The 85951-nt window shown below is 45.3% G+C and carries 69 protein-coding genes, 1 riboswitch and 1 other annotated feature (1 of these 71 only partly in view); of the genes, 9 read left to right on the forward strand and 60 right to left on the reverse strand.

Annotation, left to right across the window (positions count from 1 at the left end):
• The 10 genes from hypF to BP97_RS0133445 form a co-directional block, all read right to left on the reverse strand.
• Positions 1-439 carry the 5' portion of a carbamoyltransferase HypF gene (gene hypF / locus BP97_RS0133400; RefSeq protein ID WP_028552960.1) on the reverse strand. The gene continues 1889 nt to the left of window position 1, outside the view, so 439 of the gene's 2328 nt are visible here — the first part of the coding sequence; its start codon is at positions 437-439; its stop codon lies beyond the left edge, outside the window.
• Entirely contained in the window at positions 397-1059 is a 663-nt protein-coding gene (gene hypB / locus BP97_RS0133405; protein WP_028552961.1) for a hydrogenase nickel incorporation protein HypB, read from the reverse strand. Before hypB ends, hypF begins: the two co-directional genes overlap by 43 nt.
• Before the next feature lie 4 nt (positions 1060-1063).
• Entirely contained in the window at positions 1064-1414 is a 351-nt protein-coding gene (locus BP97_RS0133410) for a hydrogenase maturation nickel metallochaperone HypA/HybF (protein WP_028552962.1), read from the reverse strand.
• Positions 1407-1832 carry a hypothetical protein gene (locus BP97_RS0133415; RefSeq protein WP_028552963.1) on the reverse strand — a complete coding sequence of 142 codons (426 nt, stop codon included), beginning with the start codon at positions 1830-1832 and terminating at the stop codon, positions 1407-1409. Before BP97_RS0133415 ends, BP97_RS0133410 begins: the two co-directional genes overlap by 8 nt.
• Positions 1825-2325, reverse strand: a complete 501-nt coding sequence (locus BP97_RS0133420; protein ID WP_051621188.1) for a HyaD/HybD family hydrogenase maturation endopeptidase — start codon at positions 2323-2325, stop codon at positions 1825-1827. The genes BP97_RS0133415 and BP97_RS0133420 overlap by 8 nt, the downstream gene beginning before the upstream one ends.
• A complete protein-coding gene (cybH, locus tag BP97_RS0133425; RefSeq protein ID WP_028552965.1) occupies positions 2306-3085 on the reverse strand; it encodes a Ni/Fe-hydrogenase, b-type cytochrome subunit in 780 nt (259 codons plus the stop codon). Before cybH ends, BP97_RS0133420 begins: the two co-directional genes overlap by 20 nt.
• An 11-nt stretch (positions 3086-3096) precedes the next feature.
• Positions 3097-4812, reverse strand: coding sequence for a nickel-dependent hydrogenase large subunit (locus BP97_RS0133430; protein ID WP_028552966.1), 1716 nt, complete (start codon positions 4810-4812; stop codon positions 3097-3099).
• Positions 4813-5892 carry a hydrogenase small subunit gene (locus BP97_RS0133435; protein ID WP_028552967.1) on the reverse strand — a complete coding sequence of 360 codons (1080 nt, stop codon included), beginning with the start codon at positions 5890-5892 and terminating at the stop codon, positions 4813-4815.
• Positions 5893-6152: 260 nt separating this feature from the next.
• Positions 6153-7391 (reverse strand): 2,3-bisphosphoglycerate-independent phosphoglycerate mutase, encoded by a 1239-nt coding sequence (apgM, locus tag BP97_RS0133440; protein WP_028552968.1) that lies wholly within the window; start codon positions 7389-7391, stop codon positions 6153-6155.
• A gap of 18 nt (positions 7392-7409) precedes the next feature.
• On the reverse strand, positions 7410-8897 hold the full coding sequence (locus tag BP97_RS0133445) for an SLC13 family permease (RefSeq protein WP_036747014.1): 1488 nt from the start codon (positions 8895-8897) through the stop codon (positions 7410-7412).
• 150 nt (positions 8898-9047) lie between these two features.
• Here BP97_RS0133445 and BP97_RS0133450 point away from each other — a divergent pair, with 150 nt between their 5' ends.
• The gene (locus BP97_RS0133450) at positions 9048-9944 is read left to right on the forward strand and encodes a LysR family transcriptional regulator (protein ID WP_028552970.1); all 897 of its coding nucleotides are present in this window, start codon (positions 9048-9050) and stop codon (positions 9942-9944) included.
• Positions 9945-10074: 130 nt separating this feature from the next.
• On the opposite strand, the gene BP97_RS0133455 is transcribed toward BP97_RS0133450, so the two are convergent.
• From BP97_RS0133455 to BP97_RS0133495, 9 genes are all read right to left on the reverse strand, one after another.
• The gene (locus BP97_RS0133455) at positions 10075-11526 is read right to left on the reverse strand and encodes a helix-turn-helix domain-containing protein (RefSeq protein WP_197035584.1); all 1452 of its coding nucleotides are present in this window, start codon (positions 11524-11526) and stop codon (positions 10075-10077) included.
• A 243-nt stretch (positions 11527-11769) separates the two neighbouring features.
• The gene (locus BP97_RS0133460) at positions 11770-12348 is read right to left on the reverse strand and encodes a nitroreductase family protein (protein ID WP_028552972.1); all 579 of its coding nucleotides are present in this window, start codon (positions 12346-12348) and stop codon (positions 11770-11772) included.
• A 75-nt stretch (positions 12349-12423) separates the two neighbouring features.
• Entirely contained in the window at positions 12424-13467 is a 1044-nt protein-coding gene (locus BP97_RS0133465; protein WP_028552973.1) for a FecCD family ABC transporter permease, read from the reverse strand.
• On the reverse strand, positions 13464-14477 hold the full coding sequence (locus tag BP97_RS0133470) for a FecCD family ABC transporter permease (protein ID WP_028552974.1): 1014 nt from the start codon (positions 14475-14477) through the stop codon (positions 13464-13466). The genes BP97_RS0133465 and BP97_RS0133470 overlap by 4 nt, the downstream gene beginning before the upstream one ends.
• A gap of 63 nt (positions 14478-14540) precedes the next feature.
• Positions 14541-15536: an ABC transporter substrate-binding protein gene (locus BP97_RS0133475; protein WP_028552975.1), complete on the reverse strand. Its 996-nt coding sequence runs from the start codon at positions 15534-15536 to the stop codon at positions 14541-14543.
• A gap of 481 nt (positions 15537-16017) precedes the next feature.
• Positions 16018-17526, reverse strand: a complete 1509-nt coding sequence (gene glpK / locus BP97_RS0133480) for a glycerol kinase GlpK (protein WP_028552976.1) — start codon at positions 17524-17526, stop codon at positions 16018-16020.
• Positions 17527-17528: 2 nt separating this feature from the next.
• On the reverse strand, positions 17529-18473 hold the full coding sequence (locus BP97_RS0133485; protein ID WP_028552977.1) for a transketolase family protein: 945 nt from the start codon (positions 18471-18473) through the stop codon (positions 17529-17531).
• Between the two features lie 2 nt (positions 18474-18475).
• A complete protein-coding gene (locus tag BP97_RS0133490) occupies positions 18476-19321 on the reverse strand; it encodes a transketolase (protein WP_028552978.1) in 846 nt (281 codons plus the stop codon).
• A 25-nt stretch (positions 19322-19346) separates the two neighbouring features.
• The gene (locus tag BP97_RS0133495; protein ID WP_028552979.1) at positions 19347-20780 is read right to left on the reverse strand and encodes an L-fucose/L-arabinose isomerase family protein; all 1434 of its coding nucleotides are present in this window, start codon (positions 20778-20780) and stop codon (positions 19347-19349) included.
• Between the two features lie 240 nt (positions 20781-21020).
• Between BP97_RS0133495 and BP97_RS0133500 the strand changes: the two genes are divergently transcribed.
• Complete coding sequence (locus tag BP97_RS0133500) at positions 21021-22076, forward strand: LacI family DNA-binding transcriptional regulator (RefSeq protein ID WP_028552980.1); 1056 nt, start codon at positions 21021-21023, stop codon at positions 22074-22076.
• A 439-nt stretch (positions 22077-22515) separates the two neighbouring features.
• Here BP97_RS0133500 and BP97_RS0133505 read toward each other — a convergent pair whose 3' ends face one another.
• From BP97_RS0133505 to BP97_RS41540, 11 genes are all read right to left on the reverse strand, one after another.
• Positions 22516-23124 carry a cache domain-containing protein gene (locus tag BP97_RS0133505; RefSeq protein ID WP_156043498.1) on the reverse strand — a complete coding sequence of 203 codons (609 nt, stop codon included), beginning with the start codon at positions 23122-23124 and terminating at the stop codon, positions 22516-22518.
• 131 nt (positions 23125-23255) lie between these two features.
• A complete protein-coding gene (locus tag BP97_RS0133510) occupies positions 23256-24116 on the reverse strand; it encodes a PhzF family phenazine biosynthesis protein (RefSeq protein WP_028552982.1) in 861 nt (286 codons plus the stop codon).
• A 123-nt stretch (positions 24117-24239) separates the two neighbouring features.
• Entirely contained in the window at positions 24240-25715 is a 1476-nt protein-coding gene (gene pdxR, locus BP97_RS0133515; RefSeq protein ID WP_028552983.1) for a MocR-like pyridoxine biosynthesis transcription factor PdxR, read from the reverse strand.
• A gap of 614 nt (positions 25716-26329) precedes the next feature.
• A complete protein-coding gene (locus BP97_RS0133525; RefSeq protein ID WP_028552985.1) occupies positions 26330-27862 on the reverse strand; it encodes a hypothetical protein in 1533 nt (510 codons plus the stop codon).
• 907 nt (positions 27863-28769) lie between these two features.
• Positions 28770-30224, reverse strand: coding sequence for a hypothetical protein (locus BP97_RS0133530; protein WP_028552986.1), 1455 nt, complete (start codon positions 30222-30224; stop codon positions 28770-28772).
• A gap of 256 nt (positions 30225-30480) precedes the next feature.
• Positions 30481-31632 carry a sulfite reductase subunit alpha gene (locus tag BP97_RS38375; RefSeq protein WP_081824492.1) on the reverse strand — a complete coding sequence of 384 codons (1152 nt, stop codon included), beginning with the start codon at positions 31630-31632 and terminating at the stop codon, positions 30481-30483.
• A 174-nt stretch (positions 31633-31806) separates the two neighbouring features.
• Positions 31807-33102, reverse strand: a complete 1296-nt coding sequence (locus tag BP97_RS0133540) for an aspartate aminotransferase type Ic (protein ID WP_028552987.1) — start codon at positions 33100-33102, stop codon at positions 31807-31809.
• 113 nt (positions 33103-33215) lie between these two features.
• Positions 33216-33478, reverse strand: a binding site (T-box leader).
• A 72-nt stretch (positions 33479-33550) separates the two neighbouring features.
• Entirely contained in the window at positions 33551-34339 is a 789-nt protein-coding gene (locus BP97_RS38380; protein ID WP_051621191.1) for a sulfatase-like hydrolase/transferase, read from the reverse strand.
• Positions 34340-34375: 36 nt separating this feature from the next.
• Positions 34376-34852: a hypothetical protein gene (locus BP97_RS41355; protein WP_028552988.1), complete on the reverse strand. Its 477-nt coding sequence runs from the start codon at positions 34850-34852 to the stop codon at positions 34376-34378.
• A 26-nt stretch (positions 34853-34878) separates the two neighbouring features.
• A complete protein-coding gene (locus BP97_RS41360; protein ID WP_028552989.1) occupies positions 34879-35370 on the reverse strand; it encodes a Gfo/Idh/MocA family protein in 492 nt (163 codons plus the stop codon).
• Positions 35367-35498, reverse strand: coding sequence for a hypothetical protein (locus tag BP97_RS41540; RefSeq protein ID WP_269321943.1), 132 nt, complete (start codon positions 35496-35498; stop codon positions 35367-35369). Before BP97_RS41540 ends, BP97_RS41360 begins: the two co-directional genes overlap by 4 nt.
• Positions 35499-35689: 191 nt before the next feature.
• On the opposite strand from BP97_RS41540, the gene BP97_RS39315 reads away from it, so the two are divergent.
• Complete coding sequence (locus BP97_RS39315) at positions 35690-36457, forward strand: helix-turn-helix transcriptional regulator (RefSeq protein ID WP_028552990.1); 768 nt, start codon at positions 35690-35692, stop codon at positions 36455-36457.
• 178 nt (positions 36458-36635) lie between these two features.
• Here the strand turns inward: BP97_RS39315 and BP97_RS0133570 are convergent, their stop codons facing one another.
• The 13 genes from BP97_RS0133570 to BP97_RS0133635 all read right to left on the reverse strand — a co-directional run bounded on the left by BP97_RS0133570 (position 36636) and on the right by BP97_RS0133635 (position 56679).
• Positions 36636-37946, reverse strand: a complete 1311-nt coding sequence (locus BP97_RS0133570) for an ABC transporter substrate-binding protein (RefSeq protein WP_028552991.1) — start codon at positions 37944-37946, stop codon at positions 36636-36638.
• A gap of 75 nt (positions 37947-38021) precedes the next feature.
• Positions 38022-39479 (reverse strand): sulfatase family protein, encoded by a 1458-nt coding sequence (locus BP97_RS0133575; RefSeq protein WP_028552992.1) that lies wholly within the window; start codon positions 39477-39479, stop codon positions 38022-38024.
• Between the two features lie 109 nt (positions 39480-39588).
• Positions 39589-39714: a hypothetical protein gene (locus tag BP97_RS41545; RefSeq protein WP_269321944.1), complete on the reverse strand. Its 126-nt coding sequence runs from the start codon at positions 39712-39714 to the stop codon at positions 39589-39591.
• Between the two features lie 391 nt (positions 39715-40105).
• A complete protein-coding gene (locus BP97_RS0133590; protein WP_028552993.1) occupies positions 40106-41869 on the reverse strand; it encodes a glycoside hydrolase family 2 protein in 1764 nt (587 codons plus the stop codon).
• 32 nt (positions 41870-41901) lie between these two features.
• Positions 41902-44268, reverse strand: coding sequence for a family 43 glycosylhydrolase (locus BP97_RS38395; RefSeq protein WP_081824495.1), 2367 nt, complete (start codon positions 44266-44268; stop codon positions 41902-41904).
• Positions 44269-44282: 14 nt separating this feature from the next.
• Positions 44283-46298 (reverse strand): alpha-L-arabinofuranosidase C-terminal domain-containing protein, encoded by a 2016-nt coding sequence (locus BP97_RS0133600; protein ID WP_036747018.1) that lies wholly within the window; start codon positions 46296-46298, stop codon positions 44283-44285.
• A gap of 27 nt (positions 46299-46325) precedes the next feature.
• Entirely contained in the window at positions 46326-47219 is an 894-nt protein-coding gene (locus tag BP97_RS0133605) for a carbohydrate ABC transporter permease (RefSeq protein ID WP_028552995.1), read from the reverse strand.
• A gap of 13 nt (positions 47220-47232) precedes the next feature.
• On the reverse strand, positions 47233-48189 hold the full coding sequence (locus tag BP97_RS0133610; RefSeq protein WP_028552996.1) for an ABC transporter permease: 957 nt from the start codon (positions 48187-48189) through the stop codon (positions 47233-47235).
• A gap of 27 nt (positions 48190-48216) precedes the next feature.
• Entirely contained in the window at positions 48217-49800 is a 1584-nt protein-coding gene (locus BP97_RS0133615) for an extracellular solute-binding protein (protein WP_028552997.1), read from the reverse strand.
• A gap of 115 nt (positions 49801-49915) precedes the next feature.
• On the reverse strand, positions 49916-51520 hold the full coding sequence (locus BP97_RS0133620; RefSeq protein ID WP_028552998.1) for a response regulator transcription factor: 1605 nt from the start codon (positions 51518-51520) through the stop codon (positions 49916-49918).
• On the reverse strand, positions 51513-53306 hold the full coding sequence (locus BP97_RS0133625) for a cache domain-containing sensor histidine kinase (RefSeq protein ID WP_028552999.1): 1794 nt from the start codon (positions 53304-53306) through the stop codon (positions 51513-51515). The genes BP97_RS0133620 and BP97_RS0133625 overlap by 8 nt, the downstream gene beginning before the upstream one ends.
• Positions 53307-53415: 109 nt before the next feature.
• The gene (locus tag BP97_RS0133630; protein WP_028553000.1) at positions 53416-55209 is read right to left on the reverse strand and encodes a family 43 glycosylhydrolase; all 1794 of its coding nucleotides are present in this window, start codon (positions 55207-55209) and stop codon (positions 53416-53418) included.
• A 36-nt stretch (positions 55210-55245) separates the two neighbouring features.
• Complete coding sequence (locus tag BP97_RS0133635; protein ID WP_028553001.1) at positions 55246-56679, reverse strand: LamG-like jellyroll fold domain-containing protein; 1434 nt, start codon at positions 56677-56679, stop codon at positions 55246-55248.
• Positions 56680-56922: 243 nt separating this feature from the next.
• On the opposite strand from BP97_RS0133635, the gene BP97_RS0133640 reads away from it, so the two are divergent.
• A complete protein-coding gene (locus BP97_RS0133640) occupies positions 56923-57762 on the forward strand; it encodes an AraC family transcriptional regulator (protein ID WP_028553002.1) in 840 nt (279 codons plus the stop codon).
• A 40-nt stretch (positions 57763-57802) separates the two neighbouring features.
• On the opposite strand, the gene BP97_RS0133645 is transcribed toward BP97_RS0133640, so the two are convergent.
• The 9 genes from BP97_RS0133645 to BP97_RS0133685 form a co-directional block, all read right to left on the reverse strand.
• Complete coding sequence (locus BP97_RS0133645) at positions 57803-59086, reverse strand: ABC transporter substrate-binding protein (protein WP_028553003.1); 1284 nt, start codon at positions 59084-59086, stop codon at positions 57803-57805.
• A gap of 189 nt (positions 59087-59275) precedes the next feature.
• Positions 59276-59617, reverse strand: coding sequence for a zinc ribbon domain-containing protein YjdM (locus BP97_RS0133650; RefSeq protein ID WP_028553004.1), 342 nt, complete (start codon positions 59615-59617; stop codon positions 59276-59278).
• Between the two features lie 306 nt (positions 59618-59923).
• Positions 59924-62086 (reverse strand): MGH1-like glycoside hydrolase domain-containing protein, encoded by a 2163-nt coding sequence (locus tag BP97_RS38400; RefSeq protein WP_036747021.1) that lies wholly within the window; start codon positions 62084-62086, stop codon positions 59924-59926.
• Positions 62087-62168: 82 nt separating this feature from the next.
• Positions 62169-62855 carry a GntR family transcriptional regulator gene (locus BP97_RS0133660; RefSeq protein ID WP_231506536.1) on the reverse strand — a complete coding sequence of 229 codons (687 nt, stop codon included), beginning with the start codon at positions 62853-62855 and terminating at the stop codon, positions 62169-62171.
• A gap of 109 nt (positions 62856-62964) precedes the next feature.
• Positions 62965-64293 (reverse strand): ABC transporter substrate-binding protein, encoded by a 1329-nt coding sequence (locus BP97_RS0133665; protein WP_028553006.1) that lies wholly within the window; start codon positions 64291-64293, stop codon positions 62965-62967.
• 81 nt (positions 64294-64374) lie between these two features.
• Entirely contained in the window at positions 64375-66261 is a 1887-nt protein-coding gene (locus BP97_RS0133670; RefSeq protein WP_051621192.1) for a hypothetical protein, read from the reverse strand.
• A 1-nt stretch (position 66262) separates the two neighbouring features.
• Positions 66263-67342, reverse strand: a complete 1080-nt coding sequence (locus BP97_RS0133675) for a sialidase family protein (protein WP_028553008.1) — start codon at positions 67340-67342, stop codon at positions 66263-66265.
• 221 nt (positions 67343-67563) lie between these two features.
• A complete protein-coding gene (locus BP97_RS0133680; RefSeq protein ID WP_028553009.1) occupies positions 67564-68646 on the reverse strand; it encodes a Gfo/Idh/MocA family protein in 1083 nt (360 codons plus the stop codon).
• A gap of 73 nt (positions 68647-68719) precedes the next feature.
• Positions 68720-69583 carry an AraC family transcriptional regulator gene (locus tag BP97_RS0133685; RefSeq protein WP_028553010.1) on the reverse strand — a complete coding sequence of 288 codons (864 nt, stop codon included), beginning with the start codon at positions 69581-69583 and terminating at the stop codon, positions 68720-68722.
• Positions 69584-69861: 278 nt separating this feature from the next.
• Here BP97_RS0133685 and BP97_RS0133690 point away from each other — a divergent pair, with 278 nt between their 5' ends.
• Entirely contained in the window at positions 69862-71334 is a 1473-nt protein-coding gene (locus BP97_RS0133690; protein WP_028553011.1) for a copper amine oxidase N-terminal domain-containing protein, read from the forward strand.
• Positions 71335-71520: 186 nt separating this feature from the next.
• On the opposite strand, the gene BP97_RS0133695 is transcribed toward BP97_RS0133690, so the two are convergent.
• The 6 genes from BP97_RS0133695 to BP97_RS0133720 all read right to left on the reverse strand — a co-directional run bounded on the left by BP97_RS0133695 (position 71521) and on the right by BP97_RS0133720 (position 79985).
• Positions 71521-72798 carry an ABC transporter substrate-binding protein gene (locus BP97_RS0133695; protein ID WP_028553012.1) on the reverse strand — a complete coding sequence of 426 codons (1278 nt, stop codon included), beginning with the start codon at positions 72796-72798 and terminating at the stop codon, positions 71521-71523.
• 561 nt (positions 72799-73359) lie between these two features.
• Entirely contained in the window at positions 73360-74049 is a 690-nt protein-coding gene (locus tag BP97_RS0133700; RefSeq protein WP_028553013.1) for a queuosine precursor transporter, read from the reverse strand.
• A gap of 362 nt (positions 74050-74411) precedes the next feature.
• Positions 74412-76667: an ATP-binding cassette domain-containing protein gene (locus tag BP97_RS0133705; RefSeq protein ID WP_028553014.1), complete on the reverse strand. Its 2256-nt coding sequence runs from the start codon at positions 76665-76667 to the stop codon at positions 74412-74414.
• Between the two features lie 268 nt (positions 76668-76935).
• A complete protein-coding gene (locus BP97_RS0133710) occupies positions 76936-77358 on the reverse strand; it encodes an SRPBCC family protein (protein ID WP_028553015.1) in 423 nt (140 codons plus the stop codon).
• Complete coding sequence (locus tag BP97_RS0133715) at positions 77355-77684, reverse strand: ArsR/SmtB family transcription factor (RefSeq protein ID WP_028553016.1); 330 nt, start codon at positions 77682-77684, stop codon at positions 77355-77357. Before BP97_RS0133715 ends, BP97_RS0133710 begins: the two co-directional genes overlap by 4 nt.
• A gap of 588 nt (positions 77685-78272) precedes the next feature.
• Positions 78273-79985, reverse strand: coding sequence for a methyl-accepting chemotaxis protein (locus tag BP97_RS0133720; protein ID WP_028553017.1), 1713 nt, complete (start codon positions 79983-79985; stop codon positions 78273-78275).
• A gap of 79 nt (positions 79986-80064) precedes the next feature.
• Positions 80065-80149: riboswitch (cyclic di-GMP riboswitch) on the reverse strand.
• Between the two features lie 273 nt (positions 80150-80422).
• Between BP97_RS0133720 and BP97_RS0133725 the strand changes: the two genes are divergently transcribed.
• Positions 80423-81454, forward strand: a complete 1032-nt coding sequence (locus tag BP97_RS0133725) for a BMP family protein (protein ID WP_156043500.1) — start codon at positions 80423-80425, stop codon at positions 81452-81454.
• 749 nt (positions 81455-82203) lie between these two features.
• On the opposite strand, the gene BP97_RS0133730 is transcribed toward BP97_RS0133725, so the two are convergent.
• Positions 82204-83682: an Lsa family ABC-F type ribosomal protection protein gene (locus BP97_RS0133730; RefSeq protein ID WP_028553019.1), complete on the reverse strand. Its 1479-nt coding sequence runs from the start codon at positions 83680-83682 to the stop codon at positions 82204-82206.
• Between the two features lie 408 nt (positions 83683-84090).
• Here BP97_RS0133730 and BP97_RS41365 point away from each other — a divergent pair, with 408 nt between their 5' ends.
• The 3 genes from BP97_RS41365 (at position 84091) to BP97_RS0133740 (ending at position 85298) form a co-directional block, all read left to right on the forward strand.
• On the forward strand, positions 84091-84258 hold the full coding sequence (locus BP97_RS41365; protein ID WP_231506538.1) for a MerR family DNA-binding transcriptional regulator: 168 nt from the start codon (positions 84091-84093) through the stop codon (positions 84256-84258).
• Between the two features lie 38 nt (positions 84259-84296).
• A complete protein-coding gene (locus BP97_RS41370) occupies positions 84297-84467 on the forward strand; it encodes a MerR family transcriptional regulator (RefSeq protein WP_231506539.1) in 171 nt (56 codons plus the stop codon).
• 69 nt (positions 84468-84536) lie between these two features.
• Entirely contained in the window at positions 84537-85298 is a 762-nt protein-coding gene (locus BP97_RS0133740; protein ID WP_028553020.1) for an SDR family oxidoreductase, read from the forward strand.
• A gap of 140 nt (positions 85299-85438) precedes the next feature.
• Here BP97_RS0133740 and BP97_RS0133745 read toward each other — a convergent pair whose 3' ends face one another.
• A complete protein-coding gene (locus BP97_RS0133745; protein ID WP_028553021.1) occupies positions 85439-85831 on the reverse strand; it encodes a DUF1871 family protein in 393 nt (130 codons plus the stop codon).
• Positions 85832-85951 lie beyond the last annotated feature (120 nt).

Consider the following 85951-nt stretch of genomic DNA (forward strand, 5'->3'; position numbering starts at 1 on the left):
TGCTGTATCTTGGACCGCATTGCGTACAGTTTATGAAAGGATATCGATAGAAGCGGCTCCTCGGGTCTCTCCATTCTTTCAGACACTCCTCGCATACTGCGATATCTGGAGCTATAGACAATGAGCTTGGGCCAGTTGAATCCGATTCAATAATCGAGAAAGATGCATACCCAATGGCGGATATCTTCGTTACCCTAAGCTCTTCCACTTTAGCCAACACAGGTGAAAGGTGCTGAATGTTTCTGATGAAATGATCCAGCTCTGCACTAGAGCCCTCAGCGATAATTTGAAGGCCTTCCCGACTGTTCCGAACCGTACCTTTAATACCGCGTTCTTCCGCCAAATGATATAAAAAAGGTCTAAACCCGACCCCTTGAACCCTACCTTTTACGATGATTAGTACCGCTTCTTCATGGCCTGGTAGGCATTGTCGATCCATCCGAACCACGACTCCATTCCCTCGCTCGTTCTAGCCGATAACGGCAGCAGCGCAGAATTCGGCTGGATCGCTTTCAAATCCCTCACCGCCTCCTCGATGCTAAAATCCAAATAAGGCAGCAGATCTATTTTGTTCAGCAGCACTAGCTCCGTTCTCATAAACATCGTTGGATATTTCGGGATTTTATCATTGCCCTCCGGTAGGCTGAGCACCGCCACTTTATGATGCTGACCCAAGTCATAGCCGGAAGGACAGACCAGATTTCCTACATTTTCAATGAATAACAGATCCAGCTCGTCCAAATGAAATTCGGGCAGCGTTTTCGCAACCATGCGCGCATCAAGATGGCAGCCGCCGTGTGTATTGATTTGTACGGCTTGTGCTCCGACTGCCCGAATGCGATCGGCATCAAGCTCCGTTGCCAAATCACCTTCAATGACCCCGATCCGGTATCGGTCCGCCAAGGCCTTCACCGTTGCTTCCAGTAGCGTCGTTTTACCAGCTCCAGGCGAACTCATAAGGTTGATAACAAGCGTACCGTTAAGAAGAAACTGATCGCGATTATGAGCTGCTGCCGTGTTGTTATCTTTTAGCACATCTTCGTTCAATATAATTTGCATCATCCTAGCTCCCTTCGTATGATTCCACTTGAAATGTCTGACCTTTTATCAGCTGCCCTCCTGGCAGTGAACAATCAGGGCATATCGCGATGCGTTGAGTCGGTTCATAATTCGTTTGGCAATGTGGACAAAATGCATCCGCTTCCTCGGTTATTATCTTTAACGTGGCATCCTCAGTCAGCATCGTATTTCGCTGTGCTTTGAACATGTCAAAGGCCATCAGCAGCGCATCAGGCATGGCATTGCTTAGCACACCGACCACCAGCGTAATACGGGTTAGCGACGCAATGCCTCGCTGCTTTGCATCCTTTTCTACTAGAATCACTATATCCCCCATCAGTGCCAGTTCATGCATGAGACTCCTCTTTCTCTGGAATGCCGACATATAAACGCCCTCTATCGACTTTCGTCCGAAACGAAACGAAAGATTGGGGCAAGGTCAGTGTGAATTCACGATCTTCACATACAAAGCATTTGAAGCTGCCCTTGTATGCCAAATAATGCAGAAGCTGACCGCATTCCGGGCACTTTTTGCTTAAAGCAAGATACACGTTATGGCTTCGAGTAACGATAATTGGCTCAGATCGAATAAGAACCTCCTCAAATGGAGCATCCTCATTTGGAAAAGAGACAGGATAGAAACGGATGCCGCTGAACGTTTCTGCTACAAGATTCAGCTTTTCCACATCACGTTCAATAAACGGCGTCATAATTTCTTTGAGTGTCACAGTTAACGACTCTTTGATTTCTTTGAAAAAATCCCGTCTATTCATCTTGTGCCGTCCATTCCCGCAATTGGGCTTCTATTCGATCCACCAATTCAACTAGAACAGACGTGACCGTCGCGGACAGCCCAATGCCAAACTCCAAAGAAGCCGGCTGAACGCCAAACATTATCATGTGAGCAGGAAGTCTCTCACGGATTCGCGCTGCGAATAGCACTTCTTGGAAGCCGACTTGATGAACAGACATCTTAACCCCGAAATAGGCGGGAATCTCCTCATTAACCACTTTATAGACGGTACCCGGGATCTCGCCTCCGTTCATGGCATCAACAATGATCAAATGTTCGGTTTCTTCCACCGGTCCGAGCAGTCGAATACCATCCGTAGCTCCTTCAATAATTTCCACATGATGATAGGTCTGTAGCCGTTCACGAAGAAGTGGCAGTATGTGAATGCCGACACCTTCATCACTGTAAAGCGTGTTGCCAATGCCCAATATGGTGACAGATGGGGAAATCGTTTTATTCGGAATGTTTGTCATGAGCTTCGACCGTCTTCTTTTTCTCAGATTTATACCCAGTAAAAATAGAGCTCATAGTCCCATTCCGCTCCATCCAATCTTCGCGAAACGCCATATAAATATGAATGACAATAAAAGTAATAAAAGCCCATGCGACCAAGTGATGCCAAGAACGGATCGTAAAGCTGCTGCCGAATATCAGTGGAATCCATGCAAACATACGTCCAAACAGCGATTCGGGTTGGGGTTCAAACAGCAAATAATACCCCGTTAGCATCGCTACAATGGACCCGGCTCCAATGAAAATCCAATAGCTTAGTTGAGCTAGCGGATTGTGTCCTGTGTAGTGCGGTTTTTTATTAGGCAGAAAGAGATAAAATTTGGCTGTTTCCCACGTTTCCATCCAGAAGGCTTTTTGCAAAGGGTTGGAAGTCGCGTATTTATTGCCCTTGAACACCCAGTACCATCGCACCAGCAGATTGGCCGTGAACACAAATGCCGCCAAGAAATGAACATATCGCGCCCAGCCCATGACGAAGGAATAATAGGCTTCCTCCTGGACTAGTGATCCGAGAAATGGATTACCGATGTAAATACCCGTTATGATCATCAGCAAAATGGCTGCTGCATTAATCCAATGGAATATGCGTACGGGCAGCTCCCATACGTATACTTTGACATACGCTTTGCGGTCGTCTTGAATTCGGACGGAACGTCTAGCCTTAGCTTTAATTCGAGAAGTGGGATGCTCATGCTTCATCTTTTCAACGGGGATCGACATAGTCCCAGCTCCTAACCAATCCGAATTTCTGTCATTTGCTTATTATGCATGTCTGTCAAATGAACCGCGCATGCAAGGCATGGATCGAACGAATGCACAATTCGCAAAATTTCCAGCGGATTCGAGATATCCGCTACGGGTGTTCCCTTCAGGGCGGCTTCATAAGCACCGATCTGATTCTTATGATCACGGGGCGAAGCATTCCACGTTGTAGGCACGACGGCCTGGTAGTTTTTTGTTTTCCCATTCTCAATACGAATCCAATGCCCCAACGCACCGCGAGGTGCCTCGATCCAACCGACACCTTTGGCCTGGGATGGCCAGCTTGATGGTTCCCATTTCGTTTTATCAAATGTAACCTGGTTGCCTTGGCGGATATTCTGGAGCAGTGAATTCATATCGTCCCGCATCCATTTGCACACCAGACCGGCTTCTAAAGCTCGTGCCAAAGTGCGACCCAGCGCAGACTGCAGAGCAGAGAACGGCAATTCCAGCTTGCGCAGCGCGCTATCGACGGAAGTGATGTACTCTTCTTTCTTCGCCGCATAACCGATGATCATCCTCGCTAGAGGCCCTGTCTCCATCGGCTGCTCCTTCCACCTGGGGGATTTGATCCAGCTGTATTTGTCGTTAGTATTCAGAGTCTCGTAGGAGCCTTTGGGGCCGGTGTAGCTCAGATTTGTCTCTCCTTCCCACGGGTGCTTACCGCCGGAAGCCTGTCCATCATATGTATACCAGGAGTGATCGATAAACTCTTTTACTTGATCCGGGTCCTTCGGATTGACATCGAGTACGGTTTTCAGGTCGCCATTTAGAATGACACCTCTCGGCATGCGGTACAGGTTTACATCAGAAATATCTCCTGTAGAGAAATCACCGTAGCTCAAATAGTTGTTCAAGCCACCCCCGTAGGTCCAATCCTTATAATAAGAAGCAATAGCGAGCACATCGGGGATATACACTTGATTCACAAACACAAGCGCCTCATCAATCAGTTGGGACACATGAGACAATCGTTCAGCATGAATCCCGTTGTCGCTGTTAATGTCCAGAGGTGTCGCCATACCTCCGACTACATAGTGAGGATGCGGGTTTTTGCCTCCAAATATCGTTTGCACCTTCACGATTTCCTTCTGCCAATCCAGCGCCTCCAAGTAATGTGCGACAGCAATCAGGTTCACTTCGGGAGGCAGCTTATACGCTTTATGCCCCCAATACCCGTTAGCGAAAATACCCAATTGACCACTATCCACGATCTTTTGGACTTTTTGCTGGATGTCCTTAAAATACCCCGGTGAAGACTTGGGCCAATCCGAAATGGATTGTGCAATGGCACTTGCTTGTGCCGGATCGGCTTTCAACGCATTCAATACATCGACCCAGTCGAACGCGTGAAGATGATAAAAGTGGACGACATGGTCGTGCAGCATAACGGCAGCATTCATCAAATCGCGGATCAGATGAGCATTTCTCGGCACTTTGATACCGAGTGCATCTTCGACAGAACGAATAGCCGCCAGCGCATGCGTTGAAGTGCATACACCGCATATTCGCTGCACATACGCCCATACATCACGGGGGTCCCTATTCTGCACGATAAGCTCTAAGCCACGGATGGCAGTTCCCGAGCTGAATGCGTCTTTGATGATCCCGTTCTCCATATCCGCTTCAATCCGCAAATGTCCTTCAATTCTTGTTACCGGATCCACTACAATACGTTCGGCCATTTATTCGTCTCCTTCCTTGCTGCTGTCTTTATGCTTTTGAAAAGCTGTCACGCCTGCATGCACGGCTATCCCAACAGCTGCGGCACCGACAATACCCGCGCCGACCATCTCTGGATTTATCGTCGTTTGCGTGGCGGGGATTTCGGCCATCCGCGTATAGAACGGGCCGTTGTCCCAAAAATTACTTTCTGAGCAGCCGATACACGGATTCCCTGATTGAATCGGATAGCTGACACCGCCGTTCCACCGCATTTCGGCACAGGAATTGTACGTGGTTGGCCCTTTGCAGCCCATCTTGTACAGACAGTAGCCCTGCTTCGCCCCTTCGTCGTCGAATGACTCAGCAAAAAGACCCGCATCGAAATAGGCTCGGCGGTTGCATTTATCATGAACACGATGTCGATAAAAAGCTTTGGGTCGTCCATGGTGGTCCAACTCGGGAATCGTACCAAAAGTAATCAAGTGCGCGATAACACCCGTCATGACTTCGGCAATCGGTGGACAGCCCGGAACGCGAACGATCGGCTTATCTTTGATCAAGTCCGTTATTGGCTTGGCGCCTGTCGGATTGGGATAAGCTGCGGGAATCCCTCCCCAAGACGAACAGCTGCCATAGGCAAGAATAGCTTTTGCGTGCTTCGCACTTTCCAGCAGTGTCTGCTTTGCCGAGACGCCTCCAATCATTAAATACTCGTCATGAATCGGTATGCTGCCTTCAACGGCAAGAACGTATTCGCCTGGATAATTCTCGATGACATGCTTCCTGGCTTCCTCGATCTGATGACCGGATGCGGCTGACAACGCTTCGGTGTACTCAAGGGAAATCATATCGAATAGAACGCTTTCAATCTTGGGATGGGAAGACCGGATGAAGGATTCGGAGCAGCCCGTGCAATCTTGTAATTGCAGCCAGATGACTGGTACTCTCTTGCTGACTTCCATTGCCTTAACAACGGTATTGTTTTGGGAGTAATCCAAGCCCATCGAGGCGGTCAGGACCGCGCACATTTTAACAAATTCACGTCGGGTGAAGTTGCGTCTTAATACGGATTGATAGATCGTTTCTGTGTCCTTTTTCATACCCAATTCGATGTCCCCTCATTCCAGTATTGACCTCAATTAACAATATCTTCATCATACTCTCTTTCGTGCGACTGCAATGTGATAATCATCACAGGGGATAACAAAAATAGCGTATAAATTTATAATGTAAAATCGATTAGCGTTTTTCTTGAAGAGTTTGTAAACCATGAAAACAGCAAAAAGACTGCCATTTGGCAGCCTTCTATCATTTCATTAATTTTCAAAAGTGTAAAAACCGAGGGTTATCAAGCGTCTGTTCAATTCCCTTGCTTCTTCACAATTCCCATCAGACCATGCAGCGTTCGAACAAAATCCGTTCCGGTTAAACGCCCCAATCCCCCGTAAGCACATTCCATTTCATTGTATTCCATAACCCGATCTTTACGGATACTTGGTCCATAAATAAGGATAGGTACCGGGTCACCCGTGTGTTCCCCTATTTCGCAAGGTGTGGAATGATCGGCAGCCAGTGCCAGATACGTATCCTCAGGCAGCCTTTGCAAAATCACCCCAACCATCCGATCAAATAGCTCGATAGCTTTTGCTTTCTCAAATGGCAAGTTGTCATGTCCCTTCACATCAGGTGCTTTCATATGCACATAGACCATATCTTGGTTAGCTATTTCCTCGATTGCCCATTTAGCTTTTAATTGTATATTCGTATCGATATTCCCCGTCATGCTGCTATCCGTCATCGTACGGAAGCCTGCTAATTGAGCCACACCTAGAACCGTGCTTTCCCCGGCAATACAGCTCCCTTGAATCTGAAGCTTATTAGTGATAGGGTCGATCTCCGTCATACGTCCAGCTCCACGGGTCAGCAGAAAGTTCGCAGGCCTCTTCCCCTGTACAGCGCGCTCTGCATTGACCGGATGAACGGATAAAATGTCATGAGCCATTCGAAGGAATCGATTTAATACAGCAGCCGTTCTCTCAGCCTCTTCCGATTGATCCAGCGGTTGTACCTCATGATATGGCATTCCATCATTAGGAGCCTTGGGGTCAGAATCGCTGACCTTATCGCTTAGCCCTTCTCCCCGCATAATCAGAACCGCTCGATGCTCTGTAGCCGCTTTTACATAAAAAACAATCCCATCGATTTCTATGCCGCTTACAGCAGCAGCTAATTGATCTGCCCCCTCTCTTATCCGTCCAGCCCGGCGGTCGATGACGATACCGTTCTCATCCACCATAGCCCAATTACACCGAAACACAACGTCGCCTGGCTTAATGCTCATTCCAATTCCTAATGCTTCAATTGGCCCGCGCCCCGGATAATGCTCCGGCTGGTATCCAAATAAAATGAGATGTCCCATATCGGTGCCTACTGGAATTCCTGGAGCTATTAAATCCATTATTCCCGTAGTTCCTCTTGCTGCCAACCAATCCAAATTGGGTGTTTGGGCATACTCCAAAGGTGTTTTATGATCTTGTAAAGGATGAGGACGATCCCCTAATCCGTCTGCAATGGCCAATATAACTTTTCTTTTCAGCATGGTTTCCTCCGAATATGTTTATAATCCCAGCAGCTTAAACCAGGTAAAAATGGATAAACTGATCACGCTTGCGCCAATAAAACAAGTCACAATTGCATACTTCACTTGATCCAACACGGAAAAATATCCGGTTCCAAAATAAATCGTATTGACCTTCGAATGCGGCGGAAGCGTTATAGTGTAAGTCATCGTCATAGCAGCAGCTAATGCCAGAGGAACTGGGTCCATGCCTAATGACTTGGCCAATGCAATGAACGCCGGGATTAAAATCGTGACACGCACGGTTTTGCTCGTGAAGATGAGATGGCTGTACGTGCTCAGGAACACAACTACCACATAAACCAAGGCATGATTCATATGCTCCAGTCCGAGGAAGCTCACGACATTTTTAATAATCCATTCCGCGCCCTTCGACTTATCCAATGCATTGCCAACGGCGTACGCGCCTGCAGCGAATATCATGAGTTCCCACTTGATGTTTGCTTCCTTCCAGGTCAGCACTCCTATCCTCGGCAGCAAACAAAAGAGCGCTGCAAGAACCGCTGTCTGTTCAGTACTGATTGCAAAACCGAACCAGCCCTTCTGATAATCCCCAGTGGCCCACAGGATAACGGTACCAACAAAGATGATTAACGCCTTCTTTTCATTTAAAGAGAACGATCCTAGCTTCTTCAATTCATCCTTCAGCGTGTCCATCGCATTCTGAAAATTGGCCTCACCCTTTATAGAAAAAAGCTTTAGACCTATGAAAAATGTCAGAAGCATCGTAATGATCGCCGTAGGCATAGAAGCCAACAACCAATCGATGTAGCCGATACTTCCTCCCGCTTGTTCATTGATAAATCCAACGGCAATGATATTTCCCGAGGTAGCGGTCGTAATGCCTGAAGTAGCAACCGCATCGGCTTGAACACCTTGAAGCATCATTACTTTCCCTAGATTGCTTTTACCGGGTACGGCTTTATACACTTCCAGTAAAATCAAGCATATAGGTACCATTAATGTAGCTCTGGCAGTTGTCGATGGTACGAAAAAGGCAAGGACAAAATTAATAATGATAAGCACGAGCAGCGTCTTTTTCGGTGTTTTCCCGAAGGATGTGACCATCCACAAGGCGAATCTTCTTCCCAAATTAGACTTCATCATAGCCGAAGTGAGAATAAATGCTGCAATCATTAACCAAATCACGTCGAAGCCTAAAGTGCCGAACGCTACATCCTGATCTTTAACCGCTCCAACTAAAGGAAGCAGCAGAATGGCAATCATAGATGTTAAATATATGGGTATAGGTGTGGTAATCCAGAGAATGAGGGACCCTGTAAATATAGCAATGGATTTTTGTGCTTCTACGCTTAACCCTGCGGGGGTTGGCATGAAGAATAATACTAGGGCAACAATAACAGCAAGGGGGACTCCCCACCTTTTCATCCCCTCTTCGAGTCTGCTTTTCTTTTCAAGAGGCGGCTCCTTGCCATTCCTCTCTAACGGTGCCAAGTCATTAGCCATCGATCATTCTCCTCATGGTTTATAATGTTATCGCTTTCAATTGATTGCAATTTCATTATATTTGCCGTATTGTTATTATACAATTTGATTATTTTTGAATAATCATAACGTTTCCTTATAGTAAATTCATTTAAAAAGGTGTGTTCCAAGTTGAACGTTAATAAATTGCAGACCTTTATAACTCTTTCAGAATGCCTTAATTTTACCGAAGCAGCGGAACAGCTCTATTGCTCTCAACCCTCTGTAAGCATGCAAATCCAAAGCATTGAAGAGGAATTGGGAGTTCCCCTTTTTGACCGAATCGGAAAAAAGCTATACTTAACGAAGCAAGGTGAGCATTTCAAACCGTATGCGGAACAGATTATCAATCTGCTTCACTCGGCTAAGGACCATATCAGACAGCTGGAGGATTTATCTTATGGAACTTTATCCTTCGGAGCAAGTAATTTTGTTGGAGTTTACTTACTCCCCCGACTATTAAGGGAATACTCAACGAAATTTCCAAACATAAAAATCAATATGAACATAACGTCATCCAATCACTTGATTCACATGTTGGACTCCAACAAGGTTGAGTTCCTGATTTTATCGGATCGAGTTAACCTGGATGAATCTCGTTATCAGCGAACGACCTTTTATGAGGATGAACTGGTTCTTATCGTGAATCCGTCACACCCACTAGCACAAAAGGATGAGTGTACGCTGGATGATATAGTCAACGAAACCTTTATATTAAAGCCTGAGAAATCAGCCACACGCAGCTATTTGGATGAACAATTCAGAATGAACGGATTTGTCCCGTCCAACTATATGGAAATTAGCAATCTCGAAGGGATCAAGCAGGGGGTTATATATGAACTGGGTGTCTCCATCGTTTCCAGATTTGCCATTCAGCAGGAAATAAATAGCGGGTTGCTCGTTAAGGTACCTATCAAAGAAATTCAATTTATTAGGGGAATCAGCTATGTTCATCACCGCAATAAGCATCTTTCACCGGCAGCCAAGCAATTCCTTCCTTTATTGAGCCAGAAGGTGCAGCCCGTTTAGGTTAACAAAAGAAACTCAATTCCACTTTACAAGTGAAATTGAGTTTCTTTTCGTCGGACTGTGGCCTGCTCTACAAGTATGAATGAAGTACATTACCTAAATCTCTCGCTCATCCCTGCCTAAGGCTACCTTAAATAACATTTCGATCATGAGAATATGCGGCCAGCAAATAGTCGATAATCTGGTTCTGTCCAGTAGGCGACCAGCTCATGCCAATCCAATTTGGGGTGAATCGAATCTGACGGTTGCGTACGGCCTTCATCGTGCTCCATCCTTCGCTTGCCAACAGGGCAGCGAAATTTGCCTCATCTTCGGGTTGAGTGTGATGCTTATAAATCAACAGGTGGTCAGTTTCAAAAGGCGGCATATTGCCGAGCATATACTCCTTGCTTCTCTCATGCTGCGGCACGCAGCTTCCCGGCTTCAGGCCAAGCTCCTTATAGAGCAAGTGATTCAAGGGATGATCGGTCATGCCGTAAACGCGGAATTTGCCATAATAAAAGCGCATGATGGATAGCGTCTCATTTCCGATCAGCTGGGACAGCACTTCTCGAGCATAATTTACCTTTAGCTCCATCTGATCAAAATTATGCTGTGCTTCTTTCTCCCTGCCTACAAGCTCGGCAATTCTCCAATGATTTTGGCGCCAGTCCATCGTGAAGTCCAGGCAAATCGTCGGAGCAATATCCTTTAAACGGTCGTAGAAAGGCAAATGCCGATAGTCGGACAAAATCATGTCAGGCTGCGCTTCCCGCAAAGCATCCAGCTGTACCTGGACGAATCTTTGTTGCTCTTCCGCATTCAGTTGTTCAATAGTATATCCATTCATTTCATACAAGGCATCGGTTCCCAAGGTGCGGAGATTTTCCTGGTATCTATAGCAGGATGCCACACCCACTCTCAGCTGTTTGCGTTTCATATAAATGGTTGGGGATAGACCGATGGTTCTTTTGAACATACGGCTAAAATAAAATTCATTCCCGAAGCCGACGGATTCGGAAACTTCTTGGATCGAGCAATCCTGCTTCAAAAACTCCTTAGAGCTTTCAATCCGAATTTGATTCAAGTATTGGACCGGCGTGACACCCTTAGCCTTCTTGAAGCTTCTGGAATAGGACGTCTCGGTTAAACCAGCAATATCCGCTAAAGTATCCAGCTTAATTTTCTCGGAATAATGCTTATACATATACCCGATGCTCTCATCGATTCCATTGCTCGATTGTTCTGCTCCCACTTGCCCCGGCAATTCCTGAAGCAGGTCTTGGATGAATCTTTGGAAAAGTTGTTGTACATCAGAAGCAGATAACGACTGCTCCTTACTGGCAGCATACAACCGCTCTACTTGTTCAAGCCATACTTTTATATGCTGAAAAGGCAGCTTCCCCGTAGGGAATAAGTTTTCCTTATCATTCGAACCATTGCATGACCATTTGCCTTTCTTCCTAGTAACCGTTACAGGACGCAGCATAAGCAAATAGTAGTCCACATAATCAGACTCCAGCATGACTTCAATCTCGGTCGAAGGCTTCAAATAAAATATTTGATTAGGACCTAAGGGGACCATTTGATTCTGAATCCGCACCAATCCCTTACCACCGGTCACTATGCATAATAGATCAGAAGGAATCTTTGGAAACTGTAGGGTATGGTACTTACGGTACCGTCGTTTATGAATAGAGGAGAGGAAAATCAGGGGATATTGTAAATTCGACATCTGCAGCATCACACTTCACCTTCTCCAACAGCATTGAGAATCATTATCACCTATTGTAGTATAGATGGTTTTTCTGCTGTTGGGAAGGGTTATTCAAGTGCTTTTTTAACTTTACATATGTTCTATAATAGTCAATCGTTCTTCAGCTAAAGTGCGCGGCCTTGCAGGTGGAATGATTTCTGGATATCCAACGTGAAGCACACCAGCAATTTTCTCACCCGGCTGCATTCCGATCGTCTTCCTAAATTTAGGATCGTAACCATAATTATTCGTTTTCCAGACGACACCAAGTCCCCGCTCCCATGCTGCAAGCTGGAAGTTCTGAATCAGGCTGCAGACAGCCGCATAATCCTCATCCCATACTTTTTGCCTGGGATCCTCTTGCATGACAATAACGAGATGCGCCGGAACCTGCATGAAATACTCCATTTTCTTATTTCCATGCTTCTCCCGGTCCTCTGCCGAATAGGTCTGCACCATCGCTTGGGCAAGCTTAGCTCTCCCTTCACCCTGAAACAGAATGAACCTCCAAGGCTCTCTGTGTCCATGGTTCGGTGCCCACACCGCTATATTCAGCAGTTCCTTCAGAAGCTCGGTGGAGACCGCATCACTCTTGAATAATCTAACGGTTCTTCTTTGCTTAATCAGTTCCGCCACACTTCCTGCTGGCTTCGTATCTGTCTTTGTCATACTTGTAAAACCTCCTTGTTCTCCATTGCATGCTTTAAAACTAGATCGTACTCCAGCTGTCGTCTCTTGCCCTTCCTATCTTGAGTTCCGTCTTGCGTATAATAAATAGATAAAAAATGGGGCTCCTACAGCGGAAGTAAATACACCAACAGGGACATCCAGCGGTAGAAAAAAGGTTCTCCCTACAAGATCCGCCAGCATTACGATAGCGCCTCCCAACAAAGCGGAGACTGGCAGCACATTCTCGAAGCTAGAGCCGACCAGCTTGCGCGCCATGTGCGGTGCGATGAGTCCAACGAATCCGATGCCGCCGGCAACAGCAACGGCTGAGGCGGAGAGTGCGACGCTGACAAGCAGCAGAAGAAGCCGATTCAGCTCAACTGAGCTTCCTGCCCCGGCCGAAATGTCATCCCCAAGCTGTCCAATATTGACATGGCGAGCGAGCAAGAAGGAAAGCGGAAGCAATATGATCGTCCACGGTAATATTGTCAGGACGTTCTCCCAATTGGTGGCATAAACTGAACCAGTTAGCCATAAATACGCTTGGCCTGCATCGTTCTTAGGACTGAACATGATCATCATCGTGGTTGCCGCAGACATAAGTGAGGACATGCCGACACCGACCAAAATAAGCCGAAACGGGGTTATGCCGCGTTTCCATGCTAGCAAGTACAATACTATGGAGACGACGGTGCCTCCCAGTATAGCTGTAAATGGCAGAAAGCGAATGCTCACGCCGCCGGCGAAATAAGTAAGAAAGCCTACAGCTGCAACAGATGCTCCGCCCGTCACTCCCATGATATCCGGAGAGGCGAGCGGATTACGGACGATGCCCTGCAGCATCGCTCCTGACGCAGCAAGCGATGCTCCTGCCAGTAAGGCAACAATAATTCGCGGAAGCCTCAGCTTCTGTATGACCATCGAATAGTCGTCCGAACCAGCTCCAATAATGCCAAGGATGGCATTCCACGGAGAAATATACAGTTCTCCCATCCCGGTGCTAAGGATCACAATAAGCAAACATGTTAATAGAAGCCCTAGCGAAACCCACAACGTTTTCTTGTGCATAAGAATGGACAGACTGCCTTGCTTTGAGCGAAAAGGGACATATTGTTTCATGATCGTGCCAACCCCTTCCGCGCAATGTACATGAAGAACGGGGCGCCAATAATCGCCGTCATGACGCCAACAGGCATCTCTTCCGGTATCATGATGAAGCGCGCAATTAAATCGGCTGCAAGAAGCAGAATCGCTCCTAGCACTGCGCAGTACGGTATAACCCAACGATGGTCCACACCTGTGAAGAATCTGGATATATGCGGGATGACAATACCTATGAAGCCGATAGGGCCTGCTACGGATACAGAGCCTCCAGCCAATATAACGATGATGGTCCCAGCCGTCACTTTAATCCAGATCGTCTTCTGTCCCAAGCCTTTGGCCGTATCCTCCCCCATCATCAGGAGATTCATATCCCTCGCGATAGCCCAAGCCGCCACCCAGCAAATGACCATATATGGAAGAACTGCGATTAAATTATCAGGCGATCGACCCGCTATGGTTCCCGTTAGCCAATAGAGCACCGTGTTCAGTCCTTGCTTATTCAAGACGAGGATGCCTTGGGTAAATGAAGAAAATAAGGCGGTCATTGCCGCTCCCGCTAAAACAATCTTTAGTGGGGTCAATCCGTCACGACCAACCGAGCCCAGCACATATACAATGACTGCAGCTCCTGCTGCTCCGAGAAAGGCAAGCAACATCAACACTTGCATGGATGAAACCGATAATACGACTGCCCCCAATACGACAAGGAAGGAGGCACCGGCATTCACACCAAGCACACTTGGTGCGGCAAGCGGGTTGCGTGTTAAGGTCTGCATAAGCGCTCCAGCTATGGCGAGACTCGCACCGATCGCCGCTGCAATAAATGCCCTTGGTATCCGGGTTGTGCGGATAATGACTTGATCCGTTACTTCCTCATTGTAATGAAAAGCTGCGTCCCAAGCCGTATGCCAGCTGTAGTTGGTCGCACCGAACAGGATGCTCGATGCCACACACAAGAGCATGACGATACTGCCTATCAGCAACCCGCTCCACTTCCATCCATTTGTAAGTTTGCTTACTGTCATCCTAGAATCTCCCTGTGATGCACAAATGAATGAGCACCCTGCTCATTCATTTGGCATTCTAAGCTATTTAATGTCGAAGTATTTGTACAAGTCGTCCAGCAATGCTTTTGCTGCCAAGGCACCGCCGCTTAAATTCCACGACACGACGTCGACCTTGAAGTATTTATCGTTCTTGACCCCTTTTAGGCCCTTCCATAGAGGATGAGATGTCCAATCGTTCTGTGATTTCGCATGATTAGGATCGCTAGTGCTCTGGGTGATGTCGAAAATGAAGTCTCCGTCGAGCTGAGACATCTGTTCTTTCGAAGTTAAGTTGACCACGTTCTTTCCTTCCACCTGCTGAGCTTTTGGCCGACTAAGTCCAAGCTCTTTAAATATCGTCCCCGCAAAACCCGTAACGTAGATCCGTGCACTGCCGTCTTTCTCGAAGCGGATAAGCGATACTTCCGTATTCGCCAGCTTATTGCCAACCTTTTGCTTGAAATCCGCTACACGTTTATCCCAATCGCTCAAGAATTTCGCCGCTTCGTCTTCTTTGTAGAGTGCTTCGGCAGTGATCTTCATGTTTTCTTTCCAGTCAAACAATTCCTCCATAATAATCGTAGGGGCTATGCTGTTCAATTGGGGATAAATCTTTTCATCACGGGTTTTTTGTCCGATGATCAAGTCAGGCTTCAAAGCCATAATGGCTTCCACATTCGGCTGAAGCTCATCACCCAAGTTCTTCACGCCTTCCATCTGAGGGCGCAAGTAGTTGTACCAAGGCTTTTGATCCCACGATTCAACAGCCCCGACAGGCTTCACACCCAGCGCGACTACAATATCTACAGCGCCATTGAACAACACAACGACGCGTTCCGGTTTCTTTGTCAACGTAGCGGTACCCATAGCGTGCTTAATCGTCTTCTCTGTATTCGCTGCTGTGCTTTGCGTCGGCTTTCCGCCATCTGTCGGCTGACTGCCATTGCTTTTCTCTCCGCCTCCGGTTGCACTCGATTGTCCGCAAGCCGAAACGGCCAGCGCCAAGAATAGCACCAATATCATTTTAATTGCTCTCATTTGTTTGCTTCCCCCCGTAAATAGATCCTCTTCAGTTGATACTGATAATTATTATCAATTATAGGAGGCATGCTTCACCTTGTACATATCTAATTTTAGCCGTTTCTCATACTAAATCTATCTAAGCCTTGTCCTGTACTGGATCAAAGTAACCTTTCTTCAAGAACAATCATGTCCTCAAATCTGAATACGCCCTTGTCATTTTCATGTACCGTAATAACAGAAAATGACCGAATCAGTTCATGATCCGGTCCATTGATATTTGCTTATACACTAACCATTCCCCATCGGCTGCTGCTGTTCTCCTGAAGCAAGTAATGCGAGCGCCGGCTTAAGCTCGTAATCACATGATCACTCGGAGTTGCTTCCCCTTAGGCACATCGTACGGCATCCATGTCGTTTTCATTTATCTGCCTCTGCTTCTATAAATAAAAATGCCTAATTCGCACTACTTTCGTCTACATCCGTCATAATAAATGAATTAAACGCTCCTCTGGAGCACGGAGGCCACAGCACGCTGCCAGCCCAGACAGTACGCTTCTCGATCTTTCTCCGCCATTTGAGGGCTGTAGTGCACGTAAGATTGCCGCTTGGACAAACCAGATACGATCTCTTCCATAGAACTCCAGAAGCCAACGCCCAGCCCTCCCATGTACGCAGATCCTATGGCCGATAACTCAGCCACGTCGGACTTGATCACGGGTCGCAACAAAAGATCCGCCTGAAACTGCATTAACAACTGACTTCCCGTTGCGCCTCCATCGGCACGCAGCTCTTTAAGTGGAACGCCGGACTCGGCTTCGATCAATTGAACAGCATCATACACTTGATAAGCGATGCTCTCGAGCGCAGCCCTGATAATGTGTGACTTATGAGTCCCTCGGTTTATCCCGGAGATGGAAGCTCTAGCATCAGGGTCCCAGTGCGGTGCTCCAAGGCCGACAAAGGCCGGCACCAAGTAGACCCCCTCACTATCCTTCGTCTCTCTCAGCAGCTGTTCCATCTCCTCAAAAGTACGAAACAGCCCCAAGTTATCGCGCACCCACTTGATGCAATCTCCAGAGGTGCGGATGATCGCCTCAAGCGCGTAGATTACCTTGCCTCCGGCCCCCCATGCGACTGTGCTGACGAGTCCACTCTCCGTAGCCGGAGGCTTCTCACCAATATTCATAAGGACGGAGGTTCCCGTACCATAAGTAGCTTTTGCCATCCCGGGCTGAAAGCACAGATTGCCGAAAAGCGCCGCTTGAGAGTCACCAATGATACCGGATATAGGAATCCGAATGCCGTTAAGCAGATCTGGGTCCCCGGTGTATCCGAAGCTGTCGTCAGAAAACTTCACTTCAGGCAGCAGCACAGATGGAACACCGAACAGCTCGCATAGCTCCTCGTCCCAGCTCAATGTATGAATATTATAAAGGGATGTACGGCTGGCGTTCGAATAGTCGGTCACATGCATGTTCCCGCCGGTCAGCTTCCAAAGCAGCCAGCTGTCTATTGTACCGGCAAGCAAGCGACCATCAGCCAGCTTCTCCTTTGCTTCAGCAGCATGCTCCAGCATCCAGGCCCATTTGGTGGCGGAGAAATAGGGGTCGAGCATTAACCCGGTTTTGGAGCGGACCTTAGCTTCCAAGCCCGATAATTTATATCGCGCACACTGCTCGGAGGTGCGTTGACATTGCCATACGATGGCGGGATGCACCGGAAGACCCGTGATAGGATCCCAAAGCACAGCGGTTTCACGTTGATTTGTCAGCGTCATAGCCGCCAGCTCGTCTGGTATGATGCCAGCCGATTGAAGTGCCTGCTCAGCCGTTTGTTTTACTCTTTCGTATATTTCGATAGGGTCGTGCTCAACCCAGCCTGGACGCGGATAATACTGTTTGTGTTCGGCAGAGCTTCGGGAGACGATTTCTCCTGAACGCGCCACGATAAGCGCTTTCGTACCGGAAGTGCTTTGATCGATCACGAGGATATATCGTTTCTCCATAGCTACCTCTCCTGCTGGTCCAGCAGCTCAAGCGCGATCTGTTTGATGCGGTCTGCCGTAAGCCCGTAATGGCGGAATACTTCCGCCGTCTTGCCCGCGATTGCAGGCTCGTCAGGAATCCCGAGAATTCTCATCGGTACCGGCTTATTCTGCACGACCACCTCTGCTACCGCGGCTCCCAAGCCACCGAGCACACTATGCTCCTCTACGGTGATTAGATGTCCCGTTTCCCTTGCCGCCCTTAGAATCGCTTCTTCATCCAGAGGTTTAATAGTATGCATATTGATTACCCTGCACGATACGCCTGCCTCCTTCAGCGCTTCGTGGGCATCCAGAGCGATGCGAACCGTCTCTCCTGCCGCAATGATGGTGAGATCCGATCCTTCCCGCATCATCACGGCCTTTCCGATGACAAATTCAAAGTCATCCGCTTCGTACACATCCTCAACCGCATTACGTCCAATGCGGACATAAACGCCGCCGTCGTGCTTAACCAGCGCTTCGGTCATCCGTTTCGTTTCGTGGCGGTCGGCTGGCATCATCACGGCCAGACCAGGAATGGCACGTGCCACCGCCAAATCCTGCACGGAATGATGCGACATTCCCAGGGCGCCGTAGCTTATACCACCGCTAATCCCGACAAGCTTCACATTCGTGCCTGAATAGGCAACATCGACCTTGATCTGCTCAATGCTGCGCATACTGAGGAAGCACGCTGGAGAAGTTACGAAAGGCTTCTTCCCGCTATGAGCAAGGCCTGCCGAGATGCCGACTATGTTTTGCTCCGCGATGCCGACCTCAACGAACTGTTCGGGATAAGCCTTGGCGAACGGAGCCATTGCTGCGGATCCGCGAGAATCGCTCGTAAGCACCATAATATCTCGATCATCCTTCGCAAGCTCTAGCAGCGTCTCACAAATGACCTGCCGGTTAGGAATCGTATTCATCGCTAGCTCACCTGACCTTCCTGACTGTACAGCTCCAGCTCAGCTGTTAGCTCCGCCAGCGCTTGTTCCAGCTCTTCATCATTCGGAACGTGATGGTGCCAATGGGGCACGTTTTCTGCAAACGATACTCCCTTGCCCTTCACGGTATTCGCCATAATAAGCGTAGGCTTCCCACTGACAGCAGGTACCGTTTCGAACGCCTCGACGAGCGCCCCCATGTCATTTCCATCTATCGAGACGACATTCCAACCAAATGCAGCCCATTTGTCCTCCAATGGATCAAGCCCCATCACCTCTTCATTGGTGCCGCTGATTTGTAAGCGGTTCCGATCGATGATGCCCACGAGGTTATCGAGCTTATAATGTGCCCCTGCCATGGCAGCTTCCCATACAGAGCCTTCCGCCTGCTCCCCGTCGCCCATGAGACAGAACGCACGATAGCTCTTGCCATCCCGTTTGGCCGCCAGTGCAATGCCGACAGCAACCGACAGTCCGTGGCCCAGCGCGCCGGTATTCATTTCAATTCCAGGTACCTTATTATTAGGATGGCCGATCAGCTTCGTGCCGAACTGACTGAAGGTCATAAGCTCCTCCTTTGGAAAAAAGCCACGGTCAGCCAAAATCGCCCACAGCGACTCCACCGAGTGTCCTTTACTGAGCACAAACCGATCACGTTCAGCCGCCTTAGGATGTAGCGGATCAATGGTCATAATGCGATAATATAAAGCCGTTAAAATATCCGTGTTGCTCAGCGAGCCTCCCGTATGACCGGTTTTGGCCCGATGAATCATCTTCAGCAGCGTCATCCGAATTTCGGTAGCTTTGACTTGAAGCGCCCTAATTTCCATATGTCATTCCTCCTCAGGATTAGGATTATAGTCCCTTCCCTCTCAGCCAAGCCTGAATTTCGCTCTCTGTCGGATCCACTGGATCCGGTGTCAAGCCTGGGATGTACCGACAAGCTTCATATAAAGCAGGAATGACATTTGCATGAATCCCTACAGAGTGATGAACATAGGGCCCTTGCACCAGCTTTTCTTCCCATAACGGCCAATCGTTCACTTCCACCCATACATAAGATCCGCGTGTGTAAGGACCAGGTATGCCCTTTGCACGGCCTAGAAACAACTGGTAGTCCCCATGGTCTCCGTCAAAACGTGCCAGCGTCATGCTGCCTCCCTTGATCTCACCTTCATGGGTGCCCGGTGAGTGATCGTCGAACAGGAAGTGCTTCCGCAGCTTAGGTTTGCTCTCGACAGATAGGGATACCGGGAAGTTACCACAGTGGAACAACAGCTCTCCGTTCGTATTCTCTGGATGGCGTACCGTTAAGTCCGCAAAGAAGGTCGGAGATTGGTTCATCGAAGCTGCTTGCACCATAACAGAGGTAATAGCACCGTGAATATCTGTTTCACAGGTAACTGGAATTTGCTCGTCGGTTAAGATGGCATTGGCAAGACAGGGCATAATACCCATCGCATCCTGAAGCGAAGACCAGCACTGGATGGCAATCGCCGAGCTGCCTGTCTGCAGAGCGTATTGGTTCATTGCCACCTTAAGCGAAGCGATCCGTCTGACGTCTGCTTCCGTCACTTCTGACCAATCCAGCTTCTCCTTGATATAGTCAATCGCTTCAGCAAGTTCGGAGGAGTTGCCCTTCTCAATTCTCGAAGAAGCACGTTGTATGTCCACGAGCGTAATCGGATGAATCTCAATGCCAAAACGCTCAAGCAGCTCACCCTCATTGCAGATCATCGTCCAGAAGGAGGCAGGACGCGGTCCGATTTGTAGAATACGCAGCCCGCGAAATTGACGAACGACATTCGCCGCTGCTATGAAATTGGTGAATCCTCTCTCGAAGACCGGATCGTTTACCCGGGTGTTCGTAACATAAGTGAACGGAACGTTAAACCGGCGAAGCACTTTGCCAGTAGCGAACAGCCCGCATTGCGTATCCCTGAGCCGCATGCCATCCTCTAGCGGCGCTTCATCTCGAGGCCCCCACAGCAGCACCGGCTTGCCTAACGCTTTTCCCACACGTGCTACTGTATCTTCTGTTCCAAAGTTACAATGCGGGACAAATACCGCGTCTACCTGCTCCTTCTTGAACCGGTCGATGATATGGTCAGCATTGATATTGTCGTCATACAGCAAACCTTCCGAGTTGATTCCCTCCAAATCCACAATATCGATATCCAGTCCAAAGCTTTCAATCTTTTCTTTAATCATAACCTTGTACTTAAATGCATCCTCAGCGCTGAACACGAATCTGCGCGTAGGTGCGTAGCCTAGCTTTAATTTTTTCACCTGTTACACCTCCAAATAACTAAACTAAACTAAATTAACACTAAAATATAATTATATATATAAAGTTAAATTCATGTTATCACGGCTTTTTTTCGTCGTCAACGATTTGTTTAGTTTATTTTTAGTTGATATAACTAAAAAACAAGTAAAAAATTCTACTTTTTATTGCATAAACATCTGTAAAGTAATAAACTAAACTTACTAAACGATTGATTTTTTAAGAATGGGGACTATCCACTTATGAAAATGGAAGATATCGCAAAGCTTGCCGGCGTCTCTAAGGCGGCAGTCTCACTCGCACTCAGCGGCAAGCCTGGGATCGGTCAGGAGACGCGCGAACGCATCCTGCAAATTGCCAAGGAAAGCGGCTACTTACCCAAGACGAAATCGCCGGTTTCGGATAACGGGATCAAATCCTTATCCTTCCTCGTGTTCACCAATTCAGGAATTGTACTTGAGGAGTATTATCAGCAGCCATTCTTTCGCGAGCTGATTCATTATATCGAGGATCGCTGCCGTACCAAGGGCTATTCTCTTCGTTTCTCTACGGTAGATATGGAATTTTTCGATAGGGACATTCGTACGGTAGCCGAAGATCGTCAAAGCGAGGGAGTCATTTTACTCGGCACGAACTTAAACCAAAGTGTGATTATGGATATTGCCGGAAGATTAGGTACGCATCTTGTCGTGCTGGATACTTGTTTTGAGTCTCTGCCCATTCATTTCGTAGGCATTAACAATTTCATGGGGGCTTATCAGGCCGGCAGCCATATTTGTGAATTGGGACACAAGGAAATTGGATATATTGCTTCGAACGTTAGAATTCAAAATTTTGACGAGCGAAAAGATGGCTTTATCGCAGCTCTTCAAGCGTATGAGCTGGATATTGCGGCAGACCGCTGCTTTTCCGTCGCACCAACCATGCTTTCATCTCAGGAGGAGCTGAAAGCCCAACTGAAGCCACTGCTACAAGAAGGCTCTCGTATGCCGACAGCCATTTTTTGCGAATGCGATTATATTGCGATCAGTGCCGTGAAGACACTGAGCGAGCTGGGTGTCCGTATTCCAGAAGAGGTGTCCATCGTCGGCTTCGATAACATCTCAGAATCACGCATCATCTCCCCCGAGCTCACCACCGTGCATGTGGAAAAGAAGAGAATGGCGCAGCTGGCTGTCGATCTTCTCGTGGAATCCATAGAGCTCGGCGAAGAGGCCAAAGCCAAGATTCGGGTGGATACCCGATTTGTCAGACGCGTATCATCTAGTTCTCCCGCCTTTGGAGAACCGCATAGGTAATACAGAAGAGGTCGAACAGTTGCATCTCAGGACTCGCAGCTTCTAAAACCTCTGCTTGCAATCACCGTGCTGGATGACAGTTTAGAGCTTCCTCCCATCAAGACATAGCATAAAAAAAAGCGCCCCAATAGGGCGCTGAGCGGAAACCTAATTATTCCTATTTGATATCAATATTGTACAAATCTTTAGTAAATACCCACTTCTCTTTATTTTGTTTATACCACTCTTGATACCAATGCTCGACTTTTCTTCCATTCCCCTCTTCCCAAATCGTTTTGGCGTCCTGAATAGCTTGCTCTGTGAGCTAAGGCCGCCTTTCGTTGAGGGTAACCTGCCAACTTGCGGCAACTATCATCGATTTTTAAAATTTCTTCCTTTTCCTTCCATACACCGCATCGAGAATGCAGAGGTCCACTCCAGCAGCCCTGTTTGCTTAATCCTAGTACCTATGGGTCCAGCCTAGATAGTTGGATTTAATTTCAGACATATCCTCTATCGAAGAACCAATGACAAGTTGCCCCTGGCTATCGTACAAATTGATATGGCTGATTTCAAAATTGGTCATGCTGTCAAGCATACTCTTCACTGTCTGTACGTTAACATTAATGACGATATAGCCTTTTTCCGCGGTAAACAGCGGGAACGGTTTCACAAGCGAAAAAACCTCAACAGGTTTATCATATTCAAGCTCATGATATTCCCTTTTGTTAGTCCAGCCTTTTGGGAAGCCGCCATTCTGTAATTCCCGAATGAATTTCTCATCGCCAAAGGAATCTACTTTTGTAGAGATATTGGAGCTTAGTACGGTTTGATCCTCGATATTGTATAAATAAATGGAATGAATCCATTTATTATTCACGACGATATTATTTAAGGTATCCGAAACCTTATTTGCATAATAATATTTTTTCACTCTATCCGAAGTATACAGGTACTCCTTTAAATCTTCATTCTGATCAATCTCTTTAATCATGGACCCGTCGATAGATTTAAAATACTGTTCCAGAATGGATACCACATGATTAGCAAACGCTACATTAGTCTTCAACGTTTGAGGTAAGCCATTGCAAGCAGTATAATAACGTGCAACTATCAAAAGATGTGGGGGAAATAAATTGTAAAAGTAAAAGCGCACGCTGCCTCAGGCGTTGTGCGCTCAGAAATTAATCTACTATTAGTTCAAAGGTTTAATAAACCTTCGATGCAAGTCACTGCATGTCCACCTAGCAGTATTTTACCATTTTCTTTATACCGAACTTCAATTCTACCGTTTCGACCTACACAATAACCTTGACTTGCAACGTAGTTTGATTCCTCTATAAGTTCGAGCTGTCTCATAAGCACGGCTACACATCCATTACCGCTACCGCATACTGGATCTTCAGCGATTCCTTCACTAGGGGCAAATGAGCGTACTTCAACATAGGAATCTGTATCGGGAGCCGCCATTCCAAACACAGTTACGCCGGTAACACCTACCGGAGTCAATACAGCCACTCTGGACATATCCGGGTGTAAGCTCTGTACTTCTTCAGAATTAGACAATTGTAACGTAATCCACTTCGCTCCAACATCAATAGCTGCGCTCGCTCTAACATTAGTCAAAGGTACGCCTAATGCACTTACAATATCAGCCAATTCCTTGTGGTCAATGCTTTGAATAATCGGCTCAGGCAGCGTGAGGAAAAGTTTATCGGCATCCATAGAAATAGACACTAGCCCACTGCCACATTCCTGTACAAGGCTTCCCGGTGTCTTTGGTTTAAAACCATGTTTAAGTAAAGCAAAAGCCGACCCGATTGTAGGATGTCCCGCAAAGGGAAGCTCACTCTGTGGGGTAAATATTCGCAACCTATAGTCAGCTTGTGGATCCGTCGGCGTGCATACAAAGGTAGTTTCAGATAAGTTCGTCCAATTGGCAATAGCTTGCATTTCAGCCGTTGATAATTCATTGCCATCTAGTACCACCGCAACGGGATTCCCCTTAAATGGGATTTCAGAAAACACATCTACTTGTTGAAATGAGACTTGGCGATTCATTCAATATTCCCCCTTCGGATATCATTCATCAGTGTTTATTGTATATCGAAGCCATATATAACACTCAATATGTATGTATAACACTGAAATGATAATACTCCCCCTCCTCCTTCGAATTGGAATTTAGAAGTAGGGAGATCTTTCATGCATAGCTTTGGATGAAAATCCTGAATGGAGGATTGTACACAAAATTTTAATTCCTTCACTAAGAAGGTTTTCATTGACATAAGAGAAGCTCAATCGTAAATGATGATTTTCTTGCTCGACAGGGTAGCATGCTGATCCAGGTAAAAAATTGAGCTGTTGTTTTTTGGCCTCAATTAAGAGGTGATCCGCATTCATCCAGGAAGGTAAACTAATCCATAAGTTTAATCCCCCCTGAGGAACCAACCAAGTGATTCCTGACGGTGCATGTTCTGAAAGTAACGCGAGTACCAAATCACGTCTTAGTTTTAGGGCAATTCTCAGTTTTCTCAAATGTTCTTGCATTTTGGGGGATTCAATTAAGGGTAAGATGGTTTTTTGTGTTAGCAAAGAATTACCTAGATCAGCATTGGCTTTTGCTGCATAAAGACGGTTAAATATAGAGCCGGAAGCAACTAATACACCCGTTCTACAGCCAGGCGCCAATATTTTGCTTAAACCTTTCAAATAAATCACATGTCCACTAGTATCCCTATTTTTAATCGGAGCAGGTGGCTTTTTTTCATAATAAATCTCGCTGCTTGAATCATCTTCAATAATAATGCATTGGATGCTTTGAGCGATTTCAAGTATCTGTCTTTGTCGCTTTAGAGACATGACCGTACCCGTTGGATTATGGAAAGGAGCTGTTGTATAGATGATTTTGGGCTTGTATTTATCGCATATATTTTGCAGCAAATCGACTCGAATTCCCTCGCTGTCTACTGGAACAGAAAGTATGGTAGCACCTCTACCTCGAAATACATCAATGGCTCCTGGATAGGTGGGAGCTTCTGTTACAACCACATCCCCACTTCCAATAAATGTACGGGCAATAAGATCCAATCCTTGCTGGGTACCGTTCGTAATTAATATATGTTCAGGCGTAGTCGTAACTCCAAGGTTATCCAGATACTGGGAAATTGCATTTCTTAATTGTGAATCTCCTTGAATCTCAGCATAACGAGATAAAACCCTTGGATTTCTAGACAAAATTTGACTAATCTCTCTTTCAAACCATTGGGTAGGAAGCAGTCCAGGATCTACCATGGAAGAGGATAATTGAATTCTCTCGGAAGTATGAAGAAAACGGGCAAACTGAGCTCTAGGCAAATAATCCTGAAAAGCTAGCTGCCTATCAAAAGGGGACGTTCCCTCTACTAACACTTCTCTCTCCTTATTTTCTGTTACGAATGTTCCCTTGCCTTGAACAGAGATAATATAATTGTCGTCCTCTAGTTTCTTATAAGCCTTCACTACCGTTACCAGACTCACTCCAAGCTGCTTTGATTGATTCCGAACAGAAGGTAATCGTGCCCCTTCTTGGAGAAGTCCTGAATGAATATGATCCACAATAGATTGATAAATTTGATCTGAAATAGAAGCTCCTGCGTTGCGTTGAATCTCAATATACATAATGAAATGGACCTTTCTCCAATAGATCTGTTGGGTGTTATACATATCATTATAGTCAAGAGTGATCACCTTTAATAATATTCTCTTTATAAAAAAAATCTCTTAAATAATAAATCTCTTATAGAATGAAGCAGCATCGGTGCAACAAGCGATTTGAGCTTTTTTTTTATGTAAATACAGATTAATTAATATTAAACCATATGAAAACAGAACCTATTTCTTTTTAAGAGAATAAAACAGATGAATAATGATAAATAAAAATGAATACTGTAGATATCCACGGATACGCTGCTTTCTTTCTGATATTGTAGTTCGTTATCCACACTGTTCATATTTTCCCAATAAGTGAATCTGTTTTTATATTTATATTTCGAAGCAATCATTATTTAAGCTTCCTCAACTATTCACATTAACCAATGTATTAACATAGATAGATCTGTTTTTATCTTATAAAAACATGTTTACGTTACCTTCATGATCATTTTAACAAGGAGAGATGGGATGAGTGAATAAAAATTAGACGATCTTAAATATTAAAAAATAATGGGGATGTTGGTTGCCAAGCATTAGCCGCACTACGAAGAGCCCTCTTCCTTTGTCTAAAAAAAAGAGAGCTAGTGACAATTGCTATGTAGATTTAAAAGGAGATCCTCAACATTAAAGCTGAGTGGAACATCGGGGATCGGCTCCCATTTAGGTAATTTTCGGATTTCGCTTAACATCCATTGTTTTACTTCAAAAGGAGCTCCTCGGTGTAATTTCCGTAAAGCGATATCTTCAATCATACGATACTCATGAAGGTCTACTTGCATTTTATAGGCATAAGAATATATTTCTTCAGCCGACGACCTTCCCAGCAAGCGTTCCAGCTGCTCGTTCGCACGTTTATACGCAACTTGACTAAGTACAGGCATACGGGTGTATTGCCTGTTCAGGATAGGCAAAGCCGACTTGCAAAGGTTGCGGAACGTATTCAAATCGAACCGGCTCATCGCCGCTGTGAATTCGGATAAACGGCCGCTTAATTCATCTGTACTTTTAGGTGCAATAAAGGAGTAAACCCCTGTTTTTTTGGCTATATCCAAGTAGACAGCCATTCCTTTGTTTTTGACTTCTTCCCTTATAAAACGAACAATGTCCGAAGGAAACACAAGGTGTTTACTATGCAGATCTTTTATTTTTACCAATACATAGCGAATGAAAGACTGGCTTTTTTTCTTCATTAGATTGACAAGCTGGATTAGGGTTTGGCCATCATTGTGTTCTTCCAGGTCGCCTATTCCCATTGTGTATAATTGGGACTTAATATATGAGGTCATCCGATGATAGGTTTTCTTCGGCTTGATCACTTCATGATAATAGGTTCCCTTTTCTTTCGGTATGATGAAGTAGGGGTTAATAGAATAAGAGGCTTTATAGTAACCGGTTGAATTGGGTTTGATTAAGGCATTAGGTGCAAATAAAGGTTGTCCGTCCAAAACCGGTGTATCGGTTAGAACTTCGATCAATTGTTTAATCTGATTGAGATTTGTTTTATGTAAATAGCTATATAGTCCACCGTCTTTACCATCGGAGCGCAAATTCTTTTCCAGCACTTTGAAGGGGCTGTCATTCTGCTGCGCAGCGCCCTCTAAATACCACTTTTGTGCAGCTAAAGGGAGCTTGTAAAAAGCCTGGGTATAGACCGCAGGAGGCAATAAGAAATAATAACCGATCGTTCCGGTATCGTCCTGAAGATAATCGTTTAAGGTGTAGTGGTATGCTCCTGTGATCTCTTCTTTTACAAGTTGAATCAAACCAAGCTCAATAAATTTTTGAAAAGAAACATAGAATTGATCATTCGTAACAGGCTCTTCAAACAATTCTACCTGCTTTTGATAGATTCGATTGCGGTTACAAAACTCTAATCTGCCTTTTGTATTAAAAACAGTCTGTACAGTTATAAAAAGCTGGATATCGGATTTAGTAATATGGTGAATCAGTCTTCCTCTACCATCTTTTCTGACTTGAAACTGATCTCGGTTATACTCATACTGCTCCTCGATCTTTTTAAAGGCATTATAAAAACGATAACTGATCACAACAGGGTTTGTTGGTTGGAGGTGGACCCTGCCTTTTTGATTATTTAAAAATACGAGTTTTTTCAAGCAGGGAACCCTCCTTTGTCAGTTAGTCACAGTTTGCTTTCTTCCCTCATAGATTTTTATCATGAGATTTGGTAGAATAGGAGAAAGGCAACAGCTAAATAGGCCTCTTAGCCTTCTGATTTTTTTCAGAAGATGAAGAAGCTAGTCACGTGAGGTTTCGATCGTTATCGTTGGTAGCGGCAGGGATCGATTCCGAATGTTTTTCCTTTGAAACTGAGCATTGGTAGTGCTCGGTAAAATGGAGTGTTGGTAGCATTCCATTTTGTAAAGCTTCCATTCTATATGGAGGCTTTTTTTCTATTCAAGTGGATAGAATATGTAGATTTTTTATCCACATGTGGATAAGTTATAGTTCAACATCATCCATTATAGCAACCTTGGTAATATCATGTAAGACTTCATAGAGTACGTGTATTTTGTAAAAGTCGTATCATTTCTAGGCGAAAGTGGAGTACGCGTTTTTAGTAAAAACCTAATCACCCCTTATACACCGCGGATTCTCAACCCACAAGGGTTTATCGAAAAAAAAATGAGGAAGTATGGTACGTGAATATAGTAAAAACTATGATTAAAGTACGTGTATTTTGTAAAACTGAAATAGAAGTACGCGATTTTTGTAAAAAAATGATTTTGATAAGTACGATTTACACCTAAATTGTAAATAATTAACAAAGAAAAGCCTTTCAAAGAGTACGTTAAGATTGTAAAAAGCTCTTTCTACGGTACGCTAATCATGTAAAAAGCCTATTTTCGGTACGTGATATTTGTAAAAAGCGAATTCTAGGTACGCTATTTTGTTAAAAACTGCGGTTAAAAACCGTAAAAAGATAAAAAAAGAGGGCGTGTATGAAAGCACACCCTCACTTTTTACATTAATAAAGTACGTCAATTTCGTAAAAAGTAAAATCTACTGGATGAGTGACGGAGTAGATCCGGCTGTAAAGAAGTCGGCTTTTTCCGATTCCGTGACCGGTGTCAAAATAATTTCAAACCCGTTCCCTACTCTTTTGTAATCATTAATGAGTATATTGGCTTCTTTAAATTCCTGAAGAGAAGCATCGATTTGCTTCAGATTGCTGTCAATTCGTTTGGAACGAAACCGGATACGATCAGAGAAGAAGCTGTACTCAAAATGCTGCTTCATCTTGCGACCTTGCAAGTAAGCGTCCAGGCGCTCTTTTTGAAAGGCATAGATCAATATTTTAGACAGACGGTTCTCCAGACGATGTATAAAGTGACTGTAGATTTGTACCGTTTGCTTCGTAATAAATTGCTGATGTAGCGTATCTGAGAATTTGATTTCGGCATATCGCCGGCCTGTAGCATCTTCCTTCGAGACGATGACATATTCGAATAAATTATATAAGAACGTAGTTTTAGTCTCTTTATTTGGTCCTGTTGTTCTACCTTCCAAGCTGAATCGGCCTATTTTTTGCAATCGTTTCGTGATGAGATCGTAGGCTTTCTGACTTGTATTTCCATAAATCCGTGTCAAAAGTGGACGAATATCAAAAGCAATGGTCTTGTCCGTATAAAACCGTTCCGATCTGTGCTCTATAATGTGCTCTAAAATCTCCGAATCCGTTTCATCTAGTAAAAACATTTTATCCAGTTGAACTTCTTCATTTTCCTCAATAGATATAAAAGAGCGGAGCACTCGATTGTCACTCATTTTATAGTCGTCATAAATGATGGTTGCCTTTTGTTCGGAATCAAAAAGAACATTTCCTTTTAACTTTGCTTTACCATCGGCAAATATCGGATTATCAATCAAGTCCTTAAAGCGATGGGTGATCCAATTGCGAGGCGCATTCTTCAAAAAATCAGCGATGATAAACACGAGATCATTTTCAAATGCTTTCTCAATTTGGTATTGCTGTTTGGATTCTAGGTAGGGGTAATCGGTAAGGCGCGTCTCCGTGTCATTAGCCCAAGCTTCAATTTCTTCTAGTCGATTTTGCACAAAAGTAGGCTCATCTTTAATATTTTTAAGCATTTCTTTAAAGTTAGCATCAGCGCTTTTACTGTTGAGAAATTGAAGTAAAACTTCTCGTTCCTCATGAATACTGGTGTTATTTTTGCTTTCTACCTCTTTTTTTAGCTGCTTATACCAGTTTTTTTTCGTTAATTGGCGCCTTCTATGATAAGTAGACTTTATTTCAAGTAAGTCCACTACGTCATCGTCATTAAAAAAAATGTTATTCATAATATTTCGGATGTAGTTTTCAATCGATAGAGCAAAATCAGAATCTTCTTCATCTTTATGGATCAGCTTAAGAAGCCGTTCCCTTGTTTTTTCCCCAATAAGAACAAGTAGTTCATCAAATATGAATCGAGGAATTTCTTGTATTTTAACGCTCACTATTATCTCCCCCCGATCATTTCTGCTACCTTTATTTTATAGTTTCCAGCCCAAATAAACAATGGAATTTACTATTCAATTTTCACCTACTGGATATAACGGTTACCTTATTACTTGTGAACGCTAAAAAGACCCACCTAGGTTACCTAGCGGCAAAGTGGAGAGCGGAAAAACATGTAAAAAAAGAGTGACCCTCTTATTTCGCTATTTGCGGAATAAAGTCACTCTTTATTAGTGCTACGAACTAATATTTATTTTAATATACGTCACGTTGATAACGACCTTGCTCTTGCATGCCATTTAGATATGCTTCAGCTGCTTCACGGGTCATCGAGCCTTCTTTTTCAATCACGTCGATAAGTGTGTTGTGGACGTCTTTCGCCATATATTGCTTGTCTCCGCAAACATAGAAGTATGCTCCATTTTCTAACCATTCAAACAATTCTTTGCTGTTTTCAAGCATTTTATGCTGTACATATACTTTTTGTGCCGAATCTCGGGAGAAAGCAACCTCTAATCTTGTCAATACCCCGTCTTTTTGATACTTTTCTAACTCGTTCTGATACAGAAAATCCGATGCTGAATGCTGGTCTCCAAAAAATAGCCATGATCTACCAGGCGCTTTATTTACTGCACGTTCTTGGATGAAGGAACGGAAAGGAGCAATACCTGTTCCTGGACCAACCATAATAATATCTTTATCTTGAGATTCTGGCAGATTAAAGTGTTTATTCTGTTGAATAAATACCGGAAGCGTATCTCCTTCTTGAAGACGTTCAGCGCATTGAACTGAGCAAACTCCTTTACGCTCGCGTCCATTAGCCGTGTAGCGCACAGCACCGATAGTGAGATGTACTTCCTCAGGATTAGCGGCAATGCTGCTTGCAATGGAGTACAGACGTGGCGGCATTTTTCTTAATAAAGAAACAATCTCTAGTGCTGAAGCTTTCCATGGACCAAAATCTCTTAACAAATCAAGCAAATCACGTCCGTCGGCATATTCTTTCAGCTGATTTATATTTTCATCCGACACAAGCTTTTGCAGCTCTTCGTTGTCTGAAAGCCCCGCAGCCTGCTGGATAATTTTTTTTGTCAATAGCGTAATTTCGAAGTGTGTTGCTAACGCTTCTTTTAATGGAAGTGTATCGCCTTGCTTACTAACTGAAACAGGCAGTTCTGCATCCCATTTCATTTCTTCAAGAAGGGAAGCCACTAGTTCTGGATCATTTTCAGGGATAATACCAAGGCAATCACCTGGAACATATGAAAGGTCAGATCCTTTTAGCGATAGCTCGAGATGCCTTGTTTCTTTGCTAGAACCTGCTCCATTTAAATTTTCATTCTTGAGAACTTGCGCTTGAAATGGATTTGTTCTTGAATAAGTTGTTGGCACTACAGTCGACTGCATACATTTCACCTCAAAAAGTTGTTTGTATGTAGGATACCACAGGAACAGAAGATTCGATATGCTTTTTTAGGTACATTTTTTGACATTTACATAGTTAAACGTCTTTTTACACTATACTGTCAAATAAGAGGAGAAGGCTGCCGATCAATATGCTGCGGCAGCCTTTGAAATTTCTTATCTGTTGTCTAAAATCTTCTTTATGCTTACTAATTGTACACAGACACATAACACATCGATTGCTATTTTCAGTTCATTAATGGATGGGAATGTAGGAGCTATTCTTATGTTTCGGTCCCTCGGGTCGTTTCCATATGGATACGTAGCTCCCGCATTCGTTAATGTGACACCAATTTCTGCTGCCATTTTTACAACGCTTTTTGCGCAACCGTCTAATATGTTAAGACTAATGAAATACCCCCCATTAGGTTTATTCCACACGGCAATATTTTTGCCGCCCAGGTCCGACTCTAGATAATCTAATACCAAATCAAATTTTGGTTTAATTATGGCTGCTTGCCTCTCCATGTACAGTTTAAGATTATCTATATTTTTCAAAAAACGAACATGTCGAAGTTGGTTTATCTTATCAGGACCAATCGTTTGAACAGCAATCTGTTTCTTCATAAAATTCAAATTTTCTTCGCTAGATGCTAACATAGCAACACCAGAACCAGGAAACGTAATTTTAGACGTAGAACTGAACATATAAACACGATTAGGATTCCCTGCGGCCTTACAAGCATTAAGAATATTTTTCAATTGGTCGGGCTTATTAGTGAGGTGATGAATGATGTATGCATTATCCCAAAAGATCTTAAAATCCCTTGCTTTTGGATTCATGGAAGCAAGTCTATCTACGGTCTCATCAGAGTAGGTGATTCCATCAGGGTTACTGTACTTAGGAACGCACCATATCCCTTTGATTGAATCATCCTCGCTTACAAGCATTTCAACAGTATCCATATCGGGACCATCATGTTTCATTTCTATGGTTATCATCTCGATATTAAAGAGTTCGCATATAGCAAAATGCCTGTCATAACCTGGACTAGGGCAAAGAAATTTAATTTTGGGAAGTTCAGACCATGGCAGTTCACCTTCACTAATACCAAAAAGCATCGCTCTAGCTAGAGTATCGTGCATCATATTCAGGCTAGAATTCCCACCAATGATAATTTCTTTTGTACTCACCTCAAGCATTTGAGAAAATAATTCCTTCGCTTCAGGTATTCCATCAACTCCCCCATAATTTCGACAGTCCGAACCATCCACAGCAGCTAATCGTTCGTCGGATTTCAAAACATCAAGCATTTCCATGGAAAGTTCAAGCTGTTCTGGGCAAGGTTTGCCCCTCGACATATCTAATTTGAGATCCTGACTCTTATACTCATTGTACTTTTCTTGTAATTCTTGATAACGCTTATTTAACTCGTCTATACCTAGACTATAAAAATCGGAACGTTGTTCCATTTTCTTCACTCTCCCATAACATCATATTTCAAACTACAGTAACCTGCGCAATCAAATATTCAAGGATATCGAAACTTACAAATAAAAAAAATCTCACCCCCAAGACTTATAGTCTCAGGGACGAGATTTTGTGCTCGTGGTACCACCCGGATTCGCAAACATGTCGCCATATCAGCCTCTTCAAGTACGTTATCTATAAACTACACAGATAATTATACTCTAGCTCTATAACAGGAGCTCCTGTTACACCATCCCCTCTTAGGTTCCGATGTACTGCTCAGAGGCTTTCTTCAATCAAGAATTCTTCACTCCTTTTCAACTGCCGGAGCTCTCTGTGGAAGAACGCTTCATTTACTTTTCTCATCATTGCATTTAAAAGTATTGGATTCATAATACCATTTAATGGTAAAATGGTAAAGGGTTTAAACAGGAAATTTTTACGTTTAACTCATACTTTGAACTCGCTGTAAACTTGAAGAAATCGGGCTCCAATCGCACCGGTCAAGTTATACAATTGAAGTGGAGACTGATTACTGTACCATTCCCCGACATTCACTGGCAGTTCCACCTCTTCGACCTTGGAGAACCAGGGGTCAGGAATATTCAGAGGTGGGTGAGGAGCGTGAAACATTGCGTTGAGAAGAAACGGTTTGGTCCGATCCCGCCTTCTAATAGCTTCAACTGAGTCTCTTGCTATAAACTCGTCAATAAAGTATTCTGATTCCTCTTCGTAACAGCCAACAGTCGGTATCGAATAGGTTTTTGGACGAGTAATCGTTCCATTCGTCATTTCGGGTACGATTCCTCGATAGTTCGGTCCGTCAGGTTTTCGCTTGTTATTTTCCTGTAAGAACGCTTCATATCTGCCCTCGAGTTTCCTCCAGTTGGTTTTACTGTCAGGGGACTTATCCAAGCTGGGTGCCATTTGTAAATGCTGTTTCCCTGTATGCCAGCTGTCCCACGTATCCTCCATAAGCCCATATAGATGGGGATGCTCGGGGCTTACTCGGGAATGCTTATCCTCTCCTCTATTGATTAAACACCCGGTTTCGTTAGGATATTTACGGGTAAAGAATGCCCCGCGTGCGGGTACACAAATCGGAGAGGCACAGTAAGCTCTTTCAAATACGACGCTGTTTTCTTTCAGTTGATTTATGTTCGGGGTATAGCTGCCGATGGCATCCAGCCTTAGTTGATCCGCCATTATAATGATGAGGTTAGGGTGTTCTTTTCTCATATCCATATCCCCTCCGAAGCAGTCTGTTAGAATGGTTTATATTCGCTGGAGCTCAACGGTTCTTTGTTCGAGTCGCGATTGATCTGCCGCAAATCCGATCAAGTGTCCGTAAATCGACTTCTCCAGAGACGTGGAGGAAATCGATGGTGCTGCCCCCTTTAGTACCTTGACGAAATCGGCGACAAGAAGCAAGTCACCTCCGCCATGCATATCCTTTGACACCCCAAGCTCGATTCGTTGCTCGGAATAGATGTGGCCTTTGCGGGCATCGGGATGTCGAATGACATAACAGCCTTCCTCCATGTCTCCCTGAATTTCTCCTTTTGTCCCCACAATATGAATGGAACGACATGGCCTAGAAACGCCTCCGGTCATTACATGCGTTGCCGTACTACCGTCAGCAAACTCAATAATTACCGTTTGATGATCAACCACGTCGTTATCGCAATGCCAGACACAGCGACCGTACGGGCTATCCTTCCGCAGCGATTCCGCCAAATCCTCGTCGCTCATCGTAACACCCAAATGGGTATTGTAGGTTACATATGCCTTCCACAGTCGCTGCTCATGGAGGAACCGCTTTTATCCTGACGCCCCCATTTTCCTCTGACATAAGCCATCGCCATGTGGTGATATGTGACGTTCTCGGTTGTCGTCAAGCTGACAATATCACCAATGACTCCATCCGCTATTTTTTGACGAATAGATTCGTAGAATGGCGCATATCGAAGCACATGACAAATCATTACTTTTCTGCCACAGCGTTGCGCTTCATTATACAGATTCAATACTTCGTCCGCATGAATGCCAATCGGTTTTTCCAACATAATGTCATATCCGGCCGTAAGCAAAGGAATCGAAGTTGAAACATGCAAATGGTCCATTGTGCTGTTAATAACGGCATCTGCCATCTTAGGTTTTCTGATAAATTCCTCGATATCAGCAAAACAGCATGCTTCAGATAATTCAAATCTCTCCTTGGTTAGAGATCTACGCTCGTCATCTGGATCGACGACTCCGACAATTTTCATTTGTTCAGGATGCTGCTTGGCGCATGAGGCGTAATAAGGCTGCGGTGACCAGCGCCCACTATGACGACGGTTACAGGTCCGACCTTATTGTTCTTATATTCAAGATTCTCAGATAATTGGTTGCTCATTCTCATTTCCCCCAGTATGAATTAATGATTAAAATTCCTGACTTCATCGCCTTGTTAGCGCGGACTTTATTGTTTTATAATACCTTTAACTTACCATGTATATTTCAGGAAACGAATGTCCGAATAATCACATTACTTGTAAAAATGTGTGATGTAACTTAATTTGCTTTCCACGTCTAGGGAGGATGTTTATGAAATCCAAAGTGCTTTCCGTTTATTTCGGCTCGCGGACGTATCAATCTTTTAGAGAATTGCATACGCATGAGTATTGGCAGCTGGAAATCGTCACTCAAGGTGTAATCCAAAGCAGAATGCTCGGCGAAGAGCTTTCTCTGGAAATGGGTGATATGCTGCTGGTTCCTCCAGGCTGGGAGCATGGATTTACATATAATAAGCAAGGCGTTTCTTGGCTTACCTTAAAGTTCGAGCGTGAAGAGGATGACCTTCCTGTATGGGGAGGAATCATTCACGGCAACCAGTTCACGAGCAGGCTCGTCTCCTCTTTCAAGACGGTGATTCATGAATCCCCTTACAGGAGTTACGAGAAAACATTTATTAACGGTTTTCTTGAGACGATGCTTCATTACGTTCGGTCCGACGAATTCCATAGAACGGACGATTCCTCCGAGCTGCTAGTGAAGCTTGTTATGGAAAAGGTAAATAAGCGAAACGGAAGAGCCATCACGATCAACGAGCTTGCTGAAGAGCTATCGTATACACGCAGCCATCTATCGAAGAAATTCAAAGAGATTACCGGAGAAAATTTGAAATCTTATATCGATCATGTACGTATCCAGAAAATCGAGGAGCTGCTCCGTTACAGAGAACAAAGCATTTCCGAAATCGCCGAAGATCTCGGGTTTAATGATTTGTTTTCATTCTCGAAATTTTTCAAGAAGCATACTGGCGAAAGCCCGCGACAATTTAATAGGAAGTTTGCTTCATGGCGCACTTTGTAGCTGAGTATTGCTTCCTGTATAAATAAGCAAAAGAGGCTCAAACAATCAAGCCTCTTTTATAAGTATGACCGCAAGCTGTTATCCGGTGATCCCCCAGCTACACACAAATCAAGAACTTATCCGGAGGAACTTTTGGTATATACTACGGTCTCCTCTGCCCTATCCGACACGATTTATATTATTTTGTTTTCGCCTCTTTGATGGCTCTGTTAAGTGACTCGTCGAAATCGCGCAAAGTCGTGTTAATGTCCTTCGTACCTTTGATGTACTCATTGAAGACCTTACTCGCAATGCTTGCCGTTGGAACCGTCGTCAGCTTGGAATCGCGGGAAGGAGCCGGCTTTACCGGTTTATTGATATAGAGTGCACCTGTGTGTTTCCCTTTTAGCATCGCAAAATCCTGACCGTATGCTTTCTTCACATCTTCATTGCTTAGCACCGTTGCCTTTCCAGCTTTACTTGCCGCCAGTTGCATCTCGTAAGACAGAACGAAATCGATAACCTTGAACGCATCTTCCTTGTATTTGCTGGAGCTCATGATGTAGTAAAACCGCGGATTCAGCTGCGCGTTAGTGGCTCTTGCCTCATTCATCGTGGGTAGCGAAACCATATCCCAGTTGACAAAATCGCTCGGGAAGCTCTCGATTGCTGCGGTCACGTCCGCATGCATGGCGGAGATCCGTTCCTTGGTGAAATCATTCACCTCTTTGACCCGGCTCCGTTCGTCAAGCGGTTTGTCCAGTGGAAGCTGATAAAACCTGCCAAGTGTCGTAAAAACAGAGCGCCACTCATCCGTGTTGACCGCTGCCCTATCTTCCTTAGGATGTAAATAAGGAGCTGCCAGCTGATTATTATCAAATAAATACTGAAAATTCATCGTTATCCCCTTGTACTGCACACCGTCAACCACTTTCGTCAGCTTGACAGACAAATCATAAGCCTCATCCCAAGTCATTCCGTCTTTTGGGTAAGGAAGACCGAATTTGTCAAAAATGTCCTTATTGTAGTACAACACAGGGGTAAACGTGGTAACAGGTAGACCAAAATAAGTGCCGCCATAGCTTTGCGATGCACTGCGGATAATGTCCAAGTACGCTGGGTCTATCCGGTTCAGATCGAAGCCCGTTTTCTTGATCATATCAGACAGGTCGTATTGCAAATTCAAATTCACAAGACTGTTATCCAGTGCAGATAAGCCTTGATAATACAGATCCGGACTATCACCTGCGAGTACGAGGTCCTTAATTTCCTTGCCTTTGTCAGCGGCTTGGAATTCAAAGGAAATATACGGATACTTTGCTTTCACCTTGTCAGCAATTTCATTTTTGAACCTATTTTCGTAATCCTTGTCACCCGTATAAAATTTCAACGTAACGGGCTGCTGCTGTTGATCGATATTTTCTTCGCCACGAGGGGCGGAACTGCAGCCTGCAAGCAATGCTACCGATAAAAAGAGCGTAAATGAGATATAACCGATTTTGATTTGCATATTCGTATCCTCCTTCGTTAGTTACTTCAAACTCTATAGTTAGTAAAACTCTCTTAGCTACAATATCGCTCGACTTTATATTTTAAATTGTGCGTAATCCCCCAAAAAGCGGTCATACAAGTCGTCTGGCAATTTAAGCAGATCGTTCGTATTTTGCATGTATTGCCTTAAGCCGTCCAGCATCCTTTCGATCTGGCTGCCATGCTCATCCGACTGAAATGCCAAATTAGTCATTTCCTGCGAGTCATTCGTTACATCGTAAAGCTCGATAAATATTTCATCCTTGAATAGGTCAACGATGAGCTTAAAATCTCCCTCGATCACGCATCGTTGAAAGTTGCTCCGCGTCCCGTTGCCATCGAACTGGATGAAGATCCGATCGCGTTCGAGTTGTTCCTGCTCTCCAAGTATCAGCGGCATTAAGGACAGACCCGACACACCATCAGGTGTCTCGATATCGAGATATTCGCATAGTGTTGGAAGCACGTCGATGCTGCTGATCACCTCGTCTGACCTTTTAACCATGGGTTTAAATTCTGACGGGAACTTCATGTACAACGGGGTTTTCACCGATTCCTCGTACATACACATCTTTTGCCATAGCTGATGCGAGCCAAGCATTTCCCCATGGTCACTGGTGAACAATAGGAGTGTGTTGTCGTACAAGCCCTCCCGTTTCAACTCAGTGAGAAGTCTTCCGACACAATGATCGAGCAGTGCGACAAGTCCGATATACACTTTCCATATGCTTTCCCACTTTTCGCGGGTATAGGAAGTCCCCAGCATTCCTGTCAAATTGTACAGCTGAAGCGGCGATTGATTGTCAGCCCACATACCAACATTATCCGGCAGCTTCACATGCTGGATCATCGAATACCACGGCTCCGGAATTTCAAGAGGTGGATGCGGTGCAAGAAACATGGCATTAAGCGCAAATGGCTTATTTCGGTCTCTATTGCGAATCGCTTCCAAAGAATCGTTGAGAATGAACCCGTCGAAGAAATAGTCAAGCTCCTCCTCATACCGTCCGACAGTTGGAATCGAATATTTGCGCATTCGTGTTATTTTACCGAAGGCTTGCTCTGGCACGGGTCCTTGAAATGCCGGTCCTCCCGGCTTCTTTTTCCCGTTGGTCTTCAGAAACGCTTCATATCGCTGTTCCAGGTGAAGCCAATGGGTTGTGTTGTTCTCGCTGTGCTCCAGCTTAGGTTCGGTGTACAGATGCTGCTTGCCGGTATGCCAGCTGTCCCAGTGCTCCTCGAGCAGCTCATACAAGTTCGTATGTCCCGGGCGAACCATGCCGTGCTCCTTCTCTTGCTCCGTCCATGGATTGATCAGCGAGCCCGTTATATTAGGATACTTGCCGGTAAAAAAAGCTCCCCTGGCAGGAACACATAGAGGCGATGCACAGTACGCCCGGTCAAATACGACACTCTCTGCTTTTAGTTGATTGATGTTCGGTGTATGATCGCCGAATGCATCCCACCGGAGCTGGTCAGCCATAATGATAACGATATTCGGCTTCTCGGTCACTTGTAGTTCCCTCCCTCATTTGAATCATCGGCTACCCAAAACGTCCATTCCCGTCCGATATCCGCCGAATCGCTGCTTATAGCAGGGAACACGATGGCTTCCTGCTGTTTTAGGCCGCTTTGCTGAACAGAACGTACCCATCGTTTATCTGTGCACCAACCATCGATTCCGTTTCTACTTTTTCCGATGAGAGTGCAGACGGACCGTCCATAACTTTCACCTGCAAGACGTTCAAGAACAAATCCTCAGCTGCCGGTTGGCAAGGATTTCCCTCAATTCGCCATTCGCCTGCTCTTTCGTGCCTTGGAAATCGTTATGGTTGGGATACTATTTAGCTTATCATTCGTCCCCCGCGTAACGAATGCTCTAATTGTCGTAATACTTGTTATTATGTGTGATTCTATATATGTATCTTGGTGGAGCCTTGAAGGGTATCCATCTCCACCCACTTTTATTATCAGGAATTATTAATTTACATATAAAAAACCCGTCAAGAAAGATTTCTTGACGGTCTGTTAACTATTACTTAGTCATTCCATGGCTTTGCAGCTGCTCAAGATGGATAATTTTGGTATACCCCATATGGAGGGTTGTCTTTTAGGCTCGGCGTGGACCGCTCCTCTTCTTCAGGCAAGATTGATCTCCCTGATCTTCTCCATCGGCACCTTCGGCTTGCGATCCTCTGTCAACAGACCGTTCACCTCTTGCTGGACGTCGGTAATTTGCGTATAGCAGTACCCGACGATGTAATCCGTTTGTTTGATCGCTTCGTGAATGCCGCGGAACCGTTCAAGGAACGCTTCCTCCGAGGCCACCTGTCCTCCGTACCCCCAGCCTTTGTCAGATTTGAAGGCGATGCCGCCGAATTCGCTAATGATAATCGGCTGACCCTGGTAGCTGTAGCCGTCAGCGAAGGCATATTTCCATTGATTGAACGTTTTCCGGTTGTTTACAATGTCCTCTTTGCTTGCGTAGCGCTTCAGGAAGCGCTCTTTCTTTTCCACATAATCGTGCAGTGTCAAGATATCGGATACCGTATGCTCCCAACCGTCATTCGTCACCACCGGGCGGTTCTGATCGAACGCCTTGGTTATATGATAGATCGCTTCGGTGAACTTCTGCTGTCTACTATCCTTGAAAATATTCATAATACCCCAAGATTCGTTGAAAGGAACCCATGTAATAATGGAGGGATGGTTATACTGCTGGCGGACAACCTCCATCCACTCGGTTGTGAAATTTTGCACGGCTTGATCGTTAAACTCGAAGGTGGCCGCCATCTCCGACCAGACCAGCACGCCTTTGACATCGCACCAATACAGGAATCGGGCGTCCTCCACCTTCATGTGCTTACGGACACCGTTATAGCCCATCTCCAGAAGGAGATCAATATCCTCGATCAGCGCTTCCTCGGAAGGAGGCGTCAAGTGACTGTCCGGCCAATAGCCTTGATCGAGCAGCAAGCGCTGATAGATCGGAACATTGTTCAGCAGCACTTTATCCTTCTCTATGGATATCTTTCTCATGCCGAAGTAGGAGTAGACATGGTCAATCACTTCGTCATCACGGTAAAGAATAAATTCCACATCGTACAGATTCGGATGCGCAGGCGACCAATAGCAGCGCTTCCACGGTCCGTTCATTTCGTGAATGAGGTCGACCTCTAACGACAGCCAAGGGCGGTCGATCATCAAGCTAGTCTGTTTGACCTGGCGGCCCTTCATGGTGATGATCGTTTCCAACCTTAACCCTCTGCCGGCGTGAAGCTCTCCTTTAACCTGGTACTCGAATTTAACGTTATTGAAATCAAGGTCCGGTGTGATTTTTACCGAATCGACGTATTCCTGCTCGACGTATTCCAGCCAAACGGATTGCCAGATCCCCGTCGTCTGCACATAGAAGCATTCAAAATTATCGTCCACCCACCGCTGCTTTCCTCGCGGCTGGGTAGCGTCCTTGCTGTCCTCCACCTTGACGGTAAGCTCGTTTAAGGACCCGAAAATTACGTATGGAGTGATATCGAACGTAAATGCGGCATAACCGCCCTGATGCCTTCCGACGCATTCACCGTTAACCCATACTTTGGCTATATAATCGACCGCTTGAAAATGCAAGAGGATGCGCTTGCCTTCAGCCGTTGTTGGAATATCCAGCTGTCGATTGTACCAGACGCACGGATGATGAGCTTCTTCCCCGATGCCACTAGCCTTCGTCTCGTATGTGAAGGGGACGACAATGCTGCGGTCTCCCCCGAAGCTTCGCTGCCAGCCCTCGGCTTCACCGGTGCGGGTATCGTCGAAGCCGAAGCGCCACTCTCCGTTCAGATCGACCCAGTTCTCCCTCACGAATTGAGGCCTTGGATAGTTCTTTATATATTTTTTAGTTGTCATCTGATTTCTTCCACTCCCTCAGTTCTAGCTATTTATTTGTTCTTCGTTACAGTAAGCGGCGATACGGTCCAGGCCGTCGAAACGCCCCTTAGCCCTACTCTGCCCTCAAGGAACGCAGACGGATCCGTCCACTTCAAGACCGGTTCCTTGCTGCCGTCAGAGTAAACAGCTATTGAAGCTCCCTGCAGCTTTACGGTAATCCGGCGAGTCTGACCGGGACTAAAAGCAAGGGAACCGGACACCTTATCCGCTAATTTCTCGTAGCTCACTCTAGTCAGGACGACCTTGTCACCCCGAAATACAAGCGCATAGCCCATGTAAGCATCCTTGACCTGATCTCGGAATTCAGATTCGTTGGTTGTCCGCAGCAGGACGCCTAGTTCGTCCTTCGCAGCTTCTTTCAGGGTCACATCGAAGCTTACGGTATAGTCCGTCCACCCGGAATTACCGCCGAAACGATTCACAATACCGACGTCGGACGGCTTGATGACCGATTGCTCCGGCACGGGCTCTGTTAGACCTGCCTCCATGAACCTCAAGGCAGCCTCGCCTTTCTGGAGGCGAATCGTCAGCCATTGCGGACCTGTTTTCATCTCAAACGCGCCCAGAGGTACTTTTGTCCAATCTGAATCTTCTGCGAATAAGGAAGCATCCAGCTTAATTTCCTTTGTTCGTCCGCCAGCTTCAAGCACCAGCGTGGAGCCAGCCGAGGATTTGGAAACGTTAACGGAGATTAGATATGATCCGTCCTGGCGAGGATTCACCGGGAACGAGACCCTATCGCCCTTCTTCGTCAGGCCCACGGCATCGCTGCCATCGGGTGTTATTCCCGAGTGAATGACCGCATTGCCGTCACGTTCTCCATGAACAGCCTCTACCGCTCCCGGCAGCGGCTTAATCACCTTCGAATCGCTGCTGCCCCCCGCTTCATTAGAGAAAGCGGTGTAGTGCAGGTCCGGCTTGGCTCCTTCCGGCCATGCATAGCCGATGCGTCCCGGCTCGGCTGTCATAGCAGCCTGCTCTATCTTCAGCAGCCCGTCCCAGTAGAGCTTCGTGCCGCTTGAATCCGACTCGATGCGAACCGTGTGCAGCTTCGTCAGGTCGGTGCCCTTGGGCAGCGGAATCACTGCAGCCGTTGCCTCGACCCCGTTCACGCGATCGATCAACTTCAGCTCCATCGTCGTTGCTTCTACCCGAGCTATGCGGAAATTCCCCGAATCCCTGTATGCAAATACTACATCCAAGGAAGATGCATGCCCTGTATTAGGAACTTGCTTCAAACTGAAGTTGTATTCCGCCGTATAACGGCTGCCTGAGCTTGTTCGGCTCAGTAGGGTCTCATCACCACCGGGTTGAACAGCCGACTCCCACTTATCTTGGGATGGTGTCGCACCCGGCAGATCTTGAAATTCGGGAAGCCTTGGCGCTTCCTGTGGAGTTCCGTGCGTCGGTCCAAGCACCGCCATTTTGTCACCGTTGAATACGAGACGATCCATGTTCAGCTTGCGTACCGGCGGTCCTTCCGCGGAACGGCCGATCAGATTATGGTAAACCATATAATATGAATCGAGGTCCGGGCCCATCACGGTGGCGCTGTGGCCGAGCCCGTTGAAGTCGTTGTCGGTGGAGATCAGGATCGGGTTGTTCTCCGGTATCGTATAGGTTCCTGTCGGAGATTTGTGAGCTACTCCGTAATTAACGCGATATCCTCTGCTGAACACGTGATTGCCCGTGTAGGTGATGAAATAGCGTCCGTTGCGCTTGATAATCATCGACCCCTCCGTCCAATGCCCGAGCGAAGTGTTCAGCTGCTTATCCGGTTCGATCGTGTACGGATCGGTCATCGGGCTCGCCATAATGCCACCGAATTTGGCATGCGTGAAATACCATTTCTCATCGTCATCGATAAAGACGGAGCCGTCGATCGTCAAGCCGAGATTATCCGTCTTCTTCATAAAGGGTCCCGTCGGCTTGTCGCTTTGCAAGACGTAATGTCCCTTGCCCGCCGGAGAGGTGTACATATAGAACGCTCCGTTCCAATAGACAACCTCCGGTGCATAGGCTCCAACGCTAATGGGCTCCTCCGTCACCAAGCCTTCATAGCGCCAGTTCACAAGATCATCGGAGCTCCAGGCCTTGATCCCGACTCTCCGGTCTTTCGTGCTGCAATACAGATAATATTTGCCGTCATAACGGAGAACGTAGGGGTCGCCGATCCCGTAATCTTCCCATTCCTGATCTAATGTGAACGGATTCTCATATGTCCTCTGCATGGATAAAACCATTCGGTCCGCTCCTTTCTTTTCCCAAGGCTGAATTATCATCACAATAACCAGGAGAATGATAACCGCCGCACCGGTTATGAGTCCTGCTTTCTTGATCCGTATCATCTTTTCCATTAGTTATGACCCTGTTAGCGTGAGAGTTCCAAGACGTAGACGGAAGACGCCTTCAGACGGCAGGTTACATGATCATTAGAAAATGGTACTTCATGGGTTACACAGACCATATGATTCGGTTTATGTACGCTATTGATATCTTCATAATCGTCGGCGGTCAGTTCCAGTAGCTGAGCTGTTCCAGATGCTGAGAATCCGCCTAGCTGCACTTCGGTAATCGTCTCTTCGAGACTGCGGTTGACCATAAAGATAGTCAGCTTATCCTCATCGCCGTTCATACAAGCGACAACATCCAGATTCGGCAGGCCGCTCAGCTGAGGCGCTTCGGACAGAGGGCTATGAACCTCAAAGCTGCCGCATTCCGTATGGCTCTTAACGACATAAGCCAAGTCCCTATTTGCATACATAGTCATAACGTAATAGCTTGGGGTTCCATATACGGTCAGGGATTTACCGCTCCAGCCTGGGGCTTTGCCGCGGAACTGATCAGCGAAGTAGTCCCCCACCCGGATACATCCTCCGAGCCAGCCGTTGACCAGATCGGAGAAGCTGCCGATTTCCACCAGATCGCAATTTCGAATAAATTCATTCAGATTCGAAGCATTCGCGACAGCCGCTTCCAGAGTATGTTCATTCGGAAGACCTTTACGAATGGTATTTGGATAATACATCGTGTTGTATTCCGTGATCGCCACCTTCAGGTGGGAGTAACGTTCAGAGGAGTCAAGCATTTCCCTCAATTTCCTCAAAGTATCTCTCGTCCATTCCGGATAAGAGACCATTGCTTTATAGCGATCTTCCTTTGGCGTTCGTTCATTCATTCCAAATCGGCCGTAACCGTGATATAAATGCAGCGTTAAGTAATTGAAATGCTCAGCAGCCCGCTCCAGCAAGGTTCGATTCCAATCCATCTTGGCGTCTCCGCATGCCAGCAAGGTAATTTCTGGATCGACCGCCTTCATGGATTGGGCAAACCGCACGCAGCGTTCTGCGAATGTCTCTGCGCTACAATGGCCCACTTGCCAGGCCCCCCACACCTCGTTGCCAATCTCCCAGTACTTCACGCCATACGGCTCGACGTGCCCGTTAGCGGCTCTCAGCCTACCCATAGGCGTATTCGCATCGCCATTGCAATATTCCACCCATTGGGCCGCTTCTTCCGGCGTACCCGAACCGTCGTTGACGCAAATCAGCGGCTCCACCTTCAGCTCGCGACAAAATCGGATAAACTCGTCCGTGCCAAAATACTTGTTCGTCCATCCGCCCCATGCTTCGTTGATCACACAAGGCCGCTCATAAACAGGGCCGATAGCCTGCTGCCAATGATAGGCGCTAATATAATTCCCGGCGAGCCGCATCATGCCGGCATTCAAGTCTTTCGTCATCTCAATGACTTCCTTGCGAACATTGCCTACACTGTCCGAGGGCAAGAGCGATACGTGATCAATCCACAGCATCCCTGTGGAAACATGATCCAACCAGCGCTCATGCTCCGAAGAAACGTACAGCCTGAACTCCGCATGCTCGCAGTCGCGTGACACTTTGAGGCTTGACTCATAATGCGCCCAGTTATGGCTAACTAGGTCCAATCGCGTCGAAGCGAGCACGTCTTCACTATGTTTATCTACGATCTCAGCTATGAGCCATTTGATCTCGATAGAAGCTCTTGCGTACACCTGCAAATGGTAACCATTCCGATCCTGTTTCACAGCAATGGATTGGCTTATGCCCGCGTACCCTTCGTCGCCGCTAAAGCTGCGCACCAGCTGACTATGGCCTGAATGATGCGCAGCCGCCGGTTCGAGCGCATAGACGGTGCTTTTCCCGTTCGTATAAGGACGCCAGCATCCGGCAAGCCCTCGGAACGAATCATCCATACTTTCAAAATCCATATCCGATAAAGGATAGGCTAGCATAGCATCCATATGATCGCGAATGTCCTCCACAAAATGACCGAACAAATAAGGATTGATTCGATCTTTGCCGATTTGATTCGTATCCACCTGTATTTTAGCTCTTGCTTGCACCATGGAAATCAACGCATCCTTTCTCTCCGATTATCCTTTTAAAGAGCCGATCATAACGCCCTTGACAAAATGCCTCTGTACAAACGGGTACATTACTAATACCGGCAAACTGGAAATGATAATGACGACATATTTGATGCTCTCGGCGAGCAGTACTTTCGATTCCAATCCTACATTGCTGTCCACGGCGTCCGCCTGACTGACCATTAGCACTTCACGCAGCACAAGCTGTAACGGGTACATGTCTTTGCTGCGGATATAGATCAGGGCATTGAAATAGGAGTTCCAGTGACCGACTGCATAGAACAGGACCATCACCGCTAAGATCGGCTTGGAAAGCGGCAGGATCACATGAGTCAACAGCTTCCAGTTCGAGCAGCCGTCGATATGAGCAGCCTCCTGGATCTCCCAAGGAATACTGGATTGAAAGTACGTTCTCATGACTATCAAATTATACGTGGCAATAGCTCCCGGGATGATCAGCGCCCACATGGTATCCACCATGCCCAGATTTTTCACTAAGAGATAGGATGGAATAAGCCCCCCGCTAAAAAACATCGTCAGCGTAACAAAAAACATAATGACTCCCCGCCCAGGCAGGTCCGGTCTTGATAACGGATAAGCCGCTAAGGTCGTCATAGCTAGGTTGATCGCCGTACCTGCTGCCGTATACAGAATGGTATTCCCGTATCCGCTCCATATTTGATTATTCTGAAGAACATTCCGATAGGCCTCCAGCGTCATCTGTTTAGGCAGCAGAACCACCTCCCCGTTCAGTACCAAGGCTGGATCACTAATGGATGCACTGACAATAAATAGCAGCGGATACAGCACTACTATCAATATAAGGGCAGCCAATACGTTGACGATAATATCGAATAGGGCTTCATCTGAGTTCTTTTTCTTGAATGCTATTTCCCTCACCGCATGATCCTCCTCACCATAAGCTTGTCTCGGCCTTTTTACGGGCAAAGCGATTTACAAGTATCAGCAGCGCCAGGTTAACGACGGAATTAAACAAGCCTATGGCTGCCGTATAGCTGTATTCTCCTTTTAGAATCCCTGCCGAGTAGACAAAGGTAGAGATGACATCGCTGGACTCCAGATTCAGATTATTTTGCATCAACAATATTTTCTCAAAGCCGACATTCATGAAATGTCCTACATCGAGAATGAGCAGAATAACGATCACAGGGAGAATGCCTGGAATGGATACATGCCATATTCGCTGCAGCCGGCTGGCTCCATCCATCTTGGCCGCTTCATAGAGTTGCGGGTTGACTCCGCTAAGGGCTGCTATATAAATAATCGATTGCCACCCCATGTTTTGCCATATATTGGAGCTGATAAAAAGCGTCTTGAACCAGGCTGCGGAATCCAGAAATCGAATCGGTTCTCCGCCGAGGGCCTCAATAATCGTATTCACAGGGCCTCCCCGCGGAGATAGGAACAACATCAGCATCCCCACCATCACGACGACCGAAATAAAATGAGGAATATACGTGACGTTCTGCACAATCTTGCTGAAGGATTTGCTGCGGATCTCATTGATCAGCAAGGCAAGAAAAATCGGAATTGGAAAAGCAAAAAGTAGGGAGAACAAGTTAATGGAAACGGTGTTCCACAGCAGCCTCCAGAAATAGTAAGATTCAATAAAACGCTCGAAATGATCTAGTCCCACCCATTTACTGCCTAAGATCCCCTTGGCCGGGCTGAAATTTTTGAATGCGATTTGCAAACCGTACAGCGGTCCATAATGGAACACAAGGTACCATAGGATAGGAACGAGCAGCATAAGGTAGAGATCGTATCGGCTCGCCATAGCTCTCCAGAGGCTGGAGCGCCTCGATCTGGATCGAGACGCAACGCCGGCTGTATTGGCTGTAGTCTTCATCTGTAGCCCTCCAACCATCTTATGAACTTATTTTTGCTTCTTGAGGTTATCGTAAGCGTCCTGATACAGCTTTTGTAGCTCGTCGATCTTCATTTTCTTCAACGTAGCCTGGAACTCTCCCCACTTGTCGAAGCTAAGGGCGCCTGCTATAAACTTGGTACTTTGTTCCTCGTAGTATTTATCAATATCGTTGCGCAGCACGTTGATTTTTTGAGCGGTGTCTTCATCGAACATAGGCGCAGCGTAGCGGATCTTCGGCATGTATGGATCCAGCTTCTTCTGAGCTTCCTGCACCTGAGGCGGGTTAATGTAAGAAGCGACCTTCTCACTGATCAGATGCGGGGCCCCGCCTCCGGCATAAGGGGTGATTTTGGACTGATTTCCCGTGGCCAAGAAAGCATCAGTATAATACGGAATTCCGTCCTTCAGCTCATAGTTGTCGCCTTTACGGCCGAACCGCAATAAAGTGGAGCCTTCGTCGCCGTAGAAATAATCGATCCAGCGCATCGTTGCTTCCGGATACTTGTTAACCGAGGTAATGGCAAAAGCTCCAAAATCCCGCGGCACCGGAGCTGCCAGCTGCAGTCTGTCCCCGTGCGGCCCTTTGACCGGAGCTATCCCGATATATTGATCGGCCACCTTGGTATCCAGCATGGGGTTGTTCGTCTGATCAAAGAAGAAGCCGGTGTTCGCTGATCCTTGCTTGGCAAGATATTGAGCTTCCTTCTGCGTAAACAGCTCCTGATCGAGCAGCTTTTCCGAATACAGCTTATTCAAATACATCAATAGCTCTTTATTGCGGTCGTTCCCCATCCAAATGTTAACCTTGTCATTCTCCAGGTTGATGTTATAGCCTAACTGGAAATCCAGGCCAAAAGAGCCCGCCATGATAGGGACTATGCTTAGGCCGTTGCGCGCCGTCATCGGAATCTCGTCTTGCTTGCCGTTGCCGTTAGGATCTTTATCCCGGAACGCTTTCAATACCTCGTACAGTTCGTCCGTAGTCTCAGGCTCCTTAAGGTTCAGCTTCTTCAGCCATACTTGATTCATCCATCGCTTATCGGTTCTGGCCGAGTTAACGGTTACAATTCCAGGAATAGCATAAATATGGCCTTCAGGTGTCGTTATGGCTGAGCGAATCTCAGGATACGTGTCCATCAGCTTTTTAAGGTTGGGCGCATACGAATCAATCAGCTTCTCGAGCTGGATTAATTGCCCTCCTGAGCCGTAACGAATAGCTTCTAACGGAGTTAAGCCTGAGCGGTAGAGAGCATCAGGGAGCTCGTTTGATGCGAACAGCAGGTTCTTTTTTTCATTAAACCCGTCTGTCGGCGCTTCGATGAATTCCACCTGAACATTGCTCATTTTTTCATAATCCTGGAACACCGGCATATCCTTAAACGGCCCGTTGGTTGGAGCAACCCTAGTGAACATTTTCAGCTTAATGGGCTCTTTCACTATAGGAAAACCAGCTGCTGACACGCCTTTTGCTGCATCTGTGTTGGAGCTGCCCGCTTTCTCTTTGCCCGGGGCATCCGAGCTGCATGCGGTCAGTGTCAATCCGGAAACTACCAAGGTGGAAAGCACGACCGTCCCCCAATTTCTTTTCATTCCTTCGTTCCTCCGATCGTTGATTATCGCCCTCTCGAGTAAGCGCTTTCTAAGGGCTGATTTTATTATAGTCCCTGCTCCGTATCCATCCGTTCCAAATATTTGACATTCCATTCTACTTCTTTGACGGTTTCAGGCTGTCCATGTACGCTTGAGGTGTCATGCCTGTGATGCTTTTAAAGACTTTAAAAAAGTAAGTGTAATTCAAAAAACCGACTTGACTGCTAATTTGCTTTAAAGAATAAGCGCAGGATTCCATAAGGATGCAGCTGGTTTTAATGCGAACCCGGTTCAAATACTCCGTGAACGTCATTTGCGTTTCCTCTTTGAACAATCGGCTCAAGTAGGAGGAATTGAGCATTAAGGCATTTGCTGTAGCGTCCAAGGAGATATTGGAGGCATAGTGGGCCGTAATGAATTGAATAGCTTTCGAAATATGGCGAGAATAAGGTCCTCCCGCATGCTGCTTCTTGATCGCCTCAACACAGCGTATATAATAAGCTTTCAACCATGACTCCAGCTCGGCAATACTTCCCATTCGCCCAAGGTCGCTGCGTGACGGAATCAGTTCGGTTTCTTCCATAGACGGATTAGGAAAATGCCGCTTAACAAATCTTTCAACGATCTGCAGCAGCTCGCTTATCGTGTTTTGTACATGCATGGAGTAAACGGGCAGGTGTTGAATGGAAGCAAACACGTTGGATAGGACCTCATTCATTCTCTCTGCCTCCAACTGCTCCAGGAACAGCTGCAATTGCTTCTGCTCTTCCGCAAACAGAGTTTCCTGCTGTACGGAACGATTCGAGTCAGGAGACAAAGTATGGGTAATATCCTGATCCGCTTTGCTATAGCTGGCTGCGAGCTGCCGCAACCGTCCGCAAAGCGGCCCTGTGGCATGGATGCTTTTTAAATTAAGGAATTTTTCCAATGAATGGGAAAGGCTGCTCATCGCCTGATTGATCTGGGTTGCAACCATATGCTCGCTTCGATCCTCAGAGGCGAACAGAACGATGAAGCGCCCCTCTCCTACGTAGCCTACTGTCCGCTTATGGATGTCCCCGACAGCCATTTGCATCACATCCGTGGCCTGCTGTACAAGTCGGTTTTTTTGCACATCCGTCAAGGCTTCCGTCAGTAACTGAAAAGGAACGATTTGCACAGCTGCGCTGCCGTATACTACAGAATGAGCATAGAGCTGATTCTCCCGGGCATAAGCTTCCAGCTCCTCACCGGCTTCCCGCCCATCTCTAGTCAGATTAGCAGCAAACTCGCGGTAAATAACCGGACTTAGACGCTCCATCATTTTGGTTTGAGCGCTTCGGACTTGATGCTCCCGTTCTTCGTACTCCAAATCCTCAACCGCTTTATTCAGAAGCGACACTAGGGCTTCTGGGGTTAAGCGATGTTTGAGAACATAATCCATAGCTCCATTCTTCAGGCAATCCCGCACATAATCGTAATCGTCAAAGCTGCTTAGCATAATCATCTTGACCTTGGGAAAGCGGTCCTTGATGATGCGGCTTAGCTCCAAGCCATTCATGGTCGGCATGCTCACGTCCAGAATCGCAATATGCGGAGGATGCTGCTCGATCATCGACAGAGCCATTGCTCCGTTCGCTGCTTCGCCGCATAAGGTGAACCCGTGCTTCTCCCAGTTCAGCATTCCTTTCACATCGTTGCGGGCCAAGGCTTCATCATCGACCAATAACACCTCAAACATTCCTCATCCCTCCTGTTATACTACCTGCACCCGGAAGCAGCGGAAATCGGATCTGTACCTGAGTATAGGCACCCGGTTCGCTTTGGACGGACACGCCATAAGGCTCTCCATATTGCCGAACGATGCGTTCGTGCACATTGCGGACACCCATGCCGCTGAAGCGTGTGCTAGTTTGCCCGTTCTTAACCTCAAACAGGGCATCCGTCTGCTCCTTCGTCATGCCTTTGCCGTTATCTCTAACTTCAATTCGCAGTTCATCATGCTCTTCATTTTTATATACTCGAATCAGGACAATACCTTCATGCTCCGCGGAGGTGATTCCGTGAATAATGGCATTTTCCACAATAGGCTGCAGCATGAGTTTAAGAACATTGCATTGCAACAGCTCGTCATTTTCAATATCAACGGTCAAATGAATAGGTTCCACATATTTGTATTTTTCGATAGTTACGTAGCTGCGGACATACTGCAATTCCTCCCGGAGAGAGAGAACCTCATTCGAGTTCCCCAGTACACCACGCAAAAGCTCTATCAACGATTCGGTTACTTCTACAATATTGGGTACCCCGTTAAGCTTGGCCAAATACTTTACCGTATTCAACGTGTTATATAGGAAATGCGGACGGATTTGTGCCTGCAAAACGGCGAGTTCCGCCTCCCGCTTCTCCCTCTCCGTGGTCACAATCCCTTCAAGCAATCGCTTTAACTCCTCCACCATACTTTTGAATACTTGGTACAGCTGCCCTATTTCGTCTTTGGAATGAATTTCTACGTGCGGGAGCGTCATATTGCCATCCATCACATGCATCATCATGGATCTCAGCCTGCGAATATTTCTAGTAATTCTTGAGGAAACCTGTAAAGTGCCGATGACGATAATAAGAAAGACTATTATCGCTACTTCAGCCAACACATTACGAATGCGCACCGTTTCGCTTAATAGTGATTTCATAGGAACGAGCGCCAACGTGGACCAACCCGTATTATCCGATTTCCGGTTTATGACAAGGTAAGACTTCTGATCAATGATCCTTTCTACCGAAGCCCCCGAACCGCCCAGCTGCTGGTTCAGCTGTATGATCGTTTCCTTGTTAACGGCGCTTGTTCCAGGCTGGTAGATGAATTCGTTTTTCTCGTCAACGACATACAGCATACTGTCCGAAGTAGGCTTGACATCATAGGTCTTCTTAATAAACTCATAATTGAGATCGAACATAACGAGGCCGATAACCTGACGGTTATATCGGAGCTCACGACCGGTAACAATGGAGTCGCTGGAACCCGTATGATGAAAATACGCATGCCCTGACCCGTTCTGAAGTAAGTAATCTATCATCGGCGATTGTAATACGCTCTTGTCAAGCCACGGGGAGCCGACGAAAAACACCTTCTCATTCAGCCCAATAACAGCAGCACGCGAGATATAGGGCTTGTAGGCAATGACAGCGGATAAAAATTCCTCGATCTGCTTTTGTTCTTGGAACCATTCATAGCTCGGCTCCTCTGTATCACTTAGCAGTGTATTCAGTACGGTTTTATTGGTTGCAACGACCGTATTTAAGCGACCGATCTCCTCCAATCGGAGATTTAAGGATTCGTCTGCTTGCCGTATGCTATCCACGACGGAAGTAATTGCATTATTTTTGACCGTTTCTCTCATGTACAAATAGACAATACTTGTCACAGCAACGATCCCAAGCAGAGTGACCAGACTAAACGCAACAAAGATTTTGCCCTGAATGCTTATTGTGGGGGATATCAGCTTCTTGATAGAGTATAACCTCATGAAACGATACCTCCTTTCTATATTAAATACTTGAGAACCGAACCATGGAGCGAGTCACGAAAAAAACATGAATCTAGCCTGATCAAGAGCTTGATTCATGTTTCTATTTTTATTCATTACACGGGTCTATGCGCATCCCCTGTCCATCCTCTTCGCCTTGAAGAGCGACAATGCCCACGCGAGTCCGGAATGGAGCGGTTCGATCATTACCGAAAAAGGTAGACATGAGTCTGCCCTCATGATCGACAAACATCGTTCCGTGGCCTCCGTGAGGTACCGCTAGCCTTCTTGGAGTATACGGACCGTACAAGTCATCGGCAACGGCGTACATCAAATCATAAGTGCCATCCACCCGTTTATCGCCGTTCCATTCCGCCGCACCAAGAATATACTTGCCTTTGTACTTCACGACAAAGGCGCCTTCATAGCCAACATGCTGCCCGTCTGAGCACAACAGCTTGCGGGGGTCTTCTGCAAAGCCGGTCATATTCTTCTTCATCCTCGCAATTTTCCCGTCCTGCCATACAAAATACACTTGACCATCGTCATCCTGGAACAGACTGGAGTCAATATCCGTATTCGTCATCCGTCCCATATCGATATACGGCCCTTCTGCTTTTCCCGATACGCTTTTAATCAGCCCAGTGCCTCCACCCTTAAGAGAATAAGTGATCCAGAAGGTGCCGTATAGATAAATCATTTCCGGTGCCCAGAGGCAAGGATTATCATAGATATTATTTTCCCAGGTGCCATTTTCGGCGAGATCCCATACTTTGGCCACATGGCTCCATTCCTTTAGATCTTGAGATTTCCACAAGTGTAGCTGATTATTCCGATCCCAAAAATTTCGGTGCGGCTTATCCGAGGTTCCCGTCAAATAATACGTCCCATCCGGTCCAGTGCTAATATGAGGGTCCCGAATCAGAAAGCCCGCGATAGGTTTAAGACTTCCCACGGGTCCCTTCTCAAGCACCGCTTCCTCAATCGGTCTAATGAATCCCGGACCTGCAAAGGACATGGGGATGACGGAAGGAAAATGCTCAACCGGAGAATAGCTCCCGCAGCCCGTAAAGGATGCATACAGCCGTTGGTCCCATCCGGTAAATAAGGTGACCTGCCCGCCATGTGGAAGCGCCAAATATCGCCGGCTGTATGGACCGTAGATCGATTGACTTACTGCGACAAAGGTATCTACAGCATCGCTGCCCATTCTCTCCAGCGCATCGGCACAAAACATAAAGTAGTAACCGTCCCGCTTCGTTAGAAAAGCCCCGTACGTTCCTACCTGCAAATTCCCGGAGTATGATGGATGATCCTCCCGACCCGCTACCTTCCAAGGCCGCGCTTCTACCATTCGGGGATCTTCCTCCAGACCTGTCATCTGCTTATTCATTCGTGCAATCTTGCCGTTGCCGTAAATCCAGTACACATCCCCGTCTTCATCTTCAAATAAAGAGGCGTCCTGCCCGTCAGCCGTTATCTTCCCCATATCCCGGTATGGGCCATCGACGGTGGCGGACAAGCTCTTCAGTAATCCCGTGCCGCCTTGCTGCAGCCCATAAGCGATCCAGTATGCTCCTTGTATATAGTGAATTTCAGGAGCGCAAATACCAACACCATAGGAGCCCTCGCACTCCTTTTGCCACGTTCCTTCTTGTTCCAGGCTCCATACGGAGGCTGGCCCCGCCCATGTCGTTAAATCCGGAGATGTCCATACCTGTATGCTTGTCCCGTCGGTCGTTCCGGTCAAATAGTACACATGATTCGGCCCTGCGCAAATACTGGCGTCTTTTAAAGGGACATCCAGTATTCGTTTTACAAGTACAGCCGACTCTGAGTATCCGGTACATGCAGACCATTCCGTTTCTGGATGAGGTGGCTGAATAAGAAAATCACTCTTCATGTTACGGTTCCCTTTCTATCACGAATTGAATATGTGCTATAGACGCCTGCCAATTGCTCTAAAATCCTCTCTCTGTAGTGGTACGGAGTAGATTCGCACATTCTTAATGCCCCCATCAAAGGCTGCCTTGCTTCCGTGGTCGCCAAAGGCATCCGTCCCAAATCTTCCTCCGTAGCCGCCTGAACTATCATGTGCTCTTACTATAGTAAACGGAGCGCTGCCTTCACCTTTCAGGTTCCCGTTTACATACAGGCACAGCTTTCCATCATCATAGGTGATTGCCACATGGTTCCATTGCGTCATATCCAGTTGTATCGGCTCACCGGAAACCAGCAACCGAATCCCGTTAGAGCATACCGAGGCTTCCAAACGGCCGTCCCGGATACGAAGTGCCAGCCCGTTCGTGGAATCGCCTTCATCCAATAAAACCTGAGTTCCCGCAGCAGACTGCGGCCGAATTTCCATCGTAATCGATCGCATGGAGAAGCCATCGTGGAAGAAGCCCTCCGACTCTTCCGCAGCAACTCTAACCGGCGAATAAGTCGGTGTACGGTATTGCGCCAGCAAAGCGTACTTGTCCAATAAACGCAGAAGCTCTTGTTCACTGACAGAAAACATAGTTGCATGTCTTGCGCGGTAAGGAAACCGGGTCCTCTCCTCATCCGATTCATCGGACCATTGAACCATATCGGCAGACTCCATGACGCCGAACTTGCCGTAAGCCCAATAATCGTAGTACAACAGCCATTTCTTTTTGCTATCGATCCAAAGAAATTCCGGCCCTTCCGTATAGTCCGGTGTTTGAACGCCCGGTATCCTTTCATACGGACCTTCCAGCTGGTCGGACACGGCCAAAAAGTTCATGGGCGGGTGCGGGTATTTTAACGGCTCATAGACATGACTTTCATCTTTGACTGCCATGTAATACTTCCCTTCATGCCAAGCAAGACTTGCATCAATCGTTTGAAAACCCGGATCATAGAATAATTCCGCACTGGAAAATGTTTTCCAATCTGTAGTTCGCGCACAATAGTGCTTACTGCTGCTTAAATCTTCGCCTACGCTGGAAGCCCAGTATACAAGAAACTGTTCATGGACGGAATCGTAGGTAAACTCAGGCGCCCAGCTGTTGACGGTATTTGGGATATCCTTCATGACAGGCAGCGCTCTTTCTTCCTTCCAATGAATTAAGTCATCAGAGGTCGCATATCCGATAAACGGCCCGCGAGGGCGAATCGTAAAGACAAGATGCCATTTCCCATCCGGTCCTTTACCAATAAACGGGTCCCTTAATATTCCTTCTCCTAAACGGGATGCCCAGACCGGCTTGTTTTCGTTTAGTTCATACCAGTGCATGCCATCGCGGCTATAGGCGTAATGCAATGTTTCATCTTTGTGACTTTGTCCGGGACCTGAGCGGAAATAGCCCATTATATATGCATTCTGACGATCATTACTTGATGCAGTCATTTGATGTGTTCCCCTTTCAAAGCTGTGAATTACGTTCATTATATCGTGACTTGTATAACTACTTAATAGAGAAAGCGGCGCGTCAAGTGAGGAAAAGGGACATCTATCCTTGCGCCTTAATTCATACGCAAAGAAGCTATCTCCCAGCACCAGCCTATATCACGCCATGTCTTAAAACGACAAACCGTGCTACAATAAGTCCTAGGAACAAGGAACCATGTTGTTAAGGGAGCTATGATGACAATGTTGAACAAACCCGGCAAGCACGGCCCCATCTATCACCTGCCTCCGTTAGGAGAGCCTCCTCCTCTGAGCGTGCAATTTTTAGGGATTAACTACTGTGATGCGGATTACCGCAACATTCGAAAGCTCGCCATAATTACCGTTATGGGCTTCGTATTATCCGGGCAAGGCAGTGTTAAGGTCAATTCCCATACCTATATCGCCCGTCAAGGAGATGTGTTCATCCTGCCAGCAGGCTGCTATCATGAAGTTGCCTCCGACCCTAACCACCGGGAGCAATGGAGCTATATATGGTTAAACATTAGCGGGAACTGGATTCTGAAGATGCTTGAAGCTTACCAGCTGATCACACATGTCGTGACGCCGCATAGCGGGTCGGGGCTTTTGTTTGAAGAAGCCGTTGAAAGCGCTCAACAAAAATCGGTCGAAGAGATGCAAAGCGAGCTGCAGGTTCTCCTTATGCGGATCATCGTCACCCTTTCCGAGGCTTTGCGCAAAAGAGGGGAAGCGCTATCATCAATAGTTCAAGCTATTAAGCGATTTTTGGATAACAGCATCCTTCACCCTTTCGATTCGAACCAGCTCTCCTCACATATGGGTATTTCCACCCGGCAAATAAATCGCTTGTTTAGCAGAGAAGTCGGAACTACCATCTATAATTATGTCATCAACAAAAAGATAGAATCCGCTAAACTGATGCTGCTCGATACTCAGCTGACCATAAGCGATATTGGATATAGGCTTGGATATATGGATCCGCATTATTTTTCGAATTTGTTCCAAAGCAAAACCGGTGTAAGACCCAGCGTCTTTCGTAAACAACTTAGTAAAATTCAATAGATTCTTAGCAGCCTCAAGCTCTGCGAGTCATCGAGCAGAGCTATCTTATAGCTTCAGTGATTCTTTTGTTGGCTTCATCCTCGGCTCGTCTCAATATCGAATTGACATCCAGATTCCCCTTCAGGTACTCCGTCATGGATTTATTGATGACGTCTTTTATAATCTCCTCATGCTCCGTCGGCTGCGGATTTTGCCCGATTTTCATCTTCAGCAGGGCTTGTAGGTTCTTCCCTTGGAGAGACGACAGATCCGCTCCATATTCCTTCGTCACCCCAGCATCCGTTATAACCGGAATAAGTCCTCTTCTGGCCATTCGGGCTTGACTTTCCTTCTCCGTCAAAAATGCCATAACTTGGAATGCTTCTTCTTTATGCTTGCTTTTTGTAGACAAAAGGAGACCGGACACATCGGTTTCTTTAACCAATGGGGCATCCTTGCGGCTAGGGAAGGTAACGATGTCCCAGTTCGGAGCGGTGCCTGCTTTGTGCAGCTCCTCAAGCTGTGTCAATCGGTTATAAGCGACCATCATGGCCAGATTTTTGTTTTTCTCAAAATCATTGAATATTCCTTTCGTTTGGTTACCGGGAATATCCTTAATGGATTTGTACATTTCGAAATAAGATTTCCAGCTGTCGGTAGTTAGAACCGCTTTGCTTGTGTTCGGGTCCCAGAGCGGGAGCATCATCGATGCAGATATGCGTGGCGCTGCTATCAAATCGAGTCCGTAATACGGCTGGCCTCCATCCGTTCGGCTTAATTGGCGGGCAAGGCTGATCACCTCATCCCAAGTGCTTCCATCCTTTGGGTAGGCGACTCCGAATCGATCAAAAATATCTTTGTTGTAATAAAGTGCTGCGGGATTGCTGTATAGAGGCAGCATATATAGCTCACCATTAGTTCCATAACTCTTCAGCGATTGAATTATATTAGGATCAAATTGCGACAAATCAAGCTTGCTTTTCTTCACTGACGAGGTTAAATCCTCTGCAAGACCGAGGGTTGTATATTTGTAAATATCGAAATTAGCCTGAAGCATCAGATCTGGGAACGTCCCGGAAGTGAGCATGTCTTCAAACGATTGATTGGCTGGTTTACGAACCAACTCCATTGTAATATGTGGAAACCTGGCTTTTACGGGCTCTGCAATCAGCTTGTTGAAATCCTCGTCAGTCACCGTGAGCAAATATTGAAGAACCGTCAGTTTAATCGGCTCCTTCTTCTCCCCTTCGTTGGCTCCCTGTTGTGATGGATTCGAACCGGTACAAGCGGTCGTCAACATTAGTGTTGTGGCTAAAGCAAGAAGCATAACCTTTCTCTTTTTCATTACATTGTCACCCCTTAATCTATATTTGCCCTAATCATACATTGCAGAATTATGAGTTTGAATACTGTTGTAAGTTTGAAAAGTGAGTATTTCGGACATGTTTCCATCGAGGTTGCGATAGAGGAAGTGGACTGTCATATTAAATAAGGCCTGCCATATCGGCAGGCCGTACTCACTCTTTTTATTTGTTTATATCTTTTTTACAAACTCTGATTTTAATTTCATAGCTCCAAACCCATCAATTTTGCAATCAATATCATGATCTCCATCAATCAAACGAATATTTTTTACTTTTGTACCCATTTTTATAACTAATGAAGTTCCTTTTACTTTAAGGTCCTTGATTACAGTTACAGAATCGCCATCGTTTAAGACATTTCCATTTGCATCTTTAATGTTTTTATTAGCTTCAATATCTTCGGTTCCCGATTCTAAACTCCATTCATGAGCACATTCTGGGCAAACAAGAAGTCTGCCATCTTCGTAAGTGTACTCTGAATTACATTTCGGGCAATTTGGTAAAATAGACATCGTTATATTTTCTCCAATTCTTATTTTATTTCTAATATACTGTCATAGTCCTTTCATATTGGCAACCCTATTCCACTTATTTGATGCTCCCCACCAAAAATGCTTAATCTAAACTATCCTGCAGTTATAAACAGTTATAAACTAGGAGTGTTTACACAGAAAAGACAGCCGTTCCCTGACGACTGCCTCACATATATTTATTGACCTCTCGCGATCCACCGCGCCGCTGTCTTCGCGCAGTTCCGCAGAACATGTCCTGGTGCGTGCCTTCCACTTACGAGTACCTTATCCCCTTGACCGATATGGCTATTCAAAGCTTAATTCACTGAAATGTAGCTCCGTCCGACAAAGTGTATTGCTGCAAAACTTTAATTGATCGTTTATAAATAATCGGTAGCCTTCGCCTATATCTATATTCTCAGAGTGCGCTCTTGCACCAGGTTTCCGGTAAGTAATACGAAGATTCCATCCCGCTACCTTGATGCGGTCCAGACAAAAGGAATCCAGGCCGACATCGAGGGGATCGAGAATTAACCGGTCCTGCTCAACGGACAATCCGGCTACATGAGAAATTAACAGATCAATGTAGTAGGAATGGTTATATTCTTGTTCGTCGCTTAAAGGTTCTCCGGTTTCACTGTTATAATGCTCTACCAGACCCGGATGATTGAGATCCCTCTGCATAAAATGCAGGAACGAGTACTCACGGAAATAATGAGCGAACTGGCTGTCAAATTCGTGGTTTCTCCGCTTGCTTTCTTTGGCGAGTGCATCGAGCGCAATCGAATTCGTGTACGGCCATGTAGGGCCGTCCCAAACGCAGCCGTTACGGCCTTTTACGAAATGGCCCATCCAGCCCCCTTCCTTCGAATAGGCAGGGCAATCGGCTGAAACTGACGGAAACGGACAACTCGTATGAAACTCCTGATCGTTAAACAGGTGCTCGATCATTCCGTTGAACCGATCATCGATCATCTCCGCCCAACCTGGATATATTCCGACAATATTTTTGACCAACGCCAACTCATCGGTCTGATAATGAAGGTCATAGAAATAGGCAGTAGCTTCATCCCACATCTTCCCAACAATATCCTGTTTAATTTCTTCAGCCAGCTTGATATACAAAGGCGCATCTGAATCGCCGCATAGCTCACATAGTTTGGCTACACCCAGAGTGTTTAAGTAATGGTAAACGGCGCGGTCCACTCTTTTCAAATGAGTATAGGTCGATGGGTCTTTCGGATTTTTCGGATATTGATGGAAATACCAATAGCTAGGCTGATATTCCTTCCCGGTTCGTGTATGCTTGTGCTCAATCATCAGCTGATCGTTATTGTTTCCATGGATGCGTTTCCATGACGAGATTTGTTGTTTCAATGAAGGCAGCAGCTCCGTGATGACTTCACGGTTTTGATGAACTAGATATAGCTTGTAGGCAGCCCAACAAGAGAAGTTGGCGAATGAGTGCATAATAGTGTCCACCGTCAGACAGCAAAACATGCCGTCCTCATCGACTCCTGCTCTCATGTTCTGTAATGCACCTTCGCAATAGGTTGGATCGTGATACCATCTGGCATCCATCAAGTGCAGCGGAACGGACAAGTTGATCAGCTTACTGAACTCCCAGCCCCCATTACCGAATGGTTCCTTACTTTTCTTATGCGACCTTCCTTCGTAAAATAACGGATAAGCCAGATGACCATACTTCGGATCGGACAAATTGTGTCGCAGCAGAAACCAACGGTACTTCCAGGTTCTGTTCAACAAAGCGTCGCTGCTTTCAAAGGTTGGAGCCTTGTCGAACCAGGTTTGATATTCTTTTCTGTGCGTCTCTACGATGTCATCGGCCGACTTCTCTGACCTTGCATAACCGGCAGCCCGTTTATTTAACATGTCCCGGTCGTCTAGTCCCTCTATTCCGAATGCTGCACAGACGATCAGCTCTTTAGACTCCCCCGGCTTCAACCGCACTTCTTCCAGCAAGTTAGGGTCGCTGACCACGATTGCGCCTGCAATATCAAAACTGTAATGTTTAATAGGAAACCCGCCTTGTAACGAATCCCCGTACCTAAGAGAAAAAGAACTATTGTATGTCTCAAGCTTCAAGACAAGGTCTTCTCCGCTTAGATTAGTCCAGGTTTGGCAAGATACCGCACAGTCGTTCCATGTGATGAATTTCCGCTCACTTAATGATAACCGGCTTCCTGCATATTCCATCGCGAGATGGCTCGGAAACCATTCGGTTCGACATGGCTCGTAGCTATTTACCAAGTTGTTTGTAATAGTAAACAGCAATGGGATATTGACCTTGTGGATAAAGTCGAACCGGCCGGAAAATCCCGGTTTCGAATCAAGATAATCGGCCCACAACCGCGCTCCGGTAGAACCGAGTAATAAGGCTCCTGGGAGTGTTCGAAGAGCTTTTTTGCCTGCCCGCAATTCCTCATCCCATAAGCTTTCTATTGGCATGGATTCCCCCTCCTAACGTTGTATTCTTACATGATTTTAACCGTGTGACTGATGTCCTACCGGATCAGATTGTTGTTGTCAATCATATCGTTCCTCCATTCTCATGAATAGCTCCCAGCAATCGTTGCTCCGAATCAACCAGATGTAATCGGATCACCTTGCGAATGTCTTCCATGCTCCCGTTTGTTATTGCATCGACAATGGCTTGATGCTGTGCCTGCGCCACCTTGACCATTTCGGAGGAAACGATCGATGATTTCATCATGATGAACCTGTAATCCATTAGCTTTAAGTAAATATCGATATTGTTCCGGTTTTGCCCGAGTTTCATAAATTCGATATGAAATGCCAGATTATAATCTGACTTTAAATAATCGTGAAACGGCTCGACTTCAATCATTTGCAAGGAACGGTCAAGGATGTCCTGCATATGGTTCACACCCGTCTGCAAAACGTCTTTGCTTACTGAACATAGCTTGTCAATCACCCAATATTCAAGCATAAGGCGGGTATCCATGATGTTCTTGATGTCCTCACTGCCTATTGCTACGACGAATGTGCCTACTTTGGATACAGTTTTCACAAGACGTTCCATCTCCAACCGATTTAGAGCATCACGGACCGGGGTGCGGCTCACTCCCAATTTATTGGCCAAGTCCGGAATGGCTAATTTCTCGTTAGGGGAAAAGCAGCGACGGATGATTTGATCCTTTAATATGGAGTATGTTTTGTCCCACAAGTTGGAATTATCGATTTTAGGTAGTTCCATCATTCACACCTTCCAATACATGTCTTAGGTTAGGTTTTACAACTTCAATGAACCTCTTCACATTATCATGAATTTCTCACAAATCATAAATATATGAGTTTGTATTTGATTACTTTGATGTCGAAATTTTCTGGTTGGCTATTTCTTCTGCCTTTCTCAATCCGGTATTGAGGTCAATCAAACCTTTAACAATGTCCCTTAGCTGGGTTTTCTCCAATCCGTCTTCCACCACAAACTCGTCGTACGGTGTAATCGGAGCAGTCGGGGCGAATTTATTGTAAAAGGCCGCATTCATATTTAGTTTCTTGTTCTTGTAAGGCGTATTGGTCGCATAAGCCTTTTGTACCGCTTGACTTTTGAGCGAGGTCATAACACCCAAACTGGACATCTCCTTCTGATACTCCTCAGAAGTTAACTGCCTGATAACCTCCATGGCCTGATCTTTTTTTTGGCTCATGGATGTGATGCCCATATAGGTGTAAGATGCCTGTACGCCTACGTTCGGCTTGTCTTTAAAGGTCGGCATAGCCACCATGTCAAAATTCATTTTGTTCAGCGACTCTTGCGCTGCCATGAGCCAGCTGGATTGCATAACATACATGGCTAATTCCTGGGTGACGTTAAATGCGTCGTGACTGGGCCATGCCGTTATTGCTCTTTCTCTGAATGCCGTAATATCTGAAAACTTTTTGAAGATCGTATCAAAAAGTCTAATCCATTCGTCGCTTGATACTGACGCTTTTTCCGTCTTAGGATCCACCAAGGCAAGTGACATTTGATTCGTCCTTAAATAATGCTTTGGAGAGATCCAAAATCCAAGGTACTGCTTCTCCCCAGTATTCACCGTCAGTTTTTTAGCCAATTCGTACGTTTCGTCCCAGGTCATGCCGTCAACAGGATAGGGGACTCCTATTTTGTCAAAAATATCTTTATTGTAATACATAACCATCGAATAATTAGATAAGGGCAATCCATATAATCCTCCAGCACCCTCGGCCGAAGTCATCTGATTAATTCCTTCAGGCTCGAAAGCGCTTAAATCTATTTGGTGCGTCTTTGCCAGATTCGACATGTCAAAAGCAGTCTTGGACGGTAAATATTGTTGCTTGACAGAGCGGGCGTTAGCTATGTATAAATCAATGTTGGTGCCTGCGCTTAACAAGTGTTCCAGCCGTGTGCTTTCCGTTTGTGATATATGTGTGATCTTATATTGAGGCAGCTTTTTCTTCAAATATTCACCGTATTTCTGATTCCATCCGTCAGGGCTTTCCAGCGAAAAAACGGTTAGCTCTGTTGGTTCTTCGATATTCTTTCTTATTTCTCCTTCAGATGCTTTCAGTTCTTGGGGAGTATTTCTGTTGTCTCCGCTGCAAGCAGTGGTCGAAACGAAGATTGATGCTGCAGAAAGCAGAATTAAGCTTTTTTTCAACAATATCATGGCTTTATCCACCTCGTTTATTCCGATTTTGGTTAGTGTTAGGTTCCACTCGGCTTATGTAAACGCATGGTGTATTACAGATTACTTCCATAACGACCAGTCTTTTGTATGACGTAACGTCTCGAGCCGAAATGCAGTCGGCCAAGCGACAAGCCACTCCGATACATCAAATGGCATACCCCAACGGGTATGAAAGAACCCTTCATCTTGACTTCCGGCTGGACGAGGTTTCCCTGATACTTCCAAGGTACCGTCAGAAACACCGATTGTTCCATTAACCCATGCCGCCTTCGCTCGCTGAATCCAGGTTTGATCGCCGGTAATCTCTCCTAATTTGAACCAATCAAGCACATAGTCAAGGGCATAAGGATCGATATGGTGATGCTGTGTTGAGACCGATGTACCGCCGAACGTATCATAAGCAAGCGCATGGAGCGCACTGCCCTCCGGATATCGCACCGTTTGATGCCATTGCCAGGTTGCCAAATACCATGATGCATGTTCCGCCCATTGCAGATATTGAGCATTGTTCGTTGCTTCATATAAAGCTAACCCTGCTTTCAACAAAGGGATCGCCGACTCTTTATCTATACAGTACGTATCTAAGGCACCTGCAGTTGTAAAACCGTCCTTGAGTAAATCTTGGATGTAAAATGTGTAACCATTCTCAGCTGCCTCCAAATATTTGTTTTCTTGCGTCATTTTGTATGCCTTTATTAATGGGGGGATCAGGGAACTACCGATCGTCCCTTCAGAATCCACCGATATTCCTCGATTGCTCCACGCTTTTCCTATTTTCCCTTCCGGGCTCTGGCAGCTGATGGCAAAGTCGCAGATTCCTACAGCAATCTCTTTGTATTCGGGTTTAGCTCGCCCACATCGCTCGGCCAGTTCAAAGGCTTCGAAGAAATTCATGGCAGCAGCACCTAGATGGCATGCATCCTGAATTTCCCGAGCATCGGGAGCGCAGCTTAGAAGATAATCGAAATGGCAGCGAATCAACCCATTATCGAGACGTGCATATTGGGCCCAAGTATCCAAGGCAGCTATTCCCTTATCGAGCGAGCTGCTGTCGTTGTTTATCAAATAATCATATAAGAGTGAATTGGCTAAAGAGATATTTTGACCCGTCCAGCCGATTTTATATCTCGAGGTTTTTCGTTGCGCCCACATTTCACCATTCCATTTTAACCCGATCGAAAAGCCTCTAAAGAGTCCATCCTCGGCCCATAAGCTGTCTTTCACATACTGGACTCCGAGCTCCCATATTTTGTCCGGAGAGTGCCACGCTTTCTGTTCACGGAAGTTCAGGCTCCATGCAGTATCTAACATTTTACTCCAAGCAGCTTTGGATTTGGTAAAGGGCTCTATGACTAAATAAGCGGTGAGACGGTATTCCAGTTCCGGTTCGGCAATCCACTGCTCCCGATAACCGTCACCATACCGGTCCCGGCCTACATAAGAAATAGGCGTTTCCTGAAGCGGCCAAATCAGATGATGGGCGGTGGATGCTTTCTCCGGCAAAAGGGAGCAGGAAAATCCGATTTCATTCTGTTTCCCGAAAAAAGCCACGGTCCACTTAGTTCCTTCAGAGTAGGTAGCCCCTGCAATAGGCGTTCGATGATAAGCAAATACCCATGCTTTACCTTCCTTTTCGAACCCCTTCGGCTCTAACCCTTTTCCCCATTCATTGCCGTTATAAGTGACAGCAGGAATCATCCCATAGGTAGTGGGATAAGCTGTCTGAAATCCCATCATCAGCTGTTCAATTCGGACAGGTTCACCCTTTGGAATAGTGATGCAGCGCGTCCACTCAAACACACCCGATTCGATTTCCTTTATTTCATCCAAACACTGGATTCCAGACTGAACCTCAGAAAGAAGCGTACCGATTGGTTCACCCCCACAGTGTAACTTAGTTTCATTCCATTCGTATTTCGACCCTGGCATCGTCTTGAATTTCATCATGCTACAATCCCCCGCGCCCGTCTTGTTTCACCCATTGCTCCGGAAGACGAACATATTTAATGGCTTTGCGCAAGTAAGAGTACGCTATATGTATAGAACCGTCTCGAGCAGCCATAATCGCGGGATAAGAATAACCAATCGGGTGTTCCCGATGCTCCGCATCGGCCATTTGGATGTTTTTGTAGAAGGGCCATGTCACTCCGCCGTCTTCTGAAACCGCTATCGTAAGTGGGGTGCGAAGCGCTTTCTTGCGAAATTCCCCGTTCCTCTCGATCCATCGGAACTGATCCCGTTCCATCGTCGAATCATTATACACAAGCGCGAGATGGCCGTTTTGCAGCTTACATAATTGAATGGAGGAATTGTTATTAGGCAGAACACTCTTCGTTGGAATAGTCCAGCTCCTCCCCTGATCTACGGAAATACTGGTGTAGATCCGATCTGCATGCCGACTGCGGAACACTGCATAGAGCGAACCATCGTCCCGTTCGACCACACTCATTTGCACCCGGTGCAAGCTTCCTGTTACTTCATACTCCTGCCAGCTCCGTCCCTCATCGGATGAAATGAGGACGACGCTGTAGTGTCCGCCACTTTTGCAATAGTAAGCAGGAAGCAGCCAGTCACCATTGCTTAACACAACCACCGGATGTCTCAGAAAGAGGCCGGGGCCGTCAAACAAAGTGACCGGGGCACTCCATGTGTGGCCGCGATCTTCCGACTGTCGGAGAATCACCTTCGCGCTTTTCTGATCGTGCGGCTCATTAGACGTATGTAACAGCCACACCTTCTTATCCGGGGCCTGAAACAAGATCGGATTTTGTTCCGAATGCTCGGAATCCACTGACATATCAACCGGCGAGGTCCATTGATTGCTCCCTGCCGGGAGCCTGGAGATTAACACGTTGGTATCTGGATTCCCCTCTCCACTGCCTGAGAACCAGACACAAAGCAAGTCGCCGTTGTCTAGCTCGAGCAAATTGGCACAATGACTATCAGGCTCATATAATATGGGCAGTAATGCTTCAACAACCTGAGGGTCATTCGCTACAGCAGACAATAAACCGTTAAACCTTTTCATAGCAGTCACCTATCCTTTACGAATTATGTTAAATGTTGTATACATGAAGACCCTGCAGAATCACGGCGGCTGTGTTTCCAAGCCCAAACATTAACCCATCGACCCTACCCGCACGCGGCTAATTACGATACTCATGGTTCACTTTCCCTGCACCAATGTAAGCGTTGTCGAAACTTCCAACATACGACCTGAATGATATCCTTCATGTATTTTCACCTTATTTACAGCAGAATGTTTCGCCTTTTCAAAACATCCTCTACCCTGACAACCTGACCTGTTATCATAGATTCCTCCATTGCTTCCATAATGGCAATAGTTCGTATGCCTTCCTTCAAGTCCGGTTTTGGATGACTGCCTTCATTCATATAGTCAGCAAATTCTTCAATATAGTTCTGATATTCTCCCGCATGATGACTCTCGCCCTCAAAACGGAAATAATAATCATATTTCTCATCATACGTATGTAATTTAGCTTTTTTTTGAATCGGTTCGAAATTGGTGTAGTAAGCAAGTTTGGGATATCCGGCTCTACTGATCCCTTTTGTTCCTGTTAGGGTACAGCTGATTGCTTGTTGTACATCCCTGCCTAGAGTTGGAGCTGCATAAACTCCGCTAACGCTAGCGCACTTTCCTTCCCTATCTTTCAAAATAAACTTCATCGTATCTGAAGCTGATAAGCTGTATTCCTTAGTATTTTGGCTTACAACCCCTACACCATACACTTCTTCAATATAGGGCATATACCACACTGCCAGATCGACTGCATGGATCATAAAATTATACATCCAGGAAAAGCCTTTTTGATGGCTCCAGCCTTTATCCAAGAACCACCGGGCATCACTGATATAGTGAGTGTCAACCGTAATCAACTCACCATGTAATCCATTTTCAAAATCTTTTTTTTGCATCATCAAAGGTTCAAAATATCTTGAGCTTTGTCCTACGAACACGCTTTTCCCGGATTTTTGTTGAGCATCTAATAGATCGTTGGCTTGTTCAAGGGAAATCATCAGAGGCTTGGTGCAAATCACATGTTTTCCAGCTTCTAGCGCTTGCTTGATATGCTCAGCGTGAAGTTGATCTGGTGTATAAATGCCTATGACATCAATGGATGGATCAGAAAGAAGATCTTCATACTTCAATGTATATCTGGGAAATTGGAACTCGCTGCACCTTTTCATGCAGAGTTCTTCGTTCAAATCACATATGTTGCCCAGCACCCATTTTTCGCTCTGCAAAGCAGCTGAAATAATACTTCTTCCCTCACCTAGTCCTAATACACCAAGTGTCCAAATTTTGCTCATATGGCTAACCTCCGGCTTTAAGTGCTTCCCAAGGTTATTTTAACAATTCTTCCTTTATGATGCTTTAAGCAGATTATGAACTATTTGAACTATATTTCGATTCTTCTCTATATGCTCTCGGTGAAATACTAAGAATTCGCTTAAATACCCTATTAAAATAAGACGTGCTGTTAAAGCCAGATAATGAGGCAATTTCAGTTATTGGAAGACTTGTCGTTTTTAAAAGCTTACATCCATGGTTTACTCGAACTTGTTCAATATATTCAAAAAGAGTAATGCCCATGGCATCTTTAAAATAGGTACATAAATAAGTCTTACTCATCCTTATCCTTTCCGCTAATATCCCAAGCTCTATAGGGCTGTCAAAATGACTATGAATATAATCCATAACCGGCCGAATTCTTTCGTGGAATCTATGATGGTTCTTCACATCTATACCCAATTCATCATTTTTCTTATAATATCTCACCAGCTTGGAAAGGAACAACATAATGGTAGCTTTAACAACCATCTCCCATCCAATTTCTCTACTATCGTATTCAATGACTATTTTTTCGAGAGAATGACATAATTCCTTGTAACTGTCACTCTCTGTTCGTATCCGATTGGAGAATTGTGGGCTGCGGTCAAAAAACGGTCCTAAAAAATGGTAATCAAAGGGCTGCTCCCAAATAAATTTAAGATCAAATACCATAACAATCATCTCAATGGCTTCCTCATGAACCGCCATATGCCTTTCCGAGTTGTTGATAATAAAAATATCACCCGGCTGAATGGGATAATGCTTCTCTTCAATTATGTAATAACCAGTTCCTTGTACAATTAAATTGATTTCCAAGCACTCATGACAATGAATTAAGGCTTGCCTAGATTTAATCCGAAGAAGCTTAAAAGGAAATTCTTTAGGCAATTCAATATGTTCTTTAATATAATTCATGGTCCACCATCCTTGTTATGTCAATTAAGATGAAACCTCCCATTTGATTACTTTACTAATATTACACTAACCTCATTCGCAAAAGTATATAGTCTTACCAGTTAGGTAGATCATGTTTCAGGCATCTTCCCTAGTATAGGGTGGATGCTTTTTTCTTTTACAACTGGTACTATTACATAGTGTCATATATATCCAATACCTGTTTATAAAGGGATATACATAGGAATTTAAAACTATTATTAGTGGCACTTAAATCTAAAAAGGAAGGTCAATCGCTTATGAAAAAGTATTTACAACGTTTTATCATCATGATGATGTCGTTAACTCTGATGTTCTCGTCGTCATTCCCTGTTTTTGCAGCCGAGTCGGCCCAGAAAACAGGCGTAAATATGGGGATTGGAATTTTCATTAATGGTACTATGCTCGTTCCTCTACGCAATATTGCCGATGCTTTGAACACTGAAATTACATGGAATGAGAAGGAGCAGTCGATAACCCTGAAAAGAGAAGGGGCTTCGGTGTTCATGAAAATCGGTGATTCCACCGTGCAAGTGAACGGCCAAACAAAAACGTTGGAGGTTCCACCACAAATAGAGGATGGACAAACGTTCGTGCCTTTGCGTTTAATCGGCGAAGCATTTGGCGCCAACGTAGAATGGAATGCAGAAAAACAATACGCGACTGTGCAAACCAAAGACAAAGCATTATACATAAGTGGTTTTCCCTATTTTGAATGGGAAGGTAATCATTTTGTTTATATGGGCGATTTGGAAAATGGACTCCCCCAAGGAGAGGGATCTGCAGTATTAGGCACTAGTTTCACTAATGATGTGTGGTATACCGGGCCCTGGGATCAGGGAAAGCCTGTTAATCTGCTTAACGACGATTACAAAATTTATGTTAATGGAGATTATTTAAAATCGGACTATCCACCCATCGTTCGTAATGATGTTGTCTACATACCATTATGGTCGCTCTTAAGCAAACTTAGAATGTCGGCTCAACCTATTGGGGATGTTCTGCGAATCAATCATCCAAATCGGATCATACTGATCGGCTCCAACAGTACAGCCATATCCTACTTTGGTGGAAAGATGGATCCTCATTTGGACCGCATGTCCTATCCGATTATTTCAGAGCAAGAAGTGCTATATGCACCGATTTCGTTCTTAACCGATTATTTGGACATGCAGACCGCTTGGGGAGATAATCATCGAATCGATATCACAGCCGGAGATTTTACAAAAGACATCTCCTGGGGTGATAATAACAAAATTAACTCTGCAGCTAAGCAGCTTCAGTTAGATATCGTTATGGAAACCTTTTGGAAACAGAACGCGGACTCCTTATGGAGCGGTGACCTTCCTTATCCTAGTGACATTAAACCTGAGGATCGATTTAATCAGTATGAAAAGTTATCTGTTATTAGCTACAGCGGTTTGGAAGCGACTTTAAGCAATGGTAGCAAAACCATCCGATTTAAATTTTCTGTGCCGAGTTCCTTAACAGGAGCACTTTATATAGGGGATCCATTAGCAGGTTTCGACTGGTCTGAAGATATAAAGGACCTGATTAGGCGAAAAAAGGTACGCATCGATATGACAAAGGATCAGGTCCTAATGTCCTGGGGAAAACCCGATAGTGTCAATGTTTACGGAACCATGGAGCAATGGGTCTACCGTTATGGCTCTAGTTTTGGAGCTCAGTACTTATACTTTACTAAAGGAGTACTTACATCCACACAAAGTTAGAAAACAGTATATATTGTAAAATGAGCTGCAATTATATCGGCAAGATCTAGTTCCATTGAGTTACTTTGCCTTTCTTGCCAATAAAAAAAGAGCATTTGCCACGGCAAACTGCTCTTTTTTTTCATCGAACTAACCATTGGCCGTAAGCTTAATCTCAACTATATGTCCATCCACTTTTCCATATCTTTAATGTGCTAATAGCATTTTATTGATTTTTTCTTCCAGAACCCGCAAAGCCGTGTTGACATCTTTTTGTCCCGACAAGACCTCAGCATACTCAGCATCCAGAAGCTTGCGCGCATCTTGATAATATGGATGGAACACGATGCCGGGAGCAGGCTGACTTTTGAAGATCGACCGCACATCGACATCCTTCAGATACTCCGTACCGAATTGTTTTTGAAGTTCCGGGTCCGCGAGCGGCGACAGCCGGGCCAATGATTTGGAAGCCATCATCTGCACTTCGTTGGAGGTTAGCACTTCGACCACCTTCATAGCCGCATCCTTGTGTTGGCTCTGCTTCGTCACAACAATGACGTGCTCATCCACCATGCCATAAGTATTGGGCAGCTCTTTGTAGTTTGGATATTGCGCGACACCCACCCGAAATCTCTGCTCTTCAACCACTTTCTTGATATTCTGAAAAGCATCGCCAACCACTGCGAACATAGCCACTTCACCCTTGTAAAAATCTTTGTTGGGGTAATTGCCGGGGATTGTCTGAATGCGGTAGCCCAAATTAAATATTTCTTTCCAAGTATCGTTGTTGACGTTGGCTCTGTCTTTCTGTGTGGTTTTGTCTTTCTCGATTAGGGTCGGCGACCAGGGAAATGAGATGCGGGTTATTTTCTCGATATTTAACCCCTGGTACTGCTGGCCGTTATCTATCCGCGTCATTTTCTTACCCAACTCCGTCGCGTCTTCCCATGTCATTCCATCCTTTGGGTAAGGAACTCCGAATTTGTCAAACAAATCTTTGTTGTAAAACAAGGCATAAGTCTGGGCGAAATACGGAATGGCGTACAGTTCTCCTTTTTCAGAATTAACCCGGAGTGCATCCAAGTAAACCGTATTGAAGCGGCCCAAATCGTAATTATGCTTCTTCAGGAGAGGCGTCATATCCTCCACTAAATCCAGATTTCTCAAAATCGGCAAGTTGTTGTGCACATAGGTCAGCACATCCGGGGTTTCACCGGCGGCGATCAGCTCCTCAAGTTTGCCATTTTGGAGTTCAATCGTAATATTCGGGTACTTTTTGGCCATTGGTTCGACCACCAGCGTTTGGAATAGCTCATCACTCATGGAAGCAGCGCGAAGAACCTTGATTGTGACAGGTTTGGAAACATCCTCTAACGAATCCTTGGCCTCGGCACTCTTGGAATCGGGACCGGCATTTTGGGACGCACATCCGGCAAACACAAAGCACATGAGGACTGATGTCATCCTTGCTATTTGTCGAATCATCGAAATACCCCCTTACACCTTATATAAAGCGCTTACATTTTTCTCCTAAAAGATTAACAACTTGCTTCGGATGACAACATCCTTTAGCTTAGCTGCCAAACTTTTGTATCGTTCATGATCGCCCCCTAATATGTTATAAAGTAATTATATGATCATAGTTCAAAAGAAGAATATAAGATATCATATTCCATTATTATACAATTGGTATAACTATTTCCTCAAGTCTAACATATTTAAGAAAGATAATTTTCATAAGATCATTATGAATCGTCTCTTCTCTATTAAGCACTGGACAGAAATCGGAAATGTGTGCCATTTGCAGAAGTAATGCTAAAATAATAAGCACATAACTACCAAAACCCCGTATAAAAACACGGGGTTTTGGCTTTGAACGATCCCCAGTAGACTGATAATGAATGCGTCCCTCTGTAGCTCCGCTAACCACAAGCACGGTAGCAAAAAGCAGTTGGATTGTAACATATATCAGTTAATCGGCTATCGCTTTTATTTATCCTGCGATAGGAGCTTCAGACCATTAAAAGCATCCACACGCGAAGGAATTTACTCCTTCTCTTCCTCCCGGAACCGGAAAGAACGCGCCAAATACAGCACCGGCGTGCCGGCTGCAGAAATGACGAACTTCAATACATAGGTGGTTATCAGAATCTGAAGCCATACGTCCAGCGGATACACCTTGTAAAAGGCTATGGAGCAGAACACTAACGAATCGACGAATTGGCTAAGGCCCATACTTCCGTTGATTCGCAGCCAGAACTGGTTGTAGGCGGGAAATCGATTCTTCAAGGCGCTAAAAACACGTACATCCAGAAATTGGCTGACGAAATAAGCGGATAGGCTTCCTAGAGCAATTTGTGGTGCCAAGCCAAAGATCGTCTTGAGCGCTTCCTGCGAAATATCGGTTTCCTGAGGTACGAAGACCAGTACCATCTGCATGATGATCGCTGAGGCAAACAGGCTGAAAAATCCGAACCACACGGCCTGCCTCGCGGCTCTTGGCCCGTACTTCTCATTTAGTAGGTCCGTTGTCATGTAAATCGACGCATAGATCGAATTGCCGAGCGTCATGACGATGCCGAACATTTCGATCGTCTTGACGACTTGAATGTTGGCCAGCACAGTGGCGAAGCCGACCCAAGCATACAGCCCCTTGCGCCCGAACAGTCGGTAGCTGAGCAGGAACAACCCGAAATTGACGATGACAAAAGCAACGCCCCAAATAAAATTGAACATATGAAATTTCTCCTTAGTTTTGATCACGCGGGATGGTCTCGAACCGCGATCGGCTATTGGCTAGCCGATTGAGCCGAATACGATTCTAACACGGACGGGCGATTCCGGCAATAACATGTGCATCGGTGTGTCGGTCTATTATGAAGCTTAAACGGGTCTTCATAGACAAAAAGCCGATTCTCCCTGATCGGCTTTAAGCAGACTGATTTTGACGTGTTCCCCACGTGGAATGATTAGACTGATTTACGCAAAGATGCAGCGGCACACTGAGACTAGAAAATATAATCTTAGTGTGCCGCTGTAATATTTTAACTTCCTAAGAAATTACGAATCCCATACATTACTAAAGTAGATTCGATGCATTACATCAAGTATCTTCCCGTGATCGATTGCTCCGCATGGATGATCTGCGACGGTGTGCCCTCGAACACCACCTGGCCGCCCTTGCTGCCTCCGTCCGGTCCCATATCGATGATCCAATCCGCTTGGCTGATCACATCGAGGTTGTGCTCGATGACGATCACCGTATTGCCTGCATCCACGAGGCGGTTCATGATCTCCAGAAGGTGACCGATATCTGACATATGTAGACCGGTCGTCGGCTCGTCCATCACGTAGATGCTGCCCTTCTTATGCAGCTCGCTTGCCAGCTTGATGCGCTGGCATTCCCCGCCTGAGAGCGTGCTTAGCGGCTGGCCGAGTGTAATATAGTTCAGCCCCACATCACTCATCGCCTGAAGCTTGCGCACAACCTCTTTTAGCTGGAAAAAATCCAATGCCTGTTCCACCGTCATCTCCAGCACTTCTGCAATTGACTTGCCGTTCAGCTTGTACTCGAGTACCTCTTCTTTGAACCGTCTTCCTCCGCATACTTCACATGGCAGCTTCACGCTGTCGAGGAATGAAAGGTCTGTATACACAACACCCAGCCCTTGGCAGTTCTCGCAAGCCCCTTTGGAGTTAAAGCTGAACAAGCCTTGGTTGACCTTGTTCGCGGAAGCAAACGCTTTGCGCACATCATCCATAATGCCAGTGTAAGTCGCGGGATTCGAGCGTGTTGACACCCCTACCGCCGATTGGTCGATGACGATCGCATCCGGATGCTGGCTGAGAAATATTTCGTTAATCAGCGTACTCTTGCCCGAGCCGGCGACACCCGTAACTACTGTCAGCACTCCGGTTGGAATATTTACACTCACGTTGAGCAGGTTGTGTAGTGTCGCATCCTTGATGGGCAGCTTGCCGGATGGCTGCCTGCAATTGTGCTTCAGCTGGAGCGGTCGCTTCATATGGGTGCCTGTCAGTGTGCCTGACTCCAGCAGTCCTTGGAAGCTGCCTTCATACATGATAGTACCGCCGCGGCTACCGGCGTGAGGCCCGACGTCGACAATATGATCCGCCACCTTGATCACATCGGGATCATGCTCGACGACAATCACGGTATTGCCCTTGTCGCGCAGCTTCTGAAGCAACCCATTTAACCGGTGTACATCACGGGGGTGCAAGCCAACGCTGGGCTCATCGAAGATGTAAGTGACATCCACCAGACTGCCGCTCAGGTGCTTTACCATCTTGACGCGCTGCGACTCGCCGCCGGACAATGTATCCGTCTCACGGTCCAGCGTCAAATAGTCAAGTCCAATATCCACCAGATGCTGCAGCCGCTCTGTCAGCGACTTGACGACCGGCGCTGCGACAGGATCGTCAATCTCCCGAATGACGCGGATGAGATGTCCGACCTCCATGGAGGATAGCTCCGCAATGTTGAGTCCATTGATCCTGCAGCCAAGCGCGGCATGACTGAGTCTCGCGCCGTGGCAGCTGGAGCAGGTACCCTCGGAGATGTACGGCGCAACAGCTTGTTGCGTGCGTTCGGACTTCGTCTTCACATCCTGCTTGATGTATTTGTTGGTAAACTTCTCAATGACACCTTCCACTGTAATATTCGTTGCCTTCCCGGCGAAATCCATTTTAACTTTCCTCGCCTTGCCGTAAAGCAGTTGCTCCAGATCCTCATCCGAATAATCGCTTAGCTTCTTGTCGGGATCGAACGGTCCCGACTGTACGATCATGTTCCAATCCCAGCTGTTCACTGTATAGCCTGGAAGCAGTATTGCCCCTTCATTCAACGATTTTGACTTGTCTAGCGCCTTGCTCATGTCGACGCACAGGCTGCGACCGATCCCGTTGCACTCGGGACACATGCCTTGTGGATCGTTAAACGAGAACATGTGCGTTTGTCCAATATAGGGCTGGCCCACTCGGGAGAAGAGAAGACGGAGAATGGGAGAGATATCGGTAATCGTGCCCATCGTGGAATGGGAACCGCCACCCAGCCGCTTCTGATCCACAATAACAGCCATGCTCAGGTTCTCGATCGCGTCTGCATCCGGTTGCGGAAAACGCGGCAGAAAGTTGCGGACGAACATGCTAAAGTTTTCGTTCAGCAGACGCTGGGATTCGGCGGCGATAGTATCGAAAACGATCGATGACTTGCCGGATCCAGATACCCCGGTGAAGATCGTGATCTTCCGCTTGGGAATGCGTAAGGAAACGTTCTTGAGATTGTTTTCCCTCGCACCCGATATTACGATATACTCCTGGTTCGATTCGCTCATGCCTAACACCCTTCCGATAGTGTTAATTTCTACTTATATTCACATTGTACCATTCATCGTGCATAGAAAGTCGGGCAGCCCTAACTTGCACCTGTTACTGTTCTAATCAGGGAAACGACAAGAACTTGTCAGATTATCCGAAGTAGACATAAACCGGCTGCAAACTACATGCAGCCGGTTTATGTTGAATCGGGTCTAACAAGGTTCAACTATCATGCCCATTCATTTAGCATTGGGGAAGGAGCCGGCGTTCTAGTACCGAATGTGGTTATTGTTCCAACACCTTTTCAAGCTCGCCGCACCATTTACCCCAGCCATACTTAGCGCCTTCGAGTCCTTGAACATTTGAGAATCCGATTTGTTCGAGATGAAGGTTAACCTTTCCGTCCCCTAAATCCTGCAGCGTCCAGGTGACCGTGTGCTTCTCCCCTCCGCTGGCCCAGGTATAAGACAACCGGTCTGGTGCGTCCACAATGAGCACCTCGCCGTCAATAATTCCATCCCACCATTCGGTAGGCTGAGTGCGAAACTGAAAACGGTGTCCTATGACGGGCTTAAAATCATTTTCCATCGCCTGACCGGTGTGGATGTTGAGCACCCACTTGGCAAGCTTGCTTGAATCGGTTAAGGCAGACCAAAGCTTCTCGATCGATGTCGTATACTGAAAATCCAAGGATAATGTTAAACTCATTCTTCTTCCTCCTCTAATAGTTGATTCAAACGCATCATATTCGTACTCCAGAACTTGCTATAGAAAGCCACCCAGTCTTGAATTTCTCTGAGTGGTGAGGCATTTAGCCTAAATCGTGTTTCTCTACCGACTTTTCGGTCAAGGACCAGTCCGGCCTCTTTAAGGATGGTCAAATGCTTGGATACCGCTGTACGACCCATTTGAAACTGTGCCGTTAATTCATGAAGCGGTACCTCCTCTGCCTCTGCTAATAGACGAATCAGTCGACGCCTAGTTGGATCTGCAATCGCGTCATACACATCCCGCAGCTGGTTGTTCTCGCTCACAACACCCTCTCCTAAATATTTAGTTGGCTTCCTGAATGGACACCATTTGGTGACGATTTGATTATATGACACCATTCGGTGTCGTGTCAACATCGTTTTAAATGCCATTTGAAAACTGCCAGTCACCTATGTGTGTCAACTATTGCTATTATCCCCCATCTACGTGTTAAAAAGCCTCAGCGCGATAATGCCGAAGCTTTATAATCATGACACTTAACGATCGATCATCGGCTCATGCTCAACCAAGATCATAACAATTTTCAGTCTAATACTATACCACTCGATACGAGGGTCTAACCATTATCTTGGTACCCAATACCGATGAATTGCAGCCTGCCAAAGAATAACCCGAGCAGCAAGCATCTGTGGCTGTTGCGCATTCCATTATAACCATCACCTACTCCCTTTAAACTCACCATGAAGACTGGGAGCACAGTATTTCGAGAAACGACAGAAGGATGCTATCGTGAAGCAGTCACTTCCACTTAGATACCCTTAAGCAATGGAACAAGATTTTGTAAGACAAAAACCGCCGTTGGTTGAAACCAACAGCGGTTTTTCATTGCAAAGCCTCCGGAGACGTGGCCCTTAGCTCTTAAAACGTAAAGTTATTTCATGCAGTTCTTGGGCCATCCGCGTCAACGCATTTACGGATTCAGAAATTTCTTCCATCGTAGCTAATTGCTGCTCCGAAGCGGCCGCTACACTTTCCGTCTTCGAGAAGGCGGCGTTCGTAATGCTGTTCATATCATGTAGGGAAGCGGTAATTTCCTCTGTGCCTGCTGACATTTGCTCTGATGCGGCAGAAACCTCCTGCATCTGATAAGCTACTTGCTGTACCGCATTCATGATGTTTCGGAAGGCTTCTCCTGCTTCTTGCATAATCACGGTTCCGTGTTCGACCTCTCTGCTGCCTTTTTCCATGGCTGTAACTGCAGAGCGAGTTTCGCCTTGAACTTGCTGAATGATCTCCGCGATTTGTTCTGCCGATTGTCTGGATTGCTCCGCCAGCTTCCGAACCTCGTCGGCAACAACGACAAAGCCTCTTCCGTGTTCACCCGCTCTTGCAGCTTCAATCGCTGCATTCAAAGCAAGTAAATTGGTTTGCATCGAAATATCAGTAATAACATCGACGATTTGACCAATTTCATGAGATCGTATACCCAGTTGGTTAACAACCTTGGCCGAATCGTTGACCGATTCTCGGATCAAATCCATTTGGGACATCGCTTTTTGAATGGAAACATTGCCTTCCTCAGCTTCCTTGGAAGCTTCCATTGACATTGCGGATACATTGCCCGAAAATTCTGCAATCCGGTTAACTCCGGTCGCCATCTCTTCCATTGCTCTTACGCTTTCGGTAGTGCTTTGCATCTGTTGATCGGCACCTTCAGCAATGTCTTGAATGGCCGCAACGACATGATGAGTGGTTTGGCTGGATTGTTCGGAGCTTGCTGCCAATTGCTCCGAGCTTGCGGACAAGTTTTGAGACTCGAGCACGATCTTTGCAATGATTTCTCTCAACCCGGTGATCATTCCGTTGAAATCCTTCGAAAGAAGACCGATTTCGTCTTTGGATTGATATGTAGCGTTAACCGTTAAATCCCCGTCCTGCGCTTTAGCCATCAATTGCTGAATGCTGCGAACAGGTTTTGTGATCATATTAGCAATGCCATATCCAATCAAGGAACATAAAATGACGGCAAGCAGAGTAGCGACTATGATAATGGAGGTTGCCAGCTTGGAGCTTTGAATACTTTTCTCGTAAAAGATTTTTGCGTCGTCTTCATTGAACTTAACAACGTTCTCAAGGCTTTTGATCATTTCTGCACGTATTGGCTTAAACGAATTCACATATTCCTTATGTGCTGCTTCTTTTTGATTGGCAACTGCCAGGTCATCTACTTTTTTCTTAGCTTCGTTGTTTTTAGGGATTAAATCGATAAAGTGTTGGTATTGCTCCTGGGCTCTCGGAGATAATGTGATCTGCTCCAGAGTTTTGCGTGTCGCCTGATTTTTATCACGAGTTTGAGTAACTTGCTGCTGGATTTGCTTAATGATAGCTTCGTCTTTTGCCAACAGCAATTCAAGCTGCAAAGCATCCATTTGTGAATTGCCGAACAGAAGCCCTTCGACCAGGCTGTTCGGAATTAAGGTTTCCTCGTACATAGCACGGGCATTGCTAGCCATCTTGTCCATAACGAAATAGCCTGTAATACCGATAATGAGCAGGAAAAAAATTGAAAGTCCAAGCATTCCGCCAATTTTCGTTTTGATTCGTAAATTTTGTATATACTTCATGATCCTTGCATCCCCCTATTGAGATATTGCAAAATAAAAAAATCCATCCCCAAAAAAAGGGATGGATTACCCCCCAATTTTCGGTGGCCCGGCTGCCGTAGATCGAAATCCTTAGGTCCGTAGCTTTGCGTCCTCCTCTTTCGAGAAGTTTGCCTTTTCGTGATATGGGTATTCTTTGGCCAAAGTATAATATAGCATTTTAAAAAACACAAGACCTCTTTACTAAAACTAAATACTTACTTTACGTACCATAATGTCGGATTTTAGTGCAATTGTCATGGACGATATAGGGAGAATAGGCCTGCAAACGACGTTATTACGCGAATATTGGTTTTATTCCCCATATTTCTTTTCGGCATAATTTGACAAAAAATGAAGTCTAGTTTATTCTCTGATTTGTCCGGACAAAACTACTTTTTGGAAACGAGGGTTACATCTTGAGAAAACTTCTTTCGAAATTGGCTTTGTCAAGCTTGGCTATGGCACTTGTATTTTCATCTGGCTTATCTACTGCAGAAGCTAGCAAGGACCCGTCACACAACAATAATAAAAAAGCTAAAGTCGCCCTATTAATTCCGGGTTCCTCTAAGGACGGCGGTTTTATGGAATCTGCTTACCGCGGATTGGTGAAGGCAGAAGAGGATTTCAGAATTAAGGCGACATTTGTGGAAAATATCCCGCATGATACCGCTCAAATTGCGGACGCATTGCGCGCATTGGCTAAGAAAAAACCGGATATGATCATTGCTCATGCAGGGCAAAGCTCGGAAGCCGTGAAGCTTGTAGCTAAAGAATTTCCAAAAATAAAATTTGTTAATACACAAACGAATTTGACCGGCGATAACTTGTCCAGCTATCAGGTAAAACAAGAAGAATCCGCATGGCTGGCAGGCGCAGCAGCTGGACTTCTTACAAAAACGAATGTGGTTTCTCATATTTCCGGTGCTCGCGTAGGTCCTGGTCTGTTGGGACGCGCAGCATATGCCGACGGTTTGAAATACACGAATCCTAACGCAACGCTCCTTACCACATTTACAGGCAATCAGGAAGATGCCGATTTGGCAAAACGAGTTGCGCAAGCACAAATTAATGCGGGGTCGGATATGATCTTCACCATGCTGAATACAGCTCGTTCCGGTGTTACGGAAGCAGCACGTGAGAATGGCGTATATCAATTCGCTAACGTTCGCGATTATTATGCCGATGCACCCGATGTTTTCATTGGATCTGCGATTTCGGATGCAAGCTTGACAGTATACGGAGCAATCAAAGATTTGACCGAAGGTAAGTGGAAGCCGAATATGGTGAAAAAAATTGGGCTTGAAAATCCGGATGCCGTTCGACTTGCCCTGTCACCTATTGTTCCACAAGACGTGAAGGATAAAATTGCTGCGTTCGCCGAGAAAATTGAATCAGGTGAAATTGTTATTCCTTCAGAATATACCGGTCCTGAATTTACGGATTACTAAGCTTACGTTCGGATAACGAATCGTTAAGTGAGCCTCGTAGTTCGTATGATGAACACTTCTTTAATCCCGAGAGGGGTTAGAGAAGTGTTTTTCTTTTTTCTCCAGCTGGGGAACGAGGAATTGTGATCGACAGTCTTCATCATCTTAGGCACGTGCACAGTCAAGTAGTTATTCACCCACATAACATGGGATACGAGTTAATTTAAACTTCTTAAAAGGGTGTGGAATTCAATGTATTTTATCACGCAACCACAAGTGTACATGAGGCAGCCGCAATCTCCTCCACCTACATTTATCCCCCAAAAACCTGCGGTATCCTATGTAATTGACTGTTTATATGAGTACACATACGTCTGGCTGCTGAACGGAGATAATTTCTGGTTTTATCCGACTCGTGTAGAGTACGGTGAAGTATCAGGTTATAGGTGGAATGGAGCATTTTGGATGTTCTACGGAATTGACCCAAGAATAATTGATGCTGTTGCCTGCCCCCCAATTCCTACCCTTTACTGAATTTTATTTCACATGCCTCCTACCTGATAGCAGGAAAAGGCAGCCGCTTGTTCGTATCGGCTGCCTCCTTGTTTATTGAACTCTTGTTCCTTGTTAGCGTAATGATACATAGGCAGAGTTGAATGAATACTCATTTATGTGTTTTATGATTTTCGCTGTGTATGTTGTAACCTAAATCGCAATGGAAGTTATGCTCGATGCTAACTCCTTCTCCCACACTTCCTAATATTACAACCTCAGAGTTCAATGATCTTTGTTGCAACATTTTCACAAAATTCCCTATCATGCTCGACAAAAAGAATGGTTGGTGAGTATTCAAGCAATAACTCTTCAATTTGCATTCGAGAAATAACATCAATAAAATTAAGCGGCTCATCCCAAATGTGCAAATGAGCATTCTCACTAAGACTTTTTGCAAGCAATACCTTTTTCTTTTGTCCTGCACTAAACGATGAAATATCCTTTTCAAATTGACTTCTGGAAAAATCAAGTTTTATTAAAATCGTTTTAAAAAAGCTTTCATCAATCCCGCTGTTTGCTGCATAGTCTGATAAATTGCCTTGAAGATGGGATGTATCCTGTGAGACGTAGGATATTCTCAACTGGCTGTCCTTCCGAAAGGCGCCTGTATACTTAATATCCTCACCACAAATAAGCTTGATGATACTTGATTTTCCTGAGCCGTTTTTACCGGAAAGAGCAATTCGCTCACCTTGCTCCATCGTAAAACTTACATCATTACAAACGATCTTCTCTCCGTAAAAGATAGAAACATGATCGAGTTCAGCAAGTTGGTTTTCATGAAAAGCAAGCTGTGAAATCTCTAATCTGTCTGAGCTCTCGATATTTTTTAGGAGTTTAGACTTTTCATTAATAGCTGATTGCTGTCTTTGTTCAATAGCTTTAGAGCGTTTCATCATTTTAGCAGCTTTGTGGCCAATATATCCTTTATCTACCTTAGAACCGGAATTTCTTGTTCCGTTTTTTGTTTTTTCCACCTCGTGTGACCAGTTGCCCGTCCTTTTAGAGGAATCTGACAAACGTTTAATATCTTTTTTAAGTTTTTCGTTCTCTGCAAGCTCAAAGTTATCTTGCCTCAATTTGTTTTCCCACCAACTTGAAAAGTTGCCTTTTTGTATTTCGATGTTGGTCTTATTAATTGAAAGTATGTGATCTACACAGTTATCAAGAAAAGATCTGTCGTGAGACACCAATATAAATCCGCTTTTAGACTTGAGATAATCACTGACCAGTTTTCTTGCATGAATGTCAAGATGATTGGTTGGTTCATCAATTAACAGAAAACTATTTTCCTTAATAAATAAAGTAGCCAGTAAAACTTTCGTTTGCTCTCCGTTAGACAATGAATCAAATGGCCGAAATAAAACATCCTCAGAAACCTTTAATAAGGAAAGCTCACGCATTAATTGCCAGTGAACATAGTCTGGAAAAATGTCGATGATCACATCAAGCGTATTATTTTCTTTATTGTTTACAGGGAAAGGGAAATATTCAAAATCGACATGAGCAGAAATATTTCCACTGTATTCATATTTACCAAGCAACAAATTGAGAAATGTTGTCTTCCCTCTACCGTTTCTACCTGTAAACCCCAATTTCCAATCGGAATCGATTTGGAAATTTACATTTTCAAAAATGTTATCGTAACTTCCTTCATAGGCAAACGTCAGGTTTGTAACATTTATTAATGACATAAAATAATCCTCCTGTATAAAAAAATAAAAGCTACAAGAAAGTTACATTCTTGTAGCTCAAATAAATACAGTTAATCAACCCCAGTATGGAGTTAAATAAGGATATATTGTTTGAGTGAAAGATAATGTAACTTTCTTGCATACAAAATAAAACACGCGAAAAATATCGCTTTTACTGTTTTATCGTTAGCAAGAAATACTACATTATTCTTTCAACTCCAGTCATTAATTTATGAGCATTATATCATCCTGAGTATTAATTTTCAATAAATGGGTCTCTAGTTAATATCACCTATATAAACTCCTTGAGATATACTGCAAAACAAATTTTTTTGTTTTTTTGTTGACTTAAACCATGGTTTAAGTCGTATCATATTTCTGTCGACAATGAATTTTGGAGGTCTCCAGATGAAGTATTATTCAATTAGCGAAGCTTCAGCCAAATTCAATATTCCAGAATCAACATTACGCTACTATGAAAAAAAAGGACTGCTACCACTAATCGAGCGTGATGAAGCTGGCAGGCGGTTATTTTCAGGGATCAAATTTCGCTCCTTGAAACGGTTATTTGTTTAAAAAACACGCACATGCCAATAAGTGGTATTAAGCAATATATGGATTGGATAGTAGAAGGAGATAACACCACCCAACTCCGACTTGAAATGATGAAGAATCTCAAGCAGGCCGTGCTAGCTGAAATTTCGTTGATGACAGAATCCTTAAAAGGAATTGAAGTAAAAATTACACGTTATACAAACCGTACTCAGGAACGAAAAGAAGAATGATTAATGAAAAAAGTAATAGGTATAATAATTGGTTTAATTGAAGAAATAAATGGAGAGAAGCAACTATTAATGAAACTTTCAGGGAATACAATACTTATAACTGGCGGAAGTTCTGGAATAGGATTAGCTTTTGCAGAACGATTTATAAAAGCAGGAAATAAAGTCATTGTTAGCGGACGACGTGAAAATGTACTTCAACAAGCGAAAGAAAAAATCCCAAGCCTTATTACTCGTGTAAATGATTTGGATATTGAAACCGAGCGTGTAGCATTTTTTGATTGGGTAACAGCAAACTATCCGGAAGTAAATGTGTTAGTTAATAATGCGGGGATCCAACAACGCTTCAATGTATTAAAAGCGGATGCGAAGAACAATTGGAATTATTTCAGTAAAGAAATAACAACTAACATTGAAGCACCGTTCCATCTCTCTATGCTCTTCGCTCCATTTTTTGCAGCAAAAGAAGAGGCGACTATCATTAACGTGACATCAGGGTTAGCTTTTACACCGTTTGCGATTGCTCCGATTTATTCAGCAACCAAAGCGGCGCTTCATTCATTTACAATGAGTCTAAGACACCAACTTTCAGATACGACTGTAGAAGTTATTGAAGTTGCTCCTCCGGCAGTGAATACAGATTTAGGTGGAGCTGGGTTGCATACGCATGGAGAACCATTAGATGCCTTCGCAGATGGAATTTTTAAAGGATTAGAAGAAGGTAAGCAGGAAATTGGATATGGTACTTCTGTGAATCGCTTACGCATGTCACGAGATGAAGTCGACGAACACGTAGAGAACATGTATAAGGCAATGAAAAACACAATTGAATAACTACACTTAAATTGGCATATAAAAAAGCAAAACTCGCCGTAGTGTTGGCGAGTTTCTTTATTATAGTTATCCATTCCTTATTCTACTTAAGCTATCGTTTCGTTAGCTCATACGGAATCCATCTCATACGTTGTAATCAACTATAATTTTATCATTTTTTTTGTTCTTAGAGAATTTATAATATCGCTTGCAATATGTATCGACTCGTGGCTTTTAACAAATTCATTCTGAAATGAATCTTGAAATATTTTATTTATGACTTTACTGAATGAGTCAGTATCAATATCTTCTAGATGCTTAGTTACATATATTGAAATTGTTCTAGTTTCACCGTCGTATTCGTCCTCTGGACAATCTAGTGCTAACAACTGAATCGGATCCCATTTATCAATATGGTGTTTCACTTCATCTATTATCGGTTGAGGGTCATAGCCTAATGTCCGTAAATATCTATTTTCATTATTTATTTCTTTCCTAACTCTCCACAAAAGATAATTTAATTTTGTCTCACTTGAAACAGCTCGAAACTTCATTAATTTTCCCACCTTTAGCTAATATTACTTTTATGTCAAATCTTTTATTGAGCTTTCGTACCCGTCCCTCGGTTTTAAGGGTTTATCTCACGTAAACTCAGTCATTCGCAGGATTTCTCA

This window comes from Paenibacillus sp. UNC451MF (assembly GCF_000686845.1).
Lineage (GTDB): Bacteria > Bacillota > Bacilli > Paenibacillales > NBRC-103111 > Paenibacillus_S.

What these genes read in the sequence shown, in the direction of transcription:
- BP97_RS0133675 (WP_028553008.1), bottom strand. Translation starts at nt 67,342, where the DNA reads ATGAAAAGGTTTAACGGTTTATTGTCTGCTGTAGCGAATGACCCTCAG.
- BP97_RS41355 (WP_028552988.1), bottom strand. Translation starts at nt 34,852, where the DNA reads ATGAGCGACGAGGATTTGGCGGAATCGCTGCGGAAGGATAGCCCGTAC.
- BP97_RS0133630 (WP_028553000.1), bottom strand. Translation starts at nt 55,209, where the DNA reads ATGAAGAGTGATTTTCTTATTCAGCCACCTCATCCAGAAACGGAATGG.
- BP97_RS0133465 (WP_028552973.1), bottom strand. Translation starts at nt 13,467, where the DNA reads ATGAAACAATATGTCCCTTTTCGCTCAAAGCAAGGCAGTCTGTCCATT.
- BP97_RS0133700 (WP_028553013.1), bottom strand. Translation starts at nt 74,049, where the DNA reads ATGTTCAATTTTATTTGGGGCGTTGCTTTTGTCATCGTCAATTTCGGG.
- BP97_RS0133710 (WP_028553015.1), bottom strand. Translation starts at nt 77,358, where the DNA reads ATGAGTTTAACATTATCCTTGGATTTTCAGTATACGACATCGATCGAG.
- BP97_RS0133410 (WP_028552962.1), bottom strand. Translation starts at nt 1,414, where the DNA reads ATGCATGAACTGGCACTGATGGGGGATATAGTGATTCTAGTAGAAAAG.
- BP97_RS0133695 (WP_028553012.1), bottom strand. Translation starts at nt 72,798, where the DNA reads ATGATTCGACAAATAGCAAGGATGACATCAGTCCTCATGTGCTTTGTG.
- BP97_RS41370 (WP_231506539.1), top strand. Translation starts at nt 84,297, where the DNA reads ATGGATTGGATAGTAGAAGGAGATAACACCACCCAACTCCGACTTGAA.
- hypB (WP_028552961.1), bottom strand. Translation starts at nt 1,059, where the DNA reads ATGCAAATTATATTGAACGAAGATGTGCTAAAAGATAACAACACGGCA.
- BP97_RS41360 (WP_028552989.1), bottom strand. Translation starts at nt 35,370, where the DNA reads ATGAAAATTGTCGGAGTCGTCGATCCAGATGACGAGCGTAGATCTCTA.
- BP97_RS0133490 (WP_028552978.1), bottom strand. Translation starts at nt 19,321, where the DNA reads ATGGAAATTAGGGCGCTTCAAGTCAAAGCTACCGAAATTCGGATGACG.
- BP97_RS0133435 (WP_028552967.1), bottom strand. Translation starts at nt 5,892, where the DNA reads ATGAAAAAGGACACAGAAACGATCTATCAATCCGTATTAAGACGCAAC.
- BP97_RS0133660 (WP_231506536.1), bottom strand. Translation starts at nt 62,855, where the DNA reads ATGGAACTACCTAAAATCGATAATTCCAACTTGTGGGACAAAACATAC.
- BP97_RS0133420 (WP_051621188.1), bottom strand. Translation starts at nt 2,325, where the DNA reads ATGACAAACATTCCGAATAAAACGATTTCCCCATCTGTCACCATATTG.
- BP97_RS0133615 (WP_028552997.1), bottom strand. Translation starts at nt 49,800, where the DNA reads ATGAAAAGAAATTGGGGGACGGTCGTGCTTTCCACCTTGGTAGTTTCC.
- BP97_RS0133570 (WP_028552991.1), bottom strand. Translation starts at nt 37,946, where the DNA reads ATGCAAATCAAAATCGGTTATATCTCATTTACGCTCTTTTTATCGGTA.
- BP97_RS0133625 (WP_028552999.1), bottom strand. Translation starts at nt 53,306, where the DNA reads ATGAGGTTATACTCTATCAAGAAGCTGATATCCCCCACAATAAGCATT.
- BP97_RS38395 (WP_081824495.1), bottom strand. Translation starts at nt 44,268, where the DNA reads ATGGAAAAGATGATACGGATCAAGAAAGCAGGACTCATAACCGGTGCG.
- BP97_RS0133470 (WP_028552974.1), bottom strand. Translation starts at nt 14,477, where the DNA reads ATGACAGTAAGCAAACTTACAAATGGATGGAAGTGGAGCGGGTTGCTG.
- BP97_RS0133415 (WP_028552963.1), bottom strand. Translation starts at nt 1,832, where the DNA reads ATGAATAGACGGGATTTTTTCAAAGAAATCAAAGAGTCGTTAACTGTG.
- BP97_RS0133665 (WP_028553006.1), bottom strand. Translation starts at nt 64,293, where the DNA reads ATGATATTGTTGAAAAAAAGCTTAATTCTGCTTTCTGCAGCATCAATC.
- apgM (WP_028552968.1), bottom strand. Translation starts at nt 7,391, where the DNA reads ATGCTGAAAAGAAAAGTTATATTGGCCATTGCAGACGGATTAGGGGAT.
- BP97_RS41365 (WP_231506538.1), top strand. Translation starts at nt 84,091, where the DNA reads ATGAAGTATTATTCAATTAGCGAAGCTTCAGCCAAATTCAATATTCCA.
- BP97_RS0133620 (WP_028552998.1), bottom strand. Translation starts at nt 51,520, where the DNA reads ATGTTTGAGGTGTTATTGGTCGATGATGAAGCCTTGGCCCGCAACGAT.
- BP97_RS0133705 (WP_028553014.1), bottom strand. Translation starts at nt 76,667, where the DNA reads ATGAGCGAATCGAACCAGGAGTATATCGTAATATCGGGTGCGAGGGAA.
- BP97_RS0133745 (WP_028553021.1), bottom strand. Translation starts at nt 85,831, where the DNA reads ATGAAGTTTCGAGCTGTTTCAAGTGAGACAAAATTAAATTATCTTTTG.
- BP97_RS0133540 (WP_028552987.1), bottom strand. Translation starts at nt 33,102, where the DNA reads ATGGAACAACGTTCCGATTTTTATAGTCTAGGTATAGACGAGTTAAAT.
- BP97_RS0133730 (WP_028553019.1), bottom strand. Translation starts at nt 83,682, where the DNA reads ATGTCATTAATAAATGTTACAAACCTGACGTTTGCCTATGAAGGAAGT.
- glpK (WP_028552976.1), bottom strand. Translation starts at nt 17,526, where the DNA reads ATGGAGAAACGATATATCCTCGTGATCGATCAAAGCACTTCCGGTACG.
- BP97_RS0133475 (WP_028552975.1), bottom strand. Translation starts at nt 15,536, where the DNA reads ATGAGAGCAATTAAAATGATATTGGTGCTATTCTTGGCGCTGGCCGTT.
- BP97_RS0133485 (WP_028552977.1), bottom strand. Translation starts at nt 18,473, where the DNA reads ATGAATACGATTCCTAACCGGCAGGTCATTTGTGAGACGCTGCTAGAG.
- BP97_RS0133740 (WP_028553020.1), top strand. Translation starts at nt 84,537, where the DNA reads ATGAAACTTTCAGGGAATACAATACTTATAACTGGCGGAAGTTCTGGA.
- BP97_RS0133645 (WP_028553003.1), bottom strand. Translation starts at nt 59,086, where the DNA reads ATGAAAAAGAGAAAGGTTATGCTTCTTGCTTTAGCCACAACACTAATG.
- cybH (WP_028552965.1), bottom strand. Translation starts at nt 3,085, where the DNA reads ATGTCGATCCCCGTTGAAAAGATGAAGCATGAGCATCCCACTTCTCGA.
- BP97_RS0133510 (WP_028552982.1), bottom strand. Translation starts at nt 24,116, where the DNA reads ATGAATCGCCAAGTCTCATTTCAACAAGTAGATGTGTTTTCTGAAATC.
- BP97_RS0133430 (WP_028552966.1), bottom strand. Translation starts at nt 4,812, where the DNA reads ATGGCCGAACGTATTGTAGTGGATCCGGTAACAAGAATTGAAGGACAT.
- BP97_RS0133720 (WP_028553017.1), bottom strand. Translation starts at nt 79,985, where the DNA reads ATGAAGTATATACAAAATTTACGAATCAAAACGAAAATTGGCGGAATG.
- BP97_RS0133610 (WP_028552996.1), bottom strand. Translation starts at nt 48,189, where the DNA reads ATGAAGACTACAGCCAATACAGCCGGCGTTGCGTCTCGATCCAGATCG.
- BP97_RS0133600 (WP_036747018.1), bottom strand. Translation starts at nt 46,298, where the DNA reads ATGGTGCAAGCAAGAGCTAAAATACAGGTGGATACGAATCAAATCGGC.
- pdxR (WP_028552983.1), bottom strand. Translation starts at nt 25,715, where the DNA reads ATGTATATTGAGATTCAACGCAACGCAGGAGCTTCTATTTCAGATCAA.
- BP97_RS0133640 (WP_028553002.1), top strand. Translation starts at nt 56,923, where the DNA reads ATGTTGAACAAACCCGGCAAGCACGGCCCCATCTATCACCTGCCTCCG.
- BP97_RS0133670 (WP_051621192.1), bottom strand. Translation starts at nt 66,261, where the DNA reads ATGATGAAATTCAAGACGATGCCAGGGTCGAAATACGAATGGAATGAA.
- BP97_RS39315 (WP_028552990.1), top strand. Translation starts at nt 35,690, where the DNA reads ATGAAATCCAAAGTGCTTTCCGTTTATTTCGGCTCGCGGACGTATCAA.
- BP97_RS38380 (WP_051621191.1), bottom strand. Translation starts at nt 34,339, where the DNA reads ATGAGAAAAGAACACCCTAACCTCATCATTATAATGGCGGATCAACTA.
- BP97_RS0133650 (WP_028553004.1), bottom strand. Translation starts at nt 59,617, where the DNA reads ATGTCTATTTTACCAAATTGCCCGAAATGTAATTCAGAGTACACTTAC.
- BP97_RS41540 (WP_269321943.1), bottom strand. Translation starts at nt 35,498, where the DNA reads ATGAGCAACCAATTATCTGAGAATCTTGAATATAAGAACAATAAGGTC.
- BP97_RS0133590 (WP_028552993.1), bottom strand. Translation starts at nt 41,869, where the DNA reads ATGACAACTAAAAAATATATAAAGAACTATCCAAGGCCTCAATTCGTG.
- BP97_RS0133685 (WP_028553010.1), bottom strand. Translation starts at nt 69,583, where the DNA reads ATGAATTATATTAAAGAACATATTGAATTGCCTAAAGAATTTCCTTTT.
- BP97_RS0133460 (WP_028552972.1), bottom strand. Translation starts at nt 12,348, where the DNA reads ATGACAAAGACAGATACGAAGCCAGCAGGAAGTGTGGCGGAACTGATT.
- BP97_RS0133445 (WP_036747014.1), bottom strand. Translation starts at nt 8,897, where the DNA reads ATGGCTAATGACTTGGCACCGTTAGAGAGGAATGGCAAGGAGCCGCCT.
- BP97_RS0133690 (WP_028553011.1), top strand. Translation starts at nt 69,862, where the DNA reads ATGAAAAAGTATTTACAACGTTTTATCATCATGATGATGTCGTTAACT.
- BP97_RS0133500 (WP_028552980.1), top strand. Translation starts at nt 21,021, where the DNA reads ATGAAAATGGAAGATATCGCAAAGCTTGCCGGCGTCTCTAAGGCGGCA.
- BP97_RS38375 (WP_081824492.1), bottom strand. Translation starts at nt 31,632, where the DNA reads ATGCAGTCGACTGTAGTGCCAACAACTTATTCAAGAACAAATCCATTT.
- BP97_RS0133635 (WP_028553001.1), bottom strand. Translation starts at nt 56,679, where the DNA reads ATGACTGCATCAAGTAATGATCGTCAGAATGCATATATAATGGGCTAT.
- BP97_RS38400 (WP_036747021.1), bottom strand. Translation starts at nt 62,086, where the DNA reads ATGCCAATAGAAAGCTTATGGGATGAGGAATTGCGGGCAGGCAAAAAA.
- BP97_RS0133680 (WP_028553009.1), bottom strand. Translation starts at nt 68,646, where the DNA reads ATGAGCAAAATTTGGACACTTGGTGTATTAGGACTAGGTGAGGGAAGA.